The sequence below is a fragment of the Christiangramia gaetbulicola genome (genome assembly GCF_003054225.1).
GTDB classification, from domain to species: Bacteria; Bacteroidota; Bacteroidia; order Flavobacteriales; family Flavobacteriaceae; genus Christiangramia; species Christiangramia gaetbulicola.
The window spans coordinates 865,073-980,415 of record NZ_QBKQ01000002.1; the positions used below are offsets into that span (position 1 = coordinate 865,073).

97 protein-coding genes, 1 tRNA gene and 1 pseudogene (2 of these 99 running past the window's edge) are annotated in these 115,343 nt (G+C 40.2%); 64 read left to right on the plus strand and 35 right to left on the minus strand.

Features of this window, described 5'->3' with window-relative positions; genetic code table 11:
* The 13 genes and pseudogenes from C8P64_RS10660 to C8P64_RS10720 form a co-directional block, all read left to right on the plus strand.
* Positions 1–135 carry the end of a c-type cytochrome gene (locus C8P64_RS10660; RefSeq protein ID WP_108172041.1) on the plus strand. 333 nt of this gene lie to the left of the window's left edge, so the window shows 135 of its 468 coding nt (coding positions 334–468); its start codon lies beyond the left edge, outside the window; it ends in the stop codon at positions 133–135.
* 134 nt (positions 136–269) lie between these two features.
* Positions 270–890, plus strand: a pseudogene (gene udk / locus C8P64_RS10665) (uridine kinase); the annotation flags it as partial.
* Positions 891–909: 19 nt separating this feature from the next.
* The gene (locus tag C8P64_RS10670) at positions 910–1,224 is read left to right on the plus strand and encodes an FtsB family cell division protein (RefSeq protein ID WP_108172043.1); all 315 of its coding nucleotides are present in this window, start codon (positions 910–912) and stop codon (positions 1,222–1,224) included.
* A 36-nt stretch (positions 1,225–1,260) separates the two neighbouring features.
* A complete protein-coding gene (locus C8P64_RS10675) occupies positions 1,261–2,670 on the plus strand; it encodes a methylmalonyl-CoA mutase subunit beta (protein ID WP_108172044.1) in 1,410 nt (469 codons plus the stop codon).
* 5 nt (positions 2,671–2,675) lie between these two features.
* Positions 2,676–4,808 carry a methylmalonyl-CoA mutase gene (gene scpA / locus C8P64_RS10680; RefSeq protein WP_108172045.1) on the plus strand — a complete coding sequence of 711 codons (2,133 nt, stop codon included), beginning with the start codon at positions 2,676–2,678 and terminating at the stop codon, positions 4,806–4,808.
* A 15-nt stretch (positions 4,809–4,823) separates the two neighbouring features.
* Positions 4,824–5,705, plus strand: a complete 882-nt coding sequence (locus C8P64_RS10685) for an SDR family oxidoreductase (protein WP_108172046.1) — start codon at positions 4,824–4,826, stop codon at positions 5,703–5,705.
* A gap of 177 nt (positions 5,706–5,882) precedes the next feature.
* Positions 5,883–8,711, plus strand: coding sequence for a M16 family metallopeptidase (locus tag C8P64_RS10690; protein WP_108172047.1), 2,829 nt, complete (start codon positions 5,883–5,885; stop codon positions 8,709–8,711).
* Positions 8,712–8,864: 153 nt separating this feature from the next.
* Complete coding sequence (locus tag C8P64_RS10695) at positions 8,865–9,626, plus strand: ParA family protein (RefSeq protein WP_108172048.1); 762 nt, start codon at positions 8,865–8,867, stop codon at positions 9,624–9,626.
* Positions 9,627–9,631: 5 nt separating this feature from the next.
* Positions 9,632–10,534 (plus strand): ParB/RepB/Spo0J family partition protein, encoded by a 903-nt coding sequence (locus C8P64_RS10700; protein WP_108172049.1) that lies wholly within the window; start codon positions 9,632–9,634, stop codon positions 10,532–10,534.
* Between the two features lie 40 nt (positions 10,535–10,574).
* Positions 10,575–11,126 carry a DUF5683 domain-containing protein gene (locus tag C8P64_RS10705; protein WP_108172050.1) on the plus strand — a complete coding sequence of 184 codons (552 nt, stop codon included), beginning with the start codon at positions 10,575–10,577 and terminating at the stop codon, positions 11,124–11,126.
* A gap of 1 nt (position 11,127) precedes the next feature.
* On the plus strand, positions 11,128–11,847 hold the full coding sequence (gene dapB / locus C8P64_RS10710) for a 4-hydroxy-tetrahydrodipicolinate reductase (protein ID WP_108172051.1): 720 nt from the start codon (positions 11,128–11,130) through the stop codon (positions 11,845–11,847).
* A 51-nt stretch (positions 11,848–11,898) separates the two neighbouring features.
* Positions 11,899–13,467, plus strand: coding sequence for a signal peptidase I (gene lepB / locus C8P64_RS10715; protein WP_108172052.1), 1,569 nt, complete (start codon positions 11,899–11,901; stop codon positions 13,465–13,467).
* A gap of 5 nt (positions 13,468–13,472) precedes the next feature.
* On the plus strand, positions 13,473–14,123 hold the full coding sequence (locus C8P64_RS10720) for a WbqC family protein (RefSeq protein ID WP_108172053.1): 651 nt from the start codon (positions 13,473–13,475) through the stop codon (positions 14,121–14,123).
* Here C8P64_RS10720 and C8P64_RS10725 read toward each other — a convergent pair.
* The 7 genes from C8P64_RS10725 to C8P64_RS10755 form a co-directional block, all read right to left on the minus strand.
* Positions 14,103–15,137, minus strand: a complete 1,035-nt coding sequence (locus tag C8P64_RS10725) for an endonuclease/exonuclease/phosphatase family protein (protein ID WP_108172054.1) — start codon at positions 15,135–15,137, stop codon at positions 14,103–14,105. The genes C8P64_RS10720 and C8P64_RS10725 overlap by 21 nt on opposite strands.
* Positions 15,138–16,043 carry a rhomboid family intramembrane serine protease gene (locus C8P64_RS10730; protein WP_108172055.1) on the minus strand — a complete coding sequence of 302 codons (906 nt, stop codon included), beginning with the start codon at positions 16,041–16,043 and terminating at the stop codon, positions 15,138–15,140.
* Complete coding sequence (locus C8P64_RS10735; protein ID WP_108172056.1) at positions 16,043–16,786, minus strand: rhomboid family intramembrane serine protease; 744 nt, start codon at positions 16,784–16,786, stop codon at positions 16,043–16,045. Before C8P64_RS10735 ends, C8P64_RS10730 begins: the two co-directional genes overlap by 1 nt.
* Positions 16,786–18,648 carry a DNA mismatch repair endonuclease MutL gene (gene mutL, locus C8P64_RS10740; protein ID WP_108172057.1) on the minus strand — a complete coding sequence of 621 codons (1,863 nt, stop codon included), beginning with the start codon at positions 18,646–18,648 and terminating at the stop codon, positions 16,786–16,788. Before mutL ends, C8P64_RS10735 begins: the two co-directional genes overlap by 1 nt.
* The gene (locus tag C8P64_RS10745; protein ID WP_108172058.1) at positions 18,649–18,942 is read right to left on the minus strand and encodes a hypothetical protein; all 294 of its coding nucleotides are present in this window, start codon (positions 18,940–18,942) and stop codon (positions 18,649–18,651) included.
* A gap of 117 nt (positions 18,943–19,059) precedes the next feature.
* Entirely contained in the window at positions 19,060–19,566 is a 507-nt protein-coding gene (ribH, locus tag C8P64_RS10750) for a 6,7-dimethyl-8-ribityllumazine synthase (RefSeq protein ID WP_108172059.1), read from the minus strand.
* Between the two features lie 3 nt (positions 19,567–19,569).
* The gene (locus C8P64_RS10755) at positions 19,570–20,343 is read right to left on the minus strand and encodes a tetratricopeptide repeat protein (RefSeq protein ID WP_108172060.1); all 774 of its coding nucleotides are present in this window, start codon (positions 20,341–20,343) and stop codon (positions 19,570–19,572) included.
* A 147-nt stretch (positions 20,344–20,490) separates the two neighbouring features.
* Between C8P64_RS10755 and recF the strand changes: the two genes are divergently transcribed.
* The 4 genes from recF (at position 20,491) to C8P64_RS10775 (ending at position 23,139) form a co-directional block, all read left to right on the plus strand.
* Positions 20,491–21,570: a DNA replication/repair protein RecF gene (gene recF / locus C8P64_RS10760; RefSeq protein WP_108172061.1), complete on the plus strand. Its 1,080-nt coding sequence runs from the start codon at positions 20,491–20,493 to the stop codon at positions 21,568–21,570.
* A complete protein-coding gene (locus tag C8P64_RS10765) occupies positions 21,567–22,007 on the plus strand; it encodes a lipocalin family protein (protein WP_108172062.1) in 441 nt (146 codons plus the stop codon). Before recF ends, C8P64_RS10765 begins: the two co-directional genes overlap by 4 nt.
* Entirely contained in the window at positions 21,985–22,284 is a 300-nt protein-coding gene (locus tag C8P64_RS10770) for a DciA family protein (protein WP_108172063.1), read from the plus strand. The genes C8P64_RS10765 and C8P64_RS10770 overlap by 23 nt, the downstream gene beginning before the upstream one ends.
* 108 nt (positions 22,285–22,392) lie before the next feature.
* Complete coding sequence (locus C8P64_RS10775; RefSeq protein WP_170106652.1) at positions 22,393–23,139, plus strand: phosphatase PAP2 family protein; 747 nt, start codon at positions 22,393–22,395, stop codon at positions 23,137–23,139.
* Positions 23,140–23,225: 86 nt separating this feature from the next.
* Here C8P64_RS10775 and C8P64_RS10780 read toward each other — a convergent pair whose 3' ends face one another.
* Complete coding sequence (locus C8P64_RS10780; RefSeq protein WP_108172065.1) at positions 23,226–23,645, minus strand: nucleoside-diphosphate kinase; 420 nt, start codon at positions 23,643–23,645, stop codon at positions 23,226–23,228.
* A 75-nt stretch (positions 23,646–23,720) separates the two neighbouring features.
* On the minus strand, positions 23,721–24,737 hold the full coding sequence (locus C8P64_RS10785) for an alkaline phosphatase D family protein (RefSeq protein ID WP_108172240.1): 1,017 nt from the start codon (positions 24,735–24,737) through the stop codon (positions 23,721–23,723).
* A gap of 77 nt (positions 24,738–24,814) precedes the next feature.
* On the opposite strand from C8P64_RS10785, the gene C8P64_RS10790 reads away from it, so the two are divergent.
* From C8P64_RS10790 to C8P64_RS10800, 3 genes are read left to right on the plus strand one after another with little or no spacing between them, the layout of a single operon-like run.
* Positions 24,815–25,831 carry a DHH family phosphoesterase gene (locus C8P64_RS10790; protein WP_108172066.1) on the plus strand — a complete coding sequence of 339 codons (1,017 nt, stop codon included), beginning with the start codon at positions 24,815–24,817 and terminating at the stop codon, positions 25,829–25,831.
* Positions 25,828–26,388 (plus strand): gliding motility-associated peptidyl-prolyl isomerase GldI, encoded by a 561-nt coding sequence (gene gldI / locus C8P64_RS10795; protein ID WP_108172067.1) that lies wholly within the window; start codon positions 25,828–25,830, stop codon positions 26,386–26,388. Before C8P64_RS10790 ends, gldI begins: the two co-directional genes overlap by 4 nt.
* A 2-nt stretch (positions 26,389–26,390) precedes the next feature.
* The gene (locus C8P64_RS10800; RefSeq protein WP_108172068.1) at positions 26,391–27,521 is read left to right on the plus strand and encodes a peptidylprolyl isomerase; all 1,131 of its coding nucleotides are present in this window, start codon (positions 26,391–26,393) and stop codon (positions 27,519–27,521) included.
* Between the two features lie 72 nt (positions 27,522–27,593).
* Here C8P64_RS10800 and C8P64_RS10805 read toward each other — a convergent pair whose 3' ends face one another.
* Positions 27,594–29,054, minus strand: coding sequence for an aminoacyl-histidine dipeptidase (locus C8P64_RS10805; protein WP_108172069.1), 1,461 nt, complete (start codon positions 29,052–29,054; stop codon positions 27,594–27,596).
* Positions 29,055–29,142: 88 nt separating this feature from the next.
* Between C8P64_RS10805 and C8P64_RS10810 the strand changes: the two genes are divergently transcribed.
* The 16 genes from C8P64_RS10810 (at position 29,143) to C8P64_RS10885 (ending at position 51,346) form a co-directional block, all read left to right on the plus strand.
* On the plus strand, positions 29,143–30,216 hold the full coding sequence (locus C8P64_RS10810; RefSeq protein ID WP_108172070.1) for a DUF3810 domain-containing protein: 1,074 nt from the start codon (positions 29,143–29,145) through the stop codon (positions 30,214–30,216).
* Positions 30,217–30,300: 84 nt separating this feature from the next.
* The gene (locus C8P64_RS10815; RefSeq protein WP_108172071.1) at positions 30,301–33,267 is read left to right on the plus strand and encodes an amidohydrolase family protein; all 2,967 of its coding nucleotides are present in this window, start codon (positions 30,301–30,303) and stop codon (positions 33,265–33,267) included.
* 13 nt (positions 33,268–33,280) lie between these two features.
* On the plus strand, positions 33,281–34,594 hold the full coding sequence (locus tag C8P64_RS10820) for an amidohydrolase family protein (protein WP_108172072.1): 1,314 nt from the start codon (positions 33,281–33,283) through the stop codon (positions 34,592–34,594).
* 174 nt (positions 34,595–34,768) lie between these two features.
* Positions 34,769–35,584 carry a TrmH family RNA methyltransferase gene (locus tag C8P64_RS10825; RefSeq protein WP_108172073.1) on the plus strand — a complete coding sequence of 272 codons (816 nt, stop codon included), beginning with the start codon at positions 34,769–34,771 and terminating at the stop codon, positions 35,582–35,584.
* Between the two features lie 11 nt (positions 35,585–35,595).
* Positions 35,596–36,834 carry a M48 family metallopeptidase gene (locus C8P64_RS10830; protein WP_108172074.1) on the plus strand — a complete coding sequence of 413 codons (1,239 nt, stop codon included), beginning with the start codon at positions 35,596–35,598 and terminating at the stop codon, positions 36,832–36,834.
* Between the two features lie 35 nt (positions 36,835–36,869).
* The gene (locus C8P64_RS10835) at positions 36,870–39,080 is read left to right on the plus strand and encodes a RelA/SpoT family protein (protein ID WP_108172075.1); all 2,211 of its coding nucleotides are present in this window, start codon (positions 36,870–36,872) and stop codon (positions 39,078–39,080) included.
* 24 nt (positions 39,081–39,104) lie between these two features.
* Positions 39,105–39,560 (plus strand): Fur family transcriptional regulator, encoded by a 456-nt coding sequence (locus C8P64_RS10840; RefSeq protein ID WP_026934828.1) that lies wholly within the window; start codon positions 39,105–39,107, stop codon positions 39,558–39,560.
* Between the two features lie 12 nt (positions 39,561–39,572).
* Entirely contained in the window at positions 39,573–40,844 is a 1,272-nt protein-coding gene (locus C8P64_RS10845) for an adenylosuccinate synthase (RefSeq protein WP_108172076.1), read from the plus strand.
* 213 nt (positions 40,845–41,057) lie between these two features.
* Positions 41,058–42,842 carry an OstA-like protein gene (locus tag C8P64_RS10850; protein WP_108172077.1) on the plus strand — a complete coding sequence of 595 codons (1,785 nt, stop codon included), beginning with the start codon at positions 41,058–41,060 and terminating at the stop codon, positions 42,840–42,842.
* A gap of 1 nt (position 42,843) precedes the next feature.
* Positions 42,844–44,040 (plus strand): aspartate aminotransferase family protein, encoded by a 1,197-nt coding sequence (locus tag C8P64_RS10855; protein ID WP_108172078.1) that lies wholly within the window; start codon positions 42,844–42,846, stop codon positions 44,038–44,040.
* A 91-nt stretch (positions 44,041–44,131) separates the two neighbouring features.
* Complete coding sequence (locus C8P64_RS10860; RefSeq protein WP_108172079.1) at positions 44,132–45,529, plus strand: tetratricopeptide repeat protein; 1,398 nt, start codon at positions 44,132–44,134, stop codon at positions 45,527–45,529.
* 39 nt (positions 45,530–45,568) lie between these two features.
* Positions 45,569–46,507, plus strand: a complete 939-nt coding sequence (locus tag C8P64_RS10865) for a DUF368 domain-containing protein (RefSeq protein WP_108172080.1) — start codon at positions 45,569–45,571, stop codon at positions 46,505–46,507.
* A complete protein-coding gene (locus tag C8P64_RS10870) occupies positions 46,494–47,510 on the plus strand; it encodes a DUF368 domain-containing protein (protein ID WP_108172081.1) in 1,017 nt (338 codons plus the stop codon). The genes C8P64_RS10865 and C8P64_RS10870 overlap by 14 nt, the downstream gene beginning before the upstream one ends.
* Positions 47,507–48,235, plus strand: coding sequence for a shikimate dehydrogenase family protein (locus C8P64_RS10875; RefSeq protein WP_108172082.1), 729 nt, complete (start codon positions 47,507–47,509; stop codon positions 48,233–48,235). The genes C8P64_RS10870 and C8P64_RS10875 overlap by 4 nt, the downstream gene beginning before the upstream one ends.
* A gap of 119 nt (positions 48,236–48,354) precedes the next feature.
* Positions 48,355–50,709: a DUF349 domain-containing protein gene (locus C8P64_RS10880; RefSeq protein WP_108172083.1), complete on the plus strand. Its 2,355-nt coding sequence runs from the start codon at positions 48,355–48,357 to the stop codon at positions 50,707–50,709.
* A gap of 10 nt (positions 50,710–50,719) precedes the next feature.
* Entirely contained in the window at positions 50,720–51,346 is a 627-nt protein-coding gene (locus C8P64_RS10885; protein ID WP_108172084.1) for a class I SAM-dependent methyltransferase, read from the plus strand.
* Here C8P64_RS10885 and mazG read toward each other — a convergent pair whose 3' ends face one another.
* The 4 genes from mazG to C8P64_RS10905 all read right to left on the minus strand — a co-directional run bounded on the left by mazG (position 51,347) and on the right by C8P64_RS10905 (position 54,386).
* Entirely contained in the window at positions 51,347–52,120 is a 774-nt protein-coding gene (gene mazG, locus C8P64_RS10890; RefSeq protein WP_108172241.1) for a nucleoside triphosphate pyrophosphohydrolase, read from the minus strand.
* Between the two features lie 222 nt (positions 52,121–52,342).
* Positions 52,343–52,418: transfer RNA gene (locus C8P64_RS10895), tRNA-His, on the minus strand.
* Positions 52,419–52,478: 60 nt separating this feature from the next.
* A complete protein-coding gene (gene bshB1 / locus C8P64_RS10900) occupies positions 52,479–53,195 on the minus strand; it encodes a bacillithiol biosynthesis deacetylase BshB1 (RefSeq protein ID WP_108172085.1) in 717 nt (238 codons plus the stop codon).
* Positions 53,196–53,237: 42 nt separating this feature from the next.
* Positions 53,238–54,386, minus strand: coding sequence for a trans-sulfuration enzyme family protein (locus C8P64_RS10905; protein ID WP_108172086.1), 1,149 nt, complete (start codon positions 54,384–54,386; stop codon positions 53,238–53,240).
* 178 nt (positions 54,387–54,564) lie between these two features.
* Between C8P64_RS10905 and C8P64_RS10910 the strand changes: the two genes are divergently transcribed.
* From C8P64_RS10910 to C8P64_RS10925, 4 genes are all read left to right on the plus strand, one after another.
* Positions 54,565–55,611, plus strand: a complete 1,047-nt coding sequence (locus tag C8P64_RS10910; RefSeq protein WP_108172087.1) for an NAD(P)-dependent alcohol dehydrogenase — start codon at positions 54,565–54,567, stop codon at positions 55,609–55,611.
* Between the two features lies 1 nt (position 55,612).
* The gene (locus tag C8P64_RS10915) at positions 55,613–55,990 is read left to right on the plus strand and encodes a PH domain-containing protein (protein WP_108172088.1); all 378 of its coding nucleotides are present in this window, start codon (positions 55,613–55,615) and stop codon (positions 55,988–55,990) included.
* A gap of 234 nt (positions 55,991–56,224) precedes the next feature.
* Positions 56,225–57,460 carry an imidazolonepropionase gene (gene hutI, locus C8P64_RS10920; protein ID WP_108172089.1) on the plus strand — a complete coding sequence of 412 codons (1,236 nt, stop codon included), beginning with the start codon at positions 56,225–56,227 and terminating at the stop codon, positions 57,458–57,460.
* A gap of 1 nt (position 57,461) precedes the next feature.
* On the plus strand, positions 57,462–58,457 hold the full coding sequence (locus C8P64_RS10925) for a formimidoylglutamase (protein WP_108172090.1): 996 nt from the start codon (positions 57,462–57,464) through the stop codon (positions 58,455–58,457).
* On the opposite strand, the gene C8P64_RS10930 is transcribed toward C8P64_RS10925, so the two are convergent.
* Complete coding sequence (locus C8P64_RS10930) at positions 58,458–58,826, minus strand: DUF1622 domain-containing protein (protein ID WP_108172091.1); 369 nt, start codon at positions 58,824–58,826, stop codon at positions 58,458–58,460.
* Positions 58,827–58,829: 3 nt separating this feature from the next.
* Complete coding sequence (gene treA / locus C8P64_RS10935; RefSeq protein WP_108172242.1) at positions 58,830–60,455, minus strand: alpha,alpha-trehalase TreA; 1,626 nt, start codon at positions 60,453–60,455, stop codon at positions 58,830–58,832.
* A 103-nt stretch (positions 60,456–60,558) separates the two neighbouring features.
* Here treA and C8P64_RS10940 point away from each other — a divergent pair, with 103 nt between their 5' ends.
* Together C8P64_RS10940 and C8P64_RS10945 are read left to right on the plus strand one after the other, a co-directional pair.
* Entirely contained in the window at positions 60,559–61,017 is a 459-nt protein-coding gene (locus C8P64_RS10940) for a GNAT family N-acetyltransferase (protein WP_108172092.1), read from the plus strand.
* Positions 61,018–61,078: 61 nt separating this feature from the next.
* Positions 61,079–61,882 (plus strand): MBL fold metallo-hydrolase, encoded by an 804-nt coding sequence (locus tag C8P64_RS10945; RefSeq protein WP_108172093.1) that lies wholly within the window; start codon positions 61,079–61,081, stop codon positions 61,880–61,882.
* 301 nt (positions 61,883–62,183) lie between these two features.
* On the opposite strand, the gene C8P64_RS10950 is transcribed toward C8P64_RS10945, so the two are convergent.
* Together C8P64_RS10950 and sucC are read right to left on the minus strand one after the other, a co-directional pair.
* The gene (locus tag C8P64_RS10950) at positions 62,184–62,408 is read right to left on the minus strand and encodes a hypothetical protein (RefSeq protein WP_108172094.1); all 225 of its coding nucleotides are present in this window, start codon (positions 62,406–62,408) and stop codon (positions 62,184–62,186) included.
* Positions 62,409–62,585: 177 nt separating this feature from the next.
* Entirely contained in the window at positions 62,586–63,779 is a 1,194-nt protein-coding gene (sucC, locus tag C8P64_RS10955) for an ADP-forming succinate--CoA ligase subunit beta (protein ID WP_108172095.1), read from the minus strand.
* A gap of 226 nt (positions 63,780–64,005) precedes the next feature.
* On the opposite strand from sucC, the gene C8P64_RS10960 reads away from it, so the two are divergent.
* Positions 64,006–65,181, plus strand: coding sequence for an MFS transporter (locus tag C8P64_RS10960; RefSeq protein WP_108172096.1), 1,176 nt, complete (start codon positions 64,006–64,008; stop codon positions 65,179–65,181).
* A 107-nt stretch (positions 65,182–65,288) separates the two neighbouring features.
* Positions 65,289–66,524, plus strand: a complete 1,236-nt coding sequence (gene lysA, locus C8P64_RS10965; RefSeq protein WP_108172097.1) for a diaminopimelate decarboxylase — start codon at positions 65,289–65,291, stop codon at positions 66,522–66,524.
* 28 nt (positions 66,525–66,552) lie between these two features.
* Here the strand turns inward: lysA and C8P64_RS10970 are convergent, their stop codons facing one another.
* The gene (locus C8P64_RS10970; RefSeq protein WP_108172098.1) at positions 66,553–68,070 is read right to left on the minus strand and encodes a hypothetical protein; all 1,518 of its coding nucleotides are present in this window, start codon (positions 68,068–68,070) and stop codon (positions 66,553–66,555) included.
* A 99-nt stretch (positions 68,071–68,169) separates the two neighbouring features.
* Here C8P64_RS10970 and C8P64_RS10975 point away from each other — a divergent pair, with 99 nt between their 5' ends.
* From C8P64_RS10975 to C8P64_RS10995, 5 genes are all read left to right on the plus strand, one after another.
* Entirely contained in the window at positions 68,170–68,835 is a 666-nt protein-coding gene (locus C8P64_RS10975) for a hypothetical protein (RefSeq protein WP_108172099.1), read from the plus strand.
* Between the two features lie 155 nt (positions 68,836–68,990).
* Positions 68,991–69,893 carry a CHAD domain-containing protein gene (locus tag C8P64_RS10980; RefSeq protein WP_108172100.1) on the plus strand — a complete coding sequence of 301 codons (903 nt, stop codon included), beginning with the start codon at positions 68,991–68,993 and terminating at the stop codon, positions 69,891–69,893.
* Between the two features lie 31 nt (positions 69,894–69,924).
* The gene (locus tag C8P64_RS10985) at positions 69,925–70,698 is read left to right on the plus strand and encodes a cyclase family protein (protein WP_108172101.1); all 774 of its coding nucleotides are present in this window, start codon (positions 69,925–69,927) and stop codon (positions 70,696–70,698) included.
* A 3-nt stretch (positions 70,699–70,701) separates the two neighbouring features.
* Complete coding sequence (locus C8P64_RS10990; protein ID WP_108172102.1) at positions 70,702–71,259, plus strand: 2'-5' RNA ligase family protein; 558 nt, start codon at positions 70,702–70,704, stop codon at positions 71,257–71,259.
* 193 nt (positions 71,260–71,452) lie between these two features.
* Positions 71,453–72,838 carry an FAD-binding oxidoreductase gene (locus tag C8P64_RS10995; RefSeq protein WP_108172103.1) on the plus strand — a complete coding sequence of 462 codons (1,386 nt, stop codon included), beginning with the start codon at positions 71,453–71,455 and terminating at the stop codon, positions 72,836–72,838.
* A gap of 42 nt (positions 72,839–72,880) precedes the next feature.
* Here the strand turns inward: C8P64_RS10995 and C8P64_RS11000 are convergent, their stop codons facing one another.
* The 7 genes from C8P64_RS11000 to serA form a co-directional block, all read right to left on the minus strand.
* Complete coding sequence (locus C8P64_RS11000; protein WP_108172104.1) at positions 72,881–74,128, minus strand: cation:proton antiporter; 1,248 nt, start codon at positions 74,126–74,128, stop codon at positions 72,881–72,883.
* Positions 74,129–74,192: 64 nt separating this feature from the next.
* Positions 74,193–74,849 (minus strand): PAQR family membrane homeostasis protein TrhA, encoded by a 657-nt coding sequence (gene trhA, locus C8P64_RS11005; RefSeq protein WP_108172105.1) that lies wholly within the window; start codon positions 74,847–74,849, stop codon positions 74,193–74,195.
* 135 nt (positions 74,850–74,984) lie between these two features.
* Positions 74,985–76,091 (minus strand): sensor histidine kinase, encoded by a 1,107-nt coding sequence (locus tag C8P64_RS11010; RefSeq protein ID WP_108172106.1) that lies wholly within the window; start codon positions 76,089–76,091, stop codon positions 74,985–74,987.
* Positions 76,092–76,856, minus strand: coding sequence for a LytR/AlgR family response regulator transcription factor (locus tag C8P64_RS11015; RefSeq protein WP_108172107.1), 765 nt, complete (start codon positions 76,854–76,856; stop codon positions 76,092–76,094).
* Positions 76,857–77,055: 199 nt separating this feature from the next.
* Complete coding sequence (locus C8P64_RS11020; RefSeq protein WP_108172108.1) at positions 77,056–77,610, minus strand: hypothetical protein; 555 nt, start codon at positions 77,608–77,610, stop codon at positions 77,056–77,058.
* 695 nt (positions 77,611–78,305) lie between these two features.
* On the minus strand, positions 78,306–78,470 hold the full coding sequence (locus C8P64_RS16495; protein ID WP_156067627.1) for a hypothetical protein: 165 nt from the start codon (positions 78,468–78,470) through the stop codon (positions 78,306–78,308).
* A 445-nt stretch (positions 78,471–78,915) separates the two neighbouring features.
* Complete coding sequence (gene serA / locus C8P64_RS11025) at positions 78,916–80,808, minus strand: phosphoglycerate dehydrogenase (protein WP_108172109.1); 1,893 nt, start codon at positions 80,806–80,808, stop codon at positions 78,916–78,918.
* A gap of 344 nt (positions 80,809–81,152) precedes the next feature.
* On the opposite strand from serA, the gene C8P64_RS11030 reads away from it, so the two are divergent.
* The 7 genes from C8P64_RS11030 (at position 81,153) to C8P64_RS11060 (ending at position 95,125) form a co-directional block, all read left to right on the plus strand.
* Positions 81,153–83,390 carry an APC family permease gene (locus C8P64_RS11030; protein ID WP_108172110.1) on the plus strand — a complete coding sequence of 746 codons (2,238 nt, stop codon included), beginning with the start codon at positions 81,153–81,155 and terminating at the stop codon, positions 83,388–83,390.
* 517 nt (positions 83,391–83,907) lie between these two features.
* Entirely contained in the window at positions 83,908–85,239 is a 1,332-nt protein-coding gene (locus C8P64_RS11035) for a TolC family protein (RefSeq protein ID WP_108172111.1), read from the plus strand.
* Position 85,240: 1 nt separating this feature from the next.
* The gene (locus C8P64_RS11040) at positions 85,241–86,437 is read left to right on the plus strand and encodes an efflux RND transporter periplasmic adaptor subunit (RefSeq protein ID WP_108172112.1); all 1,197 of its coding nucleotides are present in this window, start codon (positions 85,241–85,243) and stop codon (positions 86,435–86,437) included.
* 4 nt (positions 86,438–86,441) lie between these two features.
* Positions 86,442–89,567 (plus strand): efflux RND transporter permease subunit, encoded by a 3,126-nt coding sequence (locus C8P64_RS11045; protein WP_108172113.1) that lies wholly within the window; start codon positions 86,442–86,444, stop codon positions 89,565–89,567.
* Positions 89,568–89,678: 111 nt separating this feature from the next.
* The gene (locus C8P64_RS11050; protein WP_108172114.1) at positions 89,679–90,899 is read left to right on the plus strand and encodes an exonuclease SbcCD subunit D C-terminal domain-containing protein; all 1,221 of its coding nucleotides are present in this window, start codon (positions 89,679–89,681) and stop codon (positions 90,897–90,899) included.
* Positions 90,900–93,926, plus strand: coding sequence for an AAA family ATPase (locus C8P64_RS11055; RefSeq protein ID WP_108172115.1), 3,027 nt, complete (start codon positions 90,900–90,902; stop codon positions 93,924–93,926). It begins immediately after the preceding gene.
* A gap of 341 nt (positions 93,927–94,267) precedes the next feature.
* The gene (locus C8P64_RS11060; protein WP_108172116.1) at positions 94,268–95,125 is read left to right on the plus strand and encodes a universal stress protein; all 858 of its coding nucleotides are present in this window, start codon (positions 94,268–94,270) and stop codon (positions 95,123–95,125) included.
* A 73-nt stretch (positions 95,126–95,198) separates the two neighbouring features.
* On the opposite strand, the gene C8P64_RS11065 is transcribed toward C8P64_RS11060, so the two are convergent.
* The 3 genes from C8P64_RS11065 to C8P64_RS11075 form a co-directional block, all read right to left on the minus strand.
* Positions 95,199–95,609: a DsrE family protein gene (locus C8P64_RS11065; protein WP_108172117.1), complete on the minus strand. Its 411-nt coding sequence runs from the start codon at positions 95,607–95,609 to the stop codon at positions 95,199–95,201.
* Positions 95,610–95,628: 19 nt separating this feature from the next.
* Positions 95,629–96,309, minus strand: coding sequence for a Tat (twin-arginine translocation) pathway signal sequence containing protein (locus C8P64_RS11070; RefSeq protein ID WP_108172118.1), 681 nt, complete (start codon positions 96,307–96,309; stop codon positions 95,629–95,631).
* Between the two features lie 94 nt (positions 96,310–96,403).
* The gene (locus tag C8P64_RS11075) at positions 96,404–97,444 is read right to left on the minus strand and encodes a c-type cytochrome (RefSeq protein ID WP_108172119.1); all 1,041 of its coding nucleotides are present in this window, start codon (positions 97,442–97,444) and stop codon (positions 96,404–96,406) included.
* Positions 97,445–97,675: 231 nt separating this feature from the next.
* Here C8P64_RS11075 and C8P64_RS11080 point away from each other — a divergent pair, with 231 nt between their 5' ends.
* From C8P64_RS11080 to C8P64_RS11100, 5 genes are all read left to right on the plus strand, one after another.
* Positions 97,676–98,761: an efflux RND transporter periplasmic adaptor subunit gene (locus C8P64_RS11080; protein WP_108172120.1), complete on the plus strand. Its 1,086-nt coding sequence runs from the start codon at positions 97,676–97,678 to the stop codon at positions 98,759–98,761.
* Positions 98,758–100,020, plus strand: a complete 1,263-nt coding sequence (locus tag C8P64_RS11085; RefSeq protein ID WP_108172121.1) for an ABC transporter permease — start codon at positions 98,758–98,760, stop codon at positions 100,018–100,020. The genes C8P64_RS11080 and C8P64_RS11085 overlap by 4 nt, the downstream gene beginning before the upstream one ends.
* An 8-nt stretch (positions 100,021–100,028) precedes the next feature.
* Positions 100,029–100,703, plus strand: a complete 675-nt coding sequence (locus tag C8P64_RS11090; RefSeq protein WP_108172122.1) for an ABC transporter ATP-binding protein — start codon at positions 100,029–100,031, stop codon at positions 100,701–100,703.
* Positions 100,704–100,794: 91 nt separating this feature from the next.
* Complete coding sequence (locus C8P64_RS11095) at positions 100,795–100,995, plus strand: hypothetical protein (RefSeq protein ID WP_108172123.1); 201 nt, start codon at positions 100,795–100,797, stop codon at positions 100,993–100,995.
* 180 nt (positions 100,996–101,175) lie between these two features.
* On the plus strand, positions 101,176–101,964 hold the full coding sequence (locus C8P64_RS11100) for a patatin-like phospholipase family protein (protein WP_108172124.1): 789 nt from the start codon (positions 101,176–101,178) through the stop codon (positions 101,962–101,964).
* On the opposite strand, the gene C8P64_RS11105 is transcribed toward C8P64_RS11100, so the two are convergent.
* Genes C8P64_RS11105 through C8P64_RS11115 form a run of 3 tightly spaced genes read right to left on the minus strand, consistent with a single transcriptional unit; the run spans position 101,961 to position 104,489 of the window.
* Complete coding sequence (locus tag C8P64_RS11105; protein WP_108172125.1) at positions 101,961–102,953, minus strand: MlaD family protein; 993 nt, start codon at positions 102,951–102,953, stop codon at positions 101,961–101,963. The two genes, C8P64_RS11100 and C8P64_RS11105, sit on opposite strands and share 4 nt — an antisense overlap.
* A gap of 4 nt (positions 102,954–102,957) precedes the next feature.
* Positions 102,958–103,710, minus strand: coding sequence for an ABC transporter ATP-binding protein (locus C8P64_RS11110; RefSeq protein WP_108172126.1), 753 nt, complete (start codon positions 103,708–103,710; stop codon positions 102,958–102,960).
* Positions 103,710–104,489 carry an MlaE family ABC transporter permease gene (locus C8P64_RS11115; RefSeq protein ID WP_108172127.1) on the minus strand — a complete coding sequence of 260 codons (780 nt, stop codon included), beginning with the start codon at positions 104,487–104,489 and terminating at the stop codon, positions 103,710–103,712. The genes C8P64_RS11110 and C8P64_RS11115 overlap by 1 nt, the downstream gene beginning before the upstream one ends.
* Before the next feature lie 312 nt (positions 104,490–104,801).
* Here C8P64_RS11115 and C8P64_RS11120 point away from each other — a divergent pair, with 312 nt between their 5' ends.
* On the plus strand, positions 104,802–108,752 hold the full coding sequence (locus C8P64_RS11120) for an AsmA family protein (RefSeq protein ID WP_108172128.1): 3,951 nt from the start codon (positions 104,802–104,804) through the stop codon (positions 108,750–108,752).
* 78 nt (positions 108,753–108,830) lie between these two features.
* Positions 108,831–109,550 carry a class I SAM-dependent methyltransferase gene (locus C8P64_RS11125; RefSeq protein ID WP_108172129.1) on the plus strand — a complete coding sequence of 240 codons (720 nt, stop codon included), beginning with the start codon at positions 108,831–108,833 and terminating at the stop codon, positions 109,548–109,550.
* Between the two features lie 65 nt (positions 109,551–109,615).
* Here the strand turns inward: C8P64_RS11125 and C8P64_RS11130 are convergent, their stop codons facing one another.
* Positions 109,616–110,467 carry a universal stress protein gene (locus tag C8P64_RS11130; RefSeq protein ID WP_170106653.1) on the minus strand — a complete coding sequence of 284 codons (852 nt, stop codon included), beginning with the start codon at positions 110,465–110,467 and terminating at the stop codon, positions 109,616–109,618.
* Between the two features lie 324 nt (positions 110,468–110,791).
* Between C8P64_RS11130 and C8P64_RS11135 the strand changes: the two genes are divergently transcribed.
* Positions 110,792–111,535, plus strand: a complete 744-nt coding sequence (locus tag C8P64_RS11135) for an energy transducer TonB (RefSeq protein ID WP_108172131.1) — start codon at positions 110,792–110,794, stop codon at positions 111,533–111,535.
* An 83-nt stretch (positions 111,536–111,618) separates the two neighbouring features.
* On the opposite strand, the gene C8P64_RS11140 is transcribed toward C8P64_RS11135, so the two are convergent.
* Positions 111,619–114,000: a DUF2309 domain-containing protein gene (locus tag C8P64_RS11140; RefSeq protein WP_108172132.1), complete on the minus strand. Its 2,382-nt coding sequence runs from the start codon at positions 113,998–114,000 to the stop codon at positions 111,619–111,621.
* Positions 113,997–115,343, minus strand: the 3' portion of a protein-coding gene (locus tag C8P64_RS11145) for a proton-conducting transporter transmembrane domain-containing protein (RefSeq protein ID WP_108172133.1). 156 nt of this gene lie beyond the right edge of the window; only the last 1,347 of its 1,503 coding nucleotides appear in the window; the start codon falls outside the window, past its right edge; the stop codon is at positions 113,997–113,999. Before C8P64_RS11145 ends, C8P64_RS11140 begins: the two co-directional genes overlap by 4 nt.

Genomic DNA, 115,343 nt, shown 5'->3' on the forward strand with positions numbered 1-115,343 from the left:
AATATCATGACGCCAATGGGTCTAAGCGACCAGGAAGTTGCAGACGCCATGAACTATGTGATGAACTCTTGGAGTAATAACATCAAGGATATGGTAACCGTAGAAGAGGTTGCTGCCGTCCAGGAGAAGGAATAATAATTACACATGTTATTTTTATATAAACCGAACTGCTAAACAGTTCGGTTTTTTTATTTTCCTGTAATCCTATTTTCTACAAATTGATCAAGGTATCTTCAAAAGTTTTTTAAAACTAATATTACCTTTGCCCAAATTTCAGGAACATGCTTATAATTGGTATTGCCGGAGGAACCGGTAGCGGAAAAACCACGGTTGTAAATCAGATCATAGACGAGTTGAAACACGAGGAAGTAGATGTGATCTCGCAGGATTCGTACTATCAGGACACTACCCACCTAAGTTTTGAAGACAGGAAAAAGATCAATTTTGACCACCCGAAATCTATAGATTTCGATCTTTTAGGAGAGCATCTGGAAACCTTGAGATCTGGAAAAAGCATTCAACAACCGGTTTATTCTTTCAAAGAGCATAACCGTACCGGAGAATTTATAGAGATCCAACCAAGAAAGGTAGTGATCGTAGAAGGTATCCTTATTCTTACTCATCCAGAGATCCGTGAGCTTTTTGACATCAAGATCTACGTTCATGCAGATAGTGACGAAAGATTGATACGTAGATTAAAACGTGATATCGCAGATCGGGGCCGTGACCTGGAGGAAGTACTTTGGCGTTATCAAACTACGCTAAAACCTATGCACCAGCAATTTATTGAACCAACCAAAGAGTTTGCAGATATTATTATTCCGACCAATCGTTACAATACAGTGGCTGTTGATATCGTTCAAACCATTATTAAAGATCGCTTAAGCTAATTTTGTATCTTTAATGCGTATGAAATTTAAAGACCTGCGTAAAAAATCCTGGTTCAGAATTATTAGCAATAAATATGTGCTGATAAGTCTCGTATTCGCGGGATGGATGTTCTTCCTGGACACCAATTCATGGTTTATCCATCATGAACTCGATCAGGAAATAAACGAATTGCAGGACAACAAAGAATATTATCAAAAGGAAATCGCGAAAGATAAAGCGGTCATAGAAAAACTTCAGGATTCGGTGGAACTTGAAAAGTTCGCCAGGCAAAAATATTATATGAAAAGGCCTAATGAAGACATCTATATCATAGAATATGACACTATAGATTAAAGATTTCGCGAAGCTTTCCAACCAAAACCAACGAGAATGAAACAATTGTTATTTCAGGAATTTGAAGAAGTTTCTGCAAAACAATGGAAACAAAAGATCCAGGCCGATCTTAAGGGTGCTGATTATAATGAAAAACTGGTCACGAAAACCCTCCACGGCATAGACATCAAACCATTTTATTCTTCAGAGGATGTGCAGGAAACCCTGCAGGTTTCCAATCCGGCTCACTGGAATAATTGTGAAAAAATATATGTTTCTTCTGCTGAAGCTGCCAATAAAAAGGCATTGGATAGATTGCAAAAAGGAACCGAGGCGATATGGTTTATTTTACCCTCTAAAGAAATCGATTTCGCTGAACTTTTTAATGATCTTCCCGCAGAGATCACGGTCTATTTAAAACCGGAATTTCTTGATGCGGATTATATTCAGAAATTGAATGAATTTTTAGTAGGGAAAGATTACAAGGTATTCCTCCAGACCGATATCATCGGGAAACTGGCCAGATCTGGAAACTGGTTTAACAACCTTAAAGCAGACCATTCAGAATTTGAGAAGATCCTGAAGAACTCTTCAAATTTAGAATCGGTAGTTAGTATAGACCTGGGATTGTATCAAAATGCAGGAGCAAATATTCCTCAGCAACTGGCCTACTCCATTGCCCATGTCTCTGAGTATTTAAATCACCTGGATCAACTTGGATTTTCAGAGGAAAAAAGATCAAAATTCACCTTTCAATTTATAGTTTCAGTAGGCTCAGATTATTTCTTTGAGATCTCCAAGATCAGAGCGCTTAGATGGATATTTGCGACGGTAGCTAAGGAATTCGGATTCAATACTGAATGCCATATCGTTGCCCAACCAACCAAGCGAACCAAAACATTATATGATTATAATGTGAATTTGCTACGTACTACTACCGAAAGTATGAGCGCGATCCTGGGAGGAGCTAATGCCATTTACAACATGCCTTATGATGCCATTTATCATAAAGACAATGAATTTGGAGACCGCATTGCTAGAAACCAGTTGCTTATCATGAGAAATGAGAGTTATCTGGATAAGGTTGGCAATGTTGCTGAGGGCACTTATTATATTGAAACCCTGACCAAACAACTGGCCGAAAAAGCATTGGATATTTTCAAGGATATTGAAAAAGGCGGAGGCTTTTTGAAAGAATTGAAATCTGGAGTCATTCAGAAGAAAATAAAAGAAAGCGCTGCTTTAGAACAGGAGAAATACAATAATGGAGAACTTGTTTTAATCGGAACCAATAAGTTCGAAAACCCCCAGGATAGAATGCGGGAGGATATCGAACTCTATCCATTCCTGAAAAAAAATCCAAGAAAAACTTTAATCGAACCTATACTGGAAAAACGGCTTAGCGAAGACAGTGAGCAGAAGAGATTAGAAGAAGAGAAACAAAGCCAGCCAACTCAACAAAATTAAGATTTATGCAACGCAAAGATCTTCAAAATATAAGCCTTACCGATAAGGAGTTCCCCAATAGAAAACCTGAAGCGGAAAAGGAAACTTTTAAAACACCTGAGGAAATAGAGATTAAAACCTCTTATTCCAAAGAAGATATATCTGAAGCTGAACATCTCAATTTTGCTGCCGGGATCCCACCCTATTTGCGTGGACCGTACAGCACTATGTATGTAAGCAGACCATGGACCATAAGGCAGTATGCAGGATTTTCCACCGCTGAGGAAAGCAATGCTTTTTATCGTAGAAACCTAGCTGCCGGACAGAAAGGACTTTCGGTAGCATTCGATCTTCCAACACATCGGGGATATGATTCAGATCATGACCGTGTGGTAGGCGATGTTGGAAAAGCCGGAGTTGCCATAGATTCTGTAGAGGATATGAAGATCCTTTTCGATCAGATCCCACTGGATAAAATGTCGGTTTCCATGACCATGAACGGAGCGGTGCTTCCTATCATGGCTTTCTATATAGTCGCTGCCGAAGAACAGGGAGTAAAACCCGAAATGCTTTCAGGGACTATTCAGAATGATATCCTGAAAGAGTTTATGGTGCGAAATACCTACATCTACCCTCCTACTCCTTCTATGAAGATCATTTCAGACATATTTGAGTATACCTCTCAGAATATGCCGAAATTCAATAGTATCAGTATTTCCGGATATCATATGCAGGAAGCCGGTGCTACCTGCGATATCGAATTGGCCTATACCCTGGCTGATGGATTGGAATATATTAGAAAAGGTCTGGATGCAGGAATGGATATTGACAGTTTCGCTCCTCGACTTTCCTTTTTCTGGGCAATCGGGATGAACCATTTTATGGAGATCGCGAAAATGCGTGCGGCTAGGATGCTTTGGGCAAAACTGGTAAAACAGTTCAACCCAAAGAACCCAAAGTCTCTTTCTTTAAGAACGCATTCCCAAACCAGTGGATGGAGCTTAACAGAACAGGACCCATTCAATAATGTCGCGAGAACCTGCATTGAAGCTGCCGCAGCGGCTTTTGGCGGAACCCAGAGTTTGCATACCAATGCACTGGATGAAGCAATTGCTCTACCTACAGATTTTTCCGCAAGGATCGCCAGGAATACCCAATTATACCTGCAACAAGAAACTAATATTACGAAAACTGTTGACCCATGGGCAGGAAGTTTCTATGTTGAAAAATTAACGGAACAAATTGCAGAACAGGCCTGGAAACTAATTGAAGAAGTTGAAGAGCTGGGCGGAATGACCAAGGCTATCGAAGCGGGAATTCCGAAAATGAGGATAGAGGAAGCTGCCGCCAGAAAACAAGCGAGAATAGACAGTGAGACCGATGTGATCGTGGGAGTAAATAAGTACCGCCTCGAAAAAGAAGACGAGTTGGTTACCCTGGAAGTAGACAACCAGACAGTAAGAAAACAGCAGGTGGCCAGGCTTAAAAAGATAAGAGCTGAAAGGAATGAGGAGAAAGTTCAGCAAGCACTGGAAAACCTAAGAAAAGCCGCTAAAGAAGAAAATGCTAATTTACTGGCCCTGGCTGTAGAAGCTGCCAGAGAAAGAGCAAGTCTTGGTGAAATAAGTGATGCTCTGGAAGATGTATACGGAAGGTACAAGGCGAAAATTCAATCCTTTAGCGGAGTATATTCAAAAGAAATGAAAGATAACAGCTCATTTAATAAAGCCAGGGAGATGGCAGACAAGTTTGCCGAAATGGAAGGTCGAAGACCAAGGATCATGATCGCTAAAATGGGACAGGATGGTCACGACCGTGGAGCAAAAGTAGTTGCTACCGGTTACGCCGATCTTGGTTTTGATGTGGATATTGGCCCATTATTCCAGACTCCAGCCGAAGCTGCGCAACAAGCCGTGGAAAATGACGTACATATCCTGGGAGTGTCTTCGCTGGCTGCAGGACACAAAACTTTGGTGCCCCAGGTGATTGAAGAGTTAAAGAAATTAGGCCGGGAAGATATCATGGTAATTGTTGGAGGGGTTATCCCTTCACAGGATTATGAGTTCCTTTTCGATGCCGGTGCAGTTGCTGTATTTGGTCCGGGTACCAAGATCAGTGATGCGGCAATACAATTGTTAGAAATATTAATCGACGAATAAAAACCAACCAGCAATATGGATTTAAAAAAGAAAATGCTTCGGGACGATGCTCTTGAAGGAAAGAATATTATCGTTACCGGTGGAGGTAGCGGACTTGGAAAATCAATGACCAAATATTTTCTTGAACTTGGCGCTAAAGTAGCGATCACCTCAAGAAATATTGAGAAGCTTGAGAATACGGCCAAGGAACTCGAGGAAGAGACCGGTGGGAAATGTTTCCCGGTACAATGTGATGTTAGACATTATGACCAGGTAGAAACCATGCGCGATGCAGTGGTAAAAGAATTTGGATCAGTAGATATCCTATTGAACAACGCCGCAGGTAACTTCATCTCTCCTACCGAAAGATTGAGCGCCAATGCTTTTGATACTATCATCGATATCGTATTAAAAGGAAGTAAGAACTGTACCCTGGCTCTTGGTAAACACTGGATAGATCAAAAAGAAGAAAATAAGACGATCCTCAATATCGTGACCACTTATGCCTGGACAGGTTCTGCCTATGTTGTTCCTAGTGCAACGGCAAAAGCCGGCGTTTTGGCCATGACCAGGTCTTTAGCTGTTGAATGGGCTAAATACGGAATTAGGTCGAACGCGATCGCTCCAGGGCCATTCCCAACTAAAGGTGCCTGGGATAGGCTTCTTCCGGGTGACCTGAAAGAGAAATTCGATCTTGCTAAGAAAGTACCTTTAAAAAGAGTTGGTGATCACCAGGAACTGGCGAACCTCGCTGCATACCTGGTTTCAGATTTTTCAGCGTATGTAAATGGAGAGGTTATTACCATAGATGGTGGTGAATGGCTTAAAGGCGCCGGACAGTTCAATTTACTAGAAGCAGTTCCTGAAGAAATGTGGGATATGCTTGAAAATATGATCAAGTCTAAGATGAACGGCTAGTTAAAAAATATCATTTTATAAAGACCGGACCAAATCCTGAAAAGACCAGGAATTGGTCCGGTTTTTATTTTACAGGATACCGTTAAATTTTTTCATTAAAAAAAGCTCAGTTTTATGAGAATCTTTCTCAAAAACTATATCTTACAGCCATATTTAGTAACACCTATATAAAATTTTATGAAAAATTACTTTACCAGTACCCTATGGGTATTATTTCTGGTTGTGTCTAATTATGCTTTTGCCCAAACCAAAAAAGCAGAAAAGATCCCGACAGATCCCAATGTTAAAATTGGTAAGCTGGACAACGGACTTACTTATTACATTAGAAACAACGGGAAACCGGAAGACAAACTAGAATTAAGACTTGCCATAAAAGCGGGTTCTATACTGGAAACCGATGAACAACAAGGTCTTGCCCACTTCATTGAACACATGAACTTCAATGGCACCAAAAACTTTGAGAAAAATGAATTGGTAGACTACCTGCAAAGTATTGGAGTTAAATTCGGCGCAGATTTGAATGCTTATACCAGTTTCGATGAGACGGTATATATTTTACCGATCCCGAGTGATGATCCAGAAAAACTTGAGGGTGGATTTACTGTTCTTGAAGACTGGGCACATAACGCGCTTTTAACCGAAGAAGCTATCGACGGCGAGCGTGGAGTGGTAATGGAAGAATACCGTCTAGGTCTTGGTCCAGATAAGCGCATGATGCAGGAATACCTGCCTAAGGTTATGTATAATTCAAGATATGCTGAAAGATTGCCTATTGGTAAAAAAGAAGTTATCGAAAATGCAGATTATGAGACCATCCGTAGTTATTACAAAGATTGGTACAGACCTGGTTTAATGGCCGTAATCGCTGTGGGAGACCTGGATGTAGAAACCATCGAACAAAAGATAAAATCTCATTTTTCAAATCTTGAAGCCAGAGAAAATCCGGTGGAAAGAAAAGAGTATGGAGTTCCTAACCACGAAGAGACTTTCGTAGCCATAGCATCAGATCCTGAAGCTAACTTCAGCAGGGTTCAGATCTATTATAAGGATATGGATGAAGCCAAGGATGTGGTTACCATAGACGATTATAAGGAGCAACTGGAGCAGAATATGTTCTCAACGATGATCAATAACAGGCTGGAAGAGCTGGCTAACAGCCCTACTCCACCTTTCACTTACGGATATTCTTATTATGGCGGAACTTTCTCTCCTTTAAAGGACGCTTATCAGTCATTTGCCATGACCGGTGAAAATGACCAGCTAACTGCTTTAAAAGCTCTGGTTACAGAAAATGAAAGAGTAAAAAGATACGGTTTCAATCAGAATGAATTTGAACGCGCCAAGCAGGAATATTTAGCCAGGCTGGAAAAGCAGTATAAGGATCGTGATAAGCAGGAAAGTAACCGTCTTGTGAATCAATACGTTTATAATTTCCTTGAAAATTCACCGATCCCGGGAACTGAATGGACTTACGAGTTCGCTAAAGAAAACCTGGATGATATAAGTCTTGATAACATCAACGCGCTTATCAATGACTTTATTCATGATGAGAACAGGGTTATCGTGCTAACAGGTCCTGCTAAGGAATCGATCAAAAAAGTAACCGAAGAAGAAGTTCTGGCGGTATTAAAAGAGGTGGAAAATTCAGAGATCGCCGAATATTCTTATGAAGAAGTTCGTGAAAACCTGATCACCGAAATGCCTGCTGCCGGAAGCATTAAGGAGATAAAGACCAACGAAGAGCTTGGTTTTAATACGCTCATACTTAGCAACGGCGCAAAAGTGGTTTACAAAAAGACAGATTTCAAAAATGATGAGATCCTGTTTTCAGCTTATAGCAAAGGAGGTACTTCTCTTTATTCAGATGAGGAATTCCAGTCTACCGTATTTGCCAATGGCGGATTAACCGAAGCTGGAGTTGGAGGTCTGGATAAGAATGAGCTCAACAAAATGATGAGCGGTAAAATCGTAAACGTAAGACCTGGTATCGCTACTTATTCTGAAGGTTTCAATGGGAGCACTACTCCGAAGGATTTTGAGACCATGATGCAAATGATACACCTTTATTTTACAGACTTAAATAAAGATGAAGAAGCTTATAATTCTTTCGCAACCAAGCAAAAGAACTTCTTAGGCAACCTGATGTCTAATCCTAATTTCTATTTTCAGAATGAACTTGGTAAATTCAGAAATGAAGGCAACCCGAGATATGTAGGCTTCCCTACTCCAGAGAAGTTCGATGAAATGGATTACGACCTTGCATATGAAAAGTACCAGGAAAGATTTAGCGATGCTTCAGATTTCACCTTCTACTTTGTAGGAAACATCGATGAAGAGAAATTAAAGGATTTCTCTGCGAAATATATTGCCAGCTTGCCATCGGTTAATTCTGAAGAAGATTATAAAGAACCAGCTTTCCGTGAAAAAACAGATTCTTACAGGGAAAAAACGGTATATAAAGGTACAGATCCAAAAAGTCGTGTGAGCATCATCTGGAACGGGGAAACTGAATATGACGAAGAAGATGATCTTGCGTTAACTGCACTTGGTGAGGTATTGACCATTAAACTGGTTGAAGAATTACGTGAAGAAGAAGGTGGAGTTTATGGTGTAGGCGCTCGTGGAAATATGTCCAAGATCCCTTACGAAAGCTATAACTTCTCCATAGGTTTCCCATGTGGTCCTGAAAATGTAGAGAAGCTTACCGAGGCGGCTTTAGCTGAAGTGGAAAAGATTAGAGAAAACGGTCCAACCGAAGAAGATCTTGCCAAGGTTAAGGAAACCTTTAAACTACAGCGTAAAGAAAAGCTTAAGGAAAACAAATTCTGGATAGATCAGCTGGAAAAAGCCGATAGCGAGAATTACGACCTTTCTGAGATCAAGGATTACAACGATATGGTTGAAGAGCTTGAAGCTGACGACCTGCAGAAAATGGCCGAAAAATACCTGAACGACAATTATCTTTTAGGAGTTCTAATGCCTGAAACTGAAGAATCAGCAAACTAAAAAAGAGGTTTATATTTTTTATGAACAATCTTTAAAACCGGTATTTCCATCTAACTATGGAAATACCGGTTTTTCTTTAGAAGCTGTTAACAATTTCATTTTCTAAACCTATAATAAATTGTATTTTTACCTTTCAAAAATCATACATTTTTAATGGGTAAAATCATTGCTATTGCCAACCAAAAGGGAGGCGTGGGTAAAACCACAACATCTGTGAACCTTGCTGCTTCGCTTGGGGTTCTGGAAAAAAAGATATTATTGATTGATGCCGATCCTCAGGCTAACGCTACCTCAGGTCTAGGAATAGACGTGGAAGAGGTTGAAAAGGGTACTTACCAGTTACTGGAACATTCCATAAAAGCCGAAGAGGCGATCTTACAAACCAGCTCACCAAATTTGGATATTATCCCGGCACACATAGATCTTGTTGCCATCGAAATTGAACTGGTAGACCAGGAAAACAGGGAATCTATGCTTAAAAAAGCCATAGAGCCCTTAAGAGACAAATATGATTTTATACTAATAGACTGTGCTCCTTCCCTGGGATTATTAACGCTGAATGCGCTTACCGCTTCAGATTCTGTAATTATCCCAATCCAATGTGAATATTTCGCGCTGGAAGGATTAGGCAAGCTATTAAACACCATCAAAAGTGTACAGAAGATTCACAATAACAAACTGGATATCGAAGGTCTGCTATTAACCATGTATGATTCGAGACTGAGACTTTCTAACCAAGTTGTGGAAGAAGTAAAGAAACATTTTGACGAAATGGTCTTTGAAACAATCATTCAGCGAAATGTACGTTTAAGTGAAGCGCCCAGTTATGGAGAAAGTATCATAAACTATGATGCTTCAAGCAAAGGAGCCAGCAATTATTTGAGCCTGGCACATGAAATTATCAAGAAAAATTAAGACAAATGGCGAAGGCTACCAGAAAACAAGCGTTGGGAAGAGGACTTTCAGCCCTACTGAAAGATCCAGATAATGATATAAAATCTGCAGAGGATAAAAATGCCGACAAACTGGTTGGCCATATTGTTGAACTGGAATTGTCTTCTATAGAAGTAAATCCATTTCAGCCAAGAACAAGCTTTAACGAGGAATCTCTTAAAGAGCTTGCTTCCTCCATTCGTGAGTTAGGCGTGATTCAGCCTATCACGGTGAGAAAACTGGACTTTGATAAATATCAGCTGGTTTCAGGAGAGAGAAGATACAGGGCATCTAAACTTGTTGGCCTGGATACCATTCCAGCTTACATAAGAATTGCCAATGACCAGGAATCCCTGGAAATGGCGCTTGTAGAAAATATACAGAGACAGGACCTGGATCCTATTGAGATCTCCCTGTCTTACCAGAGATTAATTGACGAGATACAGTTAACCCAGGAGCAATTAAGCGAGCGTATTGGCAAGAACCGTTCTACGATCGCCAATTACCTGAGGCTGCTAAAACTCGACCCGATCATTCAAACAGGAATGCGCGATGGCTTCCTGAGCATGGGACACGGTAGAGCGCTCATTAATATCGATGATCCCCAAAAGCAACTGGATATCTATGAAAAGATCATTCAGAAATCACTTTCAGTTAGAGAAACAGAGCAACTGGTTCGTGAGCTGAATTCTGACGGAAAGCCATCTACAGCAACTAAAAAAGTCAGCGTTCCAAAAACCTATAAAAAAGGGATCAAGGAATTCACTGAATACCTTGGAACTAAAGTAGATGTGAAGGTTACGAAAAAAGGTAGTGGAAAATTAACTATCCCATTTTCTTCGGAAGAAGATTTCGAAAGGATCAAAAAATTAATCCGGGGTGAAGAGTAATCCTAAATTTTTCCTGTTCTTTTTTCTACTGATCGCATCTATGGCAACAGCTCAGCAGGATTCCCTGTTGGTGACTTCAGAAAAGAAATCCAAAAAAGAGCTGAAAAGAGAACAAAGGGAAAAAGACTACGAACCTTATAATGCCCTTGCTCCCGCGAAAGCAGCATTTTATTCTGCCGTGCTACCCGGATTGGGACAGGCTTACAATGGCAGTTACTGGAAGATACCGATAGCTTATGCCGGGATTGGAACTGGAATTTATTTCTACCTGGATAATGACGAGAAATATGATCGTTATCGCAATGCCTACAAGGACAGGCTTGCCGGAAGAAAAGATGAATATACCGTTAATGGCGTGCAAAGGATTTCTACAGATGGTTTGATAAGGGCGCAGGAACTTTTTCAGAAAAACAAAGAGATTTCCATCCTGGTAACGGTTGGAGTCTATATTTTAAATATTATCGATGCCAACGTAGAGGCGCATTTAAGACAGTTTAATGTAGATGAGGACCTCTCGGTAAAACCAGGTCTGGATTTCGACGCCTTAACTGGAAAAACAAATTACGGACTTACACTTAATTACAGATTCTAATATGAATATCGCTCTTTTAGGTTATGGAAGAATGGGGAAGACCATCGAGGAGATCGCTGAAAACCGTGGCCATAAAATCGTATTAAAGATCAGTGATGATATAGAAAATCATGATCTTAAAGATAAGAATATCGATGTTGCCATAGATTTTAGTATTCCAAAAGCAGCATTCAAGAACATAACTACCTGTTTTAAGAATAATATCCCGGTTGTTAGTGGAACTACCGGCTGGCTGGACCATTATGAAAAAGCGAGGAAAATTTGTAATGAGGAGAATTCAGCCTTTATTTACGCCTCTAATTTTAGTTTAGGGGTGAATGTATTTTTTCAGTTAAATCAAAAACTAGCTGAAATGATGCAGGGACTGGAAGATTATAAGGTAGATATAGAAGAGATACATCACACGAAAAAACTGGATGCTCCTAGCGGAACGGCCATCACCCTGGCCCAGCAGATCCTGGAAGAGAATTCCAGATTGAAAGGTTGGCAACTGGACGATGCAGATGAAGATGAAATTCCTATTTACGCCAAAAGAATTGAAGATGTTCCCGGAACCCATGCGGTAACTTATGATTCCCCTGTAGACAAAATTGAAATTACCCATACCGCGAAATCCAGACAGGGATTCGCTTTAGGTGCAGTGGTGGCGGCAGAATATCTAAAAGATAAGACCGGAATATTTACTATGAAAGATGTGCTCGCCGATCTTTTTCAAAACTAAAATGTAACAATTAAAGGCAAATTCTGCCTTATACTGTAAAGATTCTAAAATATGACTTTTACCGAATGGTTTATTTTCTTCCTGTTATTACAGGTTGTTCATTTTCTAGGAACCTGGAAACTATATCAAAGAGCTGGTAGAAAAGCCTGGGAAGCAGCGATCCCTGTTTACAACGCGATAGTACTTATGCAGATCATTAACCGGCCAAAATGGTGGGTGATCTTGATGTTCATTCCTATCGTGAACCTGATCATCATACCAGTGATCTGGGTAGAAACCATTCGTAGTTTTGGACGGAATTCAACAGCAGAAACCATTGCCGTTATACTAACACTGGGACTTTACATATATTACGTGAATTACGCGACCAGCGATGCTTATATCGTAGATCGTGATCTTAAGCCTCGCAGTGAGGCCGGGGAATGGATAAGCTCTATTCTTTTTGCGGTTATTGCAGCTACGATAGTACATACCTATTTTATGCAGCCCTTTACCATCCCAACATCATCTTTAGAAAAGACCTTACTTGTTGGTGATTTTCTTTTCGTAAGCAAATTTCATTATGGAGCCAGGGTGCCACAAACAGCCGTAGCCTTCCCAATGGTTCACGATACTATTCCCTTTCTTGGAGTTAAATCTTATCTGAACAAACCACAGATCCCATATTTAAGGTTACCTGGATTTGAAAATATAGAAAGAAACGATATCGTAGTTTTCAACTGGCCAGTGGATACTGTGCGGAAATTCTTTGACCGCTCAGGTAAACACTATGAAAAGCCGGTAGATAAAAAATCGAATTATGTAAAGCGGGCTGTGGGAATGCCGGGAGATTCGCTTTCGGTAGTTGATGGTTATGTTCATATCAATGGAAAGCAACTGGAACTTCCAGACAGAGCCAAGCCTCAATTCTCTTATATAGGACAAACCAAGGGGCAGCCTTTTAATCCGCAAAGCCTTTATAAATTATATGACATTACCGACGGGTACTCCTATAATCCTAATAACAATGCTTTCTTTATTCAGTCATTATCAGATGAAAGCTTTGAGCGTTTTAAGAACCATCCAAATGTGGCGTCGATAAGGCGATATGTTGATTCTGTAGGAGTTAAAAATCCGGGTGTTTTCCCAAATGACGGAAAAAGGAACTGGAACAATGATCAGTTTGGTCCTATTTATATTCCGAAAGAAGGCGTAACCGTAGATATTACGCCACAAAGCATGCCTTTCTATAAAGAGATCATCGAAACCTACGAAGGTTATGAAATGGGAGTAGATAACGTGCTCAGCGTTAATGGCACCCAGGTTTTACTGAATGGAAGGCCAATAGACAGCTATACTTTCAAGCAGAATTACTACTGGTTAATGGGAGATAACAGGAACAACTCTGAAGACAGCCGTGTCTGGGGTTATGTACCAGAGAACCACGTGGTAGGGAAACCTGTTTTTATCTGGATGAGCTGGGATTCCAATGCCAGTGGGTTTGATAAGATAAGATGGGATAGAGTTTTCACTACCGTAAAAGGTGACGGAGAACCTACCTCCCTGCTTCCTTATTTCCTGATCATTGTGGTGATTTTCTTCGGCTGGAAATACTTTAAGAAACGTAGAGAAGAAGCTTAATAACTATGAGATCTGTTTTATTACATCCCTCCTATTTTGGGCCAATAAGCCAATGGGTCGCGATCGCGGAAGCAGATAAGGTAGTTTTCGAGAACGAGGACAACTACCAGAAGCAGACCTACAGGAATAGAATGTATATCTACGATGCCAATGGCAAGCTTACCCTAAATATTCCCATTAGACATAGTTCGTCGCTTGGTCTGAAGACAAAGGGGCACCAGAAATATAAAGATGTACAGATCGAAAATGAATTCGATTGGCAAACACAGCACTGGAGAGCTTTTAAAACATCCTACCAGACCTCTCCTTTCTTTGAGTTCTATGAAGATGATCTTTACCCCTTGTATCACCAGGAATTCAAATTCCTGATGGATTTCAATTATAAATGCATGGAATTCGTGGCAGATAGTCTTCAAATAGAATGGGAATTCGAAAAGACTGACGAATTTATTTTAGAACCGAAAGATATCATCAACCACAGGGAGCTGGTGAATGCAAAGACGAATAAAGGTTTGATCAATGCTAATTACACCCAGGTATTCGATTCTAAAGCGGGTTTCTTACCAAATCTGTGTATCCTGGACCTTATTTTTAATGAAGGAAATGCATCCCTGGATTACCTGGAATCTCAACAATTAGATCCCAATTTTGGTTAGTACCGGATAATGGTCTGAAAAGTCTATTTCAAACTTCCTGAATTCATTGATGCTCATCCCCTTTTCAACCAGTAGAAAGTCTATACGCAGCGGAAAATAATTCAGTTTAAAGCTCTTACCAAAACCACTGCCTGCTTCAAGGAAAGCGTCCTTATACCTGTCATCCTGTTTAATAAGATTATAGATATAGGAGAAACTCGTATTATTGAAATCCCCGGCGATAATAGTTTTATATGGTGATCTTTTAAGTTCTTCCATCAACATCTCTGCCTGCTCCTGCTGCAACGAAAAACCATAACCTATTCTACCCAATAATTTCTTTGAGTCTTCCTTCTGCAAGTCATCTATTCCCGGCTTGATATTAAGGGATTGAAAGTGAACATTGAATATCCTGACCGTATCTGTTTTATTAACAACAACATCGGTGTAAATGGCGTTGTTGTTACCATCATGTGGGAAATCCAGCGAAGCCTGGTTTATGATAGGGAATTTTGAAAATATCGCAGAGCCAAATTCGGCATTCTTTCCCTTAAGCTTTACATATTCATACGGGTAGATATTGGCCAGTTCTGCCGCCCCAATATAGTGTTCCTGCACGCAAAGAATATCAGGATCATTCTCTTTGATGAACCCGGTGATCTTCTCTGGAATATCCTTTCTGGAAGTCCATTCATACGCATTAAACATACGTACATTATAGCTCATAAGAGAAAGGTCTGATACCTTTTCTATTTCATCATCACCAACCGGGATCCTAACGAAGCCAGCCACGTATTTATAACCAAGTAAGAGAACAATAAGAGAAAGTAAGACCTGTCGCTTTAATCTGAATAGCCAGTAAACCAGGAATAAAGCATTCAGAATAATTAGTACGGGTACACCCAGGCTTAATACCGAAAGTAAAGGAAATGATTTTGGAGGAATATGTGGCAGTAAATATGAAAATAGTAAAGCCGTCGCCGCGAGGGAATTCAGGATAAATATGAATTTATCGAATAAACCTAATTTCTTCATTTAATCTTCTTTACCGGCCTGGAACAGGAAATCCTTTTCAGCTTTGCTCAAACTTTCGTAACCGCTTTTGCTAATCTTGTCCAGTATAGCGTCTACTCTCTTCTGTTTTTCGTCTTTACTTACACTTTTAGAAGTCGAAGTACGCCTGGCAGTTTTTGCTGTTTTTCCGGTTCTATGAACGGTTTTCATTCGAGCTTTGCGCTCCCTGGGTTTAAAGATAGAAGCCACGTAATCCATTAAATTTTCGAACCACTTCCCTATATCATTGCCTTTCTTAAGCTGATTGGTATATAAATATCCAAGCGCTGCTCCACCAAGGTGAGCTAGATGTCCCCCGGCATTCCCCATTGGGATCTGGATAACGTCCAGCACTACTAAAAATGCCGCGATCCACCAGAATTTCACGCTGCCTATAAGCATCAATCTAACCCGCATATTTGGAACATGCGAAGCGATCCCGATCAATACCGCCATAACCCCGGCAGATGCACCCATAAGATAGGAACGCCCGGTTCCCTGGAAAGCAGGGAAAAGATTATAGCTTAACATATAAACTAGCGCGCCAATGATCACCCCCAGGAAATAATAATTAAGGAGACGTTTTGGCGAAAAATAGTTCAGAAAATAGATACCTGAAAAATACAGGATCAACATATTAGATAGAATATGCCATATCCCGCTATGTAAAAAAGAATAGGTTATGATAGACCATGGCTTCAGTAAGAATTCCATGGGTTCCTTCGGAAACACGAACCACTCCAGTAAAAAGTCTGAAGGTAGTTGGAAAAGATAAGCGATCGTTCTTAACAGAAAGAACAATATAAAGACCAGCACATTGATCGCAATGAGCTTCTCGGTGACCGTAGCGGTCTGGATCTTATACCTAATTCTGTCTGATGATCTCATCAATACCAGCGATTATTGTTAAACTGATTCCTTTTCCAGTAATACATCATGATAAAACCGAATAGTGCACCACCCACATGGGCAAAATGCGCGATCGAGCCACCAAAAATAGAATAACCGGTAACTCCAGAAAACAAATCTAAGACAATTAAAGCGGGAATAAAATACTTGGCCTTAATTGGTACCGGAACAAAAAGAAGGAACAGTTCCACATTCGGGAACATCATTCCAAAGGCCACCAGTATACCATAGATAGCACCAGAAGCACCAACGGCTGGATTAGAAAAAGCTCCGTAAAGATTTTGAAGCTGATCCATAGAGACATTCTCTAAGATACTCTGGGGATATTCTCCGGTATAAAGAAAATTATCTACCTGCGCCATGCTCATCCCGGCATTCATTAGATCCTGGATACCTGTATGATACCCGTAATAGTTCACTAAGGTATGTAATAGCGCCGCTCCTATCCCGGCAGAAAAATAGAAGAAAATGAACTTCTTCTGTCCAAGCATTTGCTCAATAGGGCTACCAAAAGCCCAGAGCGCATACATATTAAAAAGAATATGCATGAATCCGCCGTGCATGAACATATGTGTGATCACCTGCCAAACCTGGAAATTCGGATTTTTAATGAACCACAATGCAAAATACTCGTAAGCGACTTCACCGATTAACTGGCTACCAATAAAGAATATTACGTTGATTATCAATAAAACCTTTACGGTTTCAGTCATTCTTCCCATTAGGCAAATTTTTTATCTAGTTCATCGACCGATAAGGTAGTGAACACTGTTTTATTAAAAGGACTAACTGCCGGCTCTTTACAGGCAAATAATCTATTTACAATATGTTGTTGTTCGGCAGAGTTCAAAAGCGTTCCTGAGCGTACCGCCATGGATTTCGCCAGGGATTTCGCTAGCAGATCGGTTTGAGAAAATCCGTTATCGGGAACATCTTTTTCAAAATCTGCCAGTAATTGCTCCAGCAGGATCTCCACTTCGCTTTCCGCGATAAGGGTTGGTATCCCCGTGATCTCTACCTCGTCTTTCTTGATCTCAGAAAAGATAAAACCGGTTTGTTCCAGTGACTCCTTGATCTCTTTCAGCATTTCCACTTCCTGATGATTAAATTGAAGTCTTAAAGGAAATAACAATTGCTGACTCACTGCTGATGAGACCGTTATATTTTTTAAAAGTTCTTCATATAAAACCCTGGTATGTGCTCTATGCTGATCTATTACTAAAATACCGCTCTTTAGCGTAGATACGATATATTTCTTCTGAACCTGGAACGTAGACTTTTCTGTCTGCTCCTGTTTTGCTCCAAAAAGATTACCAGTAACTTCTTCACTTTCAAATTCTATCTGCCCTACGTCAAGATCGGTTTCGGTTTCAGTTTCAGACTGCATTCCCGAATACAAACTCTCCCATTCTGGTTGCCGGTCGCGTTTGTAACCTCCACCACCTCCAGAATACTGAGGCTTCGGACTACTTTCATCCTGAAACGGATTGAAATTCCTGTCAACTTCCACCTCCGGAACCTTTACTTCCTTATCCTTATAATCATAAGGAGTATCAAGTTCACCATCCCTTTCAAAATCCAGCATGGGCGAAACATTGAACTGTCCCAAGCTATGCTTGATAGAGCTTTTCAGAATAGCATATAAAGCATGTTCATCATCAAACTTGATCTCGGTCTTGGTAGGATGAATGTTTATATCTATAGATTTAGGATCCACTTCCAGGTAAAGGAAATAAGTTGGATAACTCTTTTCCTTTAAAAGCCCCTCATATGCTGCCACGACGGCATGATTAAGATATGGACTTTTAATGAACCTGTTGTTCACAAAGAAAAACTGTTCTCCCCTGCTCTTTTTGGCGAATTCTGGCTTTCCTACGAAACCTGAAACTTTTACGATTTCGGTATCCTCCTCTACGGGCACCAGTTTTTCATTGGTCTTTCCTCCTAAGATATTGGTGATTCGCTGTCTGAAACTAGCCACGGGCAATTGAAAAAGCTCATTCCCATTATGGGTTAGCGAAAAGCTTATATCGGGATGTGCCAGCGCCACTCTTTGAAATTCATCAATGATATGACGTGTTTCCACGTTATCTGACTTCAGAAAATTTCGACGGGCAGGAATATTATAAAAAAGGTTCTTTACGCTAATACCGGTACCTTTTGGCGTTACACAGGCATCCTGCGAAACCACCTGGCTACCTTCCACTTTCAGGCAGGTACCAACTTCATCATCTTCAGTCCTGGTCTTTAGTTCCACGTGAGCGATCGCAGCTATAGAAGCCAGAGCTTCCCCACGAAAACCTTTGGTTTTAAGACTGAAAAGATCATCTGCAATCTTTATTTTGGAGGTAGCATGTCTTTCGAAGCTCATTCGAGCATCGGTAAGGTTCATACCTACACCATCATCAATGACCTGAATAAGCGATTTACCGGCATCCTTGATAACCACCTGGATACGGCTGGCTTTTGCGTCTATTGAATTTTCGAGAAGTTCTTTTATTACCGAGGCCGGACGTTGCACCACTTCACCCGCAGCGATCTGGTTGGCAACATGATCGGGCAACAATTGTATTACGTTACTCATTTAACGGGGATTCGAGAAAATGGACAAATCAAAATCTAATATCCACAGACAAATGAAAAGTAAAATTATAATGATATAGATAACGCGACGGTTAATGCTTCGGTTTCCTCTGGTTCGGCTGGACTCTCTGGCCTCAGCCCAATGAGAACCAAAATCTATCGCGTTGGTCGTCTCTCTGTATTTGTTGAATTTTGAATCAAAATCATAAATATTACCGGTATCCTTCCCCTTATAATAGCGCGGGGTATAGTTATACCTGGTATTTTTTCTGATCTTGTTAAAATTGATTTTCAAAACTGTAGATTATTTGCTGATCCAAATTTACTCAAAATGCTTCAAAAATCCGAAGCATCAGGGTATTATTAAAGGAAGCAATAACAATGCCGTTCTGAAGACCTAAAAGACTGAATTTTAACCCTTATAGAATTTAGCGTCTTTTCTAAGCTGTGCCATTTTGATTGCTGCAATAGCCGCTTCGGTTCCTTTATTACCGTGCTTCCCACCGCTACGAGCGCGGGATTGTTCGATATTATTATCTGTAAGCACGCAGAAGATCACCGGGATATCACCCTGGATATTAAGATCTTTTATCCCCTGAGTTACACCTTCGCATACAAAATCAAAATGCTTGGTCTCTCCCTGGATCACGCTTCCTACCGCGATAATTGCATCCAGCATCTCAAAACTCTCCTGGAGTTTCTTGCAGCCATAGATCAATTCAAAGCTTCCGGGAACATTCCATCTTACGATGTTCTCCTTTTTTACATTGTTTTCTATAAATGCATCGAAGGCACCCTGGAAAAGTCCTTCTGTGATCTCGTCATTCCACTCAGAAACAACGATCCCAAACCGAAAATCTTTCGCGTTTGGGATCGTATCTTTATCGTATTGTGAAAGGTTATTACCTTCTGTAGCCATATTTTAATTTTTCATAGCGCGGGCCTGCCCAAGGTAAATTGGCACCTTGTCTGCCTCTGGAGCGTCAGGATACTCATCTTCGATCTCTAGAAGATACCCTTCAGCAGCATCTGCATCGCCAATCTTAATGGCAGTGATCGCAGCTTTTAATAAAAATCTAGGAGTAGTGAATGAGTTAGATCTCATTTCAGCAGCTTTCTCATAATAATTTAAAGCTTCTTCTGGTTGCTCTAATTGTAAGAAAGCATCTCCAATTCCTCCGGTTGCCAAAGCAGCAAAGATCTCATCATCACTTTCAAAATCCTCTAACTGCTCGATAGCTTCCTGATATTTCCCGGTTCTTAGATATGCGAAACCAGCATTGTAATGCGCCAGGTTTGCTGCATCTGTTCCTCCGTAATTATCAATAATATCTAAAAATCCGTATTTACCTTCTCCTCCGTTCAACGCAAGATTATATAAAGAGTCACTTTGTGCTCCATTGGCTCTTAAAGCAGAAGCCATATAATCCTGAGCCATAGACATCTCATTAGCAGCCTCATTTTGCTTCGGCTCTAATACAAAACGGTTATATCCCAAATATCCTAAGACAGCAACTATAGCCACACCTACAATGATGTAGATATATTTTTGATTATCGGCTACCCATGTTTCAGTTCTACTCGCTCCTTCATCTAAAGTATTAAAAACTTCTGCAGTGGTAGATTCCTGTTCTGCCGTTTGTTCTCTTTCCTCCTTATTGGAAGGCTTGTATCCTCTTTTCTTATACGTTGCCATAAAAATTTGTTAATGCGTGGCAAAAATAGAATTTTTTGTGAAAATTAAAAGATAAATTATTTGTATTTTTTGAATAATTTCGGGTCCTTTTGGAACTCAATTCAATACGAACCTTTTTCACCAATTCCAGCTGAAATACAGCGATTTATGCATTTAAAAAATCTTAGTCTGCTTAATTACAAGAATCTTAAGACGGCTGAATTTGAATTCGATGAAAAGATCAACTGCCTGGTTGGAAATAACGGGGTAGGTAAAACGAACGTTCTGGACAGCATCTATCATCTCTCCTTCGGAAAAAGTTATTTTAACCCGATCACCTCTCAGAATATAAATCATGATTCAGATTTTTTTGTGATTGAAGGCGAATTTGAGAAGAATGGTAAATCTGAAAAGATCCTTGCCAGTGCAAAAAAGGGCCAGAAGAAGATCATAAAGCGGAATAATAAGGCTTACGACAAAGTGAGCGATCATATTGGGTTTATCCCCACGGTTATTATTTCCCCGGCAGACCGCGACCTCATTATAGAAGGTTCAGAAACGCGTAGAAAGTTCATGGATGGGGTGATCTCCCAAAGCGACCAGGTATACCTGAATAAGTTATTACAGTATACCAAGCTTACCTCGCAGCGTAATTCACTACTGAAATATTTCGCCGCCAATAATACTTTTGAAAGAGACACTCTAGAAGTTTATAACCTGCAGTTGAGCAGTTTGGGACAGGATCTGTTTGAAAAGCGAAAGGAATTCCTGAAAGAGTTCATCCCGATCTTTAATAAGCGCTACGCAGATATAACCAATAATAAGGAAGAAGTTCAGATCATTTATAAGAGTCAACTTTTTGACAATTCACTTTCTAACCTGTTAGAAGAGAACCTGCAGAAAGACATGGCCCTGCAATATACTTCTGTAGGCACACATAAGGATGACCTGAGTTTCGAGATCGCCGGTCACCCCATTAAAAAATTCGGTTCCCAGGGACAGCAGAAGTCATTTTTGATCGCATTAAAACTGGCGCAATTCGATTTCATCAAGGAAATAAGCAAGGTGAACCCGATCTTATTGCTGGATGATATTTTCGATAAACTGGACGAAAATCGTGTGGCTCATATCGTGGCTTTGGTAGCCACCAATGAACTTGGGCAGATCTTTCTGAGCGATACCCATGCCGATAGAACCGAAAAAGTGGTAAAATCCAGTAATCAATCTTATAAAATTTTCAAGCTTTGAAAAAACTTCTCTTAATCCTATCCATTATCGCCATTACGGCCTGCTCTCAGCAGGATCCAAAGGAGCAGATAAAACACCTCAACGGATACTGGCAGATCGAAAAGGTAGAAATTGAAAAAGATTCTGTGATGGAATATAGTCTAAGTCCGTTTATAGATTATATTGAGATCAACGATTCTATAGGTTTCAGAAAAAAACTAAAACCAAAGATCGATGGCGGTTTTATAAAAGCTTCTAATGATGCAGAAAAGATCACCGCCAGGATCGAGGATAATACTCTAATCCTGTACTATTCCACGCCTTTTGATGAATGGAAAGAAGAAGTACTGGAGGCAGACGAAGAAGAGCTGGTTGTGAAAAACAGGGATAATAAAAAGTACTACTACCAACGATATAAACCTTTACTAAGCCAAGATGAAGAAGAGACGCAAGAATGAAGAAATGAAACTCGGTGACCTGCTCAAGAGTTTCGTAGATGAAAATAAACTGGATAAAGGATTAAACCAGGTAAAGATCAGGGATGTCTGGAACAGCCAGATGGGCCCGGCGATCGAAAAATATACCACCGCGATAAAATTAAAGAACGATACGCTTTTTGTACAACTTAGTTCTTCTGTGCTTAGAGAAGAATTGAGCTACGGGAAAGAGAAGATCATAAGGAACCTTAACGAAGAAATGGGCAAGGAACTTATTTCCAAGCTGGTTTTGAGGTAGCATATTGAAAGCCGATCTAAGATTTTTAAAATTTTTTGATTTCTGCTGAAGATTAGATTGCAATCCTATTAAAATGTTTAATAGATTAGCGGCCTTAAAATAAAAATTTTGAGGCTTTTTAAATTACTACTGCTTTTAACTCTTACTCAAGCAGCCTTTAGTCAGGAGATCCCGAAAGATTCCATAGCACTAAAAGAAAAAACCGGGTTAAATTATAAATCCTTAATAATACCATCGGCTTTTCTGGCATATGGTATTCTAGGAATCAACGGTGAGGAGATCAAAGAGATAGATTATTCTTTACAGGAGAAAATTTCCAAAAACGAGAGACCACCATTAGTAATTGACGATTATCTCCAGTATTCTCCCATTATATCTGTTTACGCACTGGACTTTTTAGGAATAAAAAGCAAAAACAATTTTAAGGACAGGTCTATTCTTATAGCCTCTTCGATTCTTTTTGGCGGCACCATCACCAAGATTTTAAAAAATAACAGGTTGGTTATACGGCCCAACAGGAAAAATAAATTTTCATTCCCCTCTGGCCATACTACCGTTGCCTTTATTGGAGCTGAATTTATGTACCAGGAATATAAAGCTGTATCCATCTGGTATGGCGTTACGGCCTATGCTGTTGCCGGTGCCACAGGATTTCTAAGAATATATAATGATCACCACTGGCCTAGTGATGTAATTGCGGGAGCTGGCCTAGGCATTTTATCGACCAAGCTTATTTATTTCATATATCCGAAGATTAAAAAAGCTTTTTCTAATAAGGAAAGCCGGATTTCAACGAATATTGTTCCGTTTTTCGGAGATAGGCAGGCCGGAGTCGGACTCTCGGTAAACTGGTGATACGGAGAGCTAATTCAACTTAGATTTTAAGCATAAAAAAACCGGACTTTTTTAGTCCGGTTTTTTAATTTATTGAAATTGTTCTCTTAGAACATCTCTCTTCCTGCAAAATGGAAAGCACCTTCGATTTGTGCATTCTCATCGCTATCACTTCCGTGAACTGCATTTTCTCCAATGCTCTTCGCGTATTTCTTTCTGATAGTTCCTTCAGCAGCCTCTTCTGGGTTTGTAGCTCCAATTAGAGTTCTGAAATCTTCTACTGCGTTGTCTTTTTCAAGAATAGCTGCAACGATAGGACCACGAGTCATAAATTCAACTAATTCTCCGAAAAATGGACGCTCTTTATGGATCGCATAAAAAGTTTCAGCATCTCTCTGAGTCATTTGAGTAAGCTTCATCGCTACGATTCTAAATCCTGAAGCTGTGATCTGGTCTAATATTCCACCAATATGCCCGTTCTCTACTGCATCTGGCTTAATCATGGTGAATGTTCTATTATCTGCCATTGTATGGTTTTTAAATTCCGTGCAAAAATAAATAATTCCTTTCCATATACAAGCCCTTTAAGCTTTTATGTTCACCTACTGAAATTCAACCAGATAATCCTGTTGCAGTTTATTGTTTTCACCCCTCATTTCCATAAGCACTTTATTTTTACTGAAATCGAATTTCAACAACCCAAAGCTTTTATACTTCACTACCTCTCCTACCCTGTACCTGTTAGGCTCGCCGTCAAAATCTTCATAGGTATGGGTAAGTCCGCTGGAGGTGAAATCCACCAGGGGATAATCCAGTCCGTCTACATTGGTTTTTGAAAATTCTGAAATATGGCGATCTCCGCTAAGTAGGATGACATTTCTGGCTTCGGAAGAGATCAGTAATTCTTTGAGTTTCTCAACTTCAGAAGGGAAATTAGCCCATTTTTCAAACCCGTGTTCTGCTGAAAGGATCTGTATACTGGACAAGATCACATTGAAATCGGCTTCGCTATTATTCAGCTCTTTTTCCAGCCATGCCCATTGCTGTTCTCCAAGAATGGTCCCTTCAGAAGGCGCATATCTTTTTTCAGGATCTGGATCCTCTTTTAATTCATCTCTAAAATACCGGGTATCCAGAAGGATCACTTTTATGCTTCCCTTTGGTGTTTCAAATTCTTCAGCATGATAAACTCCTTCCCTGCTCCTTCTTTTACTATTGGCCGGGACATCCATAAAATCGAGGAATAATTGCTGACTTTCCTCTTTAAAATGCCATTCCTTTCCGCCGTCATTCAGCCCATAATCATGATCGTCCCACGTGGCCAGCACGGTAGTTTGGTTCAGCACTTTTTGATAATCCTTATTTTGCTTTTGCACCAAATAATCTGCTTTCATTTTTTCGGCATCATCGGTATCACTATATATGTTGTCGCCTCCCCATAAAAATACATCGGGATCGTTTTTGAGAATAGCACTCCATAATGGTTGCGGCGCATCTTCGCGGTTACAGCTTCCGAAAGCGATCACAAAATCGGCTTCATTTTCAGAATTGATCCTGGAAGAGCTTCCGCAGGAAAGTAAAAAAAGGAATAGAGGGAAAAGCTTAAATACTATCTTCATGGGTTCATTTTTGTATTGCAAATTTAAAGGAAGCATTATTTCTGAAGTATTATTAAATTGTATATTTAGCCCCTATTATGATAGACACAAGAATACTGGAGATCACGGCCGAACTGGCCAAAGCAGAAAATATAGTGATTGTACCCCATAAAGGCCCAGACGGAGATGCGATGGGCTCTACACTTGGGCTGATGCATTTTTTAAGAGATAAGGGCCATAAAGCGACCGTTATCGCACCTAATGATTATCCTCATTTCCTTAAATGGTTACCCGGCAACGAAGAGGTGATCATTTATGAATCTGAAAAGGAAAAGGCCGATAAACTCATTAAGGAAGCACAGATCGTGTTTACGTTAGACTTCAATCATCTTTCCAGATGTGGCGGGATGCATGAATCTTTAGTAGCCTCAGATGCCGTTTTCGTGATGATAGATCATCACCAGGAACCTTCAGACTACGCGCACTACACTTATAGTGATTCTAAAATGAGCTCCACCTGCGAAATGGTGTATAAATTCATCGATAAGCTAAGGGCGAATAAAAAGATCACTCCAGAAATCGCTACCTGTCTTTACGCAGGTATCATGACCGATACTGGATCTTTCCGTTTTAGCTCAACTTCCAGCGATACTCACAGAGCGATCGCCGATCTTATTGATAAGGGCGCTAAGAACGACCAGATACACAATAATATTTTCGATACTAATTCTGAAAATAAATTACAGTTATTAGGTACTGCGCTTCAAAACCTGAAAGTAAATAAAGAACTAAGAACGGCCTATATAAGCCTTTCCCAGGAAGAACTGGACCGCCATAATTTTCAAAAAGGAGATACCGAAGGTTTTGTGAATTACGGCCTTGCTCTTGATGGAATAATTTTCGCGGTAATTTTTATAGAAAAAGCGAACGAAGACCTTATAAAAATGTCTTTTAGATCTAAAGGAGATTTCGACGTGAATAAATTCGCGAGAGCGCATTTTGAAGGTGGAGGCCATATAAATGCTGCCGGCGGAAAAAGCGATCTGTCCTTGAATGATACCATTGTAAAATTCAACGAGATCTTACCTGAATATTCTGAACAGCTTAGAAAATGAAAATTTTAATCCTATTATTAGTTATTCTGTCTGTTGTTAGATGTAAAACTCCAGAGGCGAGATATCCTGTTTCTCAAAATTCCGGTTCTTATATAGATGAATCTGTAGAACGAAACAAGGAGATGATCGCCAAGGAAGAAGATTACATCAAGCAAGTAATGGGAGAAAATACCGATACCGAATACCTTTCCTCTGCAGATGGTTTCTGGTATTACTACAATAATAAATCTACCGATAGCACAAATACCAGAACTCCTGAATTCGGGGATATGGTAGTTTTCGACTATTCCATCTCCACCATAGAAGGTGAAACTATTTATGCTGAAGGCGATAAACCCACCAGGGAGTATTCCATGGATAAGGAAAAGCTTTTTACAGGCTTAAGACAGGGATTAAAATTGATGAAAGAAGGAGAAACTGTCACTTTTCTTTTTCCTTCTCATAAAGCTTTCGGTTATTACGGCGATAAAGAAAAAATAGGCAGTAATGTGCCTATTACCGCAAAGGTGACTTTGCATGAAATAAAAGAAGAATCTGAACTAGAAACCAACAATTAAGAATGAAAACAAAAAGCATTTTTTTACTATTAACAGTAGCACTATCCTTATTCGCGTGTAATGAGGAGTACCCAGAATTGGAAGACGGTATGTATGCCGAATTCAACACTTCTATGGGACCAATAGTTGCTGAATTATACTTTGAAGAAACCCCTATGACCGTGGCCAGCTTCGTTTCTCTTGCAGAAGGGACCAGCAAAATGGCTGACAGTACTTATAAAGGGAAAAAATATTATGACGGATTGGTGTTTCACCGTATTATCGACGGTTTCATGATCCAAGGTGGTGATCCAACAGGAACCGGAAGCGGTGGTCCTGGTTACAAATATCCAGATGAATTCGTAGACAGCCTAAGTCACGATTCTAAAGGTGTGCTTTCTATGGCCAATGCAGGTCCGGGAACAAACGGTAGCCAGTTCTTTATCACTCTTGCTCCAGTACAACAGCTGGATGGCAGACATACTGTATTCGGAAAGATCGTAAAAGGTCAGGACGTTGTGGATTCTATCGGGAAAGTTGAAACCGGACCACGTGACAAGCCTTTAAAGGATGTTGTGATGAACGAGGTGAATATTATTCGTAAGGGAAGCGCCGCTAAAAACTTCGACGCTCCTAAGGTTTTTGAGTCTGAATTAGCAGATGTTGAAGCAGAAAAAGAAGCTGAAGCTAAAAGAATGCAGGAAATGGCTGCTGAAAAAGCTTCAGAATTCGAAGCACTGGAATCTAAAGCCGATTCTTTAGACAGTGGTCTTAAAATATACTTCGAAAATAAGGTCGATGGTGAAAAACCTAAGAACGGCCAGAAAGTAAAAGTTAACTACGAAGGATACTTCGCAGACGGAACAGTTTTCGACACTAACAAAAAAGAACTAGCTCAAGAATACGGAATCTACGATCACCGTAGAGATTCACAGGGAATGTATAGCCCAATGGCGATGGTTTACGGACCGGATGCTCCAATGATCCCTGGATTTAAAGAAGGAATTCAGCAAATGAGCATTGGAGATGAAGCTGTGATCTGGATACCAAGCGCGCTTGGATACGGAGAAAGAGGTGCCGGCGGAGTAATCCCTCCAAATACCGACCTTATCTTTAGAATAGAACTAGTAGAAATGGCTAACGACACTAAGTAAGCCGTTCCTTCTGAATATAAAAAAGCCCTTAAGAAATTTCTTAAGGGCTTTTTATTTTTCTAATCCTGAATCCTAATTCTCAGGAATATTCTTTAATACTTCCAGTAAGAACTTCCAGTATTTCTGAGCTGAACTAATACTAGCCCTTTCATCTGGAGAGTGTGCTCCCCTTATGGTTGGTCCAAAGGAGATCATATCCATATTCGGGTAGTGACTTCCAATTATTCCGCACTCGAGCCCTGCATGGCAAGCAGCAATATCCGCTTTTTCACCATTCATTTTCTGGTAGATCTCATCAAGTGTCTTTAAAATAGCCGAATCACTATTTGGTGCCCATCCAGGATATTCCCCAGAAAGTTTCACCTCAAAACCTGCCAGTTCAAATACCGCTTTAAGCGAAGATGCCAGGTCATTCTTAGAAGATTCTACAGAACTCCTGGTTAGACATTTAATATGCACTTCGCCATCTTTAAGCGTTACATTCGCAACGTTATTGGAGGTTTCTACAAGTCCTCCAATTTCCGGGCTCATCCTGTAAACCCCATTATGAGCTCCGGCTAACGCCAGAAGAACTTCACGCTGGGACTTCAGGTCCATGATCGAATTTTGAGAAGTAACCATCTGCACCTCGATCGCCAGGTTTGGTTCAAGAGAAGCATATTCAGCTTTTATCTCTGCCGCGCGGGTTTCGATCTCTTTTTTGAAACTTTCAACCTCTGTATCTGGAACTGCTACGATCGCTTCACTTTCTCTTGGAATGGCATTTCTTAGACCACCACCATTAATTTCAGAAATTCGAAGTTTTAGATCTTCAGAAGTATTCACCAGTAAACGATTCATCATCTTATTGGCATTCCCAAGACCTTTTATAATATCCATCCCGGAGTGCCCACCTTGCAGACCTTTAACCTTCACGGAAAAAGTTCTGTAGCTATCAGGCATTTTTTCTTCGCTGTATTGCTTTGTTGCCGTGATATCAACACCACCGGCACAACCAATTCCTATTTCATCATCTTCCTCGGTATCCAGGTTCAGAAGAATGTCACCTTCCAGTAGATCTGGACTTAAACCTTTGGCCCCGGTCATTCCCGTTTCTTCATCTATAGTAAAAAGAGCTTCAATAGCAGGATGCTCGATAGAATCGCTTTCCAGGATCGCCATCATCGTAGCTACTCCAAGACCATTATCGGCTCCAAGTGTAGTTCCCTTTGCGCGAACCCAGTCACCATCTACATACATATCTATGCCCTGGGAATCAAAATCGAAATCTGTATCGTTATTTTTTTGATGCACCATATCCAGATGCGCCTGTAATACGATCTTTTTACGGCTTTCCATGCCCTTGGTAGCAGGTTTGTAGATAACCACATTACCCACGCTATCTACCTCGGTCTTGAGATTTAAATTATTTCCGAAATTTTTTATGAATTCTATTACTCTTTCTTCCTTTTTGGATGGCCTGGGAACAGCATTCAAGTCGGCAAATTTATTCCATAAGACTTTGGGTTCCAGATCTCTTATTTCTTCATTCATTGATCTAATTTTTGGTATCTTCACAAAGGTATTCGAAATTACCGATTTCTAAAATTTGAGCCCTTCCTAATATTTGTATTTTTAAGCCGTGAAGAGAAAATCAGTCCTATTACTCGCCATCCTGTTTCCGGTGCAGATCATTGCTATCAGGTTCTTATCTGGCTATTCAGGCTTCGTGGAGGAATATTATTCCCATGGCCTGTATCCTGTGATCTCCAAAGTAATGCGCTACAGTCTTGGTATTGTGCCTTTCTCTTTAGGAGACTTTCTTTATGCTATACTGATCCTTCTGGCTATTTCCTGGCTGGTAAGGCGAATTTCGCAAAGATTTAAAAATCCGAAGATCTGGATCCCCGATACCCTGGCCACGCTTTCTGTGATCTATTTTTGCTTTCACCTGTTCTGGGGTTTTAATTACTATCGCTTACCTCTGCACAAAAGTCTGGAAATAGAAAGTGATTATACCACCGAGAAACTGATCAGCCTAACAGAAACCCTCATTGATAAATCCAATGAACTTCATTCAGAGCTCGTTCAAAATGATTCTATTAAAGTCGAATACGATTTCACCAAGGAGGAACTATTTGATATTACCCTGCAAGGTTATGACCATATACAAAAAGATTTTCCAGAATTAGCTTACAATGGAGAGGCGCTGAAAAGATCTATTTACAGCCTTCCCCTAACCTATATGGGTTTTAACGGTTATCTGAATCCTCTAACTAATGAAGCCCAGGTAAATACCATGATCCTACCCTACAAGATCCCCACCACTGCTAGTCACGAAGTCGGTCATCAATTGGGTTTCGCCAAGGAAAATGAGGCAAATTTTATTGCCTGCCTGGTTACTATGAACCATCCAAATGAGTATTTCAGATACTCGGGATATACCTTTGCGCTTAGCTATTGCCTGAGCGAACTATACAGAAGAGACCGTACCAAGGCCGAGGAGTTAATTTGTGAGATCAACCCGGGCATCATCAAGAATTATCGTGAAGTAGATGAGTTCTGGCTCAAACATCAAAATCCTTTCGAACCCATTTTCAAGGCTACCTACAACCGTTATCTTATCGTAAATAACCAGTCAGATGGGATGAAAAGCTATAGTTACGTGGTGGCTTTACTGGTAAATTATTTCGATGATACGCGTAATGCACTATAGAAGGTTAAAATTTCTGCAAATTTTATTACTTTCAGGGTCTTAAATTTTAGACCAATCTATTTTATACTTAATCCACTAAATTTTATGAAATTAAAATTATTGATCTTAGGGATATTCCTTAGTGCATTTAGCATGCAGTCTCAGGAATACTTCCCTAAAAATGATGGTGTAAAGACCCGAAACACCAATTACACCGTATTTAAAAACGCAAAGATCCATATAGATCCACAAAACGTGATCGAGAACGGGATGTTTGCTATCAAAGAAGGGAAAATTACCGCGGTAGGAAAATCTATCAATGTTCCTGAAAACAGTATCATCATCGATCTAAAAGGCAAGGAAGTCTATCCTTCTTTCATAGATCTTTATAGCGACTTCGGGATTCCGAAGCCGAAAAAGGCTGAAAACGGTAACTCTGTTCAATATGATGCTGGCCGTGAAGGTTATTACTGGAATGATCACATTAAACCAGACACTGAAGCGATTGCTAATTTCAGCTTTGATAAAAAGGAAGCTGAAAAATTCCATAAAGCAGGTTTTGGAGTGGTGAACACACACGTACCTGATGGAATTATAAGAGGAACCGGGATGCTGGTTGCATTGACTCCCGGAGTAACTGAAGGTGACAGAATCCTGAATGAGCGATCATCACAATATCTTTCTTTCGATAAAAGTGTACAGTCAAGACAGGCCTATCCAACTTCTATAATGGGAAGCATGGCCTTGATAAGACAGGCCTATCTGGATGCCAAATGGTACGGCAACGGAAATGCTAAAAACAAGGATCTTGCCCTGGAAGCACTTAATAAGAATAAGGATCTGGTGCAGATCTTCGCTACAGATAATCTTCTGAATGAATTTAGAGCCGATAAGATCGGGGATGAATTCGGTGTTCAATATGTAATTGTTGGAAGCGGAAAAGAGTATCAAAGAATAGATAAAGTAAAAGCTTCGAACGCGACCTATATCGTGCCTCTGAAATTTCCGAATGCTTTTGACGTGGAAGATCCATACCTGGCCAACAAATTAAGCCTTGAGGAAATGCGCGAATGGAACCAGGCTCCGGCGAACCTTAAAATGCTCGCGGAAAATAAAGTTCCATTTACCCTGACCACACATTCCATAGATGCCGAAAAAGACTTTAAAACCAACCTTTTAAAAGCAATTGATTTTGGTTTATCTAAAGAGGCGGCCTTAGCGGCTTTAACTACCGTTCCAGCTAAAACTATAGGACAGGAAGGAAAGATCGGGGTTATTAAAGAAGGTGCCTGGGCTAATTTCCTGATCACTTCTGGAGACTATTTCGATAAAAAGACGACTATTTATGAGAACTGGATACAAGGTGAAAAGAAACTGCTGAACAGCATGGACGTTACCAATATCACTGGTAATTATGACCTGAAAGTTGACGGAAAAACCTATTCTCTGAATATCAAAGGTGAACCATCCAGTCCTAAAACCGAGCTGAAACTTGGCGATACCAAAATAGGATCTAAGATCAGTTTTAATGACAACTGGATGAATCTGCTATTGTCTTCTCCAGACACTACAAAAACTGAATTTATAAGACTGGTAGCAAATATTCCAGCTCAGACAGAGCAATTCTCTGGAAAAGCCATTCTTCCAAATGGAAACGAGACAAGCTTCCAGGCCATAATGAAAAAGGATTCAGACAAGGATAAAAAAGATAAAAAGGATAAAGAGGCTGAAACACATAAAGTTGTTCCAGTCACTTACCCGAATATCGCCTACGGTTTCAAAAATTTACCAAAACAGGAAAATGTACTTTTCAAAAATGCTACCGTTTGGACCAGTGAAGATGAAGGAGTTCTTGAAAATACAGATGTTCTTGTAAAAAATGGCGAGATCATTAAGATCGGGAAAGATCTTAGTGCTGGTGGAGCTAAGGTGATCGATGCTACCGGAAAACATCTTACCGCTGGTATCGTCGATGAGCATTCACATATCGCGGCATCAGCAATCAATGAATCCGGTCACAATTCTTCTGCTGAAGTAAGCATGGAAGATGTGGTAGATCCTACCGACATCAACATTTACAGAAACCTTGCTGGTGGAGTTACCACTATTCAGTTATTGCATGGTTCAGCGAACCCAATTGGTGGACGTTCAGCAATATTAAAACTGAAATGGGGCGAATCTGCCGATAATATGATCTTTGAACAGGCACCTCCATTTATCAAGTTCGCTTTGGGTGAAAATGTGAAGCAATCAAACTGGAGTGGCGGTAGATTTCCTCAAACCCGTATGGGTGTAGAGCAGGTTTTTACGGATTATTTCAGCCGCGCCAAAGCTTACGAAACCAGTAAAAATGAAGAAGGTTTCAGAAAAGACCTGGAAATGGAAACCCTGGTTGAAATTCTTAATGGAGAACGCTTCGTATCTTCTCACTCCTATATTCAGAGCGAGATCAATATGCTTATGAAAGTGGCCGAGAAGTTCGGATTTAACATCAATACGTTCACCCATATTCTGGAAGGTTATAAGGTAGCCGATAAAATGAAGGAACATGGAGTTGGCGCTTCCACATTCTCAGACTGGTGGGCATATAAATATGAGGTAAACGATGCCATCCCATATAATGCATCTATCATGAATGAAGTTGGTCTTACCGTGGCGATAAACAGTGACGACGCCGAAATGAGTAGAAGACTTAACCAGGAAGCTGCTAAAAGCGTTAAATATGGCGGCATGAGCGAAGAAGAAGCATGGAAGATGGTGACCATCAATCCGGCGAAACTTCTGCATGTTGATGATCTGGTAGGTAGTATAAAAACAGGAAAGCAGGCAGATCTTGTTCTTTGGAACGATCATCCATTATCTGTATACGCGAAACCTGAAAAAACTATGGTAGAAGGAGTTTTCTATTTTGATATCGAACGCGATTCAGAAATGCGCAAAGACATTAAAAGAGAGCGTAATGAGCTTATTGGCCAAATGCTGAAAGCAAAGAACAACGGAGTGAAAACTCAGCCGGTAACCATAGAGGAAAAACAAAGAGTTCATTGTGACCTACTGGAAGAGGTTAAATAAAAAATTGAGCAAAATGAAAAAATTCAACATATATCTAATAATGGCGATCCTGGTAATTTCAGGAAATAGCTTCGCCCAACAAACGCCTGCTGCAAAACAGTCGGAACCGATCACGATCGTTGGTGCCACCGCTCATTTGGGCAATGGCGAGATCATCGAAAACAGCCTGATCATTCTGGAAGATGGTAAAATAGCCGAGGTAATCGCTAAAAGCCTTACCAAAAGACAATATCCAGGTAAGATCATAAATGCCGAAGGAAAACACGTTTACCCAGGGATCATTGCACCAAACTCAACGCTTGGGCTGGTAGAGATCGCTGCCGTAAAAGCAACCCAGGATGAAGACGAAATGGGTGAAATGTTACCAAACATAAGAAGTTTGATCGCCTATAATGCCGAAAGCAAGATCGTGGAATCCATGAGACCTAATGGTGTTCTTCTTGGACAGATCGTGCCTCGCGGTGGTAGGATTTCCGGTACCTCTTCTATTGTTCAGTTCGACGCCTGGAACTGGGAAGATGCGGTAGTAAAGGAAAATGATGGTTTACACATCAACTGGCCAGATTCTTACCAAAGAGGACGCTGGTGGAGAGGTGAAGACCCAGATCTAAAGGCGAATAAGGAATACCAGGAGGATGTGCAGGAACTTTCAGATTTCTTTATCTCGGCAAAGGCATATCTTGAAGGAAAAAGGGATTATAAGAATTTGCCTTACCTGGCCATGGAAACCGTATTCAGCGGAGACAAAAAGGTCTTTGTGCACGTAGACGGTGAAAAAGAGATCCTGGATGTGGTTCAGTTCAAAAAAGAGCACGGGCTTAAAAATGTTGTTATCGTTGGAGGGTATTATGCTCTTGATGTGGCCGAAACCCTAAAGAACAATGATATTCCTGTATTGGTAACCAGGCCTCACAGCACTCCTGAAGAAGATTACGAAGACTATGATTATCCATACAAATTAGCCAACCTGCTTAATGAAAAAGGAGTACTGGTAGCCATTGAAGGAAGCGGACAAATGGAAAGAATGAATTCCAGGAACCTCCCATTCTATGCAGGAACGGTTGCAGCCTATGGTATGGATAAAGAAGAGGCTCTGAAACTAGTTACTTTGAATACCGCAAAGATCCTAGGAATAGATGAGCATTACGGTAGTCTGGAAAAAGGTAAATCTGCCACCTTATTCATTTCTGAAGGGGATGCGCTGGATATGCGTGGAAATATTCTTTCCCACGCCTTTATAGACGGAAGAGAGGTTAGCCTGGAAACGCATCAAACTGAACTTTGGAAGAGATATTCCAAGAAATATAAAGACCAGGAAAGCGAATAATATTTTCTGATATTTTAAAGTTGCCTGAAAGGTTGAACCCTAAATAACGTCAGCCTGAGCGTAGTCGAAGGCTTTTGAGTGAGTCTTAAAACTTCGACTACGCTCAGTATGACAGGGTTTATTAACTTTTCAGGCAACTTTTTTTATGCCTATTATCTACGTATTTTTACGCCTATGTTAAAACAGATCACCAGCTCGCAGAACAAGGAGATAAAATGGCTGCTGCAGTTGCAGGAAAAGTCCCGTAATCGCAGAAAGGAAAACGCTTTTGTTATGGAAGGGCAAAGAGAAATCTCCCTGGCCATTAAAGGTGGATATATCCCCCTTCACCTCTATTTTGTACCAGAACTGGTCGATTTCCAGGAAGTCCTGGAAATTTCAAAATCGAATACTGAAAAACCTGCCGCTATCACCGAGATAAGCACTGAGGTATATGAAAAAATAGCCTACCGGGGAAGCACTGAAGGTTTGATCGCGGTATTTGAAACCAAAGAACATTCGCTGGAAGACCTTAAATTTAATACTTCCACTCCCCTTATCCTGGTGGCAGAAGCTCCTGAAAAACCGGGAAATATTGGCGCTATCTTGAGAACTGCAGATGCCGCAGCGGTTGATGCGGTAATAATAGCTAATCCTAAGACAGATCTTTACAACCCGAATATCATTAGAAGTAGTGTGGGCTGTATTTTCACCAATAAAATCGCTACTGGATCTACCTCTGAAATTATTGAGTTCTTACAACGACATAATATCAAAATTTATGCGGCTGCATTGCAGGCATCAAAACCCTATCATGAGATAGATTTCAAAAAAGCATCTGCTATCGTGATGGGCACCGAGGCTACCGGATTAAGCGAGGAATGGTTGAAAAATTCAACTCAAAACATAATTATCCCCATGCATGGTGAGATCGACTCGATGAATGTTTCGGTCGCCGCGGGAATACTGATCTTTGAAGCCAAAAGACAACGAATCACACACCCTGAATAAACCTGAATAACTTGACACCAGAAACTCTTTTCTATATAATCATAGCCATTATCGTGGTCGATTTTATAATCGACAAGATTCTTGATGGGCTTAATGCCAAACATTTTAACGATCCGGTTCCTGCAGAACTAGCAGATGTCTATGAAAAAGAAGAATATGAAAAGTCGCAGCGCTATAAAAAAGAACGCTTTAGATTCGGATTGATAACCAGCACTTTTTCAGTTCTGCTAACCCTTGGTTTTATCATTTTCGATGGCTTTGCCTATGTTGATAATATTGCCAGAAGCATTACCGATAATTCAATACTTATCGCCCTTATTTTCTTCGGCATTATCATGCTGGGAAGTGATATTCTCATGACCCCATTCTCCTGGTACAGCACTTTTGTGATCGAAGAGAAATATGGGTTCAACAAGACCACAAAAGGAACTTTCTTTCTGGACAAATTAAAAGGACTAGGCATGACGGCAATTATTGGTGGGGGCATCCTCGCGCTTATCGTCTGGTTCTATCAGATCGCCGGGGATAATTTCTGGTGGTACGCCTGGATCCTGGTAGCTGTTTTCTCGGTTTTCATGAACATGTTCTACGCGAAACTCATAGTTCCATTATTCAACAAGCAAACTCCTTTGAGCGATGGTTCTCTTAGAACGAAGATCGAACAATATGCAAAAAGTGTAGGTTTCCAGCTGGATAATATTTTCGTGATAGATGGCTCAAAAAGAAGCACCAAAGCAAACGCTTATTTTTCTGGTTTTGGCAGCGAGAAAAGGATCACTCTTTATGATACGCTCATCAACGATCTGGAAGAAGAAGAGATCGTAGCCGTTCTGGCTCACGAGGTTGGACATTACAAGAAAAATCATATTATCGTTAACCTTTTTGCCTCGATTCTAACCACAGGATTCACTCTATGGTTACTATCACTTTTTGTTGGAAATCCGGTTCTATCAGAAGCTCTTGGAGTGGCGAAACCAAGTTTTCATATAGGCCTGGTCGCTTTTGGAATCTTATACAGTCCAATTTCAGAGATCACCGGTTTGATCATGAACTATATTTCCAGGCAATTTGAATACCAGGCAGATAATTATGCAAAAACCACTTATAATGGTGATTCTTTGATCTCGAGTTTGAAGAAATTATCCAAAAACACTTTGAGCAATTTAACTCCTCACAAAGCCTATATTTTTGTACATTACTCTCATCCCAGTCTGCTGCAGCGCTATCGCAATTTGAAGGCCGGGATTTAGTTGTTTCCTTATAATCTTAATTGTATTTTTATCCCATGACAGAGGCGGCTATAGCAAAAGAGAACAAGCAGATCGCGAGGCAGTATAAAGAACTCCTGCGTATAAGCTATCAAACCCTTACCGAAGACGACAAGAAGTTGATTCGGCGGGCTTTTGATACGGCTGTGGATGCTCATAAAGATCAGCGTCGTAAATCTGGAGAAGCTTATATCTTCCACCCTATCGCGGTGGCGAAGATCGTAGCTTCAGAAATTGGTCTGGATGCCACTTCTATTGCGGCTGCATTGCTTCATGATGTTGTAGAGGATACAAAATATACCCTGGAAGATCTTAGGAGCATGTTCGGGGAAACCGTAGCAAAGATCGTAGATGGTCTTACCAAGATCTCCAGCCTTAAAAAGGACAAAGATGTATCGCTACAGGCAGAGAATTTCAGGAAGATGCTACTTACCCTAAATGATGATGTAAGGGTAATTATTATCAAGATCGCAGACAGGCTGCATAATATGCAGACCATGGACTCGATGAGGCCAGATAAGCAGGTAAAGATCGCTTCAGAAACACTTTATATCTATGCTCCCCTGGCCCACAGGATCGGGCTTTATAATATCAAAACCGAACTTGAGGATCTGGGATTAAAATATACCGAACCTGAAGTTTATCACGACATACTTACCAAGATCAAGGAAAGTAAGGAGGACCAGGATGCGTATATAAAAGAGTTTAGCAAGGTTATCCAGGATTCCCTGGACAAGGAGGAGCTGGATTATGACATTAAAGGCCGTCCTAAATCCATTTATTCCATTAATCGAAAGATCAAGGCTCAGAATATTAGTTTTGACGAGATCTACGATAAGTTTGCTATTAGAATTATTTACCGTAGCGAACCTTCACAGGAAAAGTTTCTAGCCTGGAAAATATATTCTATAGTTACAGATCACTTCCGCCCTAACCCAACTAGGCTAAGAGATTGGATATCCTCCCCGAAATCTACCGGGTATGAAGCATTACATATTACGGTAATGGGTCCCAAAGGTCGCTGGGTTGAAGTGCAGATTAGGAGTGAGCGTATGAACGAGATCGCAGAAAAAGGATATGCGGCTCACTATAAATACAAACAGGGAGATAATAATAAAGAAGAAAGAGGATTTGAAGAATGGGTAACCCGTTTACAGGAGGCGCTGGAAAGTCCGGATGTTAACGCGGTCGACTTCGTGGAGCAATTCAAACTGAATCTCTACTCCAAGGAGATATTTGTTTTTACTCCGCAGGGTGATCTTAAATCTTTACCAAAAGGTTCTTCCCCGCTGGATTTTGCTTTTAGCATTCATACCGAAATTGGATTACATACCAGGGGAGCCAGAGTGAACAACAAACTGGTTCCACTAAGTCATGAATTAAAGAGTGGTGACCAGGTTGAGATCATCACCTCAGATAATGCCAAGCCAAATGTAAACTGGCTGGATTATGCGAATACCGCCAGGGCAAGGGCAAAGATCAAATCTTCTCTTAAGGAGGAGAAAAAGGAAATTGCCGAAGATGGAAAAGCTGTACTGGCCAGAAAGCTAAAAGCTCAGAAGATTCAGTTCAACGAAAAGTCTATCAATGAGCTGGTGGTTTATTTTAACCTGAAAACCAGTCTGGACCTTTTCTATCGTGTAGGGATTGGTAAGATCGACAATAAAATGCTGAAAGAGTTCGCCAGTTCAAGAAGTAACTCTCTGGTAAGCTATTTTAAAAGCAAGATCAAAAAACCTCAGGTTTCCATAGATCTGGATAAAGAGGAAGTTACTGCAAAATATGATCAGCTTGTATTCGGTAAGGAAGAGGAAAAACTGGAATATAAACTTTCTAATTGCTGTAATCCTATACCCGGGGACAATGTTTTTGGATTTATTTCGGTAAACGACGGGATAAAAGTTCATAAAAAAGATTGTCCAAATGCATTGCAGTTACAAAGTAATTATGCTTACAGGATCATCCAGGCTAAATGGATAGACAGCTCGCAGCAGGACTTTACGGCTGTTATCAACCTTCAGGGTATAGATAATTTAGGGCTGGTAAGCGAGATCACCCAAGAAATTTCCAGTAACATGCACGTGAACATGAAAAACCTGAATTTCGACAGTTCAGATGGTGTATTCAGCGGCCGTATCACGCTGGTGGTAAAGAATAATAATATTCTAAATACCATCATTCAGAGGCTGAAAAAAATTAACGGGATAGACAAGGTTAGCCGTGAATAAACTTTTACCTTTGCAGAGCAAATTATGAGCAAAAAAGTTGTAAATAAGAACGATCAGGCGGTCGTTAAAAACGTTTTCACCAAATATCTCGAGGAAAAAGGGCACCGTAAAACACCGGAGCGCTTTGCCATTCTTCAGGAGATCTATAATTCTGACGATCACTTTGATATTGAGTCTCTTTACATAAAAATGAAGAACAAGAAATATCGGGTTAGTCGCGCCACCTTATATAATACTATCGAATTATTACTGGAATGCGGTCTCGTTAGAAAACACCAGTTTGGTCAGAACCAGGCTCAATACGAAAAATCATATTTTGATCGTCAACACGATCACATTATACTTACAGATACCGGTGAAGTAATCGAGTTTTGCGATCCACGTATACAGAGTATCAAGCAAACTATAGAGGAAGTTTTTGATATAGAGATCAAAAAACATTCTCTCTACTTTTACGGAAATAAAAAATCAACCAATTAAGTTTCAAAATTCATGGCAGTAGATTTACTACTAGGTCTTCAATGGGGTGATGAAGGAAAAGGCAAAATTGTTGACGTCCTTACCTCCAAATACGATATTATTGCCCGTTTTCAGGGTGGACCAAATGCGGGACACACTTTAGAGTTCGACGGTCAGAAACACGTTTTACACACCATCCCATCGGGTATCTTTCACGATGACAGTATTAATCTTGTTGGTAACGGTGTGGTTATAGACCCGGTGATCTTTAAAAGGGAACTGGATAACCTGGCAAAACACAATGTAGATTATAAGTCTAAGCTTCTTATTTCTAGAAAAGCACATTTAATCCTTCCTACGCACAGACTTCTGGACGCTGCTTCTGAAGCATCAAAAGGAAAGGCTAAAATTGGTTCTACCCTAAAAGGAATTGGACCAACTTACATGGATAAGACCGGTAGAAATGGTCTACGTGTGGGAGATCTTGAACTGGAGGACTGGAAAGAAAGGTACCGCACTCTTGCAGATAAGCATGAGAAAATGATCGCTTTCTACGATGTAGATGTGCAGTATGATCTAGCTGAACTGGAAAAAGAATTCTGGACAGCCATAGAAACATTAAAAGAACTTACTTTCATTGACAGTGAGGAATACCTTCACCAGGCGATGAAAAACGGTAAGACCATTCTTGCTGAAGGTGCCCAGGGATCTTTACTGGATATCGACTTTGGAACATATCCTTTCGTAACTTCTTCTAACACCACTGCTGCCGGAGCCTGTACAGGTTTGGGAGTTGCTCCTAGAAATATCGGGGATGCCTTTGGAATTTTCAAGGCTTATACTACCAGAGTTGGAAGTGGCCCCTTCCCAACCGAGCTTTTTGATGAAGTTGGCGAAAGAATGGGTAAAGTAGGAAATGAATTTGGTGCTACTACCGGTAGAAAAAGACGTTGCGGATGGTTAGACCTTGTTGCGCTGAAATATGCCGTACAGGTAAACGGGATCACACAGCTAATCATGATGAAAGGTGATGTACTTAGCGGATTCGATACATTAAAAGTTTGTACCGCATACAAGTACAAAGGTGATGAGATCACCCATCTTCCTTTCAATATAGAACCGGAGAATCTTGAACCAATCTATACTGAAGTAAAAGGATGGAAAGAAGATCTTACTAAAATGAAAGACGCTTCTTCTTTACCAAAAGAATTTAACGATTATGTAGATTTTCTTGAAAAGGAACTGGAAACGCCAATTACGATCGTTTCTGTAGGTCCGGATAGAAAACAAACGATCACGAGATAATATCAGAGATTTGATATCTTAATAAAAGGCTGCCAACTGGCAGCCTTTTCTATTGGCAAGAGTATCATTTAAAATAGTAGAAATATGAATTCCAGAGCTCGCTTCATTGAATTTTGAACAGCTTGATTTTTCATTCAACTCCAGATTTTGCTAAAACTTGTCATAAGATTTCATAGCTGTAATTTTCTTACTTTTGAAAAAAAATTAAGCTACTTGAAAACATATTTCATTTCATTATTGGTTCTCCTTACTTCTTTGCAGGTTTTAGCTCAAAAAAATCAGGAAATCAACTATGATTCAGATCGAACTTTAAAGAACGAAGAAAGATATCCGGGAGCACTTATCCTGAGTAAAGTAGATAACCAGGTGTATTTTGATCATGACGGGATAGAAGTCTGGTGTGATAATGCCGTATTCTACAAGTCTGCCAATTTCTTTAAAGCCTACGGAAACATACGCATGCAACAGGGGGACAGCGTAAGCATGACCAGTAATTATGCAGAATATAATGGAAATACAGAATTTGCCTTCGCCAGTGGAAATGTAAAAATGAGGCGGCCGCAAACCACCCTGGAAACCGACAGTCTTTTCTTTGATCGGATAAAACAACAGGCATATTACCGCAGTGGAGGAAAAGTTACCGACACGGCCAGTGTGCTAACCAGCAGGATCGGCAGGTATTACATGGAAGATGATAAATACAGTTTCATAAATAAAGTAGTCGTAAAAAACCCTGAATACACCATTAACTCCGAGCAACTGGATTTTTATTCGGAAAGCGGGCATGCCTATTTATATGGCCCCTCGACCATTAAAAGTGAAACCAGTACGGTCTATTGCGAAAGAGGCTTTTATGACACCCGGGCAGATAATGGTTATTTCGTAAAGAATTCCCAGATAAACTATGACAACCGTATCCTTAAAGGTGATAGTCTCTACTTCAACCGGCAGAATAGCTTTGCCTCTGCCACCAACAATATCAGGGTTATAGATACCATTAATAACAGCCGGGTGACCGGTCATTATGCCGAAGTTTACAGGGATAAGGATTCTGTTTTCATCACCAAAAAAGCATTAGCTGCCAGTCTACAGGACAGAGATACTCTTTTTATCCACAGTGACACCATCATGATCACAGGGAAACCCGAAAAGCGTATTATCAGAGGTTATTATGACGTTAGGATCTTCAAGGAAGACCGGTTAGGAGAAAATCCGATGAGCGGAAGAAGTGATTCTATTTTTTCAGATCAGCAATCTGGTCTTACCAAACTGATCAATATTAGCAGCAGAGGGAATGGGAAACCGGTATTATGGTCTGGTGACAACCAGATGACCGGCGACAGCATTCACCTGCAGAGCAATACCAAAACCGAGCAACTGGATTCTTTACTGGTTTTCGATAACGCCTTCCTGATCCAGAAAGATAGTATTGAAGGTTATAACCAGTTAAAAGGAAAGGAACTGGTGGGCTATTTTACCGACAACAGCCTTAATAAGGTGATTATCGATAAAAATACCGAAACGCTTAATTACATGCGGAATAACGATAACGAGCTCATTGGTATCAATAAGACTTTAGCAAGTTCGGTAGAAATTTTGTTCGTAGAGCAGCAGATCGAAGATATTTACTACTACAACCAGGTAGATGGTCAATTAACCCCGGAAGAGGATTTCCCTCCAAATGCACGACAACTGCAAGGTTTTAACTGGCGTGGAGAACAGCGAATTCTCAGTAAGGAAGGCTTGTTTGAAGGCGAAGCTGAACCAAAACTCACGAAGATTCAGGGAATCGCTTTACCAGATGAACCCGAAGAATTCTTTGATGAAAGAGAAGAAGACGATCTTTTGCTTGATGAAAATTCAAGGCTAAAACCTGATGTTTTAAAGAACAGGGAAACCGATAGCCTGAAATTCAAGAACAAGGTTTCAACAGATTCGTTGAAGAAAGATATCAAGCAAAACGATAGTTTAAAGAACGTTATTGAACAGGAGAAGTAGATTGAAAGAAGATTTTTTAAAATATCAGGCGCAAACCACCCCGCATCCTCTTGCTTTGGAGGTCTCTCATGCAAAAGGATCTTATATCACCACTACCGACGGGAAGCAGCATCTTGATTTCGTAGCCGGCGTTTCTGCCTGCAGTTTAGGTCACGCGCATCCGGCGGTTGTAAATGCTATAAAAGAGCAGGCAGAAAAATACCTGCACGTCATGGTTTATGGGGAATACGCCCAGAAACCAGCAGTAGATCTAACCAAATTACTGGCAGAACATTTACCCGATCCACTTAAAAAGACCTACCTGGTTAATTCTGGAACCGAAGCCATCGAAGGCGCACTAAAACTTGCCAGAAGGGCAATCGGAAGAAGTGAGATCATCGCTGCTAAAAGCGCGTACCATGGAAATACTATGGGATCTCTAAGCCTGATGGATTTTGAGGAAAGGGTGAAACCTTTCAGACCACTGGTTGGGGATATATCTTTTATCGAATTCAATAACGAAGCCGAGCTTTCTAATATCACCAACAAAACTGCGGCTGTTATCCTTGAAACAATCCAGGGAGGAGCAGGATTTATAATGCCTGTAAATAGCTACCTGCAGAAGGTGAAAAAGAAATGCGAGGAAGTTGGAGCGCTATTAATACTCGATGAAATTCAGCCGGGATTCGGTAGAACCGGCAAACTTTTCGGATTTGAGAACTTTGGGGTAGTCCCAGATATAGTGGTTCTCGGAAAAGGTATGGGCGGTGGTTTACCAATTGGAGCATTTTCAGCTTCAGAAGAGTTAATGGACCTGCTTATGGATAATCCTAAATTAGGACATATCACCACTTTTGGCGGAAATCCTGTGATCGCCGCAGCGGCTTTAGCAACCCTTAAAGAATTAACCGAAACAGATCTTATTCAGCAAAGCCTGGAAAAGGAAGAATTAATCAGAAAAAACTTACAGCACCCTCTAATTGAAGAAATTAGAGGAACAGGCTTGATGCTGGCCTTAATATTAAAATCTGCCGAAATTGCCGATAAACTTGTCCTTCTTGCTAAAGAAAAACAACTAATTCTCTTCTGGTTGTTGTTCGAAAAACGAGCCGTAAGGCTTACTCCACCGCTAACCATCTCAAATGAAGAAATATTGAAAGGTTGTGGCATTATTGTTGACATACTCTCTGAGATTGAGAAGAATGAAAAGGAATGTTAATTATTTTGTTAACAACAATAAACCGTATTTCCCGAATCGCTTTTAATCATTTATAACTTTAGTACAGTAGAAATCCCTTAATCACTCTCTTATGCAGTTAAGCCATAACGAAGAAGATAATTTCTCACTTGCCCGCTTCGAATCAATGCTTAAGACTAATGATGTTTTATTCTTCGATTCGAATGAGTTTGAAAATATTATCAATCACTACCTTGAGAACGGTAAGATATCTCTTGCCAAAAAGGCGGTGAAGATGGGTCTTGCCCAGCATCCGGCTTCAGTGAACCTTAGATTGTATAAGGTAGAGATCCTTGTCTTCGAAGACAAACTGGATCTTGCAGACGGGATTCTGAACGAGCTTAAAGAATTGGAAACCTCTAACGAAGAGATCTATATTCAAAAAGCACAGATCTACTCTAAAAGGGATATGCATACTGAAGCGATTCAAATGCTGCAGTCTGCCCTGGAGATCACCCTGGAAGATGCCGAGATATTTTCCCTTATCGGTATGGAATATCTTTTCCTGGAAGATTTTGAAAATGCCAAGTATAGTTTCATGAAATGCCTGGAGGCAGATGAAGAAGATTACTCTGCGCTTTATAATATCATGTATTGCTTCGATTTCCTTGAACAGAAGACAGAAGCCATAGATTATTTGAATCTATACCTTAATAAAAATCCATATTGCGAAGTGGCCTGGCACCAGGTTGGTAAGCAATATTTTGACCTTAAAGAATACAATAAGGCTTTGGCCGCTTTTGATTTCGCTATCATCAGCGATGACAGATTCGTAGGTGCTTACCTTGAAAAAGGAAAAGTGCTTGAAAAACTGAAACGTTATAACGAAGCCATTGAAAATTATAATATCACTCTGGAACTGGATGATCCAACTTCATTTGCTTACCTGAGAATAGGTAAGTGTTTTGAAAAACTGGGTTGTGATGATTTTGCTTTGAAAAATTATAAGCAAACAGTTCACGAAGATCCGTTGCTGGATAAAGGCTGGATCGCGATCACAGATTTCTATATCAAGAAACTGAATTTTCAGAAAGCATTATACTATATCAATAAGGCGATTAATATTGATGAAGAAAATGTCCTTTACTGGAAACGCTATGCTAAGATCAACAGCAGGCTTAATTTCTATGAGGAAGCTGAACAGGGTTATAAGAAAAGCCTGGAACTAGGAAATTATGAACTTGAAACCTGGATTAGAAGATGTGATATTCTAATAGGTTTGGGTGAATATGAAACTGCCATTAGTAGTATGCTGCAGGCTTTGGAATTCTATCCGAATACGGCCGAGATCGAGTATCGCCTCGCTGGTCTTTTCTTTTGCACCAATAAAGGTGAAAAAGGCTATTTCCACCTTAACAATGCCCTTAAGATAGATTCAGAATACTACATCATTATAGAAGAATTATTTCCGAATATTTTTGAGCGTAAAAGCGTAAAACAAATTATAAATTCCTTCGTAAAGCTCTCTTAGTAATTTTGCTACCTTTGGGCGAATTCATAAAAAAAGAAGATGCAACGAAGTTTTTTGGATTACCTGAAGGTCACTTTTAAAGGAATGGCTATGGGTGCTGCAGATGTGGTGCCCGGAGTTTCTGGAGGAACGATCGCTTTTATCTCGGGGATCTATGAGGAATTGATATCTACCATAAGCGGGGTAAATCCTGCCCTGTTCGTTACCTGGAAAGAAGATGGTTTTAAAGCCATGTGGAAAAAACTGAACGGTAACTTTATAATAGCGCTTTTTACTGGAATCCTTATCAGCATCTTTACGGTGATGCGACTTGCCAATTATCTGCTTGAAAATCATCCTATACTTATCTGGTCTTTCTTTTTTGGACTGGTGATCGCCAGTATCTGGTTTGTTGCTAAACAAATTCCACGATGGAATTTCAAGGTCATCCTCGCACTACTTATCGGGGCCGCGGTGGCTTTTTATATTGTAAGCCTCCCTCCTCTTTCACCCAACTCAAGTTCCCTGTTTCTGTTTTTTGCAGGTGCTATAGCAGTTTGTGCGATGATATTACCGGGGATTTCCGGAGCTTTTATCCTGGTGCTTTTAGGAGCTTACAAATCGGTGACCGAAGCGGCGCACGATTTTGATATAAAAACCCTTGGTCTGGTAGGACTTGGGGCTATATTTGGTTTGCTTACCTTCTCTAAAGTTCTAAAATGGCTTTTTGTGCATTATAGCAGTATTACTCTGGCAGTCCTTACGGGCTTTATAGCCGGCTCTTTGAACAAGATCTGGCCCTGGAAAGAGATTTTGGAAACCGCTACCTACGGAGAAAAGGAAGTTGTTTTACGTGACGCCTCTGTTTTGCCATGGAATTATAACGGAGATCCTCAAACCCTGTATGCTCTGTTGTTAATGCTGGCAGGTTTTCTTTTGATCGTTATCCTTGAAGTGGTGGCAAATAAAAATCCTGAAATTCCAGATGCAACAAACTAGAACGTTTACCGATAAGATCCTGCTTGTTCTAAAGGGTCTTGCCATGGGTGCCGCGAATAAAGTTCCCGGTGTTTCTGGTGGTGTGGTTGCGTTCGTTGCTGGCTTTTATGAAGAATTTATCTATTCCCTGCAGAAGATAAATCTTAAAGCATTTAAACTTTTAATTTCGGGCAGATTCAACAGCCTGTATAGATACGTAAATGGCAAATTCCTGGGATTATTGATCCTGGGTATGCTCATAAGCTATTTTAGCGTCTCCAAGATCCTGGATTACCTCATTGTTCACTATGAGCTTTATGTGTGGTCTGCTTTCTTCGGAATGATCATTGGCTCCATCTATTATATTAGTAAAGACTTTGATGAGTGGGATCGCAATTCCATCATTTTTGCCATTCTAGGTATCCTTGGCGGTATAGGCATAAGTTTCCTGGAACCCGCCCGTGAGAATGACAATCTCTGGTTCGTATTCGTCTGCGGAATGATAAGTGTTTCCGGGATGACCCTTCCGGGACTATCGGGTAGTTTTATATTGATCCTGCTCGGGAACTATGTTTTACTGCTGGTAGACTCGGTAAATGCGCTATATGATACTATTGCTGAAGTCATTCTTTTAGATTTCAGTTTTATGAATAATTCTGAAAGATTAAGAATGCTGCAGGTGTTACTGGTATTTGCAGCCGGATCTTTAGCGGGACTGGTCTCCCTGTCTCATCTCCTGGGTTATGTACTGAAGAAAAGAAAAAAGGAAACCTTTGCCGTTATTATTGGTTTTATCACCGGATCGCTGGGAGTGGTCTGGCCTTGGAAAGAAAAGATCTATAAACTGAATGAGAACGGTAAACCCCTAATAGACAGAGAGGGAAATAAGATCATAGACAATTATGACCGTTACCTGCCGCAAATAGACAATTCAGAAACCTGGCTGGCAATATTCTTTATTGTGATCGGGATCTTTATAGTTCTAGGACTGGCCTGGTACGAAAATCGAAATTCGAAAAAATGAGAACCTTTGGCCTAATTGGAAAAAATATAGACTATTCATTCTCCAGGAAATACTTTTCTGAAAAATTCAGCAAAGAAGATCTGAAAGATCAATATGTGAATTTCGATATAGCTTCTATTGAAGAATTTCCCGTCATTCTTAAGAATAATGAGATAAGTGGCCTTAATGTTACCATTCCTTACAAAGAAGTGGTAATTCCGTTTCTGGATAAGCTTGATGCTCATTCTGAAAAAATTCAGGCGGTGAACACCATCAAATTTGAAAACGATGGTAGTATTACCGGCTATAATACAGATTACTGGGGATTTTTAAATGCTTTAAAACCTCATTTGAAGCCTCAGCATACCAAGGCTCTTATTCTGGGAACCGGAGGGGCCTCAAAAGCAATCGCTTATGCCCTGGAGCTGCTGAATATCCAGTATAAATTTGTTTCCAGAAAACCGGAGAAAGATCAATTCTCATATACAGACCTGGATAAGGATATTTTAGATTCTTATACGCTCATAATAAACTGTACGCCACTAGGAACACATCCAAAGGTGGAAGCCTGTCCAGACCTGCCATTTGAACACATTTCAAACCAACACCTGGTTTTCGATCTAATCTACAACCCGGCAGAAACAAGGCTAATGAAACTTTCTTCAGAAAAAGGCGCCCAAACCCTCAACGGACTGGAGATGTTAAAACTTCAGGCAGAAAAAGCCTGGAGCATCTGGAATTCCTGATTTGCCTCAATAATTACCTCTTTAGCGTTATATAAATAAAACCAATCCCTTGTCCAATTTTAGGGGAGTTGTTATCTTTCAGCAATAAATGATTTTGAGGAACCCTAACATTGAAAGATATGTCACAGCAAGAGAATGAAAACAAGAAAAAAGAGCTTTCCTCTGAAAACCTAAACAAGCCTGAAGAGGCCAACCAAATGGAAGAAAAGTCTAAGAAAGATAGCAAGGAGAATGTACAGGAAGATTCTGTTGGTGCCCAGGAAAAAGAAACTAAAGAGAATACTTCAGATAATATAAAAGCATCTGCTAACACCGAGGAGTCTGATTCTACAGATCATGAAGATGCCATGCTGGACGAATCTGCTTCAGGTAAAGCAACTTCAGATCAAAAAGCAAGGGAAAAAGAAAACCCCGATGAAGATCCTTATACCGAAATCGAAGAAGACCTGGAACCTGAGAATCCATTTTTCAAGGAGCCAGAAGTAGCCAAGGATTCTGAAAAGGAAAAGAAAGAAGAGAAAAAAGAAGAGAAAATATCAGATTCCACAGATCATGAAGACGCGATGGTTTCAGAATCTGCTTCCAGAAGTAAAGAGACGGTAGACGAAGATGATGATGAAGACGATCTGGACAGCGAAATCGGTGATGCCGTAGTTGGAGAGAATAAAAAATCATCTGGCACAAGTCACGAAGAAGACATGGAAAGTGCCGTGGCTGAAGACAGCGAAGATGAAAGTGCCGGTGAACGTCATGATATTGAAAAGAAGGATTATCATTCCATGAGCAAGGAAGCCCTTGCTGATGAACTGGAAAGATTATTGAAAAATGAAAAAATCCAGGCCATCAAGGAGCATGTCGCAGAAATTCGTGCTGAATTCAATGCGAAATTCGACGAGGAACTGGAAGAGAAGAAAGAAGATTTTATCGCCGATGGCGGAAATATTATAGACTTCCACTACTCTACTCCGCTTAAAAAGAGATTTAGCTCGCTATATTTTGATTATAAAGAGCAAAGAAATAATTACTACCAAAGGCTTAAAAAAGACCTCAACGAAAACCTGCATAAAAGGCTGGAATTGATCGAGGAACTAAAAGGCCTACTGGATGTAGAAGAGAACATCAACACTACCTATAATCACTTTAAGGAGATACAGGATAAATGGCGTACGGCAGGACCTATTCCAAGAGACAAGTACAACAATGTCTGGAACACCTATCACCACCATGTAGAGAATTTCTATGATTTCCTCCACCTTAACAGGGAATTCAGGGATATGGACTTTAAGCATAACCTGGAACAAAAACTAAAGGTGATAGATCGTGCTGAAGAACTGGTGCAAGAAGAAAATACCAACCGTGCTTTCAGAGAATTGCAGATGCTCCACAAAATGTGGAAGGAAGAGCTGGGACCGGTTGCCAAAGAATATCGCGAAGATATCTGGGAAAGGTTTAGCAATGCTACCAAGAAGATCCATGATAAAAGACAGGAATATTTCAACCAGCTTGACGAGTTAAATGAAAAGAACTGGGAGCGCAAGCAGGAGATCATTGAAAAGATCAGGGAAATAGCTGAGCAGGATTTCGACAGTCACAATAAATGGCAGCAAAAGATAAAGGAGATCGAAGCTTTAAGAGAAGAGTTCTTCAATGCTGGAAAAGTACCAAGAAGTAAAAATCAGGATACCTGGAATGCTTTTAAGGAAAATGTTCGAAAGTTCAATCGAAAAAAGAACGCTTTCTACAAGAACCTAAAAAAACAGCAGTACGAAAATCTGGAAAAGAAAAAAGAACTTATTCAGATCGCTGAAGACAATAAAGACAGTGACGACTTTAAAACCGTTACTCCTTTAATGAAGAAGATACAGGCCGACTGGAAAAAGATAGGGCACGTACCAAGAAAAGATAGCGATAAGGTCTGGAAACAATTCAAAAAAGCATGTAATCATTACTTTGATCGCATGCATGCTCAGAAAAATGAAGATAATAAGGAAGAGGTTGAAGCTTTTGAAAAGAAGAAGGAGATTCTGGATCAGGTGAAAGCTATCGAACTTTCTGGCAATAAAAAAGAAGATCTGCCTAAGATCAAAGAAGCGATTAACGCGTGGAAAGAAGTTGGAAAAGTGCCTTATAACAAACGCTTTATAGAAGGAAAATTCAATAAAGCCCTGGATCAATTATTCAAGAAAATGGATATTGACAACACCAAGGCCGAGATGATGAAGTACGAGAATAAGGTGCAGGCACTGGATGATGCAGATGATGATAAGAAAATTAGAAATGAGCATTATTTCCTTACCAAGAAGATTGAAGAAACCAAGGCTGAAATAAGACAGCTTGAGAATAACCTTCAATTCTTCTCTAATGTAGATGATGATAATCCTTTAGTACAGGAAGTACATAAGAACATAGAAAATCATAAGGCCGATCTTGAAGTATGGAAAGAAAAACTAAGAAAGATCAAGTCTCTTTATTAAGATCATGAAAATGCCTTGCAGTTTATGCAATTGCAATACCCGTAATTTTGAAACTATCAATGACCGGGAATTTTTGCAGTGTGTGGGTTGCAAGGCAATTTTACTTTCCCCTGAACATTATCTTACTCCGCAAGCAGAAAAGTTTAGATACAGCCTGCACAAAAACGATGTGAACGATCCCGGTTATATCGCCTTTGTAAGTCCCATTATTGAAAAAATAAGATCCAGTCATAACACAGATGCTATTGGCCTCGATTTTGGATGCGGCACGGGTCCAGTGATCGCTTCCGAATTAAAGAAGTCCGAATTTCGGGTAGATCTTTATGATCCTTATTTTAAACCGGATAAAACTGCGCTGAATAAAAAATATGATTTCATTATTTGCTGCGAAGTAATGGAGCATTTCAAAAATCCACTGAAGGAATTTAAATTGCTTAGGTCATTATTAAAGGAGGAAGGCAAATTATATTGCAAGACCGAAATCTGGAATGAAGCTATCAATTTTAAGGACTGGCATTATAAGAATGATCAGACCCATGTTTTTTTCTATGATAGGGAAACTTTGAAATGGATCCAGGAAAACCTTGATTTTTCTAAAGTTGAGATCCTTGACAAATTTATAGTCTTTACAGCCTGATCACTGCTTCTTGGCCTCGTTCCAGAAAACATCCATTTCACCAAGGGTCATATCCTTTAAAGCCTTGTTATTTTCCTTTGCTTTTTCTTCGAGGTACTGAAAGCGTTTGATAAACTTCTTATTTGTTCGTTCTAAGGCATTCTCAGGGTTTACTTTAAGAAACCTGGCATAATTCACCATAGAGAAGAGAACATCTCCAAATTCGGCCTCTATTTCATCCTTGTTATCCTCGTTGATTTCATGCTGTAGTTCTTCCAGCTCCTCCTTGAGTTTTTCGAACACCTGTTGTGGCTCTTCCCAGTCGAATCCTACCCCGGCAACTTTTTCCTGAATCCTACTGGCTTTTACCACTGCCGGTAAAGATCTAGGCACTCCCTCTAGCACAGATTTCTTACCTTCCTTGAGTTTAAGGTTCTCCCAGTTCTTTTTTACCTCTTCTTCATTGGCAACCTCAACATCTCCATAAATATGGGGATGTCTATCGATCAACTTATCGCAAATGCTATTTGCCACATCGGCAATATCAAAATCGTTGGTTTCGCTTCCTATTTTTGCGTAGAAGACAAGATGTAAAAGCACATCGCCGAGTTCCTTCTTTATCTCTTCCATATCCTTATCCAGAATGGCATCTCCAAGCTCGTAGGTTTCCTCAATGGTTAGATGCCTTAGGGATTCCATGGTCTGCTTACGATCCCAGGGACATTGTTCTCTTAGCTCGTCCATTATGGTTAGTAATCTATCGAATGCTTTTAGCTGATCTTCTCTGGAATTCATAGCTGAAAAATAATTTTGGTAAAAATAGGATTTCGAAGATGGAAATTTGAATTTATTCCACAAAAAAAGCCTCTCTTTTCAGAGAGGCTTCTGCTTTTGGGTGGAAGACCGGTTTTACTTCGACTTCGCTCAGCACAGGCTTCTCACCGGTCTTCTTCTATTACTGTTTTGAACTTTTTGAACACAAAAAAAGCCTCTCTTTTCAGAGAGGCTTCTACTTCTGGGTGGAAGACCGGTTTCGAACCGGCGACCTCCGGAACCACAATCCGGCGCTCTAACCAGCTGAGCTACAACCACCATTTGATTAGCGGATGCAAATGTAAGTTATTTCAACTATTTCGCAAAGAAAAAATTCCAATTAAATAAGATCAAATATAGAATCTACCGCTACATGTCGTTCTACATTAAAGCCTTCGGCATGCTCTGTATTTATAAGCCTGCCCATGTCCTGAGCACGGTAAGTAATGCTATCCAGGAAGTTACTACTTGAAATTGGAGTTTCAGGCTCATTGCTATTCTCATCAAAGAACTGCGAACGATACGCTAAAACAGATTCAACTTTTTTATCAAGATAGCCGGTAATATCCACAACAAAATCTGGTTTCAGGTTTTTCCACTGTATATAATGGAAAACGTGCTTAGGTCTCCAGGCCGATTGTTTGTTACCATCCATAACGGTTTCAATCTTTCTCAAACCACTTAGAAAACAAGCCTCACTAACCAACCTGGCTCCTTTCCCGTGATCTATATGTCTATCTTCAACAGCGTTGCACAAGACGATCTCTGGCCTGTATTTTCTAAGGATCTTGATGATCTCCAGTTTATGCGCGGTATTATTTTCAAAAAATCCATCACTAAATTCAAGATTGTGTCGCATAACCACCCCAAGGATCTCTGCGGCAGCTTTTGCTTCCTTATCTCTGATTTCGGCAGTACCTCTGGTACCAAGCTCTCCCCTGGTTAAATCAAGGATTCCAACTTTTTTTCCACGATCTACTTCTTTTGCGATGGTTCCTGAGCAGCTTAGTTCCACATCATCGGGGTGTGATCCCACTGCCAGTATATCTAGTTTCATCTATAATTATTTATTTGTTCTTAATCGGTCAGATATAAATTCTTATTTGCTTTTTGCCATGGCTTGAGTAAGATCTTCCATTAGATCTTCAATTTCTTCGATACCCACAGAAAACCTCAACAGGTTTTCTTTGATCCCTTGCTTTGCTCTGCCCTCTTCTGTTAACAAACCATGAGAGGTCTTGGATGGAAGTAAAATGGTGCTTTCAACTCCGGCAAGGCTCATCGAAGGTTTAATTAATTGCAGGGTTTTCATGAATTTCTGAACGTCTAGGTCGTCGTTCAGTTCAAAAGATAACATCCCGCCAAAACCTTTCATCTGCTTTCTGGCAAGTTCATGATCTGGATGATCCTTTAAACCCGGGTAATAAACATTTGCAACTTCAGACCTTGAATTCAAAAATTCAGCAAGCTTCATTGCATTTTCATTCTGAGCTTTCACCCTTATCCCCATGGTCTTTATACTTCGCTCTAAAAGCCAGACCGTATAATCACTAAGGCTTCCGCCAAAATTCTTTGCCATTTGGAAGATCCTTTCAATATTCTCTTCAGAAGAGATCACCGTTCCAGCAAGAATATCGCTATGCCCTCCCATATACTTAGTGGCCGAATGAATCACCACATCAATCCCAAAATCTATAGGATTCTGGTTTACCGGAGATGCAAAAGTGTTATCGATCATACTTACCAGGTTATACTCTTTGGCCAGCTTTGCAACCGCTTCCATATCGGTTAGCTTCAATAAAGGGTTAGAAGGCGTTTCAATATAGATCACCTTTGTATTTTCCTTTATTTCAGCTTTGAGCGAATCGGCACTGGCATCTTTGGCAAAACTGTATTGAATACCGAATTTATCAAACTCCTCAGTGGCCAGATTACTGGTTCCTCCATAAAGCGAATCCTGAAACACCACATGATCTCCCGAACTTAAAAAAGCCATTAACGAGGTGCTTACCGCGGCCATACCACTTCCAAAGATCAGGGATGCTTCTCCATGTTCCAGAGCTGCCATCTTTTTGGCCAAGGCCACCTGATTTGGAGTATTAAAATATCTTGGATAACGTTTGGTCTCAACATCCTCGAACGCGTAGGATGTAGACATATATAAAGGCGACACTGCGCCCTTAAATTCTTTATCTGCCAATTCCCCTACATGCGTACAAATTGTGTTGATCCCTTTAGAATTACTCATAGATTATCTTTAAAAAAATTGAGCCCTAATGTACTAAGAATTCTGCTAAAGTCATTTCTAAAGCATTAACGCCACAGAAGAATTAAGACATTAGTTAATTAAAGTTAAACCTTCCCCATGAGCTCAGGTGATGCTTTCATTTTTGAGTAACTTTCGAATTATCTAAAAAATTGAAGAAATGAAGAATGTAAATGCATACGCAGCGAAATCGAATGACGCTGATCTTGAGCCTTTTGATATTGAAAGAAGAGAGATACTGGCAAATGATGTAAAGATCGAGATCGACTATTGCGGAGTTTGTCATAGTGATATTCACCAAGTAAGAAACGACTGGGGAAATAGTAAATATCCAGTAGTACCAGGACATGAGATCATTGGTCATGTAACCGAAGTTGGTAAGGACGTGAAAAATTTTAAAGTTGGTGACCTTGTAGGTGTTGGATGTATGGTAGATTCCTGCCAGGAATGCCAGTCTTGTAAAGATGATCTTGAGCAATACTGTGAGAACGGAATGGTCGCAACTTATAATGGGCCGGATAAACATCTTGGCGGACATACCTTTGGCGGTTATTCTGAAATGATCGTGGTTAGGGAAAAGTTCGTTCTTAAAGTTCCTGAAAACCTTGATACCAAAGCAGTCGCTCCTTTACTTTGCGCAGGTATTACTACCTGGTCCCCATTAAGACAATGGAATGTGAAGAAAGGTGACAAAGTAGGTGTAGTTGGTCTTGGAGGCCTTGGACATATGGGAGTTAAGTTTGCTTCAGCCCTTGGAGCTCATACCGTGATGATCACGACTTCACCTTCTAAAGCTGAAGATGCGAAAAGACTAGGTGCAGATGAAGTGCTTATTTCCAAGAACGAAGATGAAATGAAAAAGCACCAGGGAACCTTCGATTTTATATTGAATACTGTTCCTGTTGGTCACGATACCAATCCTTATGTAGGTTTATTAAAACGTGATGCGACCATGACCCTGGTAGGAGCTATCGATGAAGTAGATATTCACGGAGGTGGATTGATTATGGGTAGAAAGAGACTTGCCGGATCATTGATCGGTGGGATCAAAGAAACACAGGAAATGCTTGATTTCTGCGGGGAACATAATATAGTTTCAGATATCGAGATGATCGATATTCAGAATATTAATGAAGCCTATGACCGTGTTGTAAAATCTGATGTAAAATACAGGTTTGTTATCGACATGAAATCCCTAAAGAAATAATATGAGCATACTTTCTTCCCTTTTAGGAAACGCCGGAGCTAAAGAAAAAGAGAAGCTTCAGGAGAAATATGGAAAATTACTCATCCCTTCTGAAGAGATCGCAGCCGGATTCAAGATCATTCGCGATACTTTTATTTTCACCAATAAACGCCTTATCCTTGTGGATGTTCAAGGTATTACCGGTAGTAAAATTGAATATTTTTCAGTTTTATATAAAAGCATAACCCGCTTTAGTGTTGAAACCGCGGGCAGTTTTGATCTTGATGCGGAACTGAAGATCTGGATCTCGGGAGAACAAACTCCTTCTATTTCCAAGCGTTTTAATAAGAAAGTAGATATTTATGAAGTTCAGAAATTATTAGCCGAATATACGCTCTAGAAAAGAGCCTGATATGAAATTAGGATGACGTAGTGGAATTATGAATCTTCGTCATGCTGAACTGGTTTCAGCATCTCAATTTCTGATAATAGATAATTCAAAAAATTAAAGCCACTTTTCGAACGATTGAAAAGTGGCTTTTCTTATTTAAAGATATCACGGTCACTCCCTTATTCTGATCTGAGTTTATATCTTTGTTTTTTAGCATTTGTTGAACGATCAATCCAAAAATAAATGAGCTTACTTCTAACCAATATCAAGGAATTACTTCAGGTTAGGGAACAAAATATCCTTAAAGTATCCGGAAGCGAAATGAAGGAACTTCCAACCATAAAAAACGCATGGTTATTAATAGAAAATGACGAAATAGCCGATTATGGTTCTATGGAAAATATTCCTGAGATCAACGCAGATGAAACCATCGATACTTCCGGAAAGATAGTACTACCTACCTGGTGCGATTCGCATACTCATATTGTTTACGCAGGTAACCGCGAACAGGAATTTGCAGATCGTATCAACGGCTTAAGTTATGAAGAGATCGCTAATCGCGGAGGTGGAATTCTAAACAGCGCAAAAACACTTCAGGAAACCCCGGAAGATGAAGTTTATAAGCAGTCGGCAAAACGCCTTGAAGAAGTAATGAAACTAGGTACCGGTGCGGTTGAAATAAAATCTGGTTACGGTCTTACCGAGGAAGCAGAACTTAAAATGCTCCGGGTTATCAAAAAACTAAGGGAGAATTACAATCTGCCGGTGAAATCCACATTTCTAGGAGCCCATGCCATACCTAAAGAATATAAAAATGATCCGGATGCCTATATGGATCTTGTCATTAACGAGATACTCCCGAAAGTAGCGGATCAGAAGCTGGCAGAATACATCGATATCTTTTGTGAGAAAGGATATTTTAGTCTTGAAGACACTCATAGATTATTGGATGCTGCGAAAAAATTCGGATTAAAACCGAAAATTCATGTGAACCAGTTTAATGCTATTGGTGGCGTAAAAGCTGGAGTAGAACACAAGGCTTTAAGTGTAGATCATCTGGAGGTGATGAACGATGAAGATATTGAAGCATTAAAAGGTTCTAATACCATGCCGGTGGCGCTTCCCTCCTGCTCTCTATTCTTAAGCATTCCTTATACACCAGCCAGAAGAATTCTGGATGCCGACCTTCCCCTGGCACTGGCGACAGATTTTAACCCGGGAAGTACTCCAAGCGGAAATATGAACCTGGTGGTAAGCCTGGCTTGCATTAAAATGAAAATGACCCCTGAAGAGGCAATTAACGCGGCAACTATTAACGGTGCTTATGCCATGGAATTAAGCAAAACCCACGGAAGTATCACCAAAGGAAAAAAGGCCAATTTCATTATTACTAAAGAAATTCCTTCTTACACGTACCTGCCTTACGCCTTTGGATCCAACTCTATAGAATCTGTGTATATCAATGGTAAAATGATCTAAAATGACTGGATTAAAATTCTATAAAAGCTCGCACATTGATAAGCTAATTTCCAAAAGAAAAGGAGAGGAAAAATTCGGAGAGAAACTACAATTCGTTGCCAGTCTCGAAGAATTAAAAAACCATGAGGCAAAATATGTTTTATTGGGAATTCCTGAAGATATTGGCGTAAGAGCGAATTTTGGAAAACCGGGAACTTCGAGAGCATGGAAAACGGCGCTAAGCTCCCTGGTTAATATTCAGGTAAACCGGTTCAACGATCCAGAAAATTTAGTTCTTTTGGGAGAGGTAGATTGTACCGAGCTAATGAAAAAGGCTTCTTTTATAGATGAGTCAGATCCTAATTATCATGCGAAGCTTGGAGACCTTGTAAAACAAATAGATCAGCTGGTTTCTGAAATCATTGAAAAAATTGTCGCCGTGGGAAAGACTCCCATTATCATAGGAGGCGGACATAATAATGCCTACGGAAACATCAAAGGTTCTGCAAAGGCTTTAAAAAAGCCTCTGAATGTGTTGAATATAGATGCGCATACAGACCTTAGACAATTAGAACACCGGCATAGTGGAAACGGGTTCAGCTACGCCATAGAAGGGCAGTATTTAAACAAGTATTCTGTTTTCGGGCTACATAAAAATTACACTCCGGAATATATTTTCAAAGGGATGGAGGCATCTCCAAACATGAATTTCAAATTACGGGAGGATCTTTCTGAGGAACCGGGAAATATCTCTGATCATTTCCAGCAAATGTTTCATGGAATTAATGATTCTCCTTTCGGCTTCGAACTGGATTGTGATGCCATTGCAGATTTTCCCAGTAGCGCAAAATCGCCATCAGGTTTTAATGTAGACCAGGTTAGAAATTTTATAAGGCTGGTTTCAAAAGACGAAAACTGCTGCTATTTTCATATATGTGAAGCTGCTCCAGACGAAGACAATTCTGGATGGGTCGGCAAAGCTCTGTCATATTTCATATCAGATTTTATTCGTTCCTGATCATGGATTCTGATCAATCCTGTTTTCAGAAGGTTTTCGCTGCCAGGGGAATCTGCCTTCTATTTCTAATTCTATAGAAAGACTTAGAAATGTTCTAATTATTACAATTACCCCAAGAGTTAAGACCTTATCCATGGTAGGTTCAGTAACTACAGTTGCAATAATATCTGCCGCTACCAGGATCTCAAGACCTAATAAAATCCCCTTTCCTAATTCCTGGCGCAAAAGCTTATAAGATCTTTTATTTTCCTTTTGCTTAGAAAAGATAAATTTCCCGACAGATAGAATAGTCCCTATTAGAATTGTTAGAACTCCTGCTACTTCAATTATCCTGGCGATATATTCAATATACAATGCGATGTTTTCCATAAATTAATTTTCAGTAGATAATTTCTGATACACCCCGTTGGTCCATCCAAAACCATCCTGGGTTGGGTATTCCCCTCCTCCACTTTTTTTAGAAAGATCTTCAACATTATATTTTTCCAGCATTTTGTAGGTATCCTGGTAAACCTTGCGATTAAGATCCAGCCACCTCGAACTTATCTCTCCTGCCAATTGGTTATAACCGTAATTCTGCAGCCCTTTAATGGTCAGCCACTGCAAAGGTGCCCAGCCATTAGGAGCATCCCATTGTTCACCGGTATTATAGGGTGTAGTAACTACTCCGCCAGGTTTTAAAAAGACGGTATTGATTTTAGCTCTAACCTTAGCAGCCTGCTTTTCATTTGCAATTTCAAAAAATAGAGGGTAAACCCCGGCAAGTGATAATTGCTCTGCTTGCCCAGATTTTTTGAAGTTATAATCCATAAAGAAACCTTCAGCTTCACTCCAGCAATATTTAAGGATCGCTTTCTTCCTGTTTTCAGCTTTCAGTTTAAATTCTTCAGAGGTTTCATTATCCCCATTTATCAGGTATGCTTCTGCTATGCTCATTTCGAGATTATAAAGCAGGGAATTTAGATCTACTGGAATGATCGCTGTAGTATGTATGGTAGAAAGATCAAATTTTCCTTCTGTATTTTTGCTGAGCCAACGGCTTGAAAAATCCCAACCAGATTCGGCACCAGCACGTAAATTCCTATAAATCTCTTCTTTGGAAAGCTCCGGATTTTCAGAAACCGCAATTTCAGCAGTCTTAATATCTTCCCTGTAACTTTCAGGTCTTGGAGTATCATTGTCATCCCAGAACCGGTTAAGCACTTCGCCATCCTTCATTTTTACCACTCTGCGAAAAGCCTTTTCCTGCCCAAGGTTTTCTACTCCGTTCATCCAGAAATCATATTCCTTTTCCATTTCTGGTAAATATTTGGCTAAAACTTTATCCCCTTTAGCCTCGGCCAGAACCTTTACCATCATGGCAAAAAATGGCGGTTGAGATCTACCAAGGTAATAAGTTCTATTTCCGTTGGGAATAAAACCATACTCATCGATGAGATAGGCGAAATTATCTACCATATTTTCAATGGTTTCAACTTCTCCGTCCTCCAGAAGACCAAGCATGGTAAAATAACTATCCCAGTAATAGATCTCTCTGAACCTTCCGCCTGGAACTATATAAGGATTTGGTAACGGGATCAAAGTTCCGGAAATACTATCATCTTTTTTCCGCTTTAAGGCTCCCCAGAGTTTCGTGATATGCTGGTTAATTGAAGAAGAATCGGCTTCAAAAGCAAGTTTATCTCCTGGAACCTCAAAATGCTGTACTACAAATTCTGAAATACCAGTTTTGGTAGTGTCATCCAGCATATCATATCGCTGCCTGATAAGCCCAACATTGTATTGCGGCACCGCATCTACAAAGGTCTTACTATCCTCAAAGATCTCCCGGTTCTGTACATCATAGAACAGATCTCCGTAAAGTTCTACAGGAGGTAGGATCTCTACCTTTTCTTCCAGTTTTTCGGTTTCCAGTTCAGAATCCGGGCCTATTTTACAGGAAATAAAAAAGAGAACGATAAGCAGGTAGCTTAATTTATAAGGCATTTCAATTTTCATAAGACTGGATTTAATTGAAACATAAATATAAGGGAAATAGAATAGGCATCCTGAACGCTGCATTTTCCAATTAATTAATAATTTTACTTCTAAAAATTAAGCAATGCAGATAGTATCCTGGAAACCGGAATATTCAGAAGAGTTTAAAGAAATGAATTTATACTGGCTGGAAGAATTCTTCTGGGTAGAGCCACACGATGAAGATGTTCTGGGCAATCCCGAAAAATACATAATCAAACCCGGCGGAAATATATTCTTCGTAAAGGACAAGAATGAGATCATTGGCTGTGTGGCGCTCATGAAAATGGGAGAAGGAGTTTTTGAACTTACAAAAATGGCTATTAAGCCGGCTCACCGTGGTAAGAAACTTGGCCAGGAACTAATGAAACATACCCTTGAATTTGCCAGAAAAAAAGGCTGGGATACACTCATCATCTATTCTAACAGAAAACTCGAAAACGCGATACATCTTTACAGGAAATTCGGTTTTATCGAGATCCCAATAGAAGAAAACAATCCCTATTCCCGTGGCGATATTAAAATGCAACTAAACCTTTCATAAAACTTTATTAATTGGGAATAGACTCCCTTGATCCTTTTTTACATTTAAGAAAAAGAGAATTATGAGAAAAATAGTTACCCTTATTGCTGTTGGAATTATTCTAACAGGATGTAAGAATGAAACAAAATCACAGGAAGAAGAAGTAAATTCTGAAATCGCACAGAGCACAGCAGAAGTAAAAGCTGAAACAGATTCTTCAAATATCGAGATCACCCCTATTTCTCACGCTACGGCAGTTTTTCAATGGGATGATTCGGTCTTCTATACAGATCCGGTAGGAGGAGCAGAAGCATTTGCAGGAATGGCCAGACCAGACTTCATCCTTATCACCGATATTCACGGGGATCATATGAATGCAGAAACTATTATGGCCCTTGAACCTGGAGATACCAAGATTATCGTTCCTAAGGCGGTTAAGAAGCAACTTCCAGATGCTTTACAGAAAAACCTCATCGTGATGAATAATGGTGAAACTATAGAGCATGCTGGATTTAGTATTAAAGCCGTGCCTATGTACAATCTACCTCAGACAAAAGATGCCATGCACGTGAAAGGTCGTGGAAATGGCTATGTCCTGGAAAAGAACGGTGAACGCCTTTACATCTCTGGCGATACCGAAGATATTCCAGAAATGAGAGATCTAAAGAATATAGACGTAGCTTTGGTTTCTATGAACTTACCTTATACCATGCCGGTAGATCAGGCTGCAGATGGTGTACTTGCCTTTAAACCTAAAAAAGTGATTCCTTATCACTACCGTGGAAAAGATGGATTTTCAGATGTGGAGAAATTTAAGCAACTGGTAAATAAAGGAGATTCTAATATAGAAGTAGAATTAATGGAATGGTATCCTAAAAAAGGATAAAAAAAGAAGTCATCTCCTTAATACATTTGCGAAGGTTGATTATGTAAAATTCTATTTTGGCTAATTCAAATTTAACAGTATTTCAACGCAATTGACGCTTAGGAGATGACTTCAATATTTTCAATGAAATCTACATAAATATAGATATCTATTTAAATTTAACAAAATTTATTCAATGTAATCTATTAATTATCAGAATGTTTTGAAATTTTTCAATTTTTATTTTTCTGATACTTTGAAATTCATTTGCAAGCCCGTTAGATACTGCTTTCCGTTTTTTGACTGATGAATGAGCCCCTTGTTATGTATGACAGCAAACTGCAGTTTGGATCATACAACTCTTAACTCGATAAGAATTAACCTCTGGTAAATTATTCACTTTATACTCAAAGAACTGCTCAATATGTTCCAGTTTGGTATCTGTGGAAAGAGCAGCATACTGAACTTTTTCTTCTGGGACAAGACTAACTTTCGCTGCGATTGCCGCAAGAATGACTGCAAAGAGAAAAAACTGGACCTTCTTCATAATATTACCTTAGTTGTTCTATATAAAAGACGACCACACAAATTAATCGTTACAGTTTTTTCCAACTTTTAACATTTTGATTCTGAACATAATATAGATTTCCAGTAACCTCACCTCCAGGCATAAAAAAAGCCCTGCGCAGTGCGCAGGGCTTTTAAATATCAATATTCCGGCTGTTTAAGAAAGTACTTCCTGTACTTTATCTGCAGCTTCCTGGAATTGAATAGCACTATATACTTTCAATCCACTATTATCTATAAGTTCTTTAGCAATATCTGCGTTAGTACCTTGCAGACGCACAATGATTGGTACATTCATCGCATCACCCATATTCTTAGATGCATCTACGATTCCCTGAGCAACACGGTCACATCTAACAATACCTCCAAAGATATTTACTAGAATGGCTTCAACTTTATCATCCTTAAGGATTAGTCTGAAAGCTTCTTCAACTCTTTTTGCATCAGCAGTACCACCTACATCAAGGAAGTTAGCTGGTTCTCCACCTGCCTGCTTGATAAGATCCATGGTTGCCATGGCAAGACCTGCACCGTTTACCATACATCCAACGTTACCGTCAAGATCTACATAGTTAAGACCAACTTCTCTGGCTTCAACTTCGGTTGGGTTCTCCTCACGAATATCACGCATCTCAGCGTAATCTTTGTGACGGAATAATGCATTGTCATCTAAAGTAACCTTAGCATCTACAGCCATGATTAGATCATCGCTGGTTTTCAATACCGGGTTAATTTCAAATAAAGAAGAGTCAGACTTTTCGAAAGCTTCATAAAGAGCCATCACGAATTTGGTCATTTCTTTAAAAGCTTTTCCGCTAAGACCAAGATTAAAGGCAATTCTACGTGCCTGGAATCCTAAAAGTCCTGTAGAAGGATCGATCTCTTCTGTGAATATAAGGTCTGGAGTTTCTTCAGCAACAGTTTCGATATCCATACCACCTTCAGTAGAATACATGATCATATTACGACCAGTAGCACGGTTAAGCAATACAGACATGTAATATTCTTCTGGTTCGCTGTCTCCAGGATAGTATACATCCTCGGCAACAAGTACCTGATGAACTTTTTTTCCTTCAGCTGAAGTTTGAGGAGTAACAAGATTCATCCCGATGATGTCTCCAGCGATCTCTTCTACTTCTTTAAGGTTCTTGGCAAGCTTAACACCACCACCTTTTCCACGTCCACCAGCGTGTACCTGTGCTTTGATCACATGCCATCCGGTTCCCGTTTTCTCGGTTAGTTCTTTCGCAGCATCTACTGCTTCTTTGGCGTTTCTTGCAACGGTCCCACGTTGAATGCGAACTCCGAAGCTGCTTAAAATCTCTTTTCCTTGATATTCGTGTATATTCATAATCAGCTATTTCTTCTGTATTAATTACGGAAGGCAAAAGTAACAAATACATACTATTGTACCAATCTTTTTTGAGCATCTTAACGCATGCAGAATTTAGCAATTCCCGCTCCCCCGGAATGTTTTTAAGAATTGCATGCCCTAACGAAAAGGTTATCGGTTAAAATATCTTAAATGCTGCCTTAAAAAGTTGATCTCTCGTAAATTGGGCGTTTAATTTTGAATTATGAAGAAGGCGTTACTGGCATTAGCGATCGGAGGTTTTGGAATAGGGATGACAGAGTTCGTAATAATGGGTATTCTGCCTGAAGTCGCCGAAGCATTAAATATTACCATTCCGCAGGCAGGACACTTTATATCTGCCTATGCCCTTGGAGTAGTTGTGGGTGCTCCCCTACTTACCATTTTTGGCAACAAATGGCCTGCCCATAAGGTCTTGTTACTGCTCATGGTCTGGTTCACGCTTTTTAACACCCTATCAGCATTTTCAAATTCATATACACTTTTAATGATCTCCAGGTTCCTATCAGGTTTACCACATGGTGCTTTCTTCGGAATTGGAGCCGTGGTTGCTGGCAAACTCGCTAAACCAGGGAAAGAAGCCCAGGCTATTGCCATGATGTTTACGGGCCTTACTGTGGCGAATGTTCTGGGAGTTCCTCTTGGAACATGGCTGGGACAGAATTTCAATTGGGGAACCGCTTTTCTAGCTGTAGGGATAGTTGGTGTTCTAGCAGTTATAAGTATAAAATTCTGGATGCCTGAAGTCAAAGAAATTAAATCGAATGGCTTTAAAGAAGACCTAAAAGTTATCAAAAAACCTGAACTCTGGATGGTGATCTTACTTACTACCATCGGGACTGGCGGATTTTTCGCCTGGTATAGTTATATAGCGCCTTTAATTACAGATGTTGCCGGTTGGAGTGAGGGCATTGTAAGTTATGCCATGATACTGGCTGGATTGGGTATGGTGGCTGGAAATTTCCTGGGTGCCAAGCTGGCTGAAATGTTCAGCCCGATCAATGCCGTTATTATCGCTTTAATCCTGATGGTTATCGCCCTTATCTCAAATACATTCCTGGCCTATGATCAGATCGGGGTTTTGGTTATGACCTTTATTATTCCGGTGATCGCTTTTTGCATCGCCACTCCTATACAAATGGCCGTAATAAATTCAGCAAAAGGTTCTGAAATGCTTGGTTCTTCCTTAAATCAAAGCGCTTTTAATATGGGGAATGCCAGTGGCGCCTATCTCGCAGGTTTGCCAATCGCCTATGGATATGGAATAGTTTCAGCGCAATATGTTGGCGCGGTCATGGCCGGGATAGGAATCCTACTTGGAATAGCAGTCGTTTATTTAAGAAAACAGAGATCCGTACAATTCGAAATGAGTAATTCTTAATTTTTTTCATTTTTCAGAATTAACAAATAGTGCAAATCGGTTATATTTGATATACACCTTACCCGGCAAAACTTTAGAAATATATTTTTGCGCTAAATTTTTAAAAGATGACACAACAGGAATTACTATCGGTTGCTAAAGAGTTTGGAAGCCCGGTTTACGTTTATGATGCTGACAAGATCATTTCTCAGTATAAGAGACTAACCAATGCTTTTAAAGTAGACAACCTTAGGATTCACTATGCCGTTAAGGCACTTTCTAATATATCTATCCTTAAATTATTGAATTCGCTGGGCTGCGGACTGGATACAGTTTCTGTTCAGGAAGTTGAATTAGGGATAAAAGCCGGAGTAGATCCTGCCAATATTATTTATACTCCCAATGGAGTTTCCCTGGAAGAGATCGAGGAGGTTGTTGAGCTGGGCGCTCAGATTAACATCGATAACCTTTCTATCCTGGAACAATTTGGAACGCGTCACCCGGAGATCCCGGTATGTATCCGTATTAATCCTCACGTGATGGCTGGCGGGAATTCAAAGATCTCTGTTGGTCACATAGATTCAAAATTCGGTATCAGTATACACCAGATGCCTCATCTTTTAAGGATCGTGGAGAATACAGGAATGCATATTAACGGTATACATATGCATACCGGTAGTGATATACTTGATATTGGCGTTTTCCTGCATGCTTCAGAAATTTTATTTGAAGCTGCCCGTCATTTTAAGGAACTTGAATTCATAGATTTTGGAAGTGGTTTCAAAGTGCCTTATCGCGAAGGAGATATAGAAACCGATATCGAAGACCTGGGAGAACAGTTAACAGAACGATTTAATAATTTCTGTAAAGAATACGGTAGAGAACTAACTCTTGCCTTTGAGCCGGGTAAATATCTTGTGAGCGAATCGGGGAAATTCCTGGCGAGAGTGAATGTGATCAAGCAAACCACTTCTACGGTATTTGCAGGGATTGATACCGGGTTTAATCATTTAATAAGACCAATGTTCTACGGCTCACACCATGAGATCACCAATATTTCTAATCCAGATGCTAAACCAAGATTCTACAGTGTTGTAGGATATATTTGCGAGACCGATACTTTTGGGAACAACCGCAGGATCTCGGAAATTCGTGAAGGAGATATCTTAAGTTTTAGTAATGCCGGAGCTTATTGTTTCTCTATGGCCAGCAATTTCAATTCGCGATTCCGCCCGCCAGAAGTTCTTTGGTATAACGGAAAAGCTCACTTAATTAGAAAACGTGAAACTTTCGAAGACCTTACCAGGCATCAGGTAGAAATGGAGTTTGAAACTTCTCCGAAAGAACTTGCTAATAAAGATTAAATATAGAAGCAGCCGGTTGGCTGCTTTTTTATTCATAAATGGTATCTGTTACGTCTCCAGACTGATCAAAATATACTGTATAGATCAAAGAACCATTTTCATCAAAATATTCAGTTTTCAGCTGGTAATTATTTTGAGGGTCTAAATTATAATAGGTTTTCTCCCTTAATACTTCAAACTTATATACTTCAAAACTTAATGTTCCTCTTGCATCATAATAACGCACAGTTGTTCTATTATCGATCAGATTTTTTCTGGTATAAGAGATTATTGCTTCATTCTCATCATATTCAGAAGTATGCTCAAATTTAATGTTTTCATCCTCATATTGGACCAGTTCCTTCTCGAGAGTATTGTCGCTCCTGTAGAAGTATTGAATGATATCCGAAACCTCTTCATTCCCTTCAGTCTTAATCTCTCCAAATTCAGTAGCTGTTCTAATGATCACACTAGTTAATTCTCCAGATATATCATAACTTCTGCCTTCGGTGCGAAAACCTTCGCTATTATAAACAAAATCTCTAATTCTTCGTACTTCTGTAGCTTCTCCGCCTTCCCTTATAATTTTTGAAACTAATGAAGTTATCCATTTATTTTCATTCAATTCAATTATTGTTCTCACATCCTCAAAACCATCTGTTGCAATACTTCCTGAAACAATTTCTTTCAAATAAAAGTCATCATCTAAGTATAAATTAAATGTGGATGTATATTCCTTTCCATATTGATAATAATTGATAGTTTTTTTCTCAACCTTTAAATGATTTGATTCAGGACTATAGATGAAAGTAAATTCTTCCTTTAATCTTGATGGGAATTTTTCATATTTACTAGATTTAACGATCATTCCTTCTTCATTAAATTCATGAATCCAGTTTACCGCTTTATTTAATTCACTAAAATAATTAGTAAATGTCGGAAGAAAATTAAACGTTAAAGAAGCTTTAGGTTCAAATACAATACCTAGGGTCTGTGATAAGTGAACGGCGGCCATTTCTGGATATACAATTTTAAGCTCTGAACCAGTATTCTCAAAAACTTCAAGAGTTATCTCTCCTAAAATTTGTACAATTGATTTAGTGAAATCGATTTCTGTAATACTTAGATTTTCAACCACTTCCTGATCTATTTCTATTCCATTGGAAGAATTTCCATCCAAATCAAGAGTCTGAAGGAGGGCCGCGATATTTTGTACTTCCAGTGTTTCTAAAGTCGCTCCTGGTAAAGAAGCTATAGAAATAGGAGTTAATTCTTCTGAAGCTTCAGCACTTCCTAATTTTATATCCCCGATGTAGAAAGTAACAGTTTCACCTTCTTCATAATTATATTTCCCATTTTCATCGGTAAAACCAGAATAGGTTTCAGTTTCATACCGCAGGCCCGAGACTGGCGAATCAACAAAAATTCCGGTCTTCGATCCTATTGGTTCTTCAATACCCGGTTGGTCTGAAGTTTCATCTGTGGAGCAGGAATAGAAAGAGCTTAAAAATATAGGGAGACTAAAAAGTATACCTCTGAATTTAAAGTAGTTACGGAATAACTGCATACTATATAAAAATTTCACCCCTAAAACTACTTAATTTTTTAGCATTAACCGTTTGATTTTCTTTTTTTTTGTTAAAATTTTTAACACAACCTATTTACTATGAAGTTTTATAAGCTAACCTTAGCTTTACTCGGAATGATCTATTTAACGAGCTGTGCCTCCGGTTATAAAATGATCGAACCCCAGAACCTTGATTACAATTCCCAGAATGTTTCAGAAAAAGGTATTTCGCTGGAATATCGTTATGATCTTCTTCCAAAGAAATATGCAAAAAAAGAGAAAAAGAGCGGGATCAAACTTGTAGCTATCGGGCTTAAGAACAATACGAACAAACCGCTAACCTTTGGCAGAGATTTTAAAATCAGTTTTGAAAATGGTAAAAGTGTGATGCTGCTTTCCCAGGAAAAAGTTTTTAGCAAACTGAAACAACAGGGAGCATATCATCTTTTCTATCTCGGTCTTACCCCTACCAATATTTATACAACCGAAACCAGTAATGGATATACCACCAGCGAAAATGTTTTCCCTGTTGGACTCATCCTGGGTCCTGGACTGGCGGGTTATAATTTATTAAGAGCTTCTTCGGCCAATAAGAAATTTAAAAAGGAATTAGAAGAGTATAACCTGAATGGAGAAATCATTAACCCGGGCCAGGAAAAATTTGGTCTTATAGGTATTCATTCAAATACTTATGATGCTCTGAAGGTCATTTACATTGGTAATATTGAAGAACAGGCAGAAAGTGAAGATACAGATGTAGAGTAAACTATTTAAAAAGCAGCCAGGTGGCTGCTTTTTTTTGATAGATAGTTGAAAAAAAATAACTTTTAGGTTTTCAACCATTAGACCATTTTTCAGAAATAAATTTAATAATTCTCTAACCCTCACTGTTAGTCCATTTAAGTATCTTAATTGAAAAGATGAAAATGACCTACCAGTTCGATAAAAGTCTTCCTTTAAAAAAGAACATCAGCGCAATTGCTGCGGAAGAAATAGAAGGTTGTTTTATATCCCTGGATACTTTAAATATTCATGAAGCTATTCATGACATCAGGAAAAGATTCAAAAAGCTTCGTGCCCTGGCCAGGTTGGTAAGGGATGAAATGGGAGAAGAAAACTATAAAGAGATCAATATTTATTTTCGTGATCTGGGTCGCGAAATTTCAGATCTGCGAGATCTTACCGCGCATATAGAAACTTTAAATGTGTTGAGGGAAAGATATGGCAATCATCTTTATGTAAATTTTTTCAATCCTATCATCACTCAATTAGAAAAAGAACGGGATAAGATGGAAAATGAATTCAGGTCTCAAAATTTCTTTTCAGAATACCTTCCGGAAAAATTAAAACACGCCCAGGAAGACCTAATAAAATGGCCGGTAAATTCAAATGATATCCAAGTGATCCTACCCAGTATTCAACGGGTTTACGAACGCGGGCAAAAAGCCCTGAATAATTCTTATGAGAATCCTACGACGGAAAATTTTCATGAATGGAGAAAAAGGGTAAAATACCTTTGGTATCAAACCCTGCTGCTTCAGGAAACCTGGCCGCAGTTCTTTGAAACCATGGAGGCAGAGATTCATCTTCTGGCCGATTATCTCGGCAATGACCATGACCTGATGGTATTACAAAAGAAATTAAATTCTGAAGATATAAAACTGAAAGACCCGCAACACTTGGAACTGATGCAGGCTATTATTGAAAGATACTCTCAGTTTCTAAGATCTGAGGCTAAAACAAAAGGACAGCTTATTTATGCTGAAAGTTCTGAAGATTTCACGAAAAGAATTGGTTCCTATACCCAGATAAACTGGAATTGATTTCATAATTTCAGAAGATAATTCCAACAGCATGAAAAACTTCAAGATCTTTTTTTTCCTCCTCATCACTTCATTAACCTTTGGTCAGGATATAGAAGGTGAGATCATTGATCTTACTCACACATTTTCTGAAGAGAGTGTTTACTGGGTTACTGCCAAAGAATTCCAGTTAGAGGAAGTTGCGAAAGGCAATACCGGGAATGGTTACTATTATTCTGCCAATAACTTTTCTACCGCAGAGCATGGCGGCACACATATAGATGCACCTATACATTTTGCCGAAAATAAACAGACCGTAGACCAGATTCCCCTGGAAAATTTAATTGGAACCGGGGTGAAAATCGATGTTTCAGCTAAAGCGTTGAAAAACCCAGATTATCTAATTAGTATCGAGGATCTTAAAAACTGGGAAAGTGAGCATTCAGAAATACCACAACAAAGCATTATCCTGCTCTACACTGGCTATGGAAAATATTATCCCGATGCGAAAAAATATCTTGGTACAGATGAGCGCGGACCAGATGCGGTTAAAAAACTTCACTTTCCGGGTCTTTCTCCCGAAGCTGCAAATTGGCTGATCAAGAACAGAAATATCAAAGCCGTAGGACTGGATACTGCCAGTATAGATTATGGGCAATCTACCAATTTTGCTACGCACGTGGCCTTGATGACGCAAAACGTGCCTGCGTTTGAGAATGTGGCAAATCTAGAGAAATTGCCGGCCACAGGATTCCAGGTAATTGCCTTGCCTATGAAGATAAAAGGAGGAAGCGGCGGCCCCTTAAGGATCATTGCAATCAGGTAAATAATGTCTGCAAAAACCAGAAATCCCCTTTATTTTATTGCTCTTATGCCTCCTGAAAGCATTAGAAAGGAAGTTGAAACTTTTAAAAAAGAGATCAAGGCTAAATACGGGATAAAACATGCGCTGAAATTACCGGCGCATATCACGCTGCAAATACCATTCAGAATATCTGAAGACGAGTTAAAGATCCTGATTGAAAAATTAGATGATTTCTGTCTTAACCACAAAGCCTTCCCAACTAAATTGAACGGCTTTGGCAGATTCTCCAAACAGGTTATATTCATCAAGGTCGAAGACCATGAACCATACTTAAGATTGCATGACGAACTTCAGCAGTTAATATTGAATTTCATAGATCTCAAAAAACATGAGATCGCATCTAAGATGCACCCTCATTTAACCATTGCGACCAGGGACCTCAAAAGGTCAGAATTTCCGGCAGTTTGGGAAGATTTTAAAGACAGGGATTATAAAGCTTCTTTTCTGGCCAGAGATATTTCTCTCTTCAGACATGATGGAGAGAACTGGGAGGTCTTAAAACATTTCTTACTTTCCGAATAAAATAATTTTAAATTCCTGGTTTATAAATACTTAAGACATATTTAAGTAACTTTGCATAACCAAATAATCCTGCCTGTATAAGGCAACCTGCCATAATAATTTCCGACTTCAGATCACTCCCCATTACCTGTACCATCAGGAAGTATCTCCCCCGATTTTAATATTCAATTCAAAAATTTCTAAATCAATCATTATGAGTACGTTAAAAATGGAAAACTCTAAGGTGGAAGAACTCCGACATTCTCTTCGCGGAGAACTCATCCTAGAAGGTGATGTTAATTATGAAGATTCCCGCAAGGTATACAATGCCATGATCAGCAAAAAACCTGCAATGATCGCCAAATGTGTTGACGTGGCAGATGTGGTAGCCGCAGTAAATTTTGGTCGCAAAAATAAGATCCTTACCGCTGTTCGCGGTGGAGGTCACAACGGAGGTGGCCTGGGAATATGTGATGAAGGGCTCGTCATTGACCTTTCTTTATTGAAAAATGTACGCGTAGATACTTCAAACAACACGGTGAGAGTAGGCGGTGGTAATCTATGGGGTGAGGTTGATCATGCAACCCATGCCTATGGCCTGGCTGTTCCCGCAGGAATAATTTCATCTACAGGTGTAGGTGGTCTTACTCTTGGAGGTGGAGTGGGACATTTATCACGAAAATTTGGTCTTACCATAGATAACCTGCTGGAAGTAGATATGGTGCTTGCAGACGGTAGCATAGTGACCGCAAATAAAAAACAGAATGAAGATCTTTTCTGGGCTGTAAGAGGTGGTGGAGGAAATTTTGGTATAGTCACTTCCTTCCTTTTCCAGGCTCACCAATTAAAAACAGTTATAGGCGGCCCAACTTTGTGGCCGATAGAACGTACCGAAGAGATCATGAAATGGTATGATGGTTTTATTCATGAACAACCAGATGACCTGAACGGATTTATTGCGACCATGGTGATCCCGGGAGATCCATTTCCAGAATTCCTCCATAAAAAGAAATTCTGTGCTGTGGTTTGGTGTTATACCGGAGACCCAGATAAATTTGATGAATTGATCCAACCTGCAAGAGACCTTGAACCTATATTCGAGCATGTTGGAGAAATGCCTTATCCCGCTATCCAAACCCTTTTTGACGGACTTATGCCTACAGGTTTACAATGGTATTGGCGCGGTGATTTCTTTAACAAAATTCCTCCGGAAGCTTCAAAATTACACAAGGAGTTTGGATCTAAAATTCCAACCAGTCTTTCTCAAATGCATCTCTATCCAATTAGTGGAGCTGCGGGAAGAGTATCTCCAGCAGATACCGCCTGGGCCTATCGTGATGCAAAGTATGCCGGTGTTATTGTGGGCGTGGATCCAGATCCTGAAAATGCCAGAATTATAACAGACTGGTGCAAGGAATATTGGAATGCGCTGCATCCATTCTCTATGGGAGGATCTTACTCTAATTTCATGATGGAAGAAGGACAGGAAAGGATCAAAGCCTCCTTCAAAAATAATTATGAAAGATTAAGGGAAATCAAAACAAAATATGATCCTGATAATTTTTTCAGGGTTAACCAGAATATTCAGCCTAAAGCCTGATCCTAAAACTCCCTTTGGTATTAACCAGAGGGAGTAAAATTTTTAAATTTTTGACACGGTTAGTTTTTCAACAATTTTACCCACGGTAAGCCCCTGTACCAGTATTGAGAAAACCACGATAAAATATGTGATCATAAGAAAAAGTTCCCGATGCATTTCTGCTGTTAGGCTTAAAGCAAGCGCTATTGAAATTCCTCCCCGCAATCCTCCCCAGGTCATTATTAGGTTAGTATTAGGTACAAAGTCCAGCTTTTTCTGAAAAAATTTTATAGGTACCAGTAAGGATGCATATCTGCAAATAAGTACTAACGGTATCGAAATTAGTCCTGCGATAACATAATCGGTCTCGAAAGTCAGGACCAGCATCTCCATTCCTATTAGAACAAAAAGGATCGTATTCAATAAAATATCTATGAGCTCCCAGAATTTATCTACGTAGGTTTCAGTAATTTCAGACATGGTGGATGACCTAACGGTATCATTCCCTACGATCAAACCAGCTGTAACCATAGCCAGCGGAGCCGAGAAATGAAAATGATGCGCTACAGCTGTACCTCCCATAACCGCCGCCAGGGTTATGATCACCTCTATATCATAATCATCTATAGACTTCATGAGCCTGTAGGTAATATATCCAAGCACAAATCCTATAGAGATCCCTCCAAGCACTTCCAGACCGAATAATTTAAGGATCTCCCCTACTTCTACATCGCCAGATGTTGAAGCCGCTATTTTATAAATAGTTAAAAAAACCACCACTCCTACGCCGTCGTTAAATAATGATTCACCAACGATCTTTGCTTCAAGTTTTTTTGGTGCACCGGCTTTTTTCAAAATTCCCAGTACAGCAATAGGATCTGTAGGTGAAATTAGCGCTCCAAACAAAAGACAGTAGATATAATCAACCTGCATAGAGATCAATTCCAGAATTAAAAAAATCGCAGAACCTACCAGAAAGGTTGAAACAAGCACCCCGATAGTTGAAAAAACCAATACCGGCCAGCGCTGTACTCTTAGCTGTTCAAAATTAGTGTGGAGGGCTCCCGCAAAAAGCAGGAAACTTAACATCACATCAAGTAATACGGTTTGAAAATCTATACTGGCAATGATCTCTTTTTCGGCATTTAAAAGAGTGTCGTCATAAACACTAAGCCCTAAAACTCCCAAACTAAAAATGATCGTTATGAGCATTAGACCTATACTATTAGGAAGCTTGAGAAATTTCACATTAATAAAGCCGAATAACGCGGCAAGACATACTAGAACCGAGGTAATAAGAAAATATTCCATGCAGAAATTTTAAAGCTGATTATACGGGTTAAGGATTTACCAGAAAGAATTTCCGATAAAACAATTATCCCGAAGGTAAGATATAGAAATAAATACTTACAAAGTGAGCGAAGGTTCCCAGTAACACGAATATGTGGAAGATAGCATGATTAAACGGGATCTTGTTCTGCATGAAGAGAATTGCTCCTATGGTATAAGAAATCCCGCCACCAAAAAGCCACCATAGACCTTCGGTCGAGAGATTCCGTATAAGCGGATTAATAGCGAAAATAATAAGCCAGCCCATGGCTACATACATGATGGTAGAAAGCAACTGGAACCGGCCGGCATACCAAATTTTCAAGATGACTCCCACTAAGGCCATGCCCCATACCAACCAGAGAATCGTATATCCTGTGGTCCCGTTTAAAGTTACTAAAGCATAGGGAGTATAGGTGCCCGCGATAAGAATGTAGATAGCGGCATGGTCTAAAATATTGAGTTTAATCCTTAGCCTGCTGGCCTTGGCACTATGATAAAAAGTAGAAGCCGCGTAAACTAAAACCATACTCGCACCAAAAATACTGAAACTCACCAGGTGTTCCTTTTCCCCCAGTCTGTTGGCCTTAAGGATCAATAACACCAGGGCAAGAATACTTAATCCAAAGCCTATCCCATGGGAGATTATATTCCATCGTTCTTCCTCGGGGGGATAATATTTCGGCTTTTTTATGCTACCCATTTCCAGTAGTAATAGTTCCTTTAATTTAACGGAAAATGGAATAATTCACAATAGAATAAGACATAATATTTTGTGAAACAAAAATATAGGGAATATCAAAGTCCGGAATATGGATACCGACTATTTTCAAAGGATTTATTCAGGTATCCTGATAATCGTTTCCACGCCTGAATTATCTTTCTTATTCCGAATCTCAAAGAAGTAATTATCTTTATAAAGGTTATATAACCTGTCATTGATATTCTTAAGGCCAACTCCTTTCTGCATAAGTTGAGTGTGAGTTTCAGAAACAGGGGCTCCGTCATTTTCTACTTTAATGACCAGCATTTTATCCTCTTCATAAACCGAAACAAGGATATTAAGGTCTGTGTGTTCATAGGAGTATCCATGTTTGATAGAATTCTCGATGACCGGTTGCAAAAGCATCGCAGGAATTTTTCTAAGTAAAAGAGATTCATCGATCTCTTTTTTAATGGTTAAGTGATCTGAAAACCTCACATTCACGATATTCAAATAGTATTCAAGTATCCTTAACTCCTCATCAAGGCTAATCCGGTTGCGATCACTGTTATAAAGGATCTCCCGCAGAAAATCACTAAGATCTGCAATGGTATCCTTGGCCTTGGCAGTATCCATATCTGTTAGAACAGCAATAGAATTAAGCGTATTAAAAAGGAAATGCGGCTGTAATTGAGAGGAAAGCATTTTCATCCTCGTATTTACCAGTTGAGATTCCAACTTAGAATGTTGCTTTTCGGCCTCCTTAACCTGTTTCAGGTAGTAATAGGTATATATTATAAAGACCATCGCAAAATAAATAAGGAAATTGAGGTCTATCACATAGATGAAAGCGTTTATACTTTTCCGCAGGTTAAAATCGGCAAGTTCTATTCGACCTATTAGAATAGCGTAAAAATCGAATATGAACCTGATGATCAATCCTATTAATATCGAGAAGATGGTATGTATAAAAATGATCTTGACCCACGAATAGTTCTTATTAAGGAATCTTTTGGTGCTTATCGCTATAAGGGTCATGTAGCTTACCACGATTATATAATCGAACAGCAGGTTATTGATAAGAAAATCTGACCAGATAAAGTGTCCATCCTCGCGAGGCATGAACTGCCTCATGTAACTAACTTTTACCAGGAGCACCAGGTCAAATAACAAATAGAATCCGGCCAGCAATAAAACCAGTTTAAAATCTATATACTTCTTTTTTAGGTTTGAGAGGGTCATTTATATTCCAATTTTTTCCAGAAACTCTTTTTTATGGGATTTGCTAATATGCAGCAGTTTCCCGTCGGTCATTTTTGCATCGATCTCAGAATATTCTGAATGTATTATCTCATCCACAAAATTCAGGTTTACGATGGTAGATCTGTGAATACGTACAAATACGTTGCTGTCCAGGATCTCGGCGAGATTATTCAGGGATTCCCTTAGCACATATTTTTTAGAGTCTACAAAGATCTCTGCATAATAACCGGAAGCCTGTATGTACAATATGTCATTTGGATCTACTAATGCTGTTTTATTCCCCTGTTTGATCGGGATCTTTGAGACAGAATTAAGCTGAAGTCCGCCTTTCGAATATTCATGAAAGAATTCAACCATCCGCTTTTCAAAATTGCTATTTGCTTCGGTCTTGGTAGTTTTCAATACCTTATCTATGGTCTTAAAAAAACGCTGATCCTTGAATGGTTTTAATAAGAAATCGAAAGCTTCCACATCAAAGGCCTTTAAAGCATAGTTGTCATAGGCTGTCACAAAAATAACTACAGGCTTTGGGGATATTTCTACTTTCTTAAGCACTTCGAAACCATTCATGTCTTTCATATTGATATCGAGAAAAAGAAGGTCTGGTTTATCGGCGTTGATCCTTTCAATTGCAGTACGCCCGTTTGAACACTCACCAATAACCTCGATCTTATCTACATCTTCCAGAAGATTTAGAACCCGTTTCCTGGCTAATTCTTCATCATCGATAACAAGTGCTCTCATAGTTTTTGAATGATTTGATACTTCCAATTTAAAACTATTTCAAGATTATTTTTAAAAAATTCACAATTTCAAGGTTCAATAGGTAATTATTTATAATCATATATCGATTTTTTATGTTTTACTACTCGCAATAAAAGGCCATCAAAAATTTAATTTTGACAGCCTTTATAACTAATTCAACTTATTTAATATTTCTAACCTAGTCATTACTTGCAACTGAAGTTCTTGCTTCTCTAGGATCTAGCTTCATAGTCTTACTTTGGTTTCCTTTTTCAAGTTTGATCTTATAATCTTCTTTCTCGATAAGATCGCCTCTACCAGAAGCTACATATTTATTTTTGGTCATGGTCCAACCTTTATTGGCCATATAAACTTCTCTACGTACATCCAGAGGAAGAACTATGTCTTTAAATTTCTGGTATGTTTTTACCAAATTACCCTCTTCATCAAAGTCTGCAGAAAGAAATCCTTTGCTGCTGGTCAAGGTCACGGCATAAGAATTATACTCGCCTTCATCGAACTGTGCAATAAAATTCTGGATGTCAAAATTAGCTTTCATAAACCCGATCGCGTCTTTTGAGAATTCTCCGGAGTAAGATTCGTTTACCTTGTAAGTAAAACTGTCTCCGTCACGGGTGATTTTTGAATCTAGAGGTGCAAAACCTACTTTAGCTTCTTCCAGTTCTGTAATTTCCTGAGCCTGACTGAATGTTGTCACGGCGACTAGCAATAAAGAAAAAATTAATGTTTTCATGATGAATGTTTTTAAGAATGAATAATGATTTTTGTTAACTGTTGATTAATTGATTAATGAATTAATAACACTGCTAAACTACAGGATAAATCCCTTCATTTAAGGAGAATGATCCCGGTAGCCCAACTATAGTAACCAATCACACCTAAAAAGCTTTAAAATTGAAACGGGGTTATTTTCTGGCGTTAAAATCAATATTTGGTGGTTCACCGCCTCTAAAGGTTCACCTACCGCGTTAAGTAGATGTTCTACTGCAACTAAATATCAAATTGATATTCAGCAGTTTACATTTGTTAAATTTTTAAATCTATCGGAATCATAGGCTTTTAGCCTGCTCCAAATAAAAATTGAAGAATATAGATGGACTTTAAATAAGGCAACTTATTACCTATTAAGTAGAAATGTAGATCCACGTACCGGAACTTAAATGGTATATATAATATGACAACTTATCTGAAGGGTTGCCTAAAAAAGCAAAATTTAATGGTGGGAATAATAAAAGGGAAAGATTAGAAAATAAAAAAAGGGTAACTAAAACATTTAAACCATTTTTCAGTTACCCTTCGCAATTATCATTTAACTGATAATTACTTCTATAAATATAGTTCACAATACGTTTAAAATGAGTTAATTGAAAGCTAATTTTTTGATAAAAATTTTCTAAAATGAAAGCTCAGAAATTGAGAGCAATCTATTTAGTGAATTTGTTTAGTCCTGTTTCTTTTCAGGATAGAAAGATCTGCTAGATACTTCTTAATAAGTTTCTCCTGTCGCGTATTATCCAACTGAAGTCTTATCCAGATACCTGCTACAATTATAACAGAAGCTACCACTACGGAATAGAATAGAATTTCATCCATCTTGTTGAGATTTATAAGTTATATAATGAAGCGAAAAGGGTTTCTAAAGATAAAATTATTGCCTCCTCAACAATTTGATAATTAGTTAATTAAGTTTTAATTAACAATATTCCTGATGTAAGAGAAGAATAGGTCTGTAAGAAAATTCTGAAGCCTGATTCTTTAGAAGAAATTTCCTGAAAAAATAAAAAAGGGCCGTGACTATCATTTCAGAATTGACCCTTTTCCTTATTCACTATTTATTACAAACCTAATACAGGATTTGAAAAAGTAGATTATCAAAAATTGAATTAAACAATAAATAAATGTAAACCAGATATTTGCGAACTTTTGCCGTCTTGCAAATTATAATTCAGGCAAATCCAAACCTCAACTCGCAGAATTAAAATTTTCACATAAAAAAACCAGGTGTAAAACCTGGTTCCTTTTATTAATATATGATCTTCTAGTATAAAACTCTAAACCTTATCGTTCCCTCTATCCCTTTGAGCTCCTTGATCACATCTGCATCATATTCCTTATCGATATCTGTGATCACATAACCAATAGTCTCATTGGTTTTTAGATACTGTCCTACAATATTGATATCATGAGCCGCCAGGATCCTATTAATATGCGCAATGATCCCAGGTTTATTATGGTGAATATGGATAAGCCTGTGGGCATTCTCCAGAATTGGTAATTGTAAATTCGGGAAATTAACCGAGTTGGTAGTACTACCGGTATTGATATAATTAATGATTTTTCCTGGAACGAAATTCCCAATATTTACCTGAGCCTCCTCTGTACTTCCCCCAATATGCGGAGTCAATATAAGGTTTGGTAATCCTCTTAATGGTGATTCAAATTCCTCCTCATTAGTCTTTGGTTCCTTTGGAAACACATCGACTCCTGCACCGCGAATACGACCAGATTCCATATGTTTTTTCAATGCCTGAACATCAACCACCTGTCCCCTGGCCAGATTCAAAAAGATAGAACCTTCTTTCATCCAGCTAAATTCCTTATCGGCAATCATGTTCTTGTTCTCTTTACGACCGTCTACATGCAAGGTAACTATATCTACTTTTTCGAAAAGTTCTTTTAAACTATGACACTTTGTAGCATTCCCTAGAGCTAATTTCTCTACCAGGTCATAATAATACACATCGAATCCAATCGCCTCGGCTACCACAGATAACTGTGAACCAATATTACCATAGCCCACAATTCCAAGCTTCTTACCTCTTACCTCATAGCTACCTTTGGCAGATTTATTCCATTGGCCTTTATGCATCTCTGCGATCCTGTCTGGCAGGTTACGCATAAGCAGAATGATCTCACCTATGGCAAGTTCCACCACAGAACGGGTATTGCTGAATGGTGCATTAAATACCGCCACGCCTTTCTTAAGACAGGCTTCCAGATCTATCTGGTTGGTTCCAATACAAAATGCTCCTACTGCTATAAGTCGGTTCGCATTTTCGAGAACCTTAGCGGTTAATTGTGTTTTTGAACGGATCCCTAAAATTGAAACATCCTTGATCTTTTCTGCCAGCTCTTCCTCATCCAGTGCTCCAGATATAGTAGATACGTTATATCCCTCATTTTTCATGATAGATACTGCATCTGCATGAACATTTTCTAATAATAGGACTTTGATCCTGTTTTTTGGATAAGAAATAGCTTTATTCATTTTATGAAGGTATAGGAATTCGTCTAAACTCGGGGTTATGTGATCTGCTTTATCGAGAATATTATCTCGTTCCACATTTTCAGTAAAAGCATAGAATTTATTGGCAAGTCCAGCTGCTTTGATCTCGTAATCGTTATAACCATCTCCAATCACGTAAACGTCGCCTTTAAGATCAAGTTGCTTTAAAAGTTCAACTTTACCGTTATTCGAAGAAAGAACGTTGTTTTGATCAAAACCGCTAATATTCCCGTTTTCATCAAAGACGAAGCTGTTTGCATAGACGTTCTCTTCTTTTACCCCATATTCTTTTACAATTGGTACTATAAACTCTTTAAAACCATTAGAAATAATATAGATACGGTCCTGATATTCGGTAAAAAACTCTTCGTTCCTCACGAAGGAAACAGAAACCTTTTCTTTTAATCTCGCTATAAGCTGCGGAATCTCATCCTTATGCGCATCAAGGATCTCCAGTCGTTTCTCCAGTGACTCTCTAAAAGCAAGCTTCCCTCCCATCGCCAGATCTGTAAGATCCTTTAATTCCTGTAATTTACTGTCTCTCTTGGGATTGTTCGCCAGGGTGATCTCTCCTAACACATCGAGGGCTTCTACCTGTGTAAATGTGCTGTCGAAATCGATAACAAAATGCCTTTTATTCTCCATATTGAAATTCAATACTATTGCTTTGAACCGATAAAACTAAGTCTTTTTGCCACATTTAGAAACAGATTTTTTTAAAGCTGAAATCATAAATTATGGTTTCCTTAAAAAAGACCGAAATAACTTTGAAAACGAAAATATTTCCACCGTTTAAATGATTTTATTGCGGAAAATTCAGATTTCAAAAGAAATTCTTTTTTGAACCTTACAACATGATACTTATTGCCTGAAAAATTTCCTGTAATAAAATTATCACTATCTTCATTTAACCAAGTCCAGATAAATCCTGGAGATCAAGACGTAAGATTTACAATGAGATCAATTAAAGGTTCTGCTGAACAAGGCCTATGAAAAGCTTTTTTAAAACCAGGAGTCAGAATAATGATCCGGTGATTCCATCTGTTAGAGGTGGTCTGGGAACTTTTGGTGGGGTATTCACTCCTTCTATACTTACTATTCTTGGCGTGATCATGTACCTGCGTTTTGGATGGGTTGTGGGAAATGTTGGTCTGCTGGGAACTTTGCTCATCGTCACCCTGTCTGTTTCCATCACCTTTTTAACCGCCCTTTCAGTAGCATCTATCGCGACAGATCAACAAGTACGAGCCGGTGGAGCTTATTATATGATAAGCCGTTCTTTAGGTGTGGAAGCCGGTGGAGCCATTGGTATTCCTTTATTTATAGCCCTGGCCCTGTCTATAGCATTATATACCGTTGGATTTGCTGAAAGTGTGGTAAGCGTTTTTCCTGAACTCGACTTTAAAACTGTCGGCATGGTTACTACCGTTCTGGTAGGAATATTAGCTATGATCTCTGCCAAAGCAGCCATTAAAGCGCAGTATTTTATAATGTTTGGGATTGGACTTTCACTCCTATCCTTAGCCTTTGGAAGCCCAATTGAAGAAACGAATATTGAAATGTGGGGCACCACTACCGGGGAAAGTGAAGGTTTCTGGGTGGTTTTTGCTGTTTTCTTTCCGGCGGTAACTGGTATCATGGCCGGGGTAAACATGTCTGGAGATCTTAAAAATCCTTCGAAATCCATTCCTAAAGGTACTTTTGCCGCAATAGGAGTAGGTTACTTTATTTATATGGCTTTGCCGATCATCCTGGCTAATCGCGCAGATGCTGAAACCCTTATTGCAGATCCGCTTATCATGAGGAAGATCTCCTACTGGGGAGATGCAATCCTTATTGGAGTTTGGGGCGCTACCCTATCCAGTGCGGTTGGAAGTATACTTGGAGCTCCTCGAGTGTTACAGGCTCTGGCCCGCGACCGGGTCTTACCTCAATGGTTGAGCTGGCTGGGCATTGGTTCAGCAAAAGACGATTCCCCAAGGTATGGTACCTTATTTACAATGGTGGTAGCTCTTATCGCTGTTTACCTGGGAAATCTGAATATCATCGCTCCAATTTTAACCATGTTCTTTCTTACTACCTATGGAGTATTGAATGCCGCGGCCGGAATTGAAGGAATACTCGATAGTCCTTCCTTCAGACCCGCGTTTAAAATTCACTGGATCTTTTCGCTTCTGGGAACTTTAGGATGTATAGCCGTTATGTTCCTTATTAATGGAGTGGCTACTGGAATCGCATTTATTTTTATTACTATCATCTTTGTCTGGCTGCAAAGCCGGGAAATGAAAACTGCCTGGGGCGATGTGCGCCGTGGAGTCTGGATGGCTTTGGTAAGAGTAAGCCTTCTAAATCTCAGGACTGAAAAAGAATCCAAGACCTGGAGACCTAATCCTCTGGTTCTTTCCGGGGCGCCTACAAAAAGATGGCACCTGATAGATTTCGCTTCGAATATAACTCACAATCGAGGCATCCTCACTGTAGCCACGGTTCTTACGAGTAGCCATACCACGATTGAACGTCGTAAGCAGATGCAAAATAACATAGAGGACTTTTTAACTAAAAAAGGTTCAAGAGGTTTTGCCCGGGTTATCGAAGCCGAAGATACTTTTAAAGGTGCAGAGGATTTTGTAAAAGCTTATGGCCTGGCTTCCCTCGAACCAAATACGATCATTCTGGGTGATAGTGAAAGTATTGCTTACAGAAAAAAGTATTGCGATATGATCACTAAATTCTATAAACTTAACCGCAACCTGGTGATCGTTCGGGATAACAAGGAAAAAGGATTTGGGAATAGAGAAAAGATAGATATCTGGTGGGGAGGATTAAAAGGAAACGGTGGACTATTGATGATCCTGGCTTATCTTCTTAAAAGTAGCAGAGCCTGGTATGGGGCAAGAGTTACCCTGAAAATGATGGTAGATAATGAAAAAGCTGGCGAAGATGCCCGGCACAATATCACCCAGGTAATAAAAAAATTAAGGACTGGCTTTAAGCTTGAAGTAATTGTCTCCAACGGCCAGAGTTTTGACGAGGTCTTACAACAGTCGTCAGCAAATGCAGATCTCATCTTTATGGGAATGGCCACCCCCGATTCAAATTTCGAAAGCTACTATACAAATTTACAATATCGATTAAAGGACCTGCCAACTACCATTCTGGTAAAAGCAGCAGAAGAAATATCTTTCGGGGAGGTTTTGATGCAACAGGATGTTTTTAGAAAAGATTGATTTTCACGAAGACCTTTGACAGTCAGCACTATATTTTCTTAGTCAGAAAAAAATTCAAATTTTCTTCATTTTTCGTGTAACAATTGGCTCCTTCAATACACTTGTAGGTCGAAATCGTCTTAATTTTTGATTAGAACCACATAAAATTACCGGATCGTAAAATTAGTAAGGCAAATTGAGTAGGGTCTGTTTGCCTGCTAAAGATCCGGTAATATTTTAAGCTTTTCGCCATCCTAACATCCCCGTTATTCCACAAAAATCAAGGTTTAAAGTCTTTACAGTTGTTAATTAAACAATAAAAGAGATCACAAGCCTTTTCAGCCCGACCTCTATTTTAAAAATTTCTGTAACTTTAGAAAAGACTGAGGTTTAATGGTTTATTTCTCAAAACCTCCTCCCAAATTAAATTGACATCCTTATAAAACCATCTGGTTTACATATAACCAAGAAATTTCAGAAAGCTCCTTTCTTTTGGGCTACTATTTTATATTTATCAATATTAGCCTGCGCTCCAAAAATGAAGGAGGTTGAGGCACCTATTGAAGATCCTAAAAGTTTTGCTGCTGATGGAAATGTTCGAATTCAGGCAAAATGGTGGACCTCGTTTGAGGACCCGATATTGAACCGACTTATAGACACGGCACTTACCGCAAATCTTGAGCTCGCAGGATCCTGGGAACAATTCCAGGCATCCATCGCCAGCGTTAAGAGTCAGCGATCCTTTTTATTTCCAAATATTCAGGCTGAAGCCAGAACAGGGATAAGCCGCCCCGAACCAGATTTCGCAGGTGGTGAAAACTCGAGAGTTGGAGTTTCAGCAGCTTACGAAATAGATCTTTGGGGAAGAATACGTTCAGGTATCGAAGCCGAAGAATTCAGGGCCCAGGCCAATTATTTCGACTATCAGGCAGCCGCCATTACCATTTCAGCAGAAACGGCCATCAACTGGTACCGGTTGGTGTCTGCCCGAAAGGAACTGGCGCTTATTGAAGAACAGGTTCAAACCAATGAGAATATTTTAAAACTGATAAGGGCGCGGTACGCTAGCGGACAGATCAGGGCTGTAGATTTTTTAAGACAGGAAAACCTGCTGGAATCTACCCGAAATCAACAGATCATTTTTGAAACCCAGGTTCAGCTTATTGAGAATCAGCTTGCGGTATTATTAGGAACCCCGCCTCAAAATCTTGCGGAAATACCGGTCGCAGGATTCCCGGAACTTCCGGAATTACCTGAAACCGGCCTTCCACTTGAGTTAACGAGGCGGAGACCAGATCTTAAAAGAGCCTATAGCCTGGTCCTGGCTGCAGACCGGGATATGGCTGTCGCCATCAGGAACAAATATCCCAGCATTTCACTCGACCTCAGCGCGCAGGCACGTTCCAACGATTTCAACGCTTTATTTAAAGATTGGGCCTATACCCTGGCGGGCAATATTGTGGCTCCCCTTATTTACGGCGGCAGACTCAATGACGAAGTAGATCGAACAGAGGCACTAAAAAATCAACGATTATATGAATACGGACAAACCGTGTTAATTGCTTTCAGGGAGGTTGAAGACGCACTCATAAGAGAACTGAAGCAAAAAGAAAGAATTACCACCCTGGAAAAACAACTGGACCTTTCTGCCAAAACGAATAAACAGCTTAAACTGTCATTTCTAAACGGTTTAACCGATTATCTGGATGTGCTCCTCGCATTGGGACAGGAACAGCAATTACAGAGAGACCTCATCAATGCCGAGCAACAATTACTCGAAATAAGGATCGCTCTTTACCGCGCCCTCGCTGGAAGTTTTGAAACAGAAAGAGAAGTTGAAATGGAAGAAGTAAAATACCTGGAAGAATAATATGAGTAAAAAAAGAATATTGATCATTTGCGGAGTCATATTGCTGATAGCGGTAGTGATCACGGCATTTATTTTTCTTACCGAACCTACGGCTCAAAGTGAAGGAGCGACCAAACAAATGGCTATGCTCGTTAAAGTAGAACCCGCAGTAAAAGGTGATTTTAATCCTATCATTGTGGCCACGGGAACGGTAAGACCGGTGGAAGATGTCATGCTTAGCCCCCTGGTAGGCGGGCAGGTAATAAGGCGAGATGATTCTTTCACTCCAGGCGGATTCGTGAAAAAAGGAGAAGTGCTGCTACAGATAGACCCTTCCGATTACCGGAATACCCTGGAATTAAGAAAAAGCGAGCTTCAGCAGGCCGAAACCGATCTTGATGTGGAAATGGGAAGACAGGAAGTGGCAGAACAGGACCTGGAGCTCTTAGGTATAGACTCGCTTTCCAAAGATCAAAAGTCACTGGTACTTAGAAAACCTCAGCTGAATTCTGTAGAAGCAAATCTAAAATCGGCCAGGGCCTCTGTAAAACAGGCGCAATTAAATCTTTCCAGAACCACCATCAAAGCTCCCTTCGATGCGCATATTCTTAGCCAGAATGTGACCATAGGTTCGCAAGTTAGCCCGGGAGATGATCTCGGCCGGCTGGCAGGCACAGATTTTTACTGGATAGATCTTACAGTTCCGATAAATAAGATCAAATGGCTGTATTTTCCCGGTTCAGATTCAGAAAAGGGATCGCCGGTGAAGATCATGAGTACTTCAGCCTGGAATAAAGATGAATTTCGTGAAGGATATTTATATAAACAGGTTGGAGCGCTGGATGATCAAACCAGACTGGCCCGGGTGCTGGTAAGAGTTCCAGATCCCCTAGGAAGGAATTCAGAAAAAGACAAACCTGAACTTATGATAGGTTCCTTTGTTGAAGCTCATATGCAGGCAGAAGAAATAAAAGATGTGGTAAGGCTCAATCGTGACCTGATAAGAAGCAACAATACGGTTTGGGTCATGCAGGAAGGGGAATTACAGATAAGGGATGTGGAGATCCTGCTTACCGATTCTAAATATGCCTATATCAGTAAAGGGCTGGAAGGTGGGGATTCAATCGTGGTTACCAATCTTAGCACGGTTTCAAATGGAATCAAACTGAGAACTGCAAAGGATAGCACTTCCGGGGAAAATAATGAAATGATGAATTAGGTCTATGAGCGGGAAAGAAGAAAAAAAAGCGAGGCGTGAGGGAGTCATAGGATATATGGCCAGGAATTCTATTGCCGCAAACTTATTAATGCTGGTTTTACTGGGCGGAGGAATCTATACCATGTTCAAGATCCAGAAGGAGGTCTTCCCGCAATTTCAATTAGATTATGTAGAAGTTAACGTTACTTATCCCGGGGCGGCTCCTGCCGAGGTGGAACAGGGTATTATCCTTCCCGTGGAAGAAGCTGTACGCGGCATACAGGGAATCAAAGAGATCGTTTCCACGGCCAATGAAGGTTCGGGAAATGTAACCATAGAGCTTATTGCCGGGGCGAACCGGATGAAAAGCTTTCAGGAAATTGACCAGGCGGTTAGCCGAATTAGAACCTTCCCCGACGATATTGAAGAACCCCAGGTAAATCTGCAAACCAGGCAGAGGGATGTGCTGGAGATAAGTCTCTTCGGAAATACCGATATCTGGACCCTAAGGCAGCTTGCTGAAAGACTCCGGAACAGGCTTCTCAGCAATCCGAATATCACCCAGGTAGAACTGGGTAATGTTCCAGATTATATGACCCATATAGAAATCCCCAGGAATAAGCTTCGTGAATACAATCTCACTTTAGGTCAGGTCGCAGATATTATTGAAAGATCAAGCCAGGATGTTCCGGCAGGTGCTGTGGAAACGGAATCTGGCGAGATCCTTCTTAGAATGAAGGAGCGCAAGCAGTGGGCTGAAGAATTCGGAAATATTACTATCATTTCCTCACCTTCCGGTGCAAAAGTGACTCTTGCAGATATCGCTAATATTACCGATGGCTTTGAAGAAACCGGTTTTCATGGGCAGTTCAATCAGCAGCCTGCGGTAAGCCTGAGTATTTACAGGGTAGGAGATCAGTCTCCCTTAGAAATTTCTGAGATTACTAACGAGATTCTCGATGATTTTCAACTTCCTCCCGGAATTGAATATAGAATCGATAGCAATCGCGCCGAAGATTATCGTGAAAGATTATCACTGCTTACAGAAAATGGAGTGCTCGCCATCATCATCGTCATGGTGATCCTCACTCTTTTCCTGGAATACAGACTTGCTTTCTGGGTGATGATGGGGATGGCGATTTCTTTTATTGGCGGAATGCTGTTTTTACCGCTTGTAGGTGTCAGCATCAATATGATCTCTATGTTCGGATTTCTGATCGTATTGGGGATCGTGGTAGACGATGCCATCGTGGTGGGAGAGAATGTTTACGAATATCGCCAGAAAGGAATGAGTGCGATTGATGCCGCGATCAAAGGAACCAAGGATGTTTCCAGGCCGGTGATCTTTAGTATACTTACCACGATCATTGCCTTTGTGCCCTTACTATTTATGCCGGGAGAGACCGGTAAGTTCTGGTGGCCATTGCCGGTGGTGGTAATCGTGATCCTCGCCATCTCGTTACTTGAAGCTTTATTCATTTTACCATCTCACCTGGCCCATCTTTCAATTAATAAGAAAAAAGGATTCATCCGGAAATTTGAAGACTGGCAGGAAAAATTTGCCCGTGGTTTCGACCGGCTTATAGATAAGTATTACAGACCGTTGCTGGATAAATGTCTTGAATTCAGATATATCACCTTAACGGCTGCCATTGCCCTTTTATTAATGGTAGGAGCTTACGGCTACAGCGATCACATGGGCATGATCCTGATGCCCGAGGTCGCTGCAGATGAGATCGAAGCCGGGGTTTCCCTTCCCGTAGGAACTACTCCCCTTCAGGCTGCCAGGGTTGCCGAAGAGATCACAGAATCTACCCGGCAGATGTTCGAAAAGCATAATTTATATGAAGTTGCTGAAGGAATAAAAACCAATGTACGGGGGCAGAATTTCATCGATGTGGAGATCGTCATGCGCCCACCAGACCAAAGAGAGATGACCGCTCGGGAAGTGATCGCCTTATGGCGCGATAATATTGGAGATATAGAAGGTGTAGACCAGATCACCTTTGAGGCTGAAAGAGGTCCCGGTGGTTACCAACAGGCCATTAGTGTCGACCTTAGCCATCCCAATATCGATGTCCTGGAAAGGGCAAGCCAGGCTTTTCTGCAAAGAGTGAAAGCATTTAGTAATACCCGCGATGTAAACGATAATTACAACAAGGGAAAGATGCAGTATGATTTCAAATTTAAGCCTGAAGGTCGTAACCTGGGACTTACTTCTTCTGAAGTTGGCCGGCAGGTTAGAGATGCCTTCTACGGTGCCCTGGCCATGAGGCAGCTAAGGGGAACCAATGAGATCGAAGTAAGGGTGAAATTACCGCTGGAAGAACGCCGGGATATTCAAAACCTGGAAAACTTTCTGGTGCGTACTCCGGCAGGAGTAGAAGTTCCCTTGCTGGATGTGGTTGAGGTAGAACAGCGGGAAGCCTTTACCAATATTAACCGCAGAGACGGTAGTCGGGTAGTTACAGTGGGAATGGATGTAGAGCCGGCGAACACGGTTTCCCAGGTACTGGCGTCTATAGAAGAGGAAGTGTTACCGCAATTACGCGCCGATTTTCCGGGCGTCACCTGGAGTTTTGAAGGTAGCCAGGCAGACATGAGGGAATCTACTTCCTCACTTTGGAGCGGCTTTAGTATTGCATTACTACTCATTTATTCCTTGCTGGCCATTGCCTTTAACAGCTATACCCAACCGCTAATCGTGCTTATGGCCATTCCTTTCGGTATCGTGGGTGCCGTGATTGGTCATATTTTACTGGGTTATGATCTTTCCCTGGTAAGTTTAATGGGAGTGATCGCACTTTCGGGAGTGGTGGTGAACGACTCGCTAATCATGATAGATTATGCGAACAAAAAACGTGAATCCAATTCGATCTATGATTCCATACATGAGGCAGGCATCAGGCGATTCAGGCCAATTATGCTTACCACGCTCACCACTTTTGGTGGATTAACTCCGATCATTCTGGAAACTTCCAGCCAGGCCTATTACCTGATTCCTATGGCTATTTCACTGGGATTCGGGATCGTATTTGCGACTTCGATCATCCTGGTTATCGTGCCATGTTTATATCTGATCTCTGAAGATATTAGGTTATACTCTAAAAAAGGCAAGACCGTGGAAAAGGAACCGGTTTCTCAACCTTAGATTCACTTTTTCGATTTCATTTTTTCCGGATAATTCTTTGTAGATAAAAATTTCAAGACGACTTGAAATGGCGTTAAAACTTAATTACTTTGCAGGGTAAGTTCCAAAAACATGAAAATACTCCACACTGCCGACTGGCATATTGGTAAAAAACTACATAAACACGAGCTGAGTGAAGATTTTGATCTTTTCATCAACTGGCTCATTGAATATATAAGATCAGAACATATCGATGTGCTGCTCATTTCGGGTGATATTTTCGACCTGGCCAATCCTTCTTCGGAAGCCAGGAAACAATATTACCAGGCGCTGATCAAGCTTCAGCAATTAAAATGTAAGATCATCGCTACCGGAGGAAACCATGACTCCCCTTCTATGCTGGACGCTCCCAAAGACCTGATGAAAGCCCTGGACATGGAAGTGATTGGAGGTTTACCTACAGACCTCGAAGAAACCCTGGTCCCGGTATACGGTAAAAATAAGGAAATCGAATTAGTAGTCGCCGCGATCCCTTACTTGAGGGATTCAGATCTAAGATCGGGTGCCGGAGCCAGCAATTATGAAGACCGGCTGGAAGCCATCAGGGAAGGCATTAAAAATATATTCCATTCGGCTGCGGAAATTTGCCAGGAAAAATATCCAGAAATTCCGGTGATCGCCATGGGGCATTTATATACTGCCGGGATTGAATCTTCAGAAAGTGAAAGGGACATCCAAATAGGAAACCTGGCCGCTTTCCAGGCTTCCCAGTTCGGTGAATATTTCAAATATGTGGCCCTGGGCCATATTCATAAACCACAGCGGGTAAATGCGGGTATACCTGTATTGTACAGCGGCTCCCCTATTCCGCTTTCATTTTCCGAAAGAACAGATGAAAAACGAGTGCTGGTTTTGGATACCGAAAAAGGCTATGAACCTGAAAGTATCAACCTGCCGAACTTCAGGCAACTGATAAGGCTAAGCGGAAACCTGGAGGAGCTTCAGTTAAAACTGAACAGCCTTGAAAAAAGATCTGAACTCACCTCTCTTATCGAAGTCGACCTGGTAGAAGACCAATATGATGCGCAAAAGATCTATGCGCTGGATAGCATGGTAAACGACTTTAAGCGGGAAGATTTCGAGATCGTAAAACAAAGAGTACAGTTTAAGAACCGTGTAAAAGGTGCGGCAGAACTTTATAAGAATGAGCAGCAACTTGAAGATCTTAAACCGAAAGATGTGTTTACAGAGCTCATCGCGAGGCATGAATATTCTGAAGAAGACAGGAATGAAATTCTCGCCGCTTTTGACGAGATCCTGGAAGAAGTACAATCTGAAAATACCGCTGACTAAATGAAGATCCTGAAAGTAGAATTCGAGAATATCAATTCCCTGAAGGGTTTTCATGAGATAGATTTCAGCCAGGAACCTTTCCTTACCAATTCTCTTTTCGCCATTACCGGCCCAACCGGCAGTGGAAAGAGCAGTATTCTGGATGTTATCTCCCTGGCCCTTTTTAATCATGTGCCTCGTTTGGGTAAGATCACCAAAAATGAGATACAGAGTAAAGGCGCGATCCTTACCCGTAACCAGAAAAATTCCATGGCCAGGGTTACTTATGAATGTAATAATGGTGTTTACAGCTCGCAATGGACCATCGAGATCAATAGAAATGGTAACCTGAACGATTATGAGATGGAGATTCATGATCATCATTCAGGAAAGTTACTTGACCTGAAAAAGTCCATGGTACCGAACAAGAACGAGGAATTGATAGGACTCAATTATGATCAGTTCATCAAAGCGGTCTTACTGGCCCAGGGTGAATTCGCTCAATTTCTGAAAGCTAAAAAAGAAGAGCGCGGTGAACTACTTGAAAAAATTACCGGTACCGGCATATATCGCCGACTCGGTATCAAGGCCTTTGAAAAGAACAAAGAAGCAAATCGCGAGATACAGGAGCAACAGAATGAGATAAGGGTCATTCAAAACGACCTGCTGGAAGACGAAATTATCGATAAACATGAAGCTGACCTTAAACTGAAGACAAGTCAGTGTGAAACTCATCAGAAAGAGATCGAAAAATTTAAAAAAGCGATCCAGCTAAAAGATGATATTGAAACCCAGGAAAAGGAGATCCTAAAGCAGAAACAAATTGAAACAACGGCTACCGAAGAATTAAAAAAATTCGATGCTGAACATGGGTTCCCGTTAAAACAGCATGAAAAGGTACAGGCAGAAGCAGACCAGTTAAGAGCATGGAACCAGTTAAGAAATAACCTGAAGGAGGCTCAAGAAACAAAAGAAAAGATCTCTGCGGCTAAAAAAGCAAATCTGGAGCAGCAAACCCAGGTTTTAAAACAAAGCTCTGGCCTGGTTGGTGAATCGGTAACCGCAGAAACTATTTCTGATAAACTAAATTCCTTTAGGGAGAAAGTCCTCAATCTGCAGGAGACAAGAAAAAACAAGCTTAATTCCTATACCGCAAAAAAAGATCAGCTCTTATCTGAACTTCGGGACACCGGGATCGATTTTAATGAGCAGGACCTGGAAGGTTCTATAGCTACGCTTACTTCAGAATTAGAGATTTCCGAAAAGAAAAAAACGGCAATCAGCCAGGAATTAAAAATTGAAGCGACCGCAGACCTAAATGAACTTCAGCAAAAAACAAGGACAGGCATCAAAACTGCGCGGGAAGCTGCCAATGCATTTCTGAATATTGAAAACCTGAATTCAGAATTACAGAATACCAGGAAAGAGCTGGAAAAAGATGAGAAGAATTTTGAGCAACTTCCATCGAAAACAAAAGATAAAAAGGCGGCATCAGAATCACTTAGACTCCAACTTCAGAATGCTGAACAGAAGAAAGAGCTCGAACTGATGAAAGCCAGCCTGGAAGATCTTAGAAAGAAACTGAAAGATGGGGAAGCCTGCCCACTCTGCGGTTCTGAGCATCATCCCTATGCGCATGAGCAGGATCTTCAAGACAATGACCTGGATAAGGAAATTTCTGCACTTAAAGCAAAATCACAGTCGGCAGACAAAGAGCTTCACCAGTTGGAAGCGGAATTCTCCAGCCTTCAAAAGCGCCGTAGGGAGTTACAGGAAAAACTGCAAAAAATTCAGCAGGATCAGGAAAAAAGCAAGGCTACATTTTCGAACAATTACAAACAGTTTGAAAACTTTGATTCACGAAAAGAAATAGAGCAAGTCGCAGAACAACTGGAAGCAAGATTAGAAGCAATATCGGAACTCGAAAACCAGGTTAAAAAATCCAGGGCGATCAAAAATAGTATTCCGTTAGCGAAAGAATTGAAGGATATCGTGAGCCACGGAAAAGCATTAAAAAAGGAACTCGATGCCATCTACACTGGGAGCAACATCCAAAACGATGTACAGAATACCTCGAATACATGGATAAAATTGCGCGAGAATTTTTCCCATTACCAGGAAAGAGCCGGGGAAAATGAAAAGCAAATTTCAGATCTTGGTAACCAGATTTCAAAAACAGAACAGCATTTAGGGCAATTCGTATCCAATACCGATTTTGAAAATATCGAAGTAGCCTGGAAAGCCTTGATGCCGGAAGCTGAGGCCTCGAAACTACGCCAGGAAAAACAACAGATCTCTAAACGAATAGACGATTCCAGGGCTTCTATAAAACTGCTCAACGAGCAATTGGAAAGGCTAAAAAAACTGGATTCCCAGACCGAAAAAGAAAAGCTGCTGGAGCAACTGGAAGAAAAGAATACACTTTTCAGCAGCCTGAGCAATGAATGCAAAGAACTGGAGCGTAAGCTTAAAAATCAGCAGGAACGCCTTAAAAGGATGAAAGAACTGCAGGAACAGATCGCAGAAAAGGAAAAACAAACCAGACGCTGGAGGCTGCTTAATGAGCTCATTGGAGATTCCAAGGGGAAACAATTCAATGATTTTGCCCAGGACCTTACCCTTTCGCAATTATTAAAGTTAGCCAACGTGCGTTTGCAGGATCTTAACGACCGTTACCTCATCGACAAACCCGAACCAGAGGAAGACGACGGCCTGGTTGCAATCGATGAACATATGGGCGGGCAGCGCAGATCTGTAAAAACACTTTCTGGAGGAGAGACCTTTATACTTAGCTTAAGCATGGCGCTGGCTTTATCTGATCTAGCCTCAAAGAATGTCGAGATCAACAGCCTGTTCATTGATGAAGGCTTTGGGACCCTGGATCCGGAAACCCTGGATCAAACCCTGGATACACTGGAAAAACTACAGGCAGAAAGCTCTAAAACCATTGGGATTATAAGTCATGTGGATTCTCTAAAAGAGCGAATATCCACTCAGATAAAACTTACCCGAAACGGACAGGGATATAGTAGTTTGAGCATAAAATAAAAAAAGCCCCGTACATGTTACGGGGCTTCTGTTTTTAGGCTAATTCAATGATTAATAATTAATTTAAACAATCATTGTAATTATACTTAATCTTTATTTTTCCATATAAAACCTCCTTCTTTAGATTTATATATTTACGAGAAAAATAAGTTTACAGTTTTAGGAAAACGAACTCTAAATCCCAAAATGTTAACTCATTAGCAATATTTTATCTAAATTATCCCTTTGCAAACCGCATTTTTGCGTTTTTAGCTGTGCTTTATTTAATTAAATTTATTAGGCTTAGAAAATTCTAATTATGAATTTCTGGCTGATTATATTTACATCCCAATCCTTTATTTATGGAGAAGAACATTTTAATTCCTACAAATTTTTCAAAACATTCATGGAACGCTCTCATTTTTGCCATGAACCTTTATAAAAAGCATCCCTGTACTTTTCATCTTATCAATGTTTATCAATCTCAAAACTTTTTAGCTGAGGCCCTACCCCTTGGAAAAGCAAAGGATGATGATAAGGAAAGTGAAGAGGAGATCTCTGAAAATGGCCTGGAACGTATGATGAAAGGCTTAGGATTTAGAAAGGAAAATCAGAAGCACCAATTCAAAACTATTTCCTTTAAAGGTAATCTGGTTGAAGGAATTCAGGAAAGTGCTGAAAAATATGGTATAGATCTTATTGTCCTGGGATCTAACGGAGAAACGGCCGGAATAAATCCATCGAACGATAGCAAGATCTCAAAAATTACCGAAGAAGTAGAACAATGTTCTATTCTGGTGGTGCCTGAGGAGTTTGAACTTAGGACCGAAAAAATTCTTGAGATAGTTTTTCCAACAAACCTTAGATTACCTTTTAAGCAAAAAGAACTGGTTCCACTTATAGAACTGGCCCAGAGTCTTAATGCATCTATCAAGATATTATATATAAATAGCGATAACAAAAAACTGACCGAAGACCAGGAAGAGAACAAAGAAGATTTAGGTAAATACTTTACCGATGTTTCGCATAGCTTTCATCAGCTTACCCAAACCACTCCTTCTACGGGAGTACATTTATTCATAGAAAGCAGGGATTGCGATTTTCTGGCTTTATACCAGCGAAAACAAGGATTCTTCTCAAGACTGTTCAGACCTACCAGGTCTAACGAAATTAATTTTGATCCTAAATTACCGGTACTCATCCTGAAGGAGATCAACTAAAAAAATAAATTTCAGATCCATATTCCGGAGTTCAATCAATGAACTTGTACAGAATTCCGGAATATGGGTCTTTTTATTGTTCTTTAATATAACTCCAGCCCTGCGACTGTTTTTGTGCGATCTCGAGAATACCGTCGGGAACTACTTTCACCCCCGGTAATAATGCCGTTCCATCCTTATTCTCCCTGGCCATAGTGCCATTGCAAACCGCAACGGTCACGTGTTCATCCTGGGCAAGTTTAGAAAGGTCTTCGGCCACCGAAGATTTATCATTCAAAACCATATCCAAAGCCCCGCTGTAGACTACGATCTCGAAATCTGAATCTGGATAAGCTTCAGACATCATCTTAACATGTCTCACCGCTTTTTGATGCACCTTTACATCATCGCTGGTAACATCAAATACGATCTTTACCGGCTTTTCCTGAGCAAACAGGTTCAGCGATAGTAAACATGCAAAAAATAGAATTAAATACTTTTTCATAATACTCGTTTTAAATTAATTAGCCCGCAAAAATATAGGCACAATCATGCTCCTGGGCCATGGTTAATGCCCATACTCCTGAAGGTACTATTTGAATACCGGGAAGTACCGCCGCTTTCCATTCTTCATAAACTTCGGTGGCATCCATTCCCATTTCCTGTGCGGCCATACCGCTATAAACGTTCAAAGCCAGGTCGCATACGCAAAACATCGCTCCCCTGTCCTGAAGCTTTTTAATTCCTTCAACCACAGGCATCGGCATATCACCTTCTTTAGGCTCGTATACCACATTCCTTAGCGCGGCAGCCTTGGTTGAATTGTCTTTGATATCGAACATCTTACCCAAATTATATTTTTCCCAGGCACCGTCTTTCATCGCGAAAGGGATCGCATCATGTCTAAGAACCGTCATTCCGGTTAGATCATCGTCGTTTATTCCCGCACCGTTATTTGAATAATACCAGGCCCAGTTCCAGATGACAGGAAAATTATGATGCGGTGTAGAACCGTCAAAAACTACCCTATGCGAACCTTTGATCTTATCGAACCATTTTTCAGGGTCACCCAGGCTTTTTTTGTTTAAAGCTGAAACTTTAGCTTCCAGTGGGTTGGTGAGCATAGAAATACCACTTGCAGCGGCTCCTAATACCATTGCACCCAGGAAGTCTCTCCTTGTTGCATTTAATTGATCAGATTTCATTTTTATTTGCTTTATAGATTAAACAATTGTTAATAAAATTACGAATTAAAGAGCATTAAAACTCTAATTATCAGTCTTTTAAATACTGAGCCTTCTATTTGATCTTAGTTATTCCATATTCTTTCTGGTAGTAATCCATTATCGGCTGGAAAGGTCCCAGCTGGTGCTGGGATACAGGGAATGGATCTGCATAGGGAGGATAAGGTGTAGAGACTGGTTTTTTCTTAAGATCTGGAAAATCAAACTCAGGATTAGATTTAACAGGCCTTTCTTTTTGATTTATATATCCCGCGAGATCATAACTTTCCTCATCTGTTAATTCCGGATCATTGAAACTTGCTCCATATGGCATATTCGTTTTTATGAATTCGGCCGCAGTGATCACCCGCGTCATTCCCGCACCATTATTATAGGTGTCTTCACCCCATAATGGCGGATACAGGTAGCCAGGATTGTACTTCAGGGGGATCCCCTGCCCATCCTGTCCATGGCAGGAAGCACATTTTTTCAGGAATAATTTTTCACCTTTCTCAAGATCCACTGCACGGTCTGGAATCTCTATCCTGGCGTAGCCCATACCTTCTACCTTCCCATCTTCAGGAGCATGGCGACTCAGCCAGTTCATATAAGCCACAAAAGCCTTCATTTCTTTACCATTAGGCGGAAGTTCCTTCCCATTCATGCTCCGCTCCATACAACCATTGATACGGTCCTCTATCGTACCTATTTTATTTTCACGTCCTCTGAATTGTGGAAATCTCTTAATTACCCCGATCAGCATTCCTGAATAAGGCTTAGTACCTGCATTTAGATGACAATTGTTACAGGCAAGGTTATTCCCGGAATAGATCATCTCTTCTTTTCCGTTAGACGGACCGAGATATTTAGCAGTATTTGTGAACAGCTCAAAGCCATACTTGATCTGTTTGTTCTCTGGGGAATTGTCCAGGTAATAAGTTTCATAATCTGCAGCAAGTGGATCTATTTTCTCCTTGTCTTCGATATCTTCATAATCAGATTCAAAAGCACCATAACTAAAGAGGAGGTAGAATATGATAAGCAGCAGAACAAGAAAAGAGATGAGGATTATGAACTGCCTGCGAATACGTCCCTTATTTGAATTCTTGATAGTCATAATCCCTGTATTTTATGGATTATAAGCAGGCAGAGCAGGACGTCATGTTTAAATAAACACTATACTAAAATTACGAATATTCTGCATGCAAAACTAATTGCCCGGTAAAGAGAAAATACTCTGTTAAAAATTCTATTAGGCCCTTGTGAAATGAAGCTTTCAGGATCAAATATGATTTTGGTCATTCTAAAATTTAAGATAATACTAGAAATTTGAACAAATTAAGACAGAATGATCCGTCAAGTCACAGGATGTATTTTAAGCCTATTTCTTCTATCCTGCCAATCTAAAGAGGAAAAGATACAGCCTTCTTATGGCGAAATTTCAGAATTCGTCTATGCCTCTGTCACTATACAACCAGATAGTCTTTACAAGGTTTATTCCGCAGTAAACGGAATTCTGGATAAGGAATTTGTCGTGGAAGGAGACGAAGTGAAAGTTGGAGATCCCATCCTGCAGATCATTAACAGCAATCCAAAACTAAATACCGAAAATGCCTGGCTTTCATATAAACTCGCTGAAAAAAATCTTTCGGCAAGCGGAACTATTCTAAGCAGTATTAAGGATGAGATCAAAGCTGCCAGACTCAAACTGATCAATGATTCTATCTATTTTAAAAGGCAGGAAAAACTTTGGCAACAACAAATAGGATCAAAATCTGCTTATGAGCAAAAAAAACTGCAATACGAGCTTTCGCAAAATCAACTCGACCTGCTCGAAAATAAGTATGAACAAACCAGGAATGAGCTGGAAACCCAGCTAAAACAAGCCCGGAATAATTATAAGAATTCTATGATCACCACCGGGGAATATACCATCAACAGTAAAATAAACGGGAAGGTCTATGCCCTCTATAAAAATAAAGGTGAGATCGTAAATACCCAGCAGGCACTGGCCAGCCTGGGCAGTGATTCGGTTTTCGTGGTAGAAATGCTGGTAGACGAAGTGGATATCGTAAGATTAAAAAGAGGACAACAAACTTATATACATTTAGATGCCTATCCCGGGGAGGTCTTTGAAGCCGCGATATTTAAAATATACCCTAAAAAAGATGAGGCCAATCAAACCTTTCTGGTCGAAGCAAGATTTAAGGATATACCACCAACGCTTTACCCCGGCTTATCTGGGGAAGCAAATATTCTAATTGACCGTAAAGAAAATACTTTGAGTATCCCTAAAGATTATCTCCTTGAAGATTCCAGGGTAAAGACAGAAGATGGCATGGTTAGGGTAACCACCGGAATGGAGAATATGGAAATGGTTGAAATAACTTCAGGTATAGCTAAAGACACCTGGATCTACAAACCTTCACCATGACCAATTGGAAATTGATATTAAGCATCGCCAGGACGCATTTGCTAACCAAGTTCCGGCAAACAGCCATCGCTGCGCTGGGAGTTACTTTTGGAATTGGATCATATATCACCCTGGTTGGTTTTATGACGGGCTTGAACCAGATGCTGGATAGCCTGATATTGAACCAAACACCTCATGTTCATATTTTCAATGAGATAGAACCTTCAGAAGAACAACCGGCAGATCTATATACAGAATTCGAAAACAGCCTGATAATGATCCACTCGGTAAAACCGAAACAATCGCAAAAGAAGATCCATAATGCCCTTGCTCTCATAGATCATTTGGAAAAAGACAGAAATGTACTTGCGGCAATCCCACAGGTGAAAACCCAGATCTTTTATATTTCCGGGTCTATAGAACTGGGAGGAAATCTTACCGGCATCAATGCCATGCAGGAAGTAAGCTATTTCAATTTTGGAGATTACCTCATCGAAAGCGAGCCGGAATCACTTGAAAATATAGATAACGCCATTTTCCTGGGAGCCGGAGTTGCCAAAAAACTTTCCTTATCTCCGGGCGACCGGGTACAGATAAGTACGGTAAAAGGAAATAGTTTTCCCTTAAAGGTTGCCGGTATCTTTCAAAGCGGTATAGCAGATCTTGATAATATACAAAGCTTCGCTTCCATTAAAACGGTACAAAGGATCCTGGGTGAGCCGGAGAATTACATTACGGATATCAATATAAAATTAAAAGATATCGAGCAGGCACCGGCCCTGGCCAATAAGATCAAGAAACAATTCGATCTTCAGGCCATAGATATCAATACCGCCAATGCCCAGTTTGAAACTGGATCTACCATAAGGAACCTCATCACTTATGCGGTTTCCATTACCCTGCTTATCGTTGCTGGTTTTGGAATTTATAATATTCTGAATATGCTTATCTATGAAAAAATGAACGATATCGCTATTCTAAAGGCAACAGGATTTTCGGGCACAGATGTGCAATTCATTTTTATGAGTCAGGCAATGATCATCGGGTTTGTGGGTGGAGTTTTAGGATTGGTCATAGGTTACCTTTTATCTGTGGTCATAGATAGAGTGCCTTTCGAAACAGAGGCTTTGCCCACGGTGAGCACTTACCCGATTAATTACGATCCCTGGTTCTACGTGATTGGGATAGGGTTTGCGCTTATTTCAACTTTTTTAGCCGGTTATCTGCCTTCGCGAAAGGCAAAAAATATAGATCCTGTAGATATCATCAGGGGACAATAATCTTAAAAATGAAAACAGTTCTGGAAACAAAAAATATCAATAAATACTTTAAAAAGCCTGTGCTATTCCATGTGCTAAGGGATATCAGTTTTAAAGTGAACCCGGGAGAATTTGTTTCCATCATGGGTAAATCCGGCTGCGGTAAGTCTACCCTACTCTATATACTATCTACGATGGATACAGATTATGAAGGCGAATTATACCTTAACGATAAATTGATCACCGGTCTGGATAAAGATGAGCTTTCCAGGATACGCAGTGAGTTTATTGGCTTTGTATTCCAGTTCCATTATTTACTGGGAGAGTTTTCGGTACTAGAGAATGTAATGCTCCCTGCCAAAAAACTAGGACGAAAAAGTCCTGAAGAGATTGAATATTCTGCAATGGAAAAACTCAGAATGCTTGGTATCGAAAAATTAGCCTTAAAGAGAGCATCCAGGATCTCTGGGGGAGAAAAACAAAGGGTGGCCATCGCCAGGTCTCTCATAAATGATCCCATTATTATTATGGGAGACGAACCTACCGGAAACCTGGATAGCTTCAACTCCAAACTCGTTTTTGATATCTTCCAAGGGTTAAGCAAAGAACAGGGACTTTCGCTACTTGTGGTGACCCATGATGAGGATTTCGCCGCCAAAACAGATCGCATCATTGAAATGGGCGACGGTATGATCTTGAAATAAACCTCTATTGCTTAAGTTTTTACCTGATTCCCATCATATGAATCCTCAAATTTATGCCTTATCTTAGATAGAATTATTTAATAGAATCAGCATGGTACTTTCCACTAAAATACTGGAGCAGATCAATAAGCTGACCTTGCAACTGGAAACAGATTATCCCGAACTCTACTCATTTATTGACGAGGAGCCCATCACCATTCCCAGCTTTGAGCATCCCGATATTACCAATAAACTGCTCAGGGATTACCTGGAAAGTCTAAAGGGGTTGATAAGGTCTCATAAAAATAATTAGATAGTCTTTATTCATCACGAAGTACTATCAATTCCAGTAATGATCTAAACCATAGTTTATGGTAGGAGATCTTTTTGGAACAATTTAAATAACTGACAGATCTTGAATAAAACAATAGCTGAATACCTGATTAAATTTTCAGCGTAAGCAAACATTTTTTAATTTTTTGAAAACACTAAAATGAACACAGGATTAGTTCTTTCCGGCGGAGGTGCTCGAGGCGTCGCCCAGATAGGTTTTTTAAAAGCACTTGAAGAATTTGATATAGAGATCACTCATATCTCTGGTACCAGCGCTGGTGCCATCATTGGAGCGATGTATGCTTCTGGTGCCAACTGGAAAGAAATACTCACTTTTTTTAAATCGGTGCCTATTTTTCATTATAAACGCTATGCCCGGAATAAACCCGGCTTTATTGATACCAATAAATTCTATAATGACTTTCTGAAATTCTTTGCTGAAGATGACTTTAACATCCTCCAGAAAAAGGTTTATATCACGGCGACCAACCTTATAGACGGTAAACTGAAAATTTTTGAATCTGGTGAACTGATAAGACCTTTACTGGCTTCAGCTTCTATTCCCGGCATTTTCACTCCCATGCAGTTTAATGAAGGTATGTATGCCGATGGCGGAATCACCAATAACTTCCCCATAGAGCCCCTGCAACACAGCTGTGAAACGATCATTGGTGGTTATGTGAATCCGCTAAGAAAATTCCAGGTAAAGGGACTAAGACATTCTTACCAGGTAATTACCCGGGCATACCAGATAAGCTTGCATCATCAGTGTCAATCGAAATTTAAATATTGTGACCTGATGATCTCACCAAAGAAACTAGGAGATTACGGCCTTTTCAGCTTAAAGAATATGGATGCTATCTTTGACCTGGGCTATAGGGAGGCAATTAAAATACTGGATAAAAAAGGAGAAGTACTTTTTAGTAAAACCGAAAAAATATCTTCTTAATCTTTAGCTTCTTTTTTAGCAGCCTTTCTTTCCTGGCGCTCCAGTTTTCTGAAATACCCTCTGAACAAAAAGTTATGTCGCATCGCTTCCATGTTCTCGTTCATTTTTATTGATGACTCTTTGATATTGACCAGAGTGGTGTCAATATTTTTAACCAGCTCCTGGTCCTCGGTAAGATAATGCAGGGCTCCCTCACCGTTCTTTATCTCGTTAAGTATAGATTCTACATTTTTGGTGATTGCCAGGATATTACTGCTGGAAGAATCGAGTTCCATGATAATATGCTCCATGCGATCTCTGGATACCGTATCTGCCAGTAAGGTTCCGGCGAGGCTTTCGCTGAAGTTAATATGCCTGAGTTCCCTGTTGATCTTGTTCATAGCAATGGTAGTTTGCCTGCTGGTTTCCTTCAAACTGGCCAGGGTTAACTGTATGTCTTTGGCCAAAGTAGAATCACTTACCAAAACTCCTAAAGTTCCTTTTCCTTCCAGGATCTTATCTGTGATCTTCAACAGATCTGAGGTTAGCAAGGCGGCATTTTCATTGGTAACGTTCAGGGTAGATAACATATCATCTGCACCGATCCTGCTATAAGAGGCTATGGTATCGCCAGATTTTATAGAGGCGAGGCTTTCCTTCCCTGGAAGTATATTCACTACCATACTTCCCACAAGTCCATCTGAACCAATGGTCGCCGTGGCATCCTTTTTTATAAAGCTTCCGGTAGATTCTTCCACCATCATCTGCACCAGGATACGGGATTCTTCCAGCATCACGATTTTACTCACGGTTCCTACATTCACTCCAGAATAGCGCACATTATTGCCAATCTGCAGTCCGTTCACGTTTTCGAATTCAGAAAAAACGGTCATATTCTTAGTAAAAAGGTGTTGCCTGTTCCCAATGAAATACAGCGCGGCGATAAGCAACAAAGTTCCCAGAACTACAAAAACACCTAATCTTATTCGTTGTGATACTGTCTTGTCCATATTTCTAATTTTTAAAGAAGGCCTGCACCTTCGGATCCTTATTTTTCAATAATTCTTCGAAAGTACCTTCAGCATAATTGACCCCGTCCACCAGCAGGATGATCCTGTTAGAAATAACCCTGGCGCAATCCACATCATGAGTAATAATAAGGGAAGAGGTATTATAAGTCTCCTGAATGGTCCTCATTAGCTGAATGATCTCTTTTGAAGTGATTGGATCTAGCCCGGTGGTAGGTTCATCATAAAGGATAATGTTCGGTTTTAAGATAAGCGCCCGGGCAAGAGCCACCCTTCTTTGCATTCCGCCAGATAATTCTGAAGGCATAAGATCTATGGCCTTGGCCAGCCCCACATTCTCCAGGGCTTCGAGAACAAGGCTTTCTGTACTACCATCTAAATGAAGTTTCTTCTTATGCCGTCTTAATGGAAATTCCAGGTTTTCCCGAACGGTCATGGAATCATATAGCGCACTCCCCTGAAATAAGAAACCTATTTCTGTCCTGAGTACGTCCAGTTCTTCCCTGCCCAGGGAGGTAATATCGTGATCCTTGATCCTTATGCTGCCGCTATCTGCTTGCATTAGTCCTACCAGGCATTTGATCATCACCGATTTCCCGGAACCCGATTTTCCCATAACTACCAGGCTTTCGCCCTTAAATAGCTTCAGATTAAAACCATTCAGCACCTTTTGCTCGCCAAAGGACTTTCTAAGATCCCTGATCTCCAAAACCGGTTCGTTATTTCTGGTAGTTTCCATTATCCATAAAATATATCGGTTACAAAAACGGCTATAAAGTCTATCACGAACAATAACATAGAGGTGTAAACTACCGCGGCATTAGAAGCCTCTCCTACCCCAACAGTTCCTTTGGAACAGTAGTATCCTTTATAACATCCTACTAAACCTATGGCAAAGCCAAAGAAAAAGGATTTGATCGTAGCAGGTATAAGATCTGAGAATTTCAGCGCGTTGAACACCTTGTTGAAATAAAGAACAAAGGATACTTCGCCTTTTAGGTTCTCAATAAGGGCAGAGCCTAATAATGCAATGGCATCACCAAAGATAATGAGTAACGGCAACATCAAGGTAGTAGCCAGTATCCTTGTCACTACCAGGTATTTGAATGGGTTCGTACCCGAAACTTCCATGGCATCGATCTGTTCGGTCACACGCATCGAACCCAGTTCAGCTCCAATCCCGGAGCCTATTCTTCCTGCACAAATAAGCGCGATGATCACCGGCCCAATCTCCCTGACTATAGATATACTCACCATAGACGGCATCCAGGATTCGGCACCGAATTCCATTAAGGTTGGCCGGGATTGCAGGGTAAATACCAGCCCAAGGATAAAACCGGTTACGCCTACCAGCAATAAAGACCGGTTTCCCATATTATAACACTGCCGTAATAATTCTCTGAACTCGAACGGCGGCTTGAAAACCTCCATAAAAAACCGTCCGGCGAAATAGGCCATATCTCCCGCTTCTGTAAAAAAACTTTTTACATTACCCCATATACCTTCAGAATCCTGCATTATATAAAGTTCTGAATTTCAAATGAATATACCTATGAAATCTTTCAGGAGCAATGACTTTGATCAGATTTGTTAATATGAAAATCAATTGCCTGATTCTTTTAATGATCATGTAAAGAAGCTTTCCCTAAATAGATCAAAAAATACTATTTAGAAAAGTGACCTTGATACCTCGTTTCTGGGAGTTATGTGCCGAACCAATTCAGTAAAATTCCTGATACTGAAAAAAAGAATTAAATTGACGATATTTCCTGAAGAATTAGCTTATTATCGGCAATAGAAATAAATACCAGATCTCCCGGGCTATAAATCGTGAAACCTGAACCTACAAAACATAGGAAATCAAGGCTCAAACTGCTCAAGCGCATTGGCCTTATCCTGGCGGTACTCCTACTGGCACCTACCCTGTTGTTCACCATTGGTTGGTTCAACCGTGATCTGCTTATCGATCAATTACAGGACTGGTATAAAAATAATAGCCGTGGGCAGTTAGAAATTGGTAAGGTAGATGCCACCTTTTTAAAAGGATTCCCGAATGTAGGATTTACTATAAATGACATTTACCAAAGCAGTTTCGATACCATTCTTGATAAACGTTCTACGATATCGATCAAGCAAGCCCAGGTAAGCATCGCTGCGGCCGATCTGCTAAGTGGAAATCTTGAATTCAAGAATATAAAGATCCAAAATGCTGAAATTCACACCGAGGTTATCTCTGAAAAAACCGTTGAAGAATATGTGCGCCTGAAAATGCAAAAACAGGCCGATCCATCTTCAGGTCTTAACCTGCCGGAATGGTTATCTAAGAAAACAGATTTCAGTCTTCGTGATGTACACTTTATCTCCAAGGATACCATGCTGCATAAATACTTTGATGTAGAAGTACATAATGCTAACGGAAGCATTAGCATGGCTGATGACAAGGTCTCCGGTAAGATGAACTTTAAAGGTACGGTAAATGACCTTGGATTCAATACCAGGAAAGGAAGCTACATCAACGGCGCCATGGTTACGGGCAGTCCCGAATTTCTGCTGGACCAGAATACGAACCTGTTGAGCGTTCCGGAATTTCTAATGGAAATAGGCACTCAAAATTTCAAGACCAAAGCAGATTTTGATTTTAATGCTACTAACAGTTATTACTTTTCCTTACAGAATACAGAAACCGATTTCCAGGAACTTAAAGAACTATTGCCCGAGAATATTACCGCAAAACTTTCTCCTTATAACCTCACAGAGACTATCAGTGCAGACCTGCGATTAAAAGGTAAATTTCGCTATGGAGATGTACCTTACATAGATGCTGATTTTTCCACCAGTGGCAACTCAGGCAGTTTCAAGGACAGTCTACAACTGGAAAATATCGAGCTTAAGGGATATCTCACCAATACTCTGAGTAAAGAGAAGGATTCCGCTAATTATGAACCCTCACGCCGGGATATCAAGATCTACTTTGAGGATTTCAATGCCGACCTGGAAGATATAAAGATCTTTGCGGATAATTCTTATTATCAATCTTCAGAAGAAGCTCATAATTATATGAATGCGCATTTGAAGATGTACGGCTCTAATGAGACCCTAGCCAGGGTAATGCAAAATAGCAACTTCAATTTCATTGGAGGTAGTTTCGATCTTGTTGCCAGAATCGATGGAGATATCCCGAATACCGGGGAGGTCTTTAATTCGGCTGAAGGAAGATTTACGATTCGAAATACCCGCGTGGTTCTCAACGAAAATAATCTCCAGCTACCGGTGCAATTGCTGGATATAAAACTGAAGCAGAACATCTCTGTCCTGGATAATCTTATTGTCAATTTACCTAACGAGGAGCAGTTCATTTTTAATGGTACTATCAAAAATATCTCCTCGTTAATGGCAGATGATCCCGAAAAACCTGCTCTGGCTAATGTATTTCTGAAATCTGAGGCTTTAAACATCAACGACCTAATTACTACTGCCAAGGAATTTATTCCACCTGCAGAAAGGTCCGGCAACGATCTTAAGACGCTGCACCAGACCTTTAATGCTATCTACAGGAAATTTCAGCCGCGCTTCAGGCTGGATATTAATTCGGTGGAATACAATGACAATACCTACGAGGTTCTGGAAGCAGATATTCAACTCACAGACCCGGAAACCGTTAGCTTCAGCAATCTTGGCTTTATCTACCAGGATGCATTTACTGAGCTTAAAGGAACATTAAAGATCCCCAAGCCAGATAATAATTTTGAAGAACCAATATTTCTAAATGTTGCTGCGAATTCCTCAGGACCGCTTAAAATATTCCAGGACCTCTTCAATATTCAACTGCTGGACATCAACACGGGTGAATATACCTTCTCTGGAAATCTTACCGGGAACGTGCAGAAAACCGAAGAATTACTTCGTAATATCAACGGTGATCTTAAATTGCTGAATGCCAGTTTTTACTACCCGGAAGCAGCTATAGATATAGAATTCGACTCCTTAAAAGTTGGTGTACATGATTCCAATATCAAGCTGGATAGATTTATTGTTGAAATTGGTGAGCATCATCCATTTTCATTGCGTGGTCGCATAGAAGACTTTCCGGGATTTCTTCTGGACAGCCTGCAAAGCACTGGAAAGATCTTCGTTACCCTGGACTCTCCTTTGGTAGATATGGACGACTGGATGAAAACGGTAAATTCCATGGATCTTGAAAAAGCAGATAAATCTCTTAAAAAGCGTGACCTGTACGCGGTATTCTCCGATATCTACAGGTTCGATCCTGAGTTCAATCTGGTGGTGGACACCTTGAAGTACAAAGAACTGGTTTCAAAGGATATTAACGCGAAAGTATATTTTGAAGATGAATCCACCCTGAAACTGGAAGATTTGAAGATAAAATTTAGGGATTCAAGGGCAACCATCCGTGGTGAACTGGCAGCACAGGACCTAAATGATTCGCTAGGTAATCAGAATCCTTTTAATTTCAAGTTTTCGGCAGAAGCTTCGGGAAGATCGAATGATCTGAATGATCTATTACAAACAGTGAATTTCGATCTTAGATCGGGAAATTTCGAGTTCAGGGGAAGTTATAACGGGCAGGCCAGTGATCTTAAGATCATGAATTCGAACGCCAGCGGAGATCTAATCCTGGGAAAAACCAGGGTAGATATCAAGGGTACTTCTATACAGGTACCGGTAGACAGCCTGCATCTGTATATCGAGAATAACCTCGCTACCCTGGAGAGGCTGGATGTTGAGCTACCCGGGAAAAGTTCCATAGATATCACGGGGAAGATCGATAATTTCTCCAATTTCATCAATAACGACCAGGCCATAGATTCTCATAACTCTTCCTTTAAGATAACTTCTACTTACCTGGACAATAAGGATATAAAAACCTTTATTGGCGCCGACGAAAAGAAAAAGGATAGTGCTAAAGCAAAGCCATTCGAGATGAAAAATCTCAAGGACATTATTAGTAAGATCAATAATTCTTATTTCCCTTCTGCCACTATCGAGATCGATTCACTGATCTATAATAAAATGGCCTTTTCAAATTTCGCTTCAGAAATTGGATTTAACAATAGCGGAGACCTGAAGGTAGACAACACCAGTCTGGAATATTTTGAGGCATCGGCTAAGCTCATGCTACAAGCTGGCCTGGAAACTTCCAAGAATCTGCCTGTTCGCATTAAGATGAACATCGAAGATCTTGCCATTGAAAATTTAGTAAAGGACCTTGATTATTTTAAAGATGATGAACTACGTAAGGCGGAAAAGATCGGCGGGGATCTGGACCTTAATTTCGACGTGAACGGGATCTTGGATGAACGTGGAAAACTGAAGATGAATTCCCTTAATGGAACCATGCAGGTAGATATTACCGGCCTTGCCCTTTATGATTATCAACCGCTGATAGAGAGTGTGGTGCTTCTGAAAGAGGAACGTTTTGAAAGGTTAGAATTCCAGCCTATTCGGCAAACTTTCGAAGTTGTAGACGGAAAGATCATGGTTCCTAGAACGCAGTTACAATCTACCGCCATGCAGGTTTTTGTGGAAGGTGAACTAAAGCCTGGTGAATACTATAACCTATGGATCTCTGTTCCCTGGAATAATATTTTCAAGAGCCGGGATGGCATCGAATTACCCGAGAAGATATCTTTTGAAAAATCTGGAGCTAAATTCTACTTGCAGATCGTTCAGGATAAAGAAAGCGAAAAGGAAAGAGAGCAGAAGTTGAAAACCAAGTTCAGACTAGGCAACAGAAAGCTGGAAAAGTCTAAAGAGAATTGATCAAATTCATAATCCTATAGCCCGAAAATAGCTAATCAGCCTGTCTTTGCTTAAATTTAGGAAAAACAGAACGATCTCATGAAAAATTATATTTATCCCTTACTTATTAGTTTATTATCCTTTACATTTTTCCAATGCAAGGGACAAACTGAAAAAACCAGCGAACACTATACCTTTCAATCTGGTAGTTTTGATGGCACAGGTAAATTCTACAAAGGTCGGGAAATCTCTCATGTGATGGGTTACCAGGGAATACGATGGCTGGAGCGCCCGGAACGACAGAAAGAGGAAAATACAAGCAGGCTTATCAAGAACCTGGATATCTTGCCCGGAGACACTATCGCCGATATTGGCGCAGGTTCGGGTTACCATGTTTTTAAAATGGCTCCACTGGCTAACAAAGGCCTGGTCTATGCCGTAGATATACAACCCGAAATGCTTCAGGCCATTCGCGAGCAAAAAAAGAAATCTGGTCTGGATAATATTGAAATTGTTATGGGATCAGAAAAATCAGTAAACCTGCCGAAAAATTCCGTTGACAAGATCCTGATGGTAGATGTTTATCATGAATTCAGTTACCCCGTAGAGATGCTGGAATCCATGCACAAGGCCTTACGCGAAGATGGCCAGATCTATCTTATTGAATACCGCGGAGAAGATGCTTCAATCCCGATCAAAAAACTACATAAAATGACCGAGGCCCAGGCCGTAGAGGAATTCAAAGCGAATGGTTTTAAGCTGAAAGAGAATATCAGCAACCTTCCCTGGCAGCATTGTATGGTCTTTGTGAAAGAGTGATTTTTTTTACAATCAAATAACCCCATTTCAATAGAGATAAAAACCTATAGATCGCGTTAATTCGACTATTGCTCGCTCTGCTTCTCCCTTACCGGCATGACCATGAACGGAACATTGGTATGATACACCAGTTGGTTGATGACGGGTTTAAAAAGAATATTCTCGAAGAAACTGTGCTTTTTATGTACCATCATCATAAGGTCTATATTATTCTCTTTTTGAAAAGCCTCCACCGCTTCAGGAATATCATCACCTTCGGTGAGATGAAAAACAGGTTTACGATCTTTCAGGAATTCAGAAAGCTGTTTACGATGTTCACGCTGCTGTTCGTCCAGGTTTTCGGTATACACGTTTAGTATGTGTAAGCGTGCCGAGTGTAAGCCAATATAATATTCCAGAAACCTCAGATCCTGTGACCTTAAGATCTTATAATCTGTCGCGAACAATATCTCTTCAGGCTTTTTATAGTGATAACCCGAAGGCACGGCCAACACGGGACAGTTCACTTTCTTAATGGTGTACATGGTATGAGTCCCTAAAAATATCTCCTTGGCACCGGTAGCCCCCTGGGTTCCCATAATAATAAGATCTATATTCTTCTCTTTTACCATGCTTCTGATCTTTCCGATAAGCAGATTGAAATCTACCACCCATTTTAAATGATGCTGCGGGTTATTGAATTCAGCTTTAAGATTGGTTATGAGGTTTTTTATTCTTTCAGCAGCGGCATCCCTAGTGGCATGAACCAGCTCCATAGAGGTAAAATTCTGAAAAGCCTTACCCGAATGATAAGCCGCCGGAGTGAAAGTATGTAATAGATAAAAAGTACAGTTTCTCTTTTCAAAAAACCTCAGCGCATATTTGATCGCATTTATCGAATTCTCTGAAAAATCTGTGGGTAGAAGAATATTTTTCATGGCCTGCATATTAATTCCCAACAAAATACGGCAACCTATTTCTATAAAATATGACCCAAATCATAACTCATTGAATTTAAGAGCAATGAGCATTAAAATACCTTCTCTAAGATTAAGAAATAACCTGAAAATTAACTCCTTTTTTCCGTGGAAAATGGAGGAGTTTTCCGACTAAATTTCAGAAGGCCTTATGAAAGATCCGGCTGAATTTTTTAGCAAGCGAAAATGGTTGAAATCCCTTGATATATGATGACTGTCATATTATTCAGCCGATATTAGAAGTACCTTCAGGGATAATAATTGTTGACTTTAAATCTTTTAGCCATGCAAGTCAAGAAGAATCCAAAAGCAGACCTAAGCCGCAATAGCTTTATATTTTTCCAGATAGGATTGATCCTTATACTGGCCATCACCTATTTTGGTATCGAGTGGAAGTTCACAGAACATTCTGATACTTTCAGCTACGAAATTGTGGTGCCAGAATCAGATATGGAAGATATCCCGGTAACGGCAATCAAGGATGTGCCTCCCCCTCCTCCACCTCCACCACCTGTACCTGAAGTGATCGAGGTAGTAGCAGATGAACTGGAAGTTGAAGAAACCGAGATACGATCTACAGAATCCAACCAGGAGCAAAAGATCGAGAAAGTGATAGAAGTGGCCGAGATCAAAGAAGAAAAAATTGAAGAAAAAGTAGAGGAAGTTCCTTTCGTACTTATTGAAAATGTGCCTGTATATCCCGGTTGTGAAAACCAACCCGATAATGCTTCCAAAAAGAGATGTATGTCGGCTAAAATTGACGAATTGATACAACACGAGTTCAATACGAACCTGGGAGCAGACCTGAACCTGTATGGCATCAACAGAATCTACGTGGTCTTCAGGATCAACGAGCATGGAGATGTAACCGGAATCCAAACCCGTGGTCCGCATAAATTACTGGAGGCAGAAGCTGAAAGAGTCATTAAGATGCTCCCAAAAATGAGCCCGGGAAAACAAAGAAACCGTCCCGTAAGTGTGGTCTATACCTTACCTATCACTTTTGAAGTAAGAGAAGAATCTTTATAGCTTAGGATTATCGAAATAAAATTGGCCTAAAAACATAAACCCGCAGCTAAAACTGCGGGTTTATTTTCTCACGACGCCTCATTCTAAGCTGGATCGACTAATTCCAACACTTTACTTTCAGGCTTTTTAGAAACTATAAGTTCGTTATCCATAACTTCCTCCCAGTTCATATTTTTCTTATATCGTTTTACTTTATTCCCCTGCAGCGGATCCATGGCCAGCAGGTAGATCCACTCGTTATCCAGTAGCATTTTAAGGTTTTCATTTCTACTTAAGATCTCAGAGATCCTTGCTACCGGTGCGTTGATCATTACCGATAATCGCAGTGGCTGGTGGTACATTTCTGTATCTGTTTGCCTCAGGGATTGCAGCGGAAGCCCCATTTTAAGGTCTCCTCCATTTCCCTGTACCACTCCGAATCTTCCGGTGATATTATGCGTGATCTTGTTTCCTCCGCCAAAGGTCTCGTTATCTACGCTGGAGAAGTAATAGTGATTATTGATCCACTGGGTAACCACCATAGGCCCCTGCATGATAGTTTCCAGGGCTTTACCTTCTGCATCCTGTTTCCAGTCGTAAGAGTGCAGAAAACAACGGCTATCCAGGTTTGTCTTTTCAGTAAGACTTCTCGGGCCTACAATAAAGCCGGCATTTTTAGCCAGTCCCCATTCAGGCCTGGTATCGCTCCAGTTATTTGCTTTTCTTTCTGCCAGTGCCTTTCCATCTCCTTCAAATTTAAGCCTGTCCCTGGTGGCAGTGATCTGAGCTTTTTCGAGATCCTTTTTCAGCTCTGTAAGAAGTTCCTGGTGCGATTCTGGCACCTGAGAGTCAAAAAGTACGATCTCGTCTGTGGTCGTATTATGTTCTGCACCTACAAAAACCGTATTCTCAGGAATTTTGATATCGTGCTCAGTTCTCAACACTTCTCTTACTTCCTTCATATTTGCAAGTTTTGCGAGCATCCGGGCGTTATTCCTACCCGGGCTGGCGGCACATGCTCCGCAATCAAGGCTCGATCCAAAGGCGTTATTCGCAGTATGGCTTCCATGACCCGTGAAGATGACCAGAGGAGAAAAATCTTTCCAGCCCATCATGTCAAAACCACCTTTTACGATCGTGACCTTTTCCTGCAATTCTATTTCAGATAGTTCAGTATCTGAGTAAATTCTTTGAAGATCGGTCTCACAGAAATGCTCGTGCAGATTCTCATTTTTCTTTTTCTCCTTGTAAAGGAAACCAGGCGTAAGGGTCCTAGCTAGCAGGGAAGCGGCATAAAGTATTCCTGTTCCTTCCACATATCCAAAAGCAGAAGGCAGCATGTGTTTCATCCTTTTCAGAAAATAGCTACTAAAGGCAAAAACCTGGTTGTCTTTTTGCAATTTCTGCATGCTTTCCTCCTTTTGTGCCTGCGGAATTTCTGAAACCTTATAGGCAGAGTTGACTATCGGAGGGCAGGATTTACGAGCGAGGCCATCTTTTACCCCCACATAATCCATGGCGATCCCGAAAAATCCTGCATATCCGAAAGTTTCATAATTTCCCGAGGCCTCGACATGCCTGCGTATAAGTTCAGACCGGGTATCTATACAGAATACCATCTGGGCATCTGGAAGTTTCTTCTCAGAATTTTCTTGGTTTGAAGCACTTTCCTGCAGGCTTCCTATAAGCTTCTGCTGCCAGCTTTTTTCCCAGGCCCTGAGCCAGCAAAGCTGGATCCTGGTGATGCGGTTATCTTTACCTGATCTTTTTTCTATTGGAATTACAGGAAGTTTCAGCAGTTTTGCCAGCCAAAGGCGAACTCCCAGGTAATCCTGTAGGCTTATTGGATATTTTTCCTGCCAGAAAGATCCTGAAGCAATCCGGTAATTGATATATCCCGTCCAGCCCGGTAAAGCGGCGAGGTGATGTATAAAGGTCTTTAAAAGATCTTCTTCAGATAAACCCTTCAGAACAATTGAGATCGCTTCCTCACTGGTTTCAGGAATTTTTGAATTTTTATCGACCTTAAAGTCATCATCATATTTTGCCAGTTTCCGCCAGGCTTTATAAAAGCCCAATTCCCTATTGGGCATCGGCCATTCTGCCATCCCTTCATCCATAAAGCTCCCCATCCATTTTGCCATGATGCGATCCAGCTCCTGAAACTCATTTTCCTCTTCCTGTAAATCTTCAGAATCGAACAACTGCAGGCAAAGTTCCGGAGATTCTGAAATCCTGCGGGCTTCCAGTTCCTGCTTGAGGATATTTCTATCTATATCCCCATTGTTCCAGGCTTGCCGATAAAGAGAAGCCTCGGGAAATACATTTGCACCAAGAAGTTTTTCAGCTTCTTGCAGGGCTTCAGCAAAACCTGAAGCTTCATAACCAGATAAGGGATTGGAAGTGACAAAGGAATAAAGTGGCCAGGTCTTTCCAATAACCCGGGAAGCTTCATTGATCTGTTTTAAATAGTTTTCAGGACTCATAAGGTTCTAGATTTATACATTAATACAGACTTTTTATAAGCCTGGGAAGCATTTAGCAGTTTTACATACAGCCAGGATATTTTTAGGTATGCGCCAAGTTTCATCATAAAGAAACCCACCAGAAATATGATCCCAAAGGCCACCTGTATTCCAGAGAGTGGTGTAGCAGCATTTACCAGCGGCATATCGCTCATGATATGGGACACCCCGTTATACATTAGACCATACATCCCTATTCCACAGGCGAAAATGACCGGGGGAGCGACTATCTTTTGGATATTGCTCAGAGATCGCTCTTTAACAATGTTATAGGTAGCCTGCCCTACTGTTATGGCTACAATAAGAGTAAGAAAAATTCCACTGTCCAGCTTTGTTCCCTTGCCAGTGATGAGTGCAAAAAGGATCGCACCGGCAACACTATACAGTAGCACTACCAAAGTCTGCAGTGGTTTTATCCTGATCTTAGGTTGATCTGATGGCTGAGAGTATCTCACCTCCTCCCCTGCAGAAAGGAACAAATAGGCTTTATAGAATCCATGCAGGATCAAGTGCGCTACGGCTGCATTGAAAAATCCGAGTCCGCATTGCATGAGCATGAATCCCATCTGTGCGATCGTGGAGCAGGCTAGCTTTTGTTTCACATTTACCTGGATCAGCTTGGTGAACTGCGCGATGATGGCGGTAAGCCCTCCAATGATGAACAGGATATTCAAGGTATTGGATGCGAAAATAAGACTTACGAATAAGGCGAGTAGAATTCCAGATCCGTTTACAAAACCGGCATGCATTAAGGCTGAAGCTGGAGTTGGCGCGGTCATGGCCGACAGTAACCAGCGGTGAAAAGGATAGATCGCAGACTGGATGACCGCGGCCGTTATTATGCAAAGCCCGGACAGTAGGACGATATATCCGGGCATACTTCCTACCTCCTTCGCCAATTCGCTTAGGGTAAAAATTTCGCTCTGAAAAGCCAGTAATAAAATTCCCAGGCTTAAAAATACACTACCGGCTGAAAAGAATCTCTGGGTGTAATTCGAAGCCTGTCTCGCCTCGCCCCATTTCAGGTTCACCCCGATCAATCTGCTCATAAATAATCCCATGCTCCACCAGGACAGGATAAGCAAAAGGATATGTTCTGAGGCGACCAGAAGCATGACCGAACATGTAAAACCAAGGCTCAACCAGTTGAAGCGCTGGTGATAGGCAAAACCTTTCAGGTAGTTACCAGAGTAGGTGCTTACCACGGCGCTAAAGAAACTCACGGTTAACCATATAAGTATCGTAAACCCGTTAATTCTGAAAATTCCGTTGGTCCAGCTGGGAAGATCGTTGTAATTAAAGAT

Bases quoted from the DNA above. Each gene is read 5' to 3' on its own strand.
- C8P64_RS10670 (WP_108172043.1), top strand. From the start codon at position 910: ATGAAATTTAAAGACCTGCGTAAAAAATCCTGGTTCAGAATTATTAGC.
- C8P64_RS10675 (WP_108172044.1), top strand. From the start codon at position 1,261: ATGAAACAATTGTTATTTCAGGAATTTGAAGAAGTTTCTGCAAAACAA.
- scpA (WP_108172045.1), top strand. From the start codon at position 2,676: ATGCAACGCAAAGATCTTCAAAATATAAGCCTTACCGATAAGGAGTTC.
- C8P64_RS10685 (WP_108172046.1), top strand. From the start codon at position 4,824: ATGGATTTAAAAAAGAAAATGCTTCGGGACGATGCTCTTGAAGGAAAG.
- C8P64_RS10690 (WP_108172047.1), top strand. From the start codon at position 5,883: ATGAAAAATTACTTTACCAGTACCCTATGGGTATTATTTCTGGTTGTG.
- C8P64_RS10695 (WP_108172048.1), top strand. From the start codon at position 8,865: ATGGGTAAAATCATTGCTATTGCCAACCAAAAGGGAGGCGTGGGTAAA.
- C8P64_RS10700 (WP_108172049.1), top strand. From the start codon at position 9,632: ATGGCGAAGGCTACCAGAAAACAAGCGTTGGGAAGAGGACTTTCAGCC.
- C8P64_RS10705 (WP_108172050.1), top strand. From the start codon at position 10,575: ATGGCAACAGCTCAGCAGGATTCCCTGTTGGTGACTTCAGAAAAGAAA.
- dapB (WP_108172051.1), top strand. From the start codon at position 11,128: ATGAATATCGCTCTTTTAGGTTATGGAAGAATGGGGAAGACCATCGAG.
- lepB (WP_108172052.1), top strand. From the start codon at position 11,899: ATGACTTTTACCGAATGGTTTATTTTCTTCCTGTTATTACAGGTTGTT.
- C8P64_RS10720 (WP_108172053.1), top strand. From the start codon at position 13,473: ATGAGATCTGTTTTATTACATCCCTCCTATTTTGGGCCAATAAGCCAA.
- C8P64_RS10725 (WP_108172054.1), bottom strand. From the start codon at position 15,137: ATGAAGAAATTAGGTTTATTCGATAAATTCATATTTATCCTGAATTCC.
- C8P64_RS10730 (WP_108172055.1), bottom strand. From the start codon at position 16,043: ATGAGATCATCAGACAGAATTAGGTATAAGATCCAGACCGCTACGGTC.
- C8P64_RS10735 (WP_108172056.1), bottom strand. From the start codon at position 16,786: ATGGGAAGAATGACTGAAACCGTAAAGGTTTTATTGATAATCAACGTA.
- mutL (WP_108172057.1), bottom strand. From the start codon at position 18,648: ATGAGTAACGTAATACAATTGTTGCCCGATCATGTTGCCAACCAGATC.
- ribH (WP_108172059.1), bottom strand. From the start codon at position 19,566: ATGGCTACAGAAGGTAATAACCTTTCACAATACGATAAAGATACGATC.
- C8P64_RS10755 (WP_108172060.1), bottom strand. From the start codon at position 20,343: ATGGCAACGTATAAGAAAAGAGGATACAAGCCTTCCAATAAGGAGGAA.
- recF (WP_108172061.1), top strand. From the start codon at position 20,491: ATGCATTTAAAAAATCTTAGTCTGCTTAATTACAAGAATCTTAAGACG.
- C8P64_RS10770 (WP_108172063.1), top strand. From the start codon at position 21,985: ATGAAGAAGAGACGCAAGAATGAAGAAATGAAACTCGGTGACCTGCTC.
- C8P64_RS10780 (WP_108172065.1), bottom strand. From the start codon at position 23,645: ATGGCAGATAATAGAACATTCACCATGATTAAGCCAGATGCAGTAGAG.
- C8P64_RS10785 (WP_108172240.1), bottom strand. From the start codon at position 24,737: ATGAAGATAGTATTTAAGCTTTTCCCTCTATTCCTTTTTTTACTTTCC.
- C8P64_RS10790 (WP_108172066.1), top strand. From the start codon at position 24,815: ATGATAGACACAAGAATACTGGAGATCACGGCCGAACTGGCCAAAGCA.
- gldI (WP_108172067.1), top strand. From the start codon at position 25,828: ATGAAAATTTTAATCCTATTATTAGTTATTCTGTCTGTTGTTAGATGT.
- C8P64_RS10800 (WP_108172068.1), top strand. From the start codon at position 26,391: ATGAAAACAAAAAGCATTTTTTTACTATTAACAGTAGCACTATCCTTA.
- C8P64_RS10805 (WP_108172069.1), bottom strand. From the start codon at position 29,054: ATGAATGAAGAAATAAGAGATCTGGAACCCAAAGTCTTATGGAATAAA.
- C8P64_RS10815 (WP_108172071.1), top strand. From the start codon at position 30,301: ATGAAATTAAAATTATTGATCTTAGGGATATTCCTTAGTGCATTTAGC.
- C8P64_RS10820 (WP_108172072.1), top strand. From the start codon at position 33,281: ATGAAAAAATTCAACATATATCTAATAATGGCGATCCTGGTAATTTCA.
- C8P64_RS10825 (WP_108172073.1), top strand. From the start codon at position 34,769: ATGTTAAAACAGATCACCAGCTCGCAGAACAAGGAGATAAAATGGCTG.
- C8P64_RS10835 (WP_108172075.1), top strand. From the start codon at position 36,870: ATGACAGAGGCGGCTATAGCAAAAGAGAACAAGCAGATCGCGAGGCAG.
- C8P64_RS10840 (WP_026934828.1), top strand. From the start codon at position 39,105: ATGAGCAAAAAAGTTGTAAATAAGAACGATCAGGCGGTCGTTAAAAAC.
- C8P64_RS10845 (WP_108172076.1), top strand. From the start codon at position 39,573: ATGGCAGTAGATTTACTACTAGGTCTTCAATGGGGTGATGAAGGAAAA.
- C8P64_RS10860 (WP_108172079.1), top strand. From the start codon at position 44,132: ATGCAGTTAAGCCATAACGAAGAAGATAATTTCTCACTTGCCCGCTTC.
- C8P64_RS10865 (WP_108172080.1), top strand. From the start codon at position 45,569: ATGCAACGAAGTTTTTTGGATTACCTGAAGGTCACTTTTAAAGGAATG.
- C8P64_RS10870 (WP_108172081.1), top strand. From the start codon at position 46,494: ATGCAACAAACTAGAACGTTTACCGATAAGATCCTGCTTGTTCTAAAG.
- C8P64_RS10875 (WP_108172082.1), top strand. From the start codon at position 47,507: ATGAGAACCTTTGGCCTAATTGGAAAAAATATAGACTATTCATTCTCC.
- C8P64_RS10880 (WP_108172083.1), top strand. From the start codon at position 48,355: ATGTCACAGCAAGAGAATGAAAACAAGAAAAAAGAGCTTTCCTCTGAA.
- C8P64_RS10885 (WP_108172084.1), top strand. From the start codon at position 50,720: ATGCCTTGCAGTTTATGCAATTGCAATACCCGTAATTTTGAAACTATC.
- mazG (WP_108172241.1), bottom strand. From the start codon at position 52,120: ATGAATTCCAGAGAAGATCAGCTAAAAGCATTCGATAGATTACTAACC.
- bshB1 (WP_108172085.1), bottom strand. From the start codon at position 53,195: ATGAAACTAGATATACTGGCAGTGGGATCACACCCCGATGATGTGGAA.
- C8P64_RS10905 (WP_108172086.1), bottom strand. From the start codon at position 54,386: ATGAGTAATTCTAAAGGGATCAACACAATTTGTACGCATGTAGGGGAA.
- C8P64_RS10910 (WP_108172087.1), top strand. From the start codon at position 54,565: ATGAAGAATGTAAATGCATACGCAGCGAAATCGAATGACGCTGATCTT.
- C8P64_RS10915 (WP_108172088.1), top strand. From the start codon at position 55,613: ATGAGCATACTTTCTTCCCTTTTAGGAAACGCCGGAGCTAAAGAAAAA.
- hutI (WP_108172089.1), top strand. From the start codon at position 56,225: ATGAGCTTACTTCTAACCAATATCAAGGAATTACTTCAGGTTAGGGAA.
- C8P64_RS10925 (WP_108172090.1), top strand. From the start codon at position 57,462: ATGACTGGATTAAAATTCTATAAAAGCTCGCACATTGATAAGCTAATT.
- C8P64_RS10930 (WP_108172091.1), bottom strand. From the start codon at position 58,826: ATGGAAAACATCGCATTGTATATTGAATATATCGCCAGGATAATTGAA.
- treA (WP_108172242.1), bottom strand. From the start codon at position 60,455: ATGAAAATTGAAATGCCTTATAAATTAAGCTACCTGCTTATCGTTCTC.
- C8P64_RS10940 (WP_108172092.1), top strand. From the start codon at position 60,559: ATGCAGATAGTATCCTGGAAACCGGAATATTCAGAAGAGTTTAAAGAA.
- C8P64_RS10945 (WP_108172093.1), top strand. From the start codon at position 61,079: ATGAGAAAAATAGTTACCCTTATTGCTGTTGGAATTATTCTAACAGGA.
- C8P64_RS10950 (WP_108172094.1), bottom strand. From the start codon at position 62,408: ATGAAGAAGGTCCAGTTTTTTCTCTTTGCAGTCATTCTTGCGGCAATC.
- sucC (WP_108172095.1), bottom strand. From the start codon at position 63,779: ATGAATATACACGAATATCAAGGAAAAGAGATTTTAAGCAGCTTCGGA.
- C8P64_RS10960 (WP_108172096.1), top strand. From the start codon at position 64,006: ATGAAGAAGGCGTTACTGGCATTAGCGATCGGAGGTTTTGGAATAGGG.
- lysA (WP_108172097.1), top strand. From the start codon at position 65,289: ATGACACAACAGGAATTACTATCGGTTGCTAAAGAGTTTGGAAGCCCG.
- C8P64_RS10970 (WP_108172098.1), bottom strand. From the start codon at position 68,070: ATGCAGTTATTCCGTAACTACTTTAAATTCAGAGGTATACTTTTTAGT.
- C8P64_RS10975 (WP_108172099.1), top strand. From the start codon at position 68,170: ATGAAGTTTTATAAGCTAACCTTAGCTTTACTCGGAATGATCTATTTA.
- C8P64_RS10980 (WP_108172100.1), top strand. From the start codon at position 68,991: ATGAAAATGACCTACCAGTTCGATAAAAGTCTTCCTTTAAAAAAGAAC.
- C8P64_RS10985 (WP_108172101.1), top strand. From the start codon at position 69,925: ATGAAAAACTTCAAGATCTTTTTTTTCCTCCTCATCACTTCATTAACC.
- C8P64_RS10990 (WP_108172102.1), top strand. From the start codon at position 70,702: ATGTCTGCAAAAACCAGAAATCCCCTTTATTTTATTGCTCTTATGCCT.
- C8P64_RS10995 (WP_108172103.1), top strand. From the start codon at position 71,453: ATGAGTACGTTAAAAATGGAAAACTCTAAGGTGGAAGAACTCCGACAT.
- C8P64_RS11000 (WP_108172104.1), bottom strand. From the start codon at position 74,128: ATGGAATATTTTCTTATTACCTCGGTTCTAGTATGTCTTGCCGCGTTA.
- trhA (WP_108172105.1), bottom strand. From the start codon at position 74,849: ATGGGTAGCATAAAAAAGCCGAAATATTATCCCCCCGAGGAAGAACGA.
- C8P64_RS11010 (WP_108172106.1), bottom strand. From the start codon at position 76,091: ATGACCCTCTCAAACCTAAAAAAGAAGTATATAGATTTTAAACTGGTT.
- C8P64_RS11015 (WP_108172107.1), bottom strand. From the start codon at position 76,856: ATGAGAGCACTTGTTATCGATGATGAAGAATTAGCCAGGAAACGGGTT.
- C8P64_RS11020 (WP_108172108.1), bottom strand. From the start codon at position 77,610: ATGAAAACATTAATTTTTTCTTTATTGCTAGTCGCCGTGACAACATTC.
- C8P64_RS16495 (WP_156067627.1), bottom strand. From the start codon at position 78,470: ATGGATGAAATTCTATTCTATTCCGTAGTGGTAGCTTCTGTTATAATT.
- serA (WP_108172109.1), bottom strand. From the start codon at position 80,808: ATGGAGAATAAAAGGCATTTTGTTATCGATTTCGACAGCACATTTACA.
- C8P64_RS11030 (WP_108172110.1), top strand. From the start codon at position 81,153: ATGAAAAGCTTTTTTAAAACCAGGAGTCAGAATAATGATCCGGTGATT.
- C8P64_RS11035 (WP_108172111.1), top strand. From the start codon at position 83,908: ATGAAGGAGGTTGAGGCACCTATTGAAGATCCTAAAAGTTTTGCTGCT.
- C8P64_RS11040 (WP_108172112.1), top strand. From the start codon at position 85,241: ATGAGTAAAAAAAGAATATTGATCATTTGCGGAGTCATATTGCTGATA.
- C8P64_RS11045 (WP_108172113.1), top strand. From the start codon at position 86,442: ATGAGCGGGAAAGAAGAAAAAAAAGCGAGGCGTGAGGGAGTCATAGGA.
- C8P64_RS11050 (WP_108172114.1), top strand. From the start codon at position 89,679: ATGAAAATACTCCACACTGCCGACTGGCATATTGGTAAAAAACTACAT.
- C8P64_RS11055 (WP_108172115.1), top strand. From the start codon at position 90,900: ATGAAGATCCTGAAAGTAGAATTCGAGAATATCAATTCCCTGAAGGGT.
- C8P64_RS11060 (WP_108172116.1), top strand. From the start codon at position 94,268: ATGGAGAAGAACATTTTAATTCCTACAAATTTTTCAAAACATTCATGG.
- C8P64_RS11065 (WP_108172117.1), bottom strand. From the start codon at position 95,609: ATGAAAAAGTATTTAATTCTATTTTTTGCATGTTTACTATCGCTGAAC.
- C8P64_RS11070 (WP_108172118.1), bottom strand. From the start codon at position 96,309: ATGAAATCTGATCAATTAAATGCAACAAGGAGAGACTTCCTGGGTGCA.
- C8P64_RS11075 (WP_108172119.1), bottom strand. From the start codon at position 97,444: ATGACTATCAAGAATTCAAATAAGGGACGTATTCGCAGGCAGTTCATA.
- C8P64_RS11080 (WP_108172120.1), top strand. From the start codon at position 97,676: ATGATCCGTCAAGTCACAGGATGTATTTTAAGCCTATTTCTTCTATCC.
- C8P64_RS11085 (WP_108172121.1), top strand. From the start codon at position 98,758: ATGACCAATTGGAAATTGATATTAAGCATCGCCAGGACGCATTTGCTA.
- C8P64_RS11090 (WP_108172122.1), top strand. From the start codon at position 100,029: ATGAAAACAGTTCTGGAAACAAAAAATATCAATAAATACTTTAAAAAG.
- C8P64_RS11095 (WP_108172123.1), top strand. From the start codon at position 100,795: ATGGTACTTTCCACTAAAATACTGGAGCAGATCAATAAGCTGACCTTG.
- C8P64_RS11100 (WP_108172124.1), top strand. From the start codon at position 101,176: ATGAACACAGGATTAGTTCTTTCCGGCGGAGGTGCTCGAGGCGTCGCC.
- C8P64_RS11105 (WP_108172125.1), bottom strand. From the start codon at position 102,953: ATGGACAAGACAGTATCACAACGAATAAGATTAGGTGTTTTTGTAGTT.
- C8P64_RS11110 (WP_108172126.1), bottom strand. From the start codon at position 103,710: ATGGAAACTACCAGAAATAACGAACCGGTTTTGGAGATCAGGGATCTT.
- C8P64_RS11115 (WP_108172127.1), bottom strand. From the start codon at position 104,489: ATGCAGGATTCTGAAGGTATATGGGGTAATGTAAAAAGTTTTTTTACA.
- C8P64_RS11125 (WP_108172129.1), top strand. From the start codon at position 108,831: ATGAAAAATTATATTTATCCCTTACTTATTAGTTTATTATCCTTTACA.
- C8P64_RS11130 (WP_170106653.1), bottom strand. From the start codon at position 110,467: ATGAAAAATATTCTTCTACCCACAGATTTTTCAGAGAATTCGATAAAT.
- C8P64_RS11135 (WP_108172131.1), top strand. From the start codon at position 110,792: ATGCAAGTCAAGAAGAATCCAAAAGCAGACCTAAGCCGCAATAGCTTT.
- C8P64_RS11140 (WP_108172132.1), bottom strand. From the start codon at position 114,000: ATGAGTCCTGAAAACTATTTAAAACAGATCAATGAAGCTTCCCGGGTT.